Raw genomic sequence first — 111,006 nt, 5'->3', positions numbered from 1 at the left:
ACTTCCAGAAGGACGCCACCAGCGGCTGGGTGGCCATGGTGCAGCACTACTTCGTGAGTGCCTGGGTCATGCCGGACGGTGTCAAGCGCGAGAACTTCGTGCGGAAGCTGGACAACAACCTGTATTCCGTGGGCATGATCGCGCCGCTCCAGCCGGTCGCGCCAGGCGCGTCGCAGGCGGTGCACGCCAAGCTGTTCGCCGGCCCGCAGGAAGAGAAGATGCTCGAGGGCGTGGCGCACGACCTGGACCTGGTCAAGGACTACGGCATCTTCACCATCCTTGCCAAACCCCTGTATTGGCTGCTGGCCAAGCTGCACGGCATCATCGGCAACTGGGGCTGGGCCATCATGGCGCTGGTGCTGATCATCAAGATCGCCTTCTACTGGCTGCAAGCCAAGGGCTACGAGAGCATGGCCAAGATGAAGGCCATCAACCCCAAGGTGATGGCGCTGCGCGAGCGCTACAAGGACAACCCGCAGCAGATGCAGCAGGAGATGATGCGCATCTACAAGGAAGAGAAAGTCAACCCGATGGGCGGCTGCTTCCCGATCATGATCCAGATCCCGGTGTTCATCGCGCTGTACTGGGTGCTGCTGTCTTCGGTCGAGATGCGCGGGGCGCCATGGATCGGCTGGATCCGCGACCTGTCCACGCCCGACCCCTTCTTCATCCTGCCCGTGGTGATGACGCTGACGACGCTGCTGCAGACGGCGCTCAACCCGGCACCGCCAGATCCGATGCAGGCCAAGATGATGTGGTTCATGCCGCTGGCCTTCAGCGTGATGTTCTTCTTCTTCCCGGCCGGCCTGGTGCTGTACTGGATCACCAACAACGTGCTGTCGATCGCCCAGCAGTGGCTGATCAACAAGCGCATGGGTGTGCCGCCGGAATTCAACCTGCCGAAGTTCGGCAAGAGCACCAGCTGATCCACGAGCTGATCCATCAGCTGATCCAACAACTGATCCGAAACAAAGGGCCGCGCAAGCGGCCCTTTGTTTTGGCACGCCCCAAAAATGCAACGGCAGAGTTGGCGACAGGGGTTCCGAGGCCTTGACGCGGCCGCAGCTTTGTTCCACTGTCAGCAGTACGCATTGAACAGGGAGGTCCCATGATCGATGTCGAAAAGACGCCCTATGCAGCCTTGCTGCTGCGCGTGACCTGCGGCGTGCTGTTCGTGCTGCACGGCGCGTACCTCAAGTTCTTCGTCTTCACCATGGCGGGCACGACCAAGTTCTTCGCGTCGCTGGGCCTGCCGGAATGGCTCGCCTGGACCGTCATGCTGTATGAAACGATTGGCGGCATTGCGCTGATCCTGGGCATCTACACGCGCTGGGTGGCGCTGTTTTTCGCCGTACACCTGCTGGTCATCACCTTCTTCGTCCACATCGGCAACGGCTGGGTGTTCTCCAACAAGGGCGGCGGCTACGAATTCCCGCTGTTCTGGGCCATCGTCTGCATCGCGCTGGCGATGATGGGCGGCGGCGCGGCCTCGGCGGTGCGCGCCGAGACCCCCGGGTTCGCCCGCTAACCCCGAAAGCTCCTCCCCCTCCGGGGGGAGGCAGGGAGGGGGGCGCTCCGTCGCGAGCAGGCAGGGGGCGCTCCATCGCGAGCACCCGTTCGCACGCGCTAGCATCCCCCCATGTTCGCCGGCCACAACGACCCCATCGTCGCCATCGCCACCGCACCCGGTCGCGGTGCCGTCGGCATCGTGCGCGTCTCGGCCACAAGCATCGCGCCCGTCATCGAGGCGGTGTGCGGCCGTTCGCTCAAAGCCCGCGAGGCCACCTACCTGCCTTTCCTGGCCGCCGACGGCAGCGCGATCGACCAGGGGCTGGCGATCCACTTTCCGGCGCCCAACTCCTACACCGGCGAGGACGTGCTGGAGCTGCAGGCGCATGGCGGCACGGTGGTGCTGCAGCTGCTGCTGGCGCGCTGCATCGAAGTCGGCGCCGCCATGGGCCTGCGCGTGGCGCAGCCGGGCGAGTTCACCCGGCGCGCCTTCCTCAACGACAAGATCGACCTGGCGCAGGCCGAGGCCATCGCCGACCTGATCGAGGCCAGCACCGAAGCGGCCGCGCGCTCGGCCAGCCGCTCGCTGGCCGGCGAGTTCTCGCGCGAGATCCACGCCCTGCGCGACGCGCTGATCCACCTGCGCATGCTGGTGGAGGCAACGCTGGACTTCCCCGAGGAAGAGATCGACTTCCTGCAGCAGGCCGACGCCGAGGGCCAGCTCACCCGCCTGCGCGAGACGCTGGCCGGCGTGATGCGGCGGGCGCGCCAGGGCGCACTGCTGCGCGAAGGCATCAAAGTGGTGATCGCCGGCCAGCCGAACGCGGGCAAGAGCTCGCTGCTCAACGCCCTGGCCGGCGCCGAGCTGGCCATCGTCACCCCGATCCCGGGCACCACCCGCGACCTGGTGAGCCAGACCATCCAGATCGAGGGCGTGCCGCTGCACGTGATCGACACCGCGGGCCTGCGCGAGAGCGCCGACCATGTGGAGCGCATCGGCATCGAACGGGCCTGGGGCCAGATCGCAAGCGCCGATGCGGTGCTGTTCCTGCACGACCTGACCCGCGCCGACACGCGCGACTACAAGGACGCCGACGCCGCCATCCGCAAGCTGCTGGCCGGCAAGGTGCCGCCGTCGGTGCCGGTGTTCGAGGTGTGGAACAAGGTCGATGCGCTGGGGGGCGAGGCGCACACTGGGCGCGGCGACCATGTGGTCGCCATCTCCGCCAAGACCGGCCAGGGCCTGGATGCCCTGCGGCGCCAGCTGCTCGAGGTGGCCGGCTGGCAGGCCGCGCCCGAGGGCGTGTACATCGCGCGCGAGCGCCATGTGCAGGCGCTGCGCCGGGTCGACGAGCACCTGCGCGAGGCCGCGGCGCGGATGGCGCAGCAGGCGCAGGCGCTGGACCTGCTGGCCGAGGAACTGCGGCTGGCGCAGAACGCGCTCAACGAGATCACCGGCGAGTTCGGCGCCGACGAACTGCTCGGCGTGATCTTCTCGTCCTTCTGCATCGGCAAGTGAACACCCAGTCCGCTGGATCATTGAAATGGCACCCCAGGGACGCGCGAGACGGGATGCGATGCAAGGCGCGAAGCGAAGCGATGCCCGGTGGCATCGCGAGCATTCGCAACACCGCAGCGCGCCCGTGTCGCGTGGACAGCGGGGGGCGATTTCAGTGATTCAGTGGACTAGTGAGTTGCGTGGGGGCCACTAGAATCCGCCCCACCTCACAAAGGCTTCATCCAGCAGCATGACCCCAGCGTTCGGCGCCGCGCGATCCGCGGCAGCTTTCACCCTCTTCGCCCTCGCCTGCACCGCCTTCTCCGCGCCGCTGCCGGCGCGCGACGTGCCCGAGACCCTGCACGGCGTCACGGTGCACGACCCCTATCGCTACCTGGAGAACATCAAGGACCCGCAGGTGCAGGACTGGCTCAAGGCCGAGGGCCTGCGGGCCCGCCAGGCGCTGGACCAGATTCCGGGGCGCGAGGCGATGGAAAAGCGCATCGCCGAACTGTCGGCCGGCAGCGGCGACAGCCTGGGCGAGATCGTGCGCATGCCCGGCGGCAAGACCTTCTACCTGAAGCGCGCGCGCGGCGAGCGGCAGTACAAGCTGGTGCTGCGCGAGGGCGGGCACGAGCGGGTGCTGGTGAATCCGCAGGCCGAGGCCGACCGCACCGGCATCGCCCACGCGATCAACTACTTCGTGCCGTCCTGGGACGGCCGGCACGTGGCCTACGGCCTGTCGGCCGGCGGCTCGGAGGATGCCTCGCTGCACATCATGGAAGTGGCCAGCGGCCGGCGCGTCGGCGATCCGATCCCGCGCGTGCGCGAGCCCAACGTGAGCTGGCTGCCGGACAGCCGCTCGATCACCTACAACCAGCTGCGCGCGCTCGGCCCCGAGGACGCCGACACCGAGACCTACCTCGACTCCAGCGTGATGTGGCTCAAGCTGGGCGAGCCGGCGTCGCAGGCGCGCGCGGTGTTTGGCCCCACGGTCACGAAGCAGCTCGGCCTGGACCGGCTGGACGTCGGCGGCATCGTGTTCGCCCCCGGCAGCCGCTGGATGGTGGCGCGCACCACCGACACCACCCAGCGCGAGAGCTCGCTGTTCATCGCCCGGGTGGAAGAACTCGGGCGGGGCACGCCGGCCTGGAAGCGCATCGCCGCCTTCGACGACAAGATCGTCGAGATCGAGCTGCAGGGCGAGCACCTGTACTACCGCACCCGGCAGGGGGCGCCGCGCTATCGCATCATGAAGCTGGACCTGCGCGCGCCCGAGCTGGCGCGCGCACAGGAACTGGCCGTGCCGCCCGAGGGCGGCGTGATCGAGAGCTTCGCGATGGGCCGTGGCGAAACGCTGATGGCCTCGGTGCGCGATGGCACCGCGATCAAGCTGCGCCTGTACGGCGCCGGCGATCGCCGGGGCCAGGCGGTCAAGCTGCCGTTCGTCGGTGCCGCGCGGCTGCACGACGATCCGGCGCATGCCTACGGCGACTGGCTCTACACGCTGTCGGGCTGGACCCGGCCACCGCAGACCCTGCGCCTGGCCGGCGGCGTGTCCACCGATGCCGGCCTGCGCCCGCCCGCCAAGCTGGCGGCGGGGCCGGCGATCGAGATCGTCGATGTGAAGGTGCCCAGCCACGACGGCGCGCTGGTCCCCATGACCCTGATCTACAAGAAGGGCCTCAAGCGCGATGGCGGCAACCCGACGCTGCTCACCGCCTACGGCTCCTACGGCCTGTCCGAGACGGCCAACTTCAATCCGGCCCGGCTGGCCTGGCTGGAGCGCGGCGGCGTGCTGGCGATCGCCAACGTGCGCGGCAGCGGCGTCTACGGCGAGCCCTGGCGCATGGCCGGCTTCAAGGCCAGCAAGCCCAACACCTGGAAGGACGGCGTCGCCTGCGCCCAGTACCTGATCGCGCAAGGCTACGCCTCGCCCAGGACCCTGGCCGCCATGGGCACCAGCGCGGGCGGCATCTTCGTCGGCCGCTCGGTGACCACGGCGCCGCAACTCTTCGCGGCGGCCATCTTCAATGTCGGCGTGATGGACGCGGTGCGGGCCGAAGACAGCGCCAACGGCATCACCAACATCTCCGAGTTCGGCAGCTATCGCAACCCGCGCGAATTCCCTGCGCTGCTGGAAATGAGCACCTACCACCAGATCCGCGACGGGGTGCCCTACCCGGCGGTGCTGCTGGTTCACGGCATGAACGACCCGCGGGTGGACGTCTGGCACAGCGCCAAGGCGGCGGCGCGCCTGCAGGCTGCCAGCAGCAGCGGCAAGCCGGTCCTGCTGCGCCTGGACGGCCAGGCCGGCCACGGCGTGGGCAGCACCGCCACCCAGCGCAACGCGCTGTGGGCGGACATCTACAGCTTCCTGCTGTGGCAAATGGGGAAGGCGGGCCCCCAGTAGTCGCCCAGGCGACGGAGCAGCTGGTTACAAGTTCGCCAAGGTCGTATCAGGTGTAAAAGCGCGTGAGCTTTATTGCCTCAAGCTCAGCGGGAGCTTATGTTCACCGGGCATGAATGCCCCGCTGCGCAACCCGATCAAGTTTGAAGTCCAGAGCCTGGTGCAGGCCATCACCCACAATCACTCGGGAGACAGCTTTGCACCGACGCTGACGGCCGCCCAGTGGGACATCCTGGGCAGCTACCTGCAACCCTTCGCCTTCAACCGCGGGCAGGTACTGATCGCGCAGAACGGGACGGACCGCACGCTCTACCTGGTGGAGTCGGGCAACCTCAGCGTGCACTACGAAGACAGCAAGGGCCGGGTGCGCATGGCCATGGTCGGCCCCGGCTCGGCCGTGGGCGAAGGCGGCTTCTTCAGCCGCCAGCCGCGCACCGCGACCGTGCAGGCGGCTCTGGCCAGCAAGGTCTGGTGCCTGACCTCCATGCGCTTTACCGAGCTGAGCAACCGCAACCCGCAGATTGCGCTGGAAATCGCCATGGCGCTGGGCGGGCTGGTGGCGCGCCGCCTCGCCAACAAGCCGCGCCGCATCGCGGTGGTCTGAGCACGCCCCTTCGCAAGCCTGAAGCTCGAAAACTTCACGGAAAGCGCCGCAAATCTCGCTCAACCGTGGTCAAAGGACTGCCTTCCTGAGCACTTTTTCTGCTCGGCGGCTACACTGGCTGCGTGGCCACCCCGTGCCGCGCCATCTCGCATTGCCTCGCCTGAAAGCCTGACATGTCCCTGCTCAGCTGGATGTTCCCCGCCAAAAGCCCGGCCAAGCCCGCCGCTGCCCCGGAAAGCTCCGGCATCTCGAACATCGACCCCACCCGCCCGGTGATGCGCGGGCGCGAGCTCCCCGCCAGTAACGCCCAGGCGGCCAACCGCAAGGGCGAGCGCATGGCGCGCCGCGAGCTGCTGTACGGCGTGGTGCGCGAGGCCATGATGCGCGCCGGCGTGCTGTCGGCCAGTTACAAGTTCAAGGTGCTGTCGCTCGACGGCCGCGGGCGCCAGTTCCTGGTGATGATGGACCTGACGCGCGAGAGCGGCATGGAGACCCACCTGTTCGCCGAGACCGAGGCCATGATCGCGCAGGCGGCCAAGGCCCGCCACAACATCCTGGTCACCGCCGTGTACTGGCGCACCAACGAACACGTGGCCGTCGGCGATCCCAAGGCAGCGGTCGAGCCGCAGCCGCCGGTGGTCGAGTCGGCCCCGGCGCCGCTGGAGCCCCAGGCGGTGACGCGCTCCAAGTACGAGCCCATCCGCGAGGACGAGGTCGCCGCCTTCAAGCGCGCCATGGCCACCGGGGTGGCCAATCCCGCCGCAGTCGCCGCGGCGGCGGTCGGCGTGGCGCACGGCGCCGCCGCCGCCGACAAGCAAGGCCCGCACAGCTACACCCTGCTCACGGGCTTCGAGGACACCGAGCTGAGCGAGGCCGACGGCCAGGAGCTGAGCGGCACGCAGTACGGCGCGCTCAGCTAGGCCGTCGCCCTAGGAACCTTTCAGCAGCCGTTCCTCGGCGAAGGCCAGGCGGTCGGGGCGGCCCGACAGCACCAGCGTGTCGCCCTCCTCCAGGCAGGGATTGCCGTCCGGGTCCACCGCCTTGCCGCTGACGCGGCGCAGGCTCACCAGGCGTACGCCCAGGGTGTGCAGCGCCATCTCCGCCACCTGGCGCCCCAGCGAGGCCGCATCCAGCGGCAAGGTGACGGTGGACAGCCGCTCGTGCTCGAAGTCCTCCGAGGTGTCGTCGTCTGCGCCATGGAAATACCCGCGCAGCAGGTTGTAGCGGGCGTCGCGCTGGTCCTGCACGATGCGGATTACGCGCCGCATCGGCACCCCCACCAGCGCCAGCGCATGGCTGGCCAGCATCAGCGAGCCTTCGATGAGCTCGGGCACGACTTCGGTGGCGCCGGCGGCCTGCAGCCGCTCGAGGTCGCGGTCGTCCTGGGTGCGCACGATCACCGGCACCTGCGGCGCGTGGCCGCGCACGTTGGCCAGCACCTTCATCGCGCTGGCAACGTCGATATAGGTCACCACCACCGCGCTGGCGCGCGCCAGGCCCGAGGCCACCAGCGCCTGCAGCCGGGCCGCATCGCCGAACACCACCGAGTCGCCGGCCGCGGCGGCCTGGCGCACCCGGTCCGGATCGAGGTCCAGCGCCATGTAGGGGATGCCCTCGCCCTCCAGCATCCGGGCCAGGTTCTGGCCGCAGCGCCCGTAGCCGCAGATGATCACGTGCTTGTTGGCGTTGATCGACTTGCGCGCGATGGTCGTCATCTGCAGCGACTGCATCATCCAGTCGCTGGACACCAGCTTCATCACGATCCGGTTGGAATACATGATGACGAAGGGCGTGGCCAGCATCGACAGCACCATGCTGGCCAGGATGGGGTTGAGCAGCGAAGCCGGCACCAGGTGGCCCTGTTGCGCCAGGGTCAGCAGCACGAAGCCGAATTCGCCGGCCTGGGCCAGGTACAGGCCGGTGCGCAGCGACACCCCCATGGCCGCGCCCAGTCCGCGCGCCAGCGCCGTGACCAGTGCCAGCTTGAACAAGACCGGCACCGAGGTCATGAGCAGCACCAGGGCCCAGTGCTGGGCCACCAGGCGCAGGTCGAGCATCATGCCGATGGAGATGAAGAACAGGCCCAGCAGCACGTCGTGAAAGGGCCGGATGTCGGTTTCCACCTGGTGTTTGAACTCGGTCTCGGAGATCAGCATGCCCGCGATGAAGGCGCCCAGCGCCAGCGACAGGCCCGCCCATTCGGTCAGCCAGGCCAGGCCCAGCGTGACCAGCAGCAGGTTCATCACGAACAGCTCTTCGCTCTTGCGGCGCGCCACCAGGGTGAGCCACCAGCGCATCAGGCGCTGGCCGCCGGTGAGCAGCAGGGTGATCACGGCCGCGGCCTTGAGCGCCGCGATCCCCAGGGCCATCAGCAGGCGCTCGGGCGGGCTGCCCAGCGCCGGGATCAGCACCAGCAAGGGCACCACCGCCAGGTCCTGCAGCAGCAGCACCCCCATCACCCGCTTACCGTGCTCGGACTCCATCTCCAGCCGGTCAGCCATGAGCTTGACGACGATCGCCGTGCTGCTCATCGCCAGCGCGCCCGACAGCGCCACCGCCGTCGTCCAGGGCATCTTCCACCAGGCTGGCGCCAGCGCGCCCAGCAGCAGCGAGCCGCCGGTGCCGAGCAGGATGGTCAGCACGACCTGGAACAGGCCCAGGCCGAACACATGGGTGCGCATCGCGCGCAGCTTGGGCAGGTTGAATTCCAGCCCGATCACGAACATCAGGAACACCACCCCGAATTCGCCGAGGTGCCGCACCTCTTCGGGCCGGTCGTCGAGGCCGAGCGCGTGCGGGCCGATCATGACCCCCGCCAGCAGGTAGCCGAGGATGGGCGGCAGCTTCAGGGTGCGGAACGCCACCACACCGAGCACCGCGGCTGCCAGGTAGATGAGGGCGATTCCAAGTGGGTTCACCCCTGGGATGCTACCAAGCAGAGGCAGCAAGGCTCTATAGAATCCAACGCCATGACATTGGACCGCGAGCGGGCACTGCGGCTCGCCCAGGAAACCTTCGACATCGAGGCCGCCGCGGTGCAGGGCCTGAAGCAGCGCACCGGCGAGGCCTTCGCCCGGGCGGTCGAGAAGATGCTCGCCGTGCGCGGGCGGGTGGTGGTCATGGGCATCGGCAAGAGCGGCCACATCGCCCGCAAGATCGCCGCCACCCTGGCTTCCACCGGCACCCCGGCGATGTTCGTCCACCCGGCCGAGGCCAGCCACGGCGACCTCGGCATGATCAAGCCGATCGACCTGGTGCTGGCCGTCTCCAACAGCGGCGAGGTCGACGAGGTGACCTCGCTGCTGCCGGTGATCAAGCGGCAGGGTTCGACCCTGATCGCGATGACCGGCAAGCCCGGGTCGACCCTGGCGAGCCATGCCGACATCGTGCTCGACAGCGGCGTCGAGAAGGAGGCCTGCCCGCTGCAGCTGGCGCCCACCGCCAGCACCACGGCCCAGCTCGCGCTCGGCGACGCGCTGGCCGTCGCCCTGCTGGACGCTCGCGGCTTCCGCAGCGAGGACTTCGCCCGCTCGCACCCGGGCGGCTCGCTCGGGCGCAAGCTGCTGACCCACCTGAGCGACGTCATGCGCACCGGCGAGGCGGTGCCGCAGGTGTCGCCCGATACCTCCTTCACCGACCTGATGCGCGAGATGAGCGCCAAGGGCCTGGGCGCGTCGGCGATCGTCGATGCGCAGGGCAAGGTGCTGGGCATCTTCACCGACGGCGACCTGCGCCGCCTGATCGAGAAGGGCGCGGACCTGCGCACCAGCACCGCCGCCGACGTGATGCATACCCAGCCGCGGACCATCCACCCCGACGCGCTGGCAGTCGAGGCCGCCCAGCTGATGGAGCAGCACCGCATCACCAGCGTGCTGGTGGTCGACGGCGACGGCCGCCTGTGCGGCGCAGTCAACAGCAACGACCTGATGCGCGCCAAGGTCATTTGAACGTGACCATGACCGCGCCACTCGTTGTTGCATTCCTAGCCAAGGCGTCCAGCCTTGGCGTCGTCGCGCGCCTGGATTGGCGTGGGTTCTGATCACGTTCGTCGATGACCCCCGCCCTGCAATTCGCGCCCGAACTGCTGCTGGCCGCCCAGGGCGTGCGGCTGGCCTTCTTCGACGTGGACGGCGTGCTCACCGACGGCGGGCTGTACCTGTCGGACCAGGGCGAGCCGCTGAAACGGTTCCACATCCTCGACGGCCTGGGCCTCAAGCTGATCCAGCAGGCCGGCATTACCCCGGTGGTGATCACCGGGCGCGATTCGCCGGCCCTGCGCGCGCGCCTGAAGGCGCTGGGCGTGACGCACGCGCATTTCGGCACCGAGGCCAAGCTGGCGGCCGCCGAGCAGTCGCTGACGCAGCTCGGCCTGGACTGGACGCAGGCCGCGGGCATGGGCGACGACTGGCCCGACCTGCCGGTGCTGCGCCGCTGCGCCTTCGCCTGCGCCCCGGCCAACGCGCATGCCGAGGTCAAGGCCGCCGCGCGCTATGTCACGCAGGCGGGCGGCGGCCACGGCGCGGCGCGCGAGTTCTGCGACTTGCTGCTGGTGGCCGGCGGGCGCTATGCCGCCTTGCTGGAGGCCTACGCGTGAAGCGGATTGCGCGGTGAGCACCGTGGCCGCGGCGGGACGCCCTTCCCCGGGCAAGCTGATTCGTGCCGGCTGGGACCGCATCGCGGTGTACCTGCCGGCGATCCTCATGGGCGCGATCGCACTGGGGAGCTACTGGCTGGTGCGCAACGCCCCGACGCTGGCCGACGTGCCGACCCCGGCGGCGCCCACGCACGAGCCGGACAACTTCATGCGCCGCTTCTCGGTGCGGACCTTCGACATGAACGGCCGCCTGAAAAGCGAGATCCACGGCACCGAAGGCCGGCACTATCCGGACACCGACACGCTGGAGATCGACCAGCCGCGCATCCGCTCGTTCAGCGCGCGCGGCGAGCTCACGGTGGCCAGCGCGCGCCTGGCCATCAGCAACGCCGACGGCTCGGAGGTGCAACTGGTGGGCTCGGCGGTCGTCCGGCGCGAGCCGGGCACCGGCGCCGGCGGCGAGCAGCGCGCCCGCCTGGAGATCCGCGGCGAATTCCTGCATGCCTTCCTCGATGCCGAGAAGGTGAAGTCGAACAAGCCGGTGGAACTGATTCGCGGCGACGACCACTTCACCTCGGACGGCCTGGACTACGACCACACCGACCAGGTGCTGGAGTTGAAGGGGCGGGTCCGCGGCGTCATCACGCCGCGCAACGCCCAGCAGCCCTGAGTCGCCCATGGACAAACTGGTCTTCATCACCGGGGCGTCCAGCGGCATCGGCCAGGCGCTCGCCTGGCGCTACTACCAGGCCGGCTGGCGGCTGGCGCTGGTGGCGCGGCGCACCGGCGAGATCGAGCAGTGGGCGCAGGCCCGGGGACTGGAGGCCGGCCGCTTCGCGGTGTACGGGGCCGATGTCGCGGACCCGCACAGCATCGTCGCCGCCGGCCGCGACTGCATCGCGCGCCAGGGCGTGCCCGATGCGATCATCGCCAATGCCGGTATCAGCATCGGGATGGACACGGCCATCCGCGAGGACCTGGACGTCATGGCCCGCACCTTCGCCATCAACAACACCGGCCTGGCTGCGACCTTCCATCCCTTCATCGCGGCGATGGTGCAGCGCGGCTCGGGCGCGCTGGTGGGCATCGGCAGCGTGGCGGCGATCCGCGGGCTGCCGGGGCACGGCGCGTACTGCGCCAGCAAGGCCGCGGTGGTGAGCTACTGCGAGAGCCTGCGCGGCGAGCTGCGCCCGGCCGGCGTGAAGGTGGTGACGATCAGCCCCGGCTACGTCGACACGCCGCTGACCCGATCGAACCGCTACGCCATGCCCTTCCTGCTGCAGCCGGAGGAATTCGCCGAACGCGCGTTCCAGGCCATCGAGGCGGGCGCGAGCTATCGCGTCATTCCCTGGCAGATGGGCGTGGTCGCCAAGCTGCTGCGCCTGCTGCCCAACGCGGTGTACGACCGCCTGCTGGCCAACCGGCCGCGCAAGCACCGGCAGACGGCGGCTTAGTGTCCTGTCCCACAGGACACTACGCGCAATGAAAAAGGCCCTCGATCCGAGGGCCTTGTCATTCGCGCTAAAGGGCGCAGGGCTTAGTAGCCGCCGCGGTTGCCACCGCCGCCACCGCCGCGCGGGCCGGAGCCATAGGGGCTGCGGAAGCCGCCGTCGCCGCCGCCACGACCGCCGTAGCCGCCGCCACCGCCGCCGCCTTCACGACGGCCACCGCCGCCGCCGTAGCCGCCACCACCACCACCGCCGCCGCCGTAGCCGCCGCCACCACCGCCGCCGCCGTAGCCGCCGCTGCGCGGGCGCGATTCCATCGGGCGCGCTTCATTCACGACGACGCTGCGGCCGCCGAGGGACTGGCCGTTCATGCCGTTGATGGCCGCTTGCGCTTCCGCGTCGCTGCCCATTTCCACAAAGCCGAAACCCTTGGAGCGGCCGGTGTCGCGCTCCATCATCACCTTGGCGCTGGTGACGGAGCCGAACTGGCCGAACGCCTGCTCCAGATCGCTGTCGCGAACGGAGTAAGGCAGGTTGCCGACGTAAAGTTTATTGCCCATCGAGGGACTCCTGAAATGACGATGACTTGAGCGATGGAGTCCCGAAAACGCATTTCACTGGAATCTCGAGCGACGCGAAAACTGACCTATTCACCGCAATCCTTGGTGCCTGCTGCTGGCACGCTTTTCCATTATGAACAGGAATTTGACATCCGTGCACGCGGAAGGGACTGTCGGGTAGCGTCGTAAACCCTTAACCGTGCCTCGCGCACAAGTGAGTTGTGGCTGATTTGCCGCATTTTGCGGATGCACAACAAGCCGGTGCCCGAAAGTGAACGGCTTCCGTGGCCGCTCCGGCGCTCATCCGGGCGCATTTTTTCGGCTTAACTCATCAAGAAAGTCCTACCAATTCGCCTCGCGTTCGGGGGTCGCGCCGATCCGGTGGATGGCCAGGTCCGCGCCCTCGTGCTCCTCCTCGGCCGACAGGCGCAGCCCGCAGGACGCCTTGAGCGCGCCGTAGACGGCGAAGCCGCCGGCCAGCGCCCAGGCCACGCCGATCAGGGTGCCGATCACCTGTGCGCCCAGGCTGACGCCGCCCAGGCCGCCGAGGGCGCGCGCGCCGAAGATGCCGGCGGCGATGCCGCCCCAGGCGCCGCACAGCCCGTGCAGCGGCCACACGCCCAGTACGTCGTCGATCTTCCAGCGGTTCTGCGTCAGGGTGAACATGAAGACGAAGATCGCACCGGCGATCGCGCCCACGGCCAGGGCGCCGACCGGATGCATCAGGTCCGAGCCCGCGCACACCGCCACCAGCCCGGCCAGCGGCCCGTTGTGAACGAAGCCCGGGTCGTTCCTGCCCAGCGCCAGCGCGGCCAGCGTGCCGCCGACCATGGCCATCAGCGAATTGACCGCGACCAGTCCCGAGATCTTGTCGATGGTCTGCGCGCTCATCACGTTGAAGCCGAACCATCCCACGGTGAGGATCCACGCGCCCAGCGCGAGGAACGGGATGTTGGAAGGCGGATGCGCCGAGATGGCGCCGTCCTTGCGATAGCGGTTGCTGCGTGCGCCCAGCAGCAGCACCGCCGGCAGCGCGAGCCAGCCGCCCATCGCATGGACCACCACCGAGCCGGCGAAATCGTGGAACTCGGCCCCGGTCGCGGACTTGAGCCAGGCCTGCACGCCGAAGGCCTGGTTCCAGGCCACGCTTTCGAACAGCGGATAGATCACGCCCACCACGACGGCGGTGGCCACCAGCTGCGGGCCGAAGCGCGCGCGCTCGGCGATGCCGCCGGAGATGATCGCGGGGATGGCCGCGGCGAACGTGAGCAGGAAGAAGAACTTGACCAGGTCGTAGCCGTTGCGCGCGGCAAGCTGTTCGCCGCTGACGAAGAAGCTGGTGCCGTAGGCGATCAGGTAGCCGACCAGGAAGTAGGCCACCGTGGACACCGAGAAGTCCGCCAGGATCTTGACCAGCGCGTTGACCTGGTTCTTCTTGCGCACGGTGCCGAGTTCCAGGAAGGCAAAGCCGGCATGCATCGCCAGCACCATGATGCCGCCCAGGAGAATGAACAGGGCGTCCGATCCCTGCTTTAGTGCTTCCATTCGCCCCTCTTTGGAGATTGACTGTGTTGTCTTGGTGCGTGCGCACCCTTTGCGCCGCACTCGCACCACAACGAAGCAATAACTGCGCCAGAACTGTGCGAGGGCGGAGCGTCGGCTACAATCGAGGCAGTCATTGGGGAGTAGCCTCCCTTCATTCGAGAGGGCTTTCGCGTCAACAGACTTGGGCATCGCTGCCCATGGCGCAGGGGCATCGTCCACACCCGTGGACCCGCTTGGCGAGACCTTTGACTGTGCCGCTTCCGTTTTTGGCCGGGGGAGCGGCGCAGTCAATGCGTACTCGATCGCCGGCCCGGAACCCTCTTTTCCATGGAAGCTTTCCTCGTCTCCACCGGCATCGTCGCCCTGGCCGAAATGGGCGACAAGACGCAGCTGCTGTCGCTGGTGCTGGCCGCCCGGTTCCGCAAGCCCTGGCCGATCGTGCTGGGCATCCTGGCCGCCACCCTGGCCAACCACGCGCTGGCGGGTGCCGCCGGCGCCTGGGTCACCAGCGTGCTCGGGCCGCAGGTGCTGCGCTGGGTGCTGGGCGCTTCCTTCCTCCTGATGGCGGGCTGGATGATGATTCCCGACAAGCTCGACGAGGATGGCGACGCCAAGGCGCCGCGCTTCGGCGTGTTCGGCACCACGCTGCTGGCGTTCTTCCTGGCCGAGATGGGCGACAAGACGCAGATCGCCACGGTGATGCTGGCGGCGCGCTACTCGGTGTGGGCGCCGGTGGTGCTGGGCACCACGCTGGGCATGATGATCGCCAACGTGCCGGTGGTGTGGTTCGGCGAGCGGGTCACGCGGCGCGTGCCGATCCGGCTGGTGCACCTGGTGTCGGCGGTGATCTTCGCCGCGCTCGGGGCCGGTGCGTTCCTGACGGCGTGACGGCGGATTGATATACTGCCGCCCATAGCGCCGATTTGCTTCCGCTTGCGGGCGCTCAACAAGTTCAGCTAAAGACGAAGCCCCGGCAACCCGGCCTCGTGTTTAGCGATGCCGGGTTTTTTGTTTCTTATGCTGATCGCCAAGCCCCAGGCCATGCAGTTCGACGCGCCCTTGCCGCTGCGCTGCGGCGCGTCGATCCGCGGCTATTCGCTGGCCTACGAGACCTACGGCAGCCTCAACGCCGAGCGCAGCAATGCGGTGCTGATCTGCCACGCGCTGAACGCCTCGCACCACGTGGCCGGCGTGTACGAGGACCAGCCCGGCTCCGAAGGCTGGTGGGACACCATGATCGGCCCGGGCAAGCCGGTGGACACCGACCGCTTCTTCGTCATCGGCGTCAACAACCTGGGCTCCTGCTTCGGCTCGACCGGGCCGATGCACCTCAATCCCGACACCGGCAAGGTGTGGGGCGCCGACTTCCCGGTGGTCACGGTGGAAGACTGGGTCGACGCCCAGGCCCGGCTGCTCGACGCCCTGGGCATCCGCCGGCTGGCGGCGGTGATGGGCGGCAGCCTCGGCGGCATGCAGGCGCTGTCCTGGACGCTGCAGCACCCGGAGCGGGTGCGGCACGCGGTGGTGGTGGCCAGCGCCCCCAACCTCACCGCCGAGAACATCGCCTTCAATGAAGTGGCACGCCGGGCGATCGTCACCGACCCCGACTTCCACGGCGGCCACTTCTACGCGCACGGCGTGGTGCCCAAGCGCGGCCTGCGCATCGCCCGCATGATCGGCCATATCACGTACCTCTCGGACGACGTGATGAACGAGAAGTTCGGACGGCAGCTGCGTGATGGGATTGATCTGCGCGCCGCCGCCGGGCCGTCCCAAGGCGGCGCAGCCCCCTCGGGGGGCAGCGACCTACGCACAGCGAGGAGCGTGGGGGCCTACAAATACAGCACCCAGGACATCGAGTTCCAGATCGAGAGCTACCTGCGCTACCAGGGCGACAAGTTCAGCGAGTACTTCGACGCCAACACCTACCTGCTGATCACCCGGGCGCTGGACTACTTCGACCCGGCGCGCGAGCACGACGGCAAGCTGGCCAAGGCGCTGGCGGTGGCGCGCGCCAAGTTCCTGCTGGTGAGCTTCACCACCGACTGGCGCTTCTCCCCGCAGCGCAGCCGCGAGATCGTCAAGGCGCTGCTGGACAACCGGCGCGACGTCAGCTACGCCGAGATCGACGCGCCGCACGGGCACGATGCCTTCCTGCTGGAGGATGCGCGCTACCTAGGGGTGGTGCGCTCGTACTTCGATCGGATCGCGGCCGAGAACGCGGCGCCGCCGGCTGCTGGCGCCCAGTCCGAAGCCGCAACGGCGCCCGCGGCCCCTGTCGTGGAGGCCACATGAGCGATCGAGCGACCATGCTCTCCATCGCCCGCCTGGTGCCCGAAGGCTCGCGCGTGCTGGACCTGGGCTGCGGCGACGGCGCGCTGCTGGACCACCTGCAGCGCGAGCGCGGCTGCTCCGGCTATGGCGTGGAGATCGCCGACGACAACGTGCTGGCCTGCGTCAAGCGCGGGGTCGACGTCATCCAGCTCAACCTCGACGAGGGCCTGTCGATGTTCGACGACAGCTCCTTCGACGTGGTGCTGCAGGTGGACACGCTGCAGCACCTGCGCAACGCCGAGACCATGCTGGTGGAAACCGCCCGCGTGGGGCGCATCGGCATCGTCGCTTTCCCGAACTTCGCCCACTGGCCCAACCGCCTGGCGATCCTGCGCGGCCGCATGCCGGTGACCAAGCGGCTGCCCTACCAGTGGTACGACACGCCGAACATCCGCGTCGGCACCTTCAAGGATTTCGAGGTGCTGGCCACCAAGAACCAGCTGTCGATCCTGGACGCCTTCGGGCTGCAGGAAGGGCGTGAGGTGCGCCGGCTGCCGAACGTGCGCGCCTCGACGGCGGTGTTCAAGTTCGAGCGCGGTTGATCGGCGCGCAGCGCCCCCACCCCTGCCCTCCCCCGAAGGGGGAGGGGGCGATTCCCACCGGAGGAGGGATCCCGCTCCTCCCCCTTCCGGGGGGAGGCTGGGAGGGGGGCGACGTCAGATCATCGAGAGCGGCGTGGGCCCTTGCGGCGCGGGGAAATGCCGTCCCAGTTCCTCCAGCTGCGCCGCCGACAAGGGACGCGCCAGCGCGCCGGCGTTCTCCTCGACGCGCGCGCGGCTGCCGGTCTTGGGAATGGCGATGACGCCGTCTTGCGCCAGCAGCCAGGCCAGCGCCACCTGGGCCGGCGTGCTGCCGTGCCGGCGGGCGAACGCCACCAGCGCGCGATTCTTCAGCAGCCGCCCTTCGTCGAAGGGCGAATAGGCCATGACCGGGAGCCGGCGCTCGCCCAGCCGGGGCCGGAGGTCCCATTCGATGCCGCGTTCGCCCAGGTGGTAGAGCACCTGGTTGGTCTGCGCCGCCGGGCCGCCGGGCGTGCGCCACAGCGCCTGCATGCCCTCGAGGTCGAAGTTGCTGATGCCCCAGTGCCGGATCTTGCCGGCGCCTTGCAGCGCCTCGAAGGCCTGCACGGTCTCGGCCAGCGGCACCGCGCCGGGCCAGTGCAGCAGGTACAGGTCGATCGCCTCCACGCGCAGGCGCCGCAGGCTGGCCTCGCAGGCCCGGCGCATCGCCTGGCGCGAGGCGTGGTGCGGGTAGACCTTGCTGACCAGGAACACCTGGTCGCGCCGGCCGGCGAGGGCCTCGCCCACCAACTGCTCGGAGCGGCCGTCACCGTACATCTCGGCCGTGTCCACCAGCGCCAGGCCCAGGGCTATGCCGTGCTGGAGGGTGGCGATCTCCTCCTGGCGCCGGCTCGGGTCGTCGCCGACGTGCCAGGTGCCCTGGCCCAGGGCGGGCACGCTCTCGCCGCAGGGAAGTGCTATGCGTTTCATGCCTTCAGTATCGGGCGGGAGGCGGCCGGCCGTGAGCCGCCGCGCCAAAAGAAAAAGCCCGCGGCGCCTGCGTGAGCTGCAGGCACCGCGGGCGCGGGTGACGCCGGGGTCAGACCACGCCGACGGCGTGGAAGGTGGCGATCTGGTCCTTCGAATAGCCCAGTTCGCCCAGCACCTCGTCGGTGTGCTCACCGAGCAGCGGCGAGGCGGTGACTTCGGGCTTGAGGTCCGAGAACTTGATCGGGCTGCCGATCGTGTAGTAGCTGCCGCGCGTCTTGTGCGGCACTTCGACGATCGAGCCGCTCTTGCGCAGCGACTCGTCGCGCAGCAGTTCCTTCATGCTGAGCACCGGCGCGCACGGGATGTCGTACTTGCGGAAGATGTCGACCGCCTCGAACTTGGTCTTGTCCTTGATGAAATTCTCGATGGTGGCGAAGATTTCGTCGATGTGCGGCTGGCGGGCGCGCGGCGTGGTGTAGGCCGGGTCGGTCTTCCACTCGGGCTTGCCCAGCGCGTCGCAGATCGGTTCCCAGGCGTGGCCCTGCACCGTGAAGTAGATGTAGGCGTTGGGGTCGGTTTCCCAGCCCTTGCACTTCAGGATCCAGCCCGGCTGGCCGCCGCCGCCGGCGTTGCCGCCGCGCGGCGTCACCTTGTCGGCGAAGGCTTCCATCTCGTGCGGGTACTGCGGGTACTCCTCGAGGTAGCCGATCTTCTCCAGGCGCTGCTGGTCGCGCATCTTCACGCGGCACAGGTTCAGCACGGCGTCCTGCATCGAGACGGCAACCTTCTGGCCCTTGCCGGTCTGGTTGCGGCCGATGATCGCGGTGAGGATGCCGATCGCCAGGTGCATGCCGGTGTTGGTGTCGCCGAGCGCCGCCGCCGAAATGGTCGGCGGGGAGTTCTCGCCCTTCCACCAGCCGGTGGTCGAGGCGGCGCCGCCGGCGCACTGCGCCACGTTTTCGTAGACCTTCAGGTCCTCGTAGTGGTGGCCTTCACTGAAGCCCTTGACCGACGCGTGGATCAGCTTCGGATTGAGCTGCTGGATGCGTTCCCAGGTGAAGCCCATGCGGTCCAGCGCGCCGGGGCCGAAGTTCTCGACCAGCACGTCGAACTCGCTGATCATCTTCTCGAGCACCCGCTTGCCGTCTTGCGTCTTGGTGTCCAGCGTGATCGAGCGCTTGTTGCTGTTGAGCATGGTGAAGTACAGCGCGTCGACGTCGGGGATGTCACGCAGCTGCGAGCGCGTGACGTCGCCCGCGCCGGGGCGCTCCACCTTGATCACGTCGGCGCCGAACCATGCCAGCAGTTGGGTGCAGGCCGGCCCGGCCTGCACGTGGGTGAAGTCGATGATGCGGATGCCCGCCAGTGGTTTGCTCACGGTAAAAATCTCCTTGTTAATGCATCGGCCCTGCAGCGCCGGAAACCCATGGTAGGAACCGGGTTCCCGGATCGCTGTTGACCGCGGTCAATTTCCAAAAAAACTGGGTGGGGCTCAGTCGACCGGCTGTTCCTCGGGGAACGCCGCCTTGCTGCCGCCGCGACGCACCAGGGCGACCAGCTTCGAGATCAGCGGCCAGGCCAGCATCAGCAGGGCCAGCGTGGTGATCGAGCCGACCAGCGGGTTGGCCCACATGATCATCACGTCGCCTTGCGAGACCAGCATCGCCTGCCGGAACGAGTCCTCGGCCTTGTCGCCCAGCACCAGTGCGAGCACCAGCGGCGCCAGCGGGTAGTCCAGCTTCTTGAACACGTAGCCGATCACGCCGAACGCCAGCATCAGCCAGATGTCCAGCATCGCGTTGTGCACCGTGAAGGCGCCGATCGCGCAGATCACGATGATCACCGGCGCGATGATCGAGAACGGGATGCGCAGGATCGAGGCGAACAGCGGCACCGTCGACAGCACCACGAACAGGCCGGCCAGGTTGCCCAGGTACATGCTGGCGATCAGGCCCCAGACGAACTCCTTCTGCTCGACGAACAGCAGCGGTCCGGGCTGCAGGCCCCAGATCAGCAGGCCGCCCAGCAGCACCGCCGCCGTCGGCGAGCCCGGGATGCCCAGCGCCAGCATCGGCAGCAGCGCGCTGGTGCCGGCCGCGTGGGCGGCGGTCTCGGGCGCCACGACGCCCTCGACTTCGCCCTTGCCGAAGTTCGCGCCGTTCTTGGACATCTTCTTGGCCAGCCCGTAGCTCATGAAGGACGCAGGGGTGGCACCGCCGGGGGTGATGCCCATCCACATGCCGACCAGCGAGCTGCGCACCGAGGTCACCCAGTAGCGCGGCAGCTGCTTCCAGGTCTCCCACACCACCTTGGCGTTGATGCGCGCGGACTTGCCCGAGAAGCTCAGGCCTTCTTCCATCGACTGCAGGATTTCGCCGATGCCGAACAGGCCGATCACCGCGATCAGGAAGTCGAAGCCGCGCATCAGGTCAGGGATGCCGAAGGTCAGGCGAAGCTGGCCGGTCACCGTGTCCATGCCCACCGCTGCCAGCGCAAAGCCCAGCGCCATGGACACCAGCACCTTGAACGGCGAGCCCTTGCCCATGCCGACGAAGCTGCAGAAGGTGAGGAGGTACACCGAGAAGAACTCGGGCGCACCGAACTTCAGCGCGAACTTGGCGACCAGCGGCGCGAGGAAGGTGATCATCAGCACCGCGACGAAGGCGCCGATGAAGGAGGAGGTGAAGGCCGCCGTCAGCGCCTCGCCCGCCTTGCCCTTCTGTGCCAGCGGATAGCCGTCGAAAGTGGTGGCCACCGACCAGGGCTCGCCCGGTATGTTGAACAGCACCGAGGTGATGGCGCCGCCGAACAGCGCCCCCCAGTAGATGCAGGAGAGCATCACGATCGCCGAGGTCGGCGACATCGTGAAGGTCAGCGGCAGCAGGATGGCCACGCCGTTGGCGCCGCCCAGGCCGGGCAGCACGCCGATCAGCACGCCGAGGGTGATGCCCACGAACATCAGGCCGATGTTCATGGGCGTCAGCACCACCGCGAATCCCTGGAACAGGGCTGAGAGTTCTTCCATTTTGTTTGACTCCGGAAGGTATGTGCGCGCGGCTTCAGTAGCCGAGGAAGGCCAGCGGGTTCAGCGCGCCCTTGAACAGGGGCACCTTGAACCAGACCTCGAACATCGCGAAGAAGAAGGCGTTGACGATGACGCCCAACAGCACGCTCTTGACGATCGAATACTTGCCGAGCCACACCATGAAGACGGCAATGAAGATCGCCGAGGCGACGTACTGCCCGAGCACCATGATCGCCCCGACGTACACCATGGAGGGCAGCAGCACGGACAGCACGCGTCCCAGCTGCTCCTTGTCGACGAAGCTGCCCTTGTCGGCGTTCTTTGACAGCAGCGCCTGGTACAGGATGCCCAGGCCGCCGATCGTCAGGATGGCGCCGATGTAGAAGGGAAAGTAGCCCGGGCCCGGGCCGTCGGTGGTCCACGACGCGCCGAGCCGACGCGCCTCGAACATGACGACCATGCCCACGATGGTGAGCAGGGCAGCGACGACGGCGTCGACACTCGCATTGGTGGCGAGGGCGGCGCCCTCCTCGCCGTGCGGATCTTCATTAGCCATTTTCAGGTTTGCCTCTGGGTTATTGCTTGGGTGCGATGAAGCCGGCTTCGGTCATCAGCGTGCGGTGCTGGGCCTCGGCGGCGGTGAGCCACTTGCCGAAATCCGCGCCCGACATGGCCGTGGTGTTGAAGGCGCCCTTTTCCATGTATTCCTTCCAGTCGGGCGTCTCGCGCACCTTCTTCATCAGGTCCACGTAGTAGCTCAGCTGGTCGGGCGTCACGCCGGGCGCCATGAAGATGCCGCGCAGCATCACGTAGTCGGTGGACACGCCCGCTTCCTTGCAGGTGGGGATGTCGTTCCAGGACTGGGTGTCGGTGACCTTGGCCTTGTAGGGCATGCGCTCGTCATCGAACACGCACAGCGGCCGCAGCGAACCGGAGCGCCACTGGGCCACGGCCTCGATCGGGTTGTTCACCGTGGAGTTGATGTGGTTGCCCACCAGCTGCACCGCGACTTCGCCGCCGCCCTTGTAGGGCACGTAGATGAACTTGGTGCCGGTGGCCTTCTCGAGGCCGACGGTGATGATCTGGTCTTCCTGCTTGGAACCGGTGCCGCCCATCTTGAACTTGTTCGGGCCGGCGGCCTTGACGGCGGCGACGTACTCGCCCGCGTTCTTGTACGGCGTGCTGGAGTTCACCCACAGCACGAACTGGTCGAGCGCCATCATCGACACCGGCGTCATGTCCTTCCAGCTGAAGGGCACACCGGTGGCCATGGGCGTGGTGAACAGGTTGGACAGCGTGATGACGATCTTGTGCGGGTCGCCCTTGGCGTTCTTGATGTCGAGGAAGCCTTCCGCACCGGCGCCGCCCGACTTGTTGACGACGACCATCGACTCCTTCATCAGCTTGTGCTTGACGATGATCCCCTGGATGAGCCGCGCCATCTGGTCGGCGCCGCCGCCGGTGCCGGCGGGGACGACGAACTCCACGGGCTTGCTCGGTTCCCAGGCCCAGGCGGGCGAGGCGGCTGCCAGGGTGAAGCCGAACGCTGCCATGATTGCGCGCGAGATTTTTGCTGCTTTCATTGCGATGTCTCCTGAAGTGCTCCGATTGAAACGACCACGCGACATGCGGGCATCGTGGAGTGGGCAGATGGTCAAGCCGACGTTTTCAAAACGCCGTTGACCGCAGTCAAGAATTCGAAATCGCGTGCCGGCGCATTTTTTTGGCCGTTGACCGCTGTCAAGAACGTGAATCGCGCAGCGGCCCATGGCCGGGGAGCTGCAATGCAGCAATGAGAAAGGGCGCGGGAGAGTTGCCTCTCCCGCGCCCTTCGCGCGGTGCAGAATGAAAACGCCGTCGCGGTGGACGGCGTTTGGGATCAGCTCAGCCCGACCCTGGCAGCCTGGTGGCGCAGCACGGCCGCGCGCGCAGGCCGCGTCGCTTCGATGCGGCTGGCCTCGACGTGCAGCTTGCGCATGGCCTCGACCTCGGCGACGAGCTTGCCGGGGCGCAGCAGTGCGGCGATCAGGGCCGAAGCTTCCCGCGCCAGCCGGTCGAGCACGCGGCGCGTGCGCGGCGATCGGGCGGCTTCGTACAGGGCATGGAACGTATGCAAGATGACTCCCAGTCAATGGATGAACTGGGAGTCATTTTACTAGGGTAAACCCTTGGCCCTTTGTCGTGGATCAGGCAGCCTTATCCACGACGGTGACCACGGGAGATCACAGCGATTTCGTCGAGAACTTCTGCTGCAACCCGGCGCGGGCGGCATGGGCACGCGCCTTCAGCATCTTCCCGATCGCCACCACGCACACGGCCCCAGCCACCGCGCCGGCATAGTGCAGCCAGCCGTTGGCCGTGGCGTAGTCTTTCAGGATGGCGTCGCTGACGATGGTTTCGCCGCCCACCCAGCCGATCAGGGCGGCACCCAGCACGACGATGACCGGGAAGCGCTCCATCAGCTTGATCATCAGCGTGCTGCCGAAGATCACCAGCGGGATGCTGATCGCCAGGCCGATGATGAGCAGCGTGGTGCTGCCCTGGGCCGCGGCGGCCACCGCGATCACGTTGTCCAGGCTCATCACCAGGTCGGCGATCAGGATGGTGCGCACGGCGGCGCTGAGCGAGCCGTAGCTCTTGGCCTCGCCCTCATCGTCGTCGTCCTCCTCACCCAGCAGTTGCACCCCGATCCACAGCAGCAGCAGGCCGCCGACGATCTGCAGGTAGGGCAGCGCCAGCAGCTGGACCGCCACCACCGTGAGCACGATGCGCATGACCACGGCAGCGCCCGAGCCCCAGAGGACGGCCTGGCGCTGTTGGTGCGGCGGCAGCGAGCGCGCCGCCATGGCGATCACCACGGCGTTGTCGCCCGACAAGATGATGTTGATCCAGATGATCTTGACCAGCCCGATCCAGAAGTCGGGCGTTTGCAGCATTTCCATGAGGTAGTGACTCCAGCTCTGTTATGAATATGGAAAAAGCGCCCAGAACCTTGCGTTCCGGGCGCTTTCCTCTTTTTCTGGTCGCTTGTCCCTGCGCTTGTCGTTCTTGGCTTACTTCTTGGTCGCCGCCTTGGCGGGATTGAGGTTCGTGATGCGTCCGCTTTCGGTGCCGGCGGTCTCGTCGATGACGGCGTTGATGAGGGTCGGGCGGCCACTGGCGATCGCCTCCTCCATCGCGCGGGTGAGCTCCTGCGGCGTGCGGGCGGTGACGCCCTTGCCGCCGAAGGCCTCCATCATCAGGTCGTAGCGCGAGTCCTTGACGAACACGGTGGGCGCCGGGTCGGCGGTGCCGCTGGGGTTCTTGTCGGTGCCCTTGTAGACGCCGTTGTTGTTGAACACGACGATGCAGACCGGCAGGTTGTAGCGGCAGATCGTTTCCACCTCCATGCCGGAGAAGCCGAAGGCGCTGTCGCCTTCGATCGCGATCACCGGCTTGCCCGTCTCGACGGCGGCGGCGACGGCGAAGCCCATGCCGATGCCCATGATGCCCCAGGTGCCGCAGTCCAGGCGTTTGCGCGGCTGGTACATGTCGACGATGCTGCGCGCGAAGTCCAGCGTGTTGGCGCCTTCGTTCACCACCATGGCGTCCGGGTTCTGCTTGACGATCTCGCGGATCGCGCCGAGCGCGCTGTGGAAGTTCATCGGCGACGGGCTCTGCGCCAGCTGCGCGGCCATCTTCGACAGGTTCTTGTCCTTTCGTTCGGCGATCGTGGCCAGCCAGTCGGCCGGCGGCTTGGCCCAGCCCGCGCCGATGCCGGCGACCAGGGCCGACACGCAGGAGCCGATGTCGCCCACCAGCGGTGCGTCGATCGGCACGTTGCTGTCCATCTCGGTGGCCGCGATGTCGATCTGCACGAACTTCTTCGGGCCCTTGTCGGCCCCCCAGGTCTTGCCCTTGCCGTGCGACAGCAGCCAGTTCAGGCGCGCGCCGACCAGCACCACCACGTCGGCCTCCTGCAGCACGTAGGAGCGTGCGGCGGCCGCCGACTGCGGATGGGTGTCGGGCAGCAGGCCCTTGGCCATCGACATCGGCAGGTAGGGAATGCCGGATTTCTCGACGAAGGCGCGGATCTCGGCGTCGGCCTGCGCATAGGCAGCGCCCTTGCCGAGCAGGATCAGCGGGCGCTTGGCGCCCTTGATCACGTCGAGCGCGCGCTTCACGGTGTCGGGCGCGGGCAGCTGGCGCGGCGCGGGGTCGACCACCTTGACCAGCGAGTTCCTGCCGGCCAGCGCTTCCATGGTCTGCGAGAACAGCTTGGCCGGCAGGTCGAGGTAGACGCCGCCCGGGCGGCCGGACACGGCGGCGCGGATCGCCCGTGCGATGCCGATGCCGATGTCGTGCGCGTAGGTGATGCGGAAGGCGGCCTTGCAGAACGGCTTGGCGACGTTGAGCTGGTCCATTTCCTCATAGTCGCCCTGCGCCAGGTCGACGATCTCGCGCTCGCTCGAGCCGCTGATCAGGATCATCGGGAAGCAGTTGACGGTGGCGTTGGCCAGGGCCGTCAGGCCATTGAGGAAGCCGGGCGCCGACACCGTGAGGCAGATGCCGGGCTTTTGCGTCAGGAAGCCGGCCGCGGCCGCGGCGTTGCCCGCGTTCTGTTCGTGGCGGAAGGCGATGACACGCATCCCCTCGGCCTGCGCCATCCGCGTCAGGTCGGTGATCGGGATGCCGGGCAGGCCGTAGATGGTGTCGATGCCATTGAGCTTCAGCGCATCAATGACGAGATGAAAACCGTCCGTGAGTTCGGCCGGTTCGGCGGCAATCTTCTGGAGGGTCGCGGCGGGTGTGTCGAGGACGGAAGACATGGATCTCCTTCTGGGGGATGGGTCTGCTCAGCGTGGGGCGACTATGATTCGGGCCTCGCCCATTCCCCGTTGACCGCGGTCAAGATTCGATAAAAACGGGACTGACATGACGACCCTTGCCCAGCATCCCGAGCGCAACGTGATCCGCCTGCAGTTGAAGCAGAACGAGATCCTGAGAGAGCTCGATGACCAGGACCGCACCGAGCTCGAGAAGCACCTGTCGATCTTCGACGGGCAGAAGGGCGAGTTCCTGCTTTACCAGGGCGTGCACGAGATGGAGCAGTACTTCATCATCGACGGCATCCTCAAGCGCGTGGTCGCCAACCAGGAGGGCAAGGAGATGATCCTGCGCTTCGCCGCCGAACGCGACATGGACACCAGCTACGCGGCATGGCGCCTGGGCACGCCGACGCCCTACGGCATCGTGTGCGTCACCAAGACGCGGGTCGCGCGCATGCCGCTGGCGGAATGGGCCTCGTTCCTCGAGTCGCGGCCGCGCGCGAAAGCCGCCTTCGAGTTCTGCGTGATGGGCGTGATGAGCGAGATCATGGCGCACACCATCACCCTGCACCTGCTGGACTCGCCCGGCCGCGTGCACCGTTTCGTGCGCAAGCACCCGGACCTGGTGGACCGCATCCCGCAGAAGGAGCTGGCCTCCTACCTGAACCTGACGCCCGAGACGCTGAGCCGCCTGCGCCACAAAGGCAAGATCTGATCGGGCGGCCCGTCGGGAGCTTGCGGTTTACCCCTACTCGCTGTATGACTTTCGGCATCATGCGGTTGTGACTGAAGACGGCCTTGCGCAATGACGTTCTTCAGCGCACCGCCGACGGCGGCCTGCCTACAGTTGGTCGCATGAAATGTCCGTTGTCGAGCCACCCCCTTCGCAACACCATCCGCCTGCAACTGCGCAGGCATCCGCTGCTGGCGGGCCTGGATGAGGCCGCCTACGCCGAACTGGCCGCGCTGCTGAGCGTGCAGGAAGGCGCGCGCGGCGAGCGGCTGGTCGAGCAGGGCAGCCAGGACCTGCAGCACTTCTTCATCGTGGAAGGCGTGCTCAAGCGCGTCGTCAATAGCCCCGAGGGGCGCGAGGTGACGCTGCACTTCGCGGGCGAGGGCGAGATGGAGACCTGCTTCGACGCCTGGCGCCGCAACACCGGGGCCGGCTTCGCGATCGTCTGCGCCCGCCGCACGGTGGTGGCCGCGCTGCCGATGGACGCCTGGTACGCCTTCCTGGAGCGCCATCCCGCGCTGCGGCGGCAGTTCCACGAACGGCTGGTGCTGCTCGGCGCGGCGATCGTCGAGCATGCGGTCGGGCTGCTGCTGCTCGACGCGCCCGGCCGCGTGCACCAGTTCTCCGACAAGCATCCCGAGTTGCTGGACCGCCTGCCGCAGAAGGACGTGGCCTCGCACCTCAACCTTTCGGCGGAGACGCTGTGCCGGCTGACGCGCCGGCAGCGCTCGGCGATGGCGGCGTGATGTCGCAGGTCTGTATATTGGCGCCCATGACCGCGGAACGCGCCGCCCCTCCCCACCGCATTCGCCTGCTCGTCGTTGACGACCAGCCGCTGGTGCGGCGCGGGCTCGCGCTGATGCTGTCGATGGAGTCCGACCTGGAGGTCGTGGGCGAGGCCGGCGACGGCATCGAGGCGATCGAACAGGCCAAGCGCCTGCGTCCCGACGTGGTGCTGATGGACCTGCACATGCCGCGCAAGGGCGGCGTGGGCGCCACGCGCGAGATCACCGCGTCGCTGCCGCATACCAACGTCCTGGTGCTCACCACCATGGAGGCCGAGCAGTCGGTGTTCGACGCGGTGCGCGCCGGCGCCATGGCCTACCTGCTCAAGGATGCCACCGAGCAGGAAGTGGTGGACACGGTGCGCGCGGTGCACCGCGGCGAGTCGCGCCTGACGCCGCAGATCGCGCGCAAGGTGCTCGACGAGTTCCGCCGCATCGGCGAGTCCGCGCCGCCGGCCTCGTCCGCCGACGAGCCCGAGGACGACACGGCCGCGCTGACCGACAAGGAAAGCAAGGTGCTGCTGCTCATCGCCGAGGGCAAGAGCAACAAGCAGATCGGCGCCATGCTGTTCCTGGCCGAGGGAACGGTGAAGAACTACGTGAGCCGCATCATGGACAAGCTGCACGCCAGCAGCCGGACCGAGCTCGCCGTGATCGCGCTGCGGCGCCGCCGCCTCGAGTGAGCCTCAGGGCTGTGGCTGCGAATCCAGCAGCTGCAGCCGCTTCGGCCTGAGCACGAACCAGGCGAGCCCGGCCGCCACCAGGTTCATCACGCCGGCCGCCAGGAACACCGCATGCCAGTCGCGCGTCGCCGCGACCACCATGCTCGACAGCGGCACGGCGAGCGAGGCCACCCCCTTGGCGGTGTAGAGCAAGCCCGCATTGGCCGCGGCGTAGCGCGAGCCGAAGGTGTCGGCGCAGGTGGAGGGGAACAGGCTGTAGATCTCGCCCCAGAAGAAGAACAGCGCGGCGGTGAGCAGCACGAAGCCGAGCGGGTGCGGGCCCAGTTCGTACATGGAGAGGATGACCACGGCCTCCAGCAGGAAGGCGATCACCATGGTCTCCTCGCGGCCGATGCGGTCGGAGACCCAGCCGAAGAACAGGCGCGTGATGCCGTTGAGCGCGCGGTCCAGGGCCAGGGCGAAGGTCAGCGCGGGCAGCACGATGCCGGCCAGCTGCACCGGCACATCGTGGATCTTGAAGTCGCGCGCCATGGGCGCGAGCTGCGCGGTGGCGATCAGCCCGCCGGCGGCCACCAGCACGAACACCAGGTACATGACCCAGAACACGGGTTGGCGCAGCGCTTCGGCCGGCGTGTACTCGCGCCGCGACTGCGGCAGCCTGGACGAGGCGGGCCGCCGGATGTCCAGGTGCTTGAGCAGCTTGTTCGGGTCTTCCAGGCCCAGGGCGAGCGCCATCACGATCAGGCCCTGGGCCAGTCCGAAGTACAGGAACGCCGCCTCGTGGCCGCGCGAGGCGATCACCGAGGAAATCGGGATCACGGTGAGCGCCGAGCCCGCCCCGAACGCGGCGACCACCAGGCCGACGGCGAGGCCGCGCCGGTAGGGGAACCACTTCAAGGCACTGCCGACGCAGGTGCCGTACACCGCGCCGGCGCCGACGCCGGTGATCGCCGCCGCCACATAGAGCTGCGGCAGCGAATCGACGAAGGCATTCATCACCCAGCCGATGGCGCACAGCAGGCCCCCGCCCAGCACCACCGGGCGCGGCCCGAAGCGGTCGACCAGGTAGCCCTCGATCGGCACCGACCAGGTCTGCGTCAGGACGAAGATTGCGAAGGCCGTCTGGATCGCCGTGTAGCTCCAGCCGAACTGTTCGGCGAAGGGGTCGACGAACAGCGTCCAGCCGTATTGCAGGTTGGCGATGGTCGCCATGCAGACCATCGCCATGGCGAGCTGGCCCCAGCGGAACAGCGGACCCGGCGGCGCATCGTCCTCCAGGTCGTCCGGCCAGGGCGCGAGCGCGGCAGGGCGCCGGGGCAGCGCGTGAGGGTCGGCGTCGTTCATTGTTTCTCCATCGCATTGGCACGCATTTCGGGCCCGACCCGCAGCCGCAGCTGCACGCTCGCCCCCGCGCCCGGCGCGCTGCGCAGTTCAAGTTCAGCCCCGATCAGCTCCGCCTGCTCGCGGATGCCGACCACGCCGTAGTGCCCGGGGTGCGGCGCGACCGGATCGAAACCGACGCCGTCGTCGACGATGGCCAGCTCGATGGCGTCGTTGCCGGCGTCGATCAGCGCGACGTCGACGTGCGAGGCGTTGGCGTGCTGGCCGATGTTGCGCAGCGCCTCTTCGGCGATGCGGAACATGGTCTCGGCGCGTTCGTCGGCGAAGCTGCCCGCCAGCGGGTCGGCCGCGAAGCGCACGTCCAGCCCGGTGCGCTCGGCGAAGCGGTTCACCGCGCTGGCGAGCGCAGCGCCGAGCCCGAGGTCGCGCACCGCGTTCAGCCGCATGTGGCTCACGGCTTCGCGCGCCTCCTTCAGGCCATGCCGCGCGACCTGCTCGGCGCGTTCGAGTTCGGCGCCCAGGCGGCGCGGGTCGTGCTCGTGCAGCACCCGCAGCGTGCGCACCTCCACCAGCATTTCCATCATCGAATGCGCCAGGGTGTCGTGCATGTCGCGCGCCAGCCGCAGCCGCTCGCGCAGCACGGCGGCGTAGCGGTTGTCGGCCGCCAGCCGCTCGACCTCGCGCGTGCGCGCTTCGACGCGCTGCTCGAGTTCCTGGGTGAGCTGGTCCAGGTCCTGGTGTTCCTGCCGCAGCGCCTGCAGCACCCGGCTGAAGGCGCGGCCCAGCACCGCCACTTCGTCGCGCCCGGTGGGCTCCACGATGCCGTCGGCCTCCTGGCGCGCCACCCGCCGCACCTGCGCCGTCAGGTTCGCCAGCCGGCGCGTCAGGCGTTGCGCGAAAGCCGCGCCGACCAGCGCCGCCGTCATGCTGAGCAGGATGGAGATCGCGGTCAGCTTCTCGTGGAGGCTGACGCCGCCGTGGCCGCGTTCGTCGGAGGGCTGCAAGACGGCCACGTGCAGGCCCAGCGCGGTGAGGCCGGGTGCGGTTTCGTCGGGCGCGGTGACGACGACGGTGCGGCCCGCATCGCCGTCCGGCAGGATCGCGACGCCGGGCAGCACGCCCGGCAGGCGCTTGGCCGGCGCGCCGGCGGGATGCTCGAACACGACGCCATGGCTTTCGTCGAACAGCAGCACCCGCGCCCCCGGGTCGGGCTTGGTCAGCGCGCGCGCGGCGACGGCCAGTGTCTCCAGGCGTTCGCGCGGCGGCAGCGTGGCCGCGGCGCCGGTGCGGTTCGACAGGGCCCGTTCCAGGTCGCCGGCGAACTGCTCCGCGAAGCGCTTCATGTGCGCGTCGCGCTGCGCCAACATGCTGTTCTCGGCGTAGTCGCCGACGGCGACCAACGCCAGCGCGACCGCCAGCGAGAGCGCGACGGCCAGCCAGGCGACGGCGGTGGCGAGACTGCGGCCCGGATCCAGGGCGCGGAAATAGCGGAACATCTGCGCTGCCGATGGTGCCTGTTCCCGGCGCCTTGTCCATCCGGGGATGCGCGGATCAGACGGCCGCGCCCCGCCCTATTCCCCCGCCCTATTCCAGCCGCGCGAGCGCCCGCACCACGTCCGACTGGGTGATGATGCCCACCAGCCGGCGTTCGTGGTCGATCACCGGCACGTGGTGGTGGCCGGTGCCGGCGAACAGCGGCAGCAGCTCACCGATCGGCCGCTCGGCGCTGACCACGCGCACTTGGCGGGTCATGATCTGGCCCACCGTCTCGGGCTTGTCGCTGTGGCTGGTGGGCGTCGGCCGCAGCCAGTCCCGCAGCCTCTGGGCCCAGCCGTGCTGCGCATCGACGCCCGCTTCGCGCATGAAATCGGCGAGCGTCACGATGCCGGCGATGCGGCGCGCCCGGTCGACCACCGGCAGCGACTTGACGCGATGGCGGCGCAGCAGCGCCCAGGCCTCCTGCAGCGGTGTGCCGAAGCTCACGCTCACCGGCTCGGTGGACATCACGTCGACGCAGCGCAGCTGGCCGGCGCGGCGGCGCCAGGCCTGGACCTGGGCCTGCTCCAGCAGCTCGGCCAGTTCCTCGCGGCTGACGTCCAGCACCTGGTTGTAACGGCCCAGCACGGCATCGAGGTCGGCGTCGGTGAACGAGCGCCGGGCGAGCTGCGCGGCCGGCGCCGGCGCCGGTCGCGGGGGATAGAGGCGCCCCGTCGCGCGGTTGTAGGCGATTCCCGCCGCCACCAGCAGCAGCGAGTCGAGCAGCACCGGCAGCGCGAACTCGGGCTGGGCCACGCCGCCGAGCGCGACCAGCAGCGCGCAGGCGCCGCCGGGCGGATGCAGGCAGCGTGCGCTGAACATCACGGCGATCGCCAGCGCGACCGCGACCGCCGCCGTCGCCGGCCCTTCGCCCAGCAACTGCACGCAGGCCATGCCCGCCAGCGCCGACAGCGTGTTGCCGCCGAGCACCGCCCAGGGATGGGCGAAGGGACTCGACGGCGCCCCGAACACCAGCACCGCGCTCGCGCCGATCGGCGCCACCAGCCAGGGCAGGCTGCCGCCGGCAGGCAGCAGCGCATGGGCCAGCAGCCCGGCCGCCAGGATGCCCAGCAGCGCGCCAAGGACAACGCGCAGCCGTTCGCGCCCGTCGACCGCCATCGCGGCCGGCAGCCAGTCGCGCCATCGCGGCGCCGGCGCCGCGGCCGGGCGCGCCGTGTCGGTAGCCGGCGGCGTCTGCATCAGGTCAATTGCCCGCGGTGTTCGAGCAGTGCCTGCAGCACCATGACCTGCAGGCCATCGCCGCCGGTGCGATCGATGTGCTCGAGGATGCCGCGCCGCATGCGCGGCGCCCAGAAGCGGCCGATGTGCGCGGCAAGGTCGTGGCGCGCCTCGTCGGCGTCGGGCACGGCGGCGAAGAAGTCGCCGATGCTGTTGGCCATCCGGATCAGCTGCTGGTCATTCATGGTGGGTGGGTTCCAGAATCAGGCGCTTGGTGCCGCTGTAGGCGCCCGGTCGTTGCCGCGCGAAACCGATGAGGCACAGGCCCTCTCTCTTCTTCCAGGAGCGTTCGAACTGCGGCCGACTATCGGGGGCGCCATCGGCGTGCGCCATTGACCGCAGTCAAGATTCGAAAAAAGCAAATGCCTGCCGAGCAGGCGCCGCATCCTTTTTCCGGACTCTTGACCGCAGTCAACTGCGCGACACGAGCGGGTCCGCGACCATTCGCGCCTCGGTCCCGATGGGCCGGCAGGAGAACCCAATGGCGATGATGAAAGCCGTGATGGCCGCGGTGCTGGTGATGGAGAAGGAAGGCGTGACGCAGGCCTTCGGCGTCCCCGGCGCCGCGATCAATCCGCTGTATTCCGCACTGCGCGAGCGGCAGTCGATCGCGCATGTGCTGGCCCGGCACGTCGAGGGTGCATCGCACATGGCCGAGGGCTACACCCGGGCGCGCGCCGGCAACATCGGCGTGTGCATCGGCACCTCGGGGCCCGCGGGCACCGACATGATCACCGGCCTGTATTCGGCCAGCGCCGACTCGATCCCGATCCTGTGCATCACCGGCCAGGCGCCGCGTGCGCGCCTGTACAAGGAGGACTTCCAGGCGGTGGACATCGAGTCGATCGCCAAGCCCGTGACCAAGTGGGCCGTCACCGTACGCGAGCCGGCGCTGGTGCCGCGCGTGTTCCAGCAGGCCTTCCACTTGATGCGCTCGGGCCGGCCGGGGCCGGTGCTGATCGACCTGCCGTTCGACGTGCAGATGGCCGAGATCGAATTCGACATCGACACCTACGAGCCGCTGCCGGTGTACAAGCCCGCCGCCACGCGGGCCCAGGCCGAGAAGGCGATCGACATGCTGTGCGCGGCGCACAAGCCGCTGATCGTCGCCGGCGGCGGCATCATCAACGCCGATGCGTCGGCGCTGCTGGTGGAACTGGCGGAGACCCTGAACGTGCCGGTGGTGCCCACCTTGATGGGCTGGGGCACCATTCCCGACGACCATCCGCTGATGGCCGGCATGTGCGGCCTGCAGACTTCGCATCGCTACGGCAACGCGACCATGCTGGCCAGCGACTTCGTGCTGGGCATCGGCAACCGCTGGGCCAACCGGCACACCGGCGGCATCGACACCTACACCAAGGGCCGCAAGTTCGTGCACGTGGACATCGAGCCGACCCAGATCGGCCGCGTGTTCAACCCCGACTTCGGCATCGTGTCCGACGCCAAGGCGGCGCTCGAGCTGTTCGTGCAGGTCGCGCGCGAACGCAAGGCCCAGGGGCGCCTGCCCGACTACACCGACTGGGGCCAGCGCTGCCTGGAGCGCAAGCGCCTGATGCACCGGCGCACCAACTACGACACCGTGCCGATCAAGCCGCAGCGCGTGTATCAGGAAATGAACGAGGCCTTCCCGCGCGACACGGTCTACGTGTCCACCATCGGCCTGTCGCAGATCGCCGGCGCCCAGTTCCTGCATGTCTACGGTCCGCGCCAGTGGATCAACTGCGGCCAGGCCGGGCCGCTGGGCTGGACCATCCCGGCGGCGCTCGGCGTCGTCGCCGCCGACCCGATGCGCACGGTGGTCGGCCTGTCGGGCGACTACGACTTCCAGTTCCTGGTCGAGGAGCTCGCCGTCGGCGCGCAGTTCCGGCTGCCCTACGTGCAGGTGCTGGTCAACAACAGCTACCTCGGCCTGATCCGGCAGGCGCAGCGCAACTTCGACATGGACTACTGCGTCCAGCTCGGTTTCGAGAACCAGAACGTCAGCGACCCGGCGCTGCAGAACTACGGCGTCGACCACCTCAAGGTCGTCGAGGGCCTCGGTTGCAAGGGGCTGCGCGTGAGCCACCCTGACGACCTGTACGACTCGCTGCGCAAGGCGCAGGCGCTGGCGCGCGAGCACCGGGTGCCGGTCGTGGTCGAAGTGATGCTGGAGAAGGTGACCAACATCGCGATGGGCACCGAGATCGACAAGATCACCGAATTCGAGGACATCGACTGCCGCCACCCCGAGGGCCTGAAGGGCCTGGAGCTGGCCGGCCTGCTGGACTGATTGACATCCGCCCCCCAGAGGAGAACCCCATGCCGCGCTTTGCCGCCAACCTGACGATGATGTTCAACGAGGTGCCGTTTCTCGACCGCTTCGACGCCGCGGCGCGCGCGGGCTTCGAGGCGGTGGAATTCCTGTTCCCCTACCCCTACCCGGCGCACGAGATCCGCGCCCGGCTGGCGGCCAACGGCCTGCAGCTGGTGCTGCACAACCTGCCGGCGGGCAACTGGGACGCGGGCGAGCGCGGCATCGCCTGCCACCCGGACCGCGTGGTCGAGTTCCATGCCGGGATCGCGCGCGCGATCGACTACGCGCAGGCGCTGGACGTCCGGCAGCTCAATTGCCTGGTCGGCAAGGCGCCCGCGGCAATCGACCGCACCACCGCGCGCCGCACCATGGTGGCCAACCTGCGCTTCGCCGCCGGCGAGCTCAAGCGCGCCGGCCTGAAACTGCTGGTCGAGCCGATCAACACCTACGACATCCCCGGCTTCTTCGTCAGCCGCACCGACGAGGCGCTGCAACTGCTCGACGACGTCGATGCGGACAACGTCTTCCTGCAGTACGACATCTACCACGCGCAGCGCATGGAAGGCGAGCTCGCCGCGACGATCGAGCGGCACCTGCCGCGCATCGCCCACATCCAGCTCGCGGACAACCCCGGCCGCCACGAACCGGGCAGCGGCGAGATCAACTACGACTTCCTGTTCCGCCACATCGACCGGCTGGGCTACGACGGATGGATCGGCTGCGAGTACAAGCCCGCCGCCGGCACCGAAGCGGGCCTGGGCTGGCTCGAAAAGTACATCTCTCAAGAAAGGATCGCGGCATGACCGAACCCCTGAAAGTCGGTTTCATCGGCCTGGGCATCATGGGCACCCCGATGGCGGGCCACCTGCTCGCCGCCGGCCACCAGCTCTTCGTCTACACCCTGGCCAAGATGCCGGCGGCGATCGCCGAGAGCCGCGCCACCCAGTGCACCAGCGCGCGCGGCGTCGCCGAGCGGGCCGACATCATCTTCGTCATGGTGCCCGACACGCCCGACGTGGAGCGGGCGCTGTTCGCCGAGAACGGCGTCGCGGCGGGCCTGTCCAAGGGCAAGGTGGTGGTCGACATGAGCTCGATCTCGCCGATTGCCACCAAGGAGTTCGCCAAGCGGATCGGCGAGCGCGGCTGCGACTACCTGGACGCGCCGGTGTCCGGCGGCGAGGTCGGCGCCAAGAACGCCACGCTGTCCATCATGGTGGGCGGCGAGCCCGCGGTGTTCGAGCGGGTGCGCCCGCTGTTCGAGCTGATGGGCAAGAACATCAACCTGGTCGGCGGCAACGGCGACGGCCAGACCGCCAAGGTCGCCAACCAGATCATCGTCGCGCTGACCATCGAAGCGGTGGGCGAGGCCCTGCTGTTCGCCGCCCGCGCCGGCGCCGATCCGGCCAAGGTGCGCCAGGCGCTGATGGGCGGCTTCGCCTCGTCGAAGATCCTCGAAGTGCACGGCGAGCGCATGGTCAAGCGCACCTTCGACCCGGGCTTTCGCATCGAGTTGCACCAGAAGGACCTGAACCTCGCCCTGTCCAGCGCGCGCGCGCTCGGCCTGTCGCTGCCCAACACGGCGACCGCCCAGGAGCTGTTCAACGCCTGCGTGGCGCACGGCGGCAAGGGCTGGGACCATTCGGCCATGGTGCGCGCGCTGGAGAAGCTGGCGAACTTCGAGATCGGACAAAGCGCCTCGTGAGCCAGGCGCACGGCGCCGCCCCGCAGTCCGAGCTGCTGCGGCGCATGTTCGACGCGGCGATCGCCTCGGCGCAGCCCGAGCTCTGCATCCCGCCGCACCTGCCGGCGCCGCCGCGCGGGCGCCTGGTGGTGATCGGCGCCGGCAAGGCGTCGGCGGCGATGGCGCGCGCCGTCGAGCGACACTGGACGGGGCCGCTGTCCGGCCTGGTCGTGACGCGCTACGGCTACAACGTGCCCTGCGAGCGCATCGAGATCGTGGAGGCCTCGCATCCGGTGCCGGACGCCGCGGGGCTGGCCGCGGCGCAGCGCATGCTCGACCGGGTCCGCGGACTGACGGCCGACGACCTGGTGCTGTGCCTGATCTCCGGCGGCGGCTCGGCGTTGCTGCCGCTGCCGCTGCCGGGCATCACGCTGGAAGACAAGCAGGCGCTCAGCCGCTCGCTGCTGGCCTGCGGCGCCACCATCTCCGAGATCAACTGCGTGCGCCGTCACCTCTCGGCCATCAAGGGCGGCCGGCTGGCGGCGGCCTGCCATCCGGCGCAGGTGCTGACGCTGGCCATCTCGGACGTGCCGGGCGACTGCCCGCACGAGATCGCATCGGGCCCCACGGTGGCGGACCCGAGCCGCTGCGAGGACGCCATTGCCATCGTGCGGCGCTACGGCATCGCGTTGCCGCAGGCGATGCGCGCGGTGCTGGAAGGCGGCCTCGGTGAATCGGTCAAGCCGGACGACCCGCGGCTGGCGCGCGCCGAGTACCGGCTGGTCGCCGCGCCGCAACTGGCGCTGGAGGCGGCCGCCCGGGTCGCGCGCGCCGCCGGCTACGCGGCCCACATCCTCGGCGACGCGATCGAGGGCGAGGCGCGCCATGTGGGCACGGTGCTCGCCGGCATCGCGCGCCAGGCCGCGGAGCGCGCCCAGCCCTTCGCGCCGCCCTGCGTGCTGCTGTCCGGCGGCGAGACCACGGTGACCGTGCGCGGTGCGGGCCGCGGCGGGCGCAACGTGGAATGCCTGCTCGCCATGCTGCTGGCGCTCCAGGGCCACCCGCGCATCCACGCGCTGGCGGGCGATACCGACGGCGTCGACGGCAGCGTGGACGTCGCCGGGGCCTGGATCGGGCCCGGCACGCTGGCGCACGCGGCGGCGCTGGGCCTGAAGGCGCAGGAAGCGCTGGCCGGCAACGACGCCCATGGTTTCTTCGGCGCACTGGGGCTGTCGGTCAGCACCGGGCCGACGCGCACCAACGTCAATGACTTCCGCGCGCTGCTGGTGGACGCGGCCGCTTGAGCGCGGTGAGCGCGCTAGGCGCGCTTGGGCAGCGTGACCACCTGCCCGAAGCCCTCCGGCGCGGCCGCGCCGGCCTCCACCTGCCACGGCACGGCCTGGGCGATCAGCGCGGCGCCTTCGCTCAGCAGGAAAGACCGGAAGGCCTGCGCCACCGGCGGCAGCCGCTTGGTGCGCCGGTGCACCACCCACCAGTGCAGCTGCAGCGGGAAGCCCTGCACGTCGAGCACCTTCAGGGCCCCCGACTGCAGCTCGCGGCTCACGGTATGGGCCGACAGGAAGCTCAGGCCCAGTCCCGCGATCACTGCCTGCTTGATGGTCTCGGTGCTGCGGATCTCCATCGCCACGTTCAGGCCCGACAGGTCGCCGCCGAAGGCTTCACGCATCGAGCGCCAGGTGTCCGAGCCGCGTTCGCGCACCACGAAGGGCTGGCGCATCACTTCGGCCGGCGGGATGCCGCGCCGCTGCACCATCGGGTGCGCCGGCGGGGCGACGACGATATAGGGGTGCGATGCGAACGGCTCGTTCAGCGTGTCCAGGTCGGAGGGCGGGCGCACCATGATCGCCAGGTCGGTGAGGTTCTCGGCGATGTGCGCCAGCAGCTCCTCGCGGTTGTGCACCGTGAAGTTCAGCGTCACGCCGCTGTGGCGGCCGATGAATTCGACCAGCAGGCGCGGAAAGAAGTAGTCGCCGGCGCTGATCACGCCGACGTTGAGGCGCCCGCCGCGCACGCCCCTGAACTGCGCCATCGCGATCTCGGCCTGCTCGAACTGCTGGATGATCGCGCGGCTGATCTGCAGCAGCTCCGCGCCCGCCGCCGTCAGGTAGACCTTCTTGCCGAACTGCTCGAACAGCGCGTTGCCGGCGTGATCCTCCAGCTTGCCGATCTGCGTGGACACCGCGGGCTGCGTCAGGTGCAGCTCCTCGGCGGCGCGCGAGAAGCTCAGGTGCCGGGCCACGGACTCGAACACCTTGAGCTGGCGCAGGGTGGCGTGCTTCACGGCATCACTCGACGGCCTTCACCGCGTCCTCCACCACCTTCTTGGCGTCGCCGAACACCATCATGGTCTTGTCCATGTAGAACAGCTCGTTGTCCAGCCCGGCGTAGCCGGCAGCCATGGAGCGCTTGTTCACGATCACCGTCTTGGCCTTGTAGGCTTCCAGGATCGGCATGCCGTAGATCGGGCTGCCTTTTTGCAGCGCGGCGGGATTCACCACGTCGTTGGCGCCCAGGATCACCGCCACGTCGGCCTGGCCGAACTCGGCGTTGATGTCCTCCATCTCGAACACCTGGTCGTAGGGCACTTCGGCCTCGGCCAGCAGCACGTTCATGTGCCCGGGCATGCGGCCGGCCACCGGATGGATCGCGTACTTCACCGTCACGCCCTTGTGCGTGAGCTTTTCCGCCAGTTCCTTCACCGCGTGCTGGGCGCGCGCCACCGCCAGCCCGTAGCCGGGCACGATCACCACCGTTTCGGCATTGGACAGGATGAAGGCGGCATCGTCGGCGCTGCCGCTGCGCACGTTGCGCTGCACCGCCCCCTGCGTGGCCTGCGCGCCTTCCTGCCCGAAGCCGCCCAGGATCACGTTGAAGAACGAGCGGTTCATCGCCTTGCACATGATGTAGCTCAGGATCGCCCCGGAGCTGCCGACCAGCGAGCCGGCGATGATCAGCATGGCGTTGTTCAGCGAGAAGCCGATGCCCGCCGCGGCCCAGCCCGAGTACGAGTTGAGCATCGAAACCACCACCGGCATGTCGGCGCCGCCGATCGGGATGATGATCAGCACGCCCATCACGAAGGACAGCGCCAGCATCGCGAAGAACGCCGTCCAGTTGCCGGTGACCATGAACGCCAGGCCCAGCCCGAGGGTGAGCAGCCCCAGCGCCAGGTTCAGCAGGTGCTGGCCGGCAAACACCACCGGCGCGCCCTGGAACAGGCGGAACTTGTAGGTGCCCGAGAGCTTGCCGAAGGCGATCACCGATCCGGAGAAGGTGATCGCGCCGATGGCCGCGCCCAGGAACAGCTCGAGCCGGTTGCCCATCGGGATGGGCTCGCCCGCGCGCACGATGCCGAAGGCCTGCGGCTCGGCCACCGCGGCGACGGCGATGAATACCGCGGCCAGGCCGATCATCGAGTGGAAGAAGGCGACCAGCTCGGGCATCTTGGTCATCTCGACGGTCTTGGCGCGCCAGGCGCCGTAGCCGCCGCCGGCCACCAGCCCGAGCAGCACCCAGCCCATGCCGCGGCCGGCATCGCTGGAGATCTCCACGATCAGCGCGGCGGTGGTGAGCGCGGCGATCGCCATGCCCGCCATGCCGAAGATGTTGCCGCGGATCGAGGTCGTGGGGTGCGACAGGCCCTTGAGCGACTGGATGAAGCAGACCGAGGCCGCCAGGTACAGCAGGGTGACGATGTTCATCGACATGGCATCAAGCCTTCTTGTCCTTCTTCCTGAACATCTCGAGCATCCGGCGCGTGACCAGGAAGCCGCCGAAGATGTTCACGGCGGCCAGCGCCACCGCCAGCACGCCCATGGTCTTGCCCAGGTCGGTCACGGTCAGCGCCGCCGCCAGCATGGCGCCCACGATCACGATGGCCGAGATCGCATTGGTCACCGCCATCAGCGGCGTGTGCAGCGCCGGCGTGACAGTCCATACCACGTGGTAGCCGACGTAGATCGCCAGCACGAAGATGATCAGGTTGACGATGGTGGGGCTGACTTCCATCAGGGCCTCCTTACTGCGCCGTTCTGGGTCATCAGGCAGGCGGCGACGATGTCGTCGTTCATGTCGATGTTCAGCTGGCCTTCGCCGGTCACGATCAGTTTCAGGAAGTCCAGCACGTTGCGCGCGTACAGCGCCGAGGCGTCGGCCGCCACCAGCGCCGGCAGGTTGGTCTCGCCCACGATCTGAACGCCGTGCTTGACCACGGTCTTGCCCGCTTCCGTCAGCGGGCAGTTGCCGCCCTGCGCCGCCGCCAGGTCGACGATCACCGCGCCCGGCTTCATGGCCTTGACCATGTCTTCGGTGACCAGCACCGGCGCCGGCCGGCCCGGGATCAGCGCGGTGGTGATCACCACGTCGGCCTGCGCCACGCGCTTGGCCACTTCCGCCTTCTGCCGTTCCAGCCAGCTTTGCGGCATCGGCCGCGCGTAGCCGCCCACGCCTTCGGCCGCGTCCTTCTCTTCCTGGGTCTCGCAGGGCACGTCGATGAACTTCGCGCCCAGCGACTCGACCTGCTCCTTCACCGAGGGCCGCACGTCGGAGGCCTCGATGACGGCGCCCAGCCGCTTGGCGGTGGCGATCGCCTGCAGGCCGGCCACGCCCACGCCCAGGATCACCATGCGGGCGGCCTTGACGGTGCCGGCGGCGGTCATCAGCATCGGGAAGAAGCGCTGGTAGCTGTTGGCCGCGATCATCACCGCCTTGTAGCCGGCGATGTTGGCCTGCGAGGACAGCACGTCCATGCTCTGCGCGCGGGTGGTTCGCGGCGCCGCTTCCAGCGCGAAGCCCGTCACCCCGGCGCCGGCCAGGCGCTGCAGCCCGTCGCCGTCGAAGGGGTTGAGCATGCCGACCAGCGTCGCGCCCGGCCTGAAGCCGGCCAGCTCGTCGGCCTGCGGCGCGCGCACCTTCAGGACCAGTTCGCAAGCGAGCGCGCCGGCCTGGTCGGTGATCTCGACGCCGACGCCGCGATAGGCCTCGTCGGGCGCGCTGGCCACGGCGCCGGCGCCGGACTCCAGCCGCAGCGTGTGGCCCTGGGCTTTCAGCTTCTTCGCGGTTTCGGGGGTGACGGCCACCCGGGTTTCACCGGCCAGCCGCTCGCGGGGAATGCCGATCAGCATGGCGTCAGCCGATGCACGTGCAGCAGGTTGGTGCTGCCCGCGTGGCCGAACGGCAACCCCGCCACCACGGCGATATGGTCGCCCGGCCCGGCGAAGCCCTCGGTCTGCGCGGCCTGGCCGGCGCGCTGCAGCATCTCGCCGACGTGGTGCACGTCGTCGTCGACGCGCACGGCGTGCACGCCCCAGGCCATCGCCAGGCGCCGCGCGGTGTCCAGCGAGGGCGTGAGGCTGAGCAGGGGGACGTCGGGGCGCTCGCGCGCCGCACGCAAGGCGCTGAAGCCGGAGGCGGTGTAGGTGATGGTGGCCGCCGGATGCAGCAGCGCGGCGACTTCCCGCAGCGACGCGCAGACGGCGTCCGCCGTCGTGGCCTGCGCCGGTTGGTGCGCCGCCTCGATGCCGGCGCGGTAGGAGGGGCTGTTCTCGACGCGGTTGATGATGCGGTCCATCATCGCCACCGCCTCGACCGGAAAGCGGCCTGAGGCCGATTCGGCCGACAGCATCACCGCGTCGACGCCTTCGTACACGGCGTTGGCGACGTCGGAAACCTCGGCCCGGGTCGGCGAAGGCGAGCTGATCATCGATTCGAGCATCTGGGTGGCGACGACGACCGGCTTGCCGGTTCGCCGACAGGCCTGCACGATGCGCCGCTGCATCTCCGGCACGTGTTCGGGCGGCAGCTCGACGCCGAGGTCGCCGCGCGCCACCATCAGGCCATCGCACAGGTCGACGATCGCATCCAGCCGCTCCATCGCGGCGGGCTTCTCGATCTTGGCCATGATCCAGGCGCGCTTGCCGATGATGGCGCGCGCCTCCTCGATGTCCTCGGGCCGTTGCACGAAGGACAGCGCCACCCAGTCCACGCCCAGCTCCAGCCCGAAGGCCAGGTCCTCGCGGTCCTTGGGCGTCAGCGGCGACAGCGGCAGCACCACGCTGGGCACGTTCACGCCCTTGCGGTCCGACAGCACGCCGCCGGTGAGCACCCGCGTCTCCGCGAAGTCGGCGCCATGGCGCTCGACGCGCAGGCGCAGCTTGCCGTCGTCGAGCAGCAGCTCGGTGCCCTCGCGCAGGGCCGCGAAGATCTCCGGGTGCGGCAGCGGCGCCCGCGTCGCATCGCCGGGCGTCGGGTCCATGTCGAGCCGGAAGGCAGCGCCGTTTTCCAGCAGCGCCTTGCCGCCGGCGAGCTGGCCCACGCGCAGCTTGGGTCCCTGCAGGTCGAGCAGCACGCCGATCGGGCGGCCGTAGCGCGCCTCAAGCGCACGCACGGCACGCAGGCGCCGCGCGTGGTCCTCGTGCGTGCCGTGGCTGAAGTTGAAGCGGAACACGTCCACCCCGCGCTCGAACAGCGCGCCCAGCGTGGCGTCGTCGGAGCTGGCCGGACCGAGCGTGGCGACGATCTTGGTGTTGCGCGCCCGCCTCATGCAGCCACCGCCTCAAGCTGCTGGTGCGGCTCGCCGCTCAGCCGCACATGGCCGTTTTCCTCGTGCATGGTGCGCGCCAGCAACTTGACCAGCGCATAGACCGTGTCGATGTGCGGGGTGGGTGTTTCGGTCAGGCGCGCCAGCTCGATCACCGAGCCGACCAGGGCGTCGATCTCGGGCTCGCGTCCCGCTTCCACGTCCTGCAGCATCGAGGTCTTGTGCTTGCCGACCTTCTCGGCGCCGGCGATGCGCTTTTCCAGCGGCACGCGGAAGCTGATGCCCAGCTTCTGCGCCACCTCCTGCGCTTCACGCATCATCGCCGCGGCCAGCTCGCGCGAAAGCGGGTACTGGCAGATGTCGACCAGGGTCGAGTGCGACAGGCTGCTGATCGGGTTGAAGGTGGCGTTGCCCCACAGCTTGAGCCAGATCTCGCTGCGGATGTCCTCCAGCACCGGCGCCTTGAAGCCGGCGTTGACGAAGCAGGCGGCGAGCATGTGCACGCGCTCGCTGGAGCTGCCGTCGAGCTCGCCCAGCGGGAAGCGGTCGCCTTCGATGTGGCGGATCACGCCCGGCGCGATCAGCTCCGAGGCGGGGTAGACGACGCAGCCGATCACGCGCTGCGGGTCGATGCTGGCGGCGATGCGGCCCTGCGGGTCCACGCTGCTGACGCCCTGGCCCTCGTGCGGCCCGCCGTGCTTCTGGAAATACCAGTAGGGAATGCCGTTCTGCATCGGCACGATGACCGTGTGCGGCGCGAGCAGGTGCGGCAGCTGGTCGAGCACGCCCTCGACCTGGTGCGCCTTCATCGCGAGGATCACGACGTCCTGCGGCCCGGCCAGCGCGTAGCTGTCGGTGGCGTGGACGTCGCGGGCGGTGTGCTCCCAGCCGTCGGCGGTGACGAGCTTGATGCCGCGCTCGCGGATCGCCTCCAGGTTGCGGCCGCGCACGATGAACGTGACGTCCTCGCCCGCCAGGGCGAGCTTGGCGCCGACCAGGCCACCGATGGCCCCGGCTCCGATGATGGCGATTTTCATGTTGAGTCCTTCAAGTTGGAAAACCGTATCGGTTGGCCAGCCGGCCGATGCCGTCGATCTCCACCTCGACCAGGCTGCCCGGCTTCATCGAGCCGACGCCGACCGACGTGCCGCACAGGATCACGTCGCCAGGCAGCAGGGTCATGTCCAGGGAGATGCGGCTCACGAGCTGGGCCACCGAGAATGTCATGTCGCTGATCGGGTACTGCTGGCGCACCTGGCCGTCCAGCACCGTCTTCACCGTGAGGGTGGACGGATCGAGCCCGGTGGCGACCACCGGGCCGATCGGGCAGAAGCCGTCCAGGCCCTTGGAGCGCGTCCATTGCGCGAACGAGGCGTCGCGGAACAGGATGTCCGCCACCGTCACGTCGTTGGCGCAGGTGTAGCCGAACACGAAGGACAGGGCTTCGCTCTCGGTGGCCGCGCTGCAGCGCTTGCCGATGACGATGCCGAGCTCGCCCTCGAAGGCCACCTTGCCGCCGCCGCGCGGCAGCGGGATCGGCTCGCCGTGGGCGCTCCAGGAATTGGGCGACTTCAGCAGGTACAGCGGCTCCTCCGGGTGCGCCAGGCTCAGCTTGGCGCGCAGCTCGCCGAAGTTGTTCCACAGCGCGATCACCTTGGTCGGCTCGACGGGGGCAAGCAGCTGCACCTGGCTGAGCAGCGCCGTGCGGCCGGTCGGCTCGTTGTGGCCGAACATCTGGCCGCGGTGCTCGACCACGATGTCGTCGTGCAAGGTGCCGAATGAGGCCTCGGCGCCGTCGATCCGGTAGCGGACCCAGCGGGTGTGTTTCATTTGTGGTCTCAATCAAAAGGCAGCCAGGGCAGCTCCACCAGCGAGGCGGTGAGCTCGCCGATGCCTGCGGCATCTCGGCTCATGCGCACGCCGCTGGCGCGCAGCCGCGCCTGCTGCGGGAGGGCCGGATCGGCGGGGTCGATGAAGCCGACGACGGGCTTGTCCATGTGGCGGGCGATCCAGTCCGTGCAGGCGTCTTCCTCGGCGCTGTCGATCGCGCCCAGGAGCACCACGGCGTCGGTTCCCCAGTGATCCTTGAACATCTGGAGCGACCCGAGGTGCGTGCGGCCCGGCGCGGGCAGGCACACGACCTTCGAGGCGCCCAGGCCGAACATCGGCAGCTGGCGTTCGACGTCGCGCGCGAGCGCGGGCTCCCCCGTGACGATGCCGATGCGGCCAGGCTCCATCAGACGCCGACCTCGCAGGCCGTGGCCTGCGCCCAATCGAAACGGCGGTGCGCGCAGGGCTTGTAGCGCAGCACGCGCTCGTGGATCGCCGTGGCCAGGAAGGCGGCGTCGTAGGCCTTAAGCAAGTGCGGCTGCCGCGTCTCGATGTAGTGGCGGATGCGCGCCTGCGGATCGGGGCTGTGGCGCAGCAGCGCGTCGTAGGTCGCGCGGTCCCAGTGCCAGCGCAGGCCGAGTTCGTAGAAGGCTGCGTGGTAGGCGTCGAGCGCGGTTTCGGTGCTGGTCAGGACCGGTGGCAGGTCGTTCATCATCATCGTCTCCTCGAAGGAAGGAATGAAGTGACTGTAGAAATCGGCCACGATAAATAACAGTCAATTGTTTTTATCCAGACCATCAGCGCCACGTGATGCTTCGCTTCAGATCGCGCCTTCGTCGCGCAAGGCCTTCATGTCGCCCGCGGTGTAGCCCAGCTCGAGCAGCACCTCCTCGGTGTGCTCGCCGAGCAGCGGCGCGCGGGTGACTTCGGTCGGGCTGTCGGACAGCTTGATCGGGTTGCCGACGGTCAGGTGCCGCCCGCGCGTCGGATGCTCCACCTCGACCACGGTGCCGCTCTGGCGCAGCCACGGGTCCTCGGCGATCTCCTTCATCGACAGGATCGGCCCGCACGGGATGTCGTACTGGTTCAGGATCTCCATGGCCTCGAACTTGGTCTTGCTCATGGTCCACTGCTCGATGCGCGCGAAGATGGGCTTCAGGTGCAGCAGGCGCGCCTGCGGCGTCGCGTAGGCCTCGTCGGTGATCCACTCTTCCTCGCCGATCACCTTGCACACCGCCGGCCACACGGCCGCCTGCGTGATGAAGTAGATGTAGGCATTGGGATCGGTCTCCCAGCCCTTGCAGCGCAGGATCCAGCCCGGCTGGCCGCCGCCGGAGGCGTTGCCGGCGCGCGGCACGGCGTCGCCGAACTTGCCATCCGGGTACTGCGGGTATTCGTGCAGCGAGTGCGCGCGCTCCAGGCGCTGCTGGTCGCGCAGCTTGACGCGGCACAGGTTCAGCACCGCGTCCTGCATGGGCGCCAGCACCTTCTGGCCGCGGCCGGAGCGCGTGCGGTGATACAGCGCCGTCACGATGCCCAGCGCCAGGTGCAGGCCGGTGCCGCTGTCGCCGATCTGCGCGCCGGACACGACCGGCGGGCCATCGTCGAAACCGGTGGTCGAGGCGGCGCCGCCGGCGCACTGCGCGACGTTCTCGTAGACCTTGCAGTCCTCGTAGCGTCCGGGGCCGAAACCCTTGACCGATCCGACGATCATGCGCGGGTTGAGCTCGTGGATGCGCTCCCACGTCAGTCCCATGCGCTCCATCGCGCCGGGCGCGAAGTTCTCCACCAGCACGTCGCAGTGCTTGATCAGCGACTCCAGCAGCTGCTTGCCCCCGCGCGATTTCGCGTTCAGCGTGACCGAACGCTTGTTGTGGTTCAGCATCGTGAAGTACAGGCTGTCCACGCCGGGAATGTCGCGCAGTTGCCCGCGCGTGGCGTCGCCTTCGCCCGGTCGCTCGACTTTGATCACGTCGGCGCCGAACCACGCCAGCAATTGGGTGCAGGTGGGGCCGGACTGCACGTGCGTGAAGTCCAGGATGCGCACGCCGCTCAAGGCCTTGTCGTCCATCTCTCTATCTCCGAAGTTTCAAATCGTGTTGCGGGCCGGGTAACAGGCGCTAGGCGCGCGCGGCCATTTCCAGTTCGGTCAGGCGCTTGCGCAGCTGCTGGTCCTGCTCGAAGCGCTCGGTCTCGTCGCGGATGACCGCGGCCACGCCGCTGACGCCGCCGTCCTCGCCCTGGAGCAGGGCCACCGTGAAGGCGATCGACAGCCGGCGGCCGTCCTTGTGCAGCGCCGGCACGCGCAGCAGCGAGGTGCCGTAGCGCGTCGTCCCCGTGGCCACCGTCTTGGCATAGCCCTCGTTGTGGCGCGCGCGCTGGCGTTCGGGAATGATCAGGTCCAGCGCCCGGCCCATGGCCTCGTCCTCGGTGAAGCCGAAGATGCGCGTGGCCGCCGGATTCCAGTACGCGATGTTCCCGTCGGTGCCGGCGACGACAACGGCGTCGCCGATGGCCTGGATCAACTCTTCGTGATCGATCGTCATGGTCGCCATTGACTCCTCGTGATGGATGCAGCGCGGCGTGGAGCCCCCTTCGCTTGAGTGCACTGTGCGGGAGGCGGCGACGGCGGGCCGTTGACCGGGGTCAAGATTCAAAAAAAGCTCGCGCGCAACGCGTGTCTGTTTTCAGCTCAACGGGAAAACCCGAGTTCTTGACCGCGGTCAATCAGCGCAAATATTCACAGGCGTAAACCGTGATCGCCGTGCAGGCGTTTCGGCTGCCCGGGCCCAGAAGTTCAGATAACGACGAAGGAGACAACGGTCATGAGGAAGTACAGATTGCTACTGGCCGCCGGTGCGCTCGCATCCTGCTGCCTGGCCGCCTCGGCCCAAACCTGCGAGGGCGGCGTGTATCTCAACCCGCAAGTGATCCGCGGCGAAGGCACGCCGCAGGTCGCCCGGGCGGCGCAGGAACTGTCCGAGTTCATCGGCCGCGGCGGCCTGTCGGCCTCGCCGGTGGTCAACGTCAGCAGCCTCGAGGAGGCCGTGGCGGCCGTCAAGGGGCCCCGGCCGCCCTGCTGGGTCTACGGCAACCCGGTGGTGGGGCTGGCCTCCGGCTACAAGCCGATCGCGGTGAACACCGAAGAGATCAAGGCCGCGATCCTGTTGCTCGGTGACCTCGGCAGCGAGAAGGACCCGAAACCCGTGGAGCTCTCGCAGCTGAAGCCGGATGAACAGGCCCAGGTGCTCGACCGGCTGAGGCAGGCGACCTGCTTCGGCATGCAAAGCGGCGTGACCACGGCGCTGGTGAAGGCCGAGAAGCGCTGCGGCAAGGTGGCCGACGTGCCGCCGAAGATCGGGCTCGGCCAGAGCTACCTGCCGACGAAAGCCGCGTTCGAGTGGCGCCCGGACCGCTGGGTCGGGGTGATCACGCGCGTTCAGGGCGCGCGTTCGGCTTCGATGCACAACCAGATCGGCGCCGATCCGAAGATCCACCACGCGCGCCTGTTCGTCATCCCCACCAAGCAAACCAGCTGGGGCTACGGCATCTATGTGCGGCACGACACCCCGGCCGACGTCGCGGCGCGCACGCTGGCGCTGTTCGACGGCCTCAAGAGCAAGCCGCCGAGCCCCTCGCTCGCGCGCGCGCTCGATGTGGGCGCGAAGTTCGAGTTCGATCCCCTGAAGGGCTCCGAGGTCGACGCGATGCGCGTCGCGCTCGACATGGCGCTTTAGCCACAGATGCCACGGCCGGTCCCGAATGGGACTGGCGCGCGGTCGGCACGCGCCGCTATACTGCCGCTGCTCCGGGGTGCGAGCGGCCCTTCGAAAGAAGGCCGGTATCGCTGAGATGGTGAGTCCAAACCCGTGAACTTGAACCGGTTCGTACCGGCGTAAGAAGAGCTGACAGTGTCCCTGGCCCTCGCGGGCCCCGCGTCCTGCCATCCCTGGAGCAAACGATCACTTGCTCCAAGGATTGGCCCATGAACGCACCCGACAAACTCGTCCAGTTGCTCGCCCTCACGCGCGAGCCCTTCCCCGCCTCGACCAAGGTCCACATGCCCGGGCAGCTGCACCCGGGCGTGCGGGTGCCGATGCGCGAGGTCCAGCTCACCAACGGTGAGGCGGTCACGCTCTACGACACCTCGGGCCCGTACACCGAGCCGGGCGCGCAGATCGACGTGCGGCGCGGGCTGGCGGGCCTGCGCGATGCGTGGATCGCCGCGCGCGGCGACACGGAAAGCTACGAAGGCCGCTTGCGGCAGGCGCTGGACGACGGCACGAAGAACGAGGCGCGCGAGGGCGAGCGCATCGCCGCGCTGCGCGCCCAGGCGGCGGCCCTGCAGCGCACGCCGCGCCGCGCCAGGGCGGGCGCGAACGTCACGCAGATGCACTATGCGCGCAAGGGCATCGTCACGCCGGAGATGGAGTTCGTCGCGTTGCGCGAGAACGGCCGGCGCGAGTGGATGCGCGAATACCTGGCGGATGCGCAGAAGAATGCGCGCCTGGCCGGCAACCCGATGGGTGCGGCGATCCCCGACATCATCACGCCCGAGTTCGTGCGCGACGAGGTGGCGCGCGGCCGAGCGATCATCCCCGCCAACATCAACCATCCCGAGACCGAGCCGATGGCGATCGGGCGCAACTTCCTGGTGAAGATCAACGCCAACATCGGCAACTCCGCCGTGACCTCGTCGATCGAGGAGGAAGTGGAAAAGCTGGTGTGGGCGATCCGCTGGGGCGCCGACACGGTGATGGACCTGTCGACCGGCAGGAACATCCACACCACGCGCGACTGGATCGTCCGCAACTCGCCGGTGCCGATCGGCACCGTGCCGATCTATCAGGCGCTGGAGAAGGTCGGCGGCGTCGCCGAGGACCTGAGCTGGGAGATCTTCCGTGACACGCTGATCGAGCAGGCCGAGCAGGGCGTGGACTACTTCACCATCCACGCCGGCGTGCGGCTGCCCTTCATCCCCCTCACCGCGAAACGCCGCACCGGCATCGTCTCGCGCGGCGGCTCGATCCTCGCGAAGTGGTGCATCTCGCACCACAAGGAGAACTTCCTCTACACCCACTTCGAGGAGATCTGCGAGATCATGAAGGCGTACGACGTCAGCTTCTCGCTCGGCGACGGCCTGCGCCCGGGCTCGGGCGCGGATGCCAACGACGAGGCGCAGTTCGCCGAGCTGCGCACCCTGGGCGAGCTCACGCAGCTCGCCTGGAAGCACGACGTGCAGGTGATGATCGAAGGCCCGGGCCATGTGCCGATGCACATGATCCAGGCCAACATGACCGAGCAGCTGCGCCACTGCGGCGAGGCGCCCTTCTACACCCTGGGTCCGCTGACGGTCGACATCTCGCCCGGCTACGACCACATCGCCTCGGCCATCGGCGCCGCGATGATCGGCTGGTTCGGCACCGCGATGCTGTGCTACGTCACGCCGAAGGAGCACCTCGGCCTGCCCGACCGCAACGACGTCAAGCAGGGGATCATCGCCTACAAGATCGCCGCGCATGCGGCCGACGTCGCCAAGGGCCACCCTGGCGCGCGCGCCTGGGACGAGGCGCTGTCGAAGGCGCGCTTCGAGTTCCGCTGGCAGGACCAGTTCAACCTGTCGCTCGACCCGGAGACGGCGAAGGACTTCCATGACGAGACCCTGCCGGCCGACGGCGCGAAGGTCGCGCACTTCTGCTCGATGTGCGGGCCGAAGTTCTGCTCGATGAAGATCACGCAGGACGTGCGCGAGTTCGCGGCGGCGCAGGAAGGCATGGCGGCCAAGAGCGCGGAATTCAAGGCCGCCGGCGGCGAGATCTACATCCCTGTCCGCCAGGAGTAGCCCCATGAAGATCGGTATCGCAGGGGCAGGCCTGGTGGGCCGGCTGCTCGCCTTCCGGCTGGCGCGCGCCGGCCACGCGGTCGAGGTGTTCGACCCCGCCGCCGACGCGCAGGCGCGCGGCGCCGCCGGCTGGACCGCCGCGGGCATGCTGTGCCCGGTGGCGGAACTGCAATGCGCGGACGAGCACGTGTTCGCGCTCGGGCTGCGCTCGCTGGAGCTGTGGCCCGAGATCGCGGCGCAGCTCGACGTCGATCTCGAAGTGCGGCGCGAGGGCAGCCTGCTGTTCGCCCATCGGGGCGACGAAGGCGCGGCCGCGCGCACCATCGACTTCCTGACGCGCAAGGCGCCGCCGGGCTTCGAGCCGCAGCCGATGACGATGGCCCAGGCGCGCGAGCTGGAGCCGGCGGTGCAGGGCCCGGCGCATGCCTGGCTGCTGCCCGGGGAAGGCAGCCTGCACACGGTGCAGGCGATGCAGGCGCTGGCGGCGGCGGCGACGCGCGCCGGCGCGCGCTGGCACTGGGGCCGCAGCGTCGAGCGGCTGGAGCGCGGCGCACTGTGGAGCCGGGGCGAGCGCCATGCGTTCGACTGGGTGTTCGATGCGCGCGGCGCCGGTGCCCGGCCGGAGCTGCCGGTGCGCGGCGTGCGCGGCGAAGTGTTCACGCTGCACGCGCCCGGGGTGGCGCTGCGCCGTCCGCTGCGCCTGCTGCACCCGCGCCACGCGGTGTACCTGGTGCCGCGCGGCGGTGACCAGGTGGTGGTCGGCGCCAGCTCGATCGAGAGCGAGGACCGCTCGCCGGTGTCGCTGCGCACCACCGTCGAACTGCTGGCCGCGGCGCACAGCCTGGTGCCCGAGCTCGGCGAGGCGCGCATCGTGCTGGCCGACACCAACCTGCGCCCGGCCCTGCCCGACAACCTGCCGCGCGTCGAGGCGCAGCCGGGCATCACGCGCCTCAACGGCCTGTACCGGCACGGCTGGCTGATCGCGCCGGCGATGGTCGAGCAGGCGCTGGAGGCCTTGGCATGATGCAAGTCACCCTGAACGGCGAGGCGCGCGTGCTGCCCGCAGGCGCCACGCTCGCCGACCTGATCGCCGGCCTGGCCCAGCCGCCGCAGTGGCTGGCCACCGCCGTTAACGGCGAATTCGTCCCGCGCGCGTCGCGCGCGCAGCGGCCGCTGCGCGACGGCGACGCCGTCCTCACTTTCCAACCCATCACCGGAGGCTGACCATGGCATTCCAGATCGCCGGGGTCGAGCTCGAGAGCCGCTTCTTCCTCGGCACCGCACGCTACCCTTCGCCCGCCGTGCTGGAGCAGGCGATTGCCGCCTCGGGCGCGCAAGTCGTCACCGTCGGCCTGCGGCGCCAACTGGCCGCTGGCGGCACGCCCAACGACCTCCAGCTGATCCGCGACAGCGGTGTGCACGTCTTGCCCAACACCGCCGGCTGCCACACGGCACGCGAGGCCGTGAACATCGCTCGCATGGCGCGCGAGCTGTACGAGACGAACTGGATCAAGCTCGAGGTGATCGGCGACGAGTACACCCTGCAGCCGGATCCCTTCGAGCTGCTCGCCGCCGCCAAGGAGCTGGTGAAGGACGGCTTCGAGGTCTTTCCCTACTGCACGGACGACCTGGTGGCCTGCCAGCGCCTGCTCGACGCCGGCTGCCGCGTGCTCATGCCCTGGGGCGCGCCGATCGGCTCGGGCCAGGGCCTGCTCAACCCGACGGCGCTGCGCACGCTGCGCGCGCGCCTGCCGGGCGTGCCGCTGGTGGTCGACGCCGGCATCGGCTCGCCCAAGGACGCGGTGCAGGCGATGGAACTCGGCTACGACGCCGTGCTGCTCAACTCGGCGGTGGCGCTGGCCGACGACCCTGTCACGATGGCGCGGGCGTTCCGGCTGGCGATCGAATCGGGCCGCCTGGCCTACGAAGCCGGCGTGATGGCCAAGCAGGAGATGGCGGTGCCGACGACGCCGGTCACGGGCCGGCCGTTCGTTCTATGAGCGCCGCACGGCCGGCGCAGGACACGAAGTGTCAAGCGTGGGGGCACCCATGAGGCCGATCGTCTGGACCGTTTCGGGCAGCGGCGCCGGCCTGCAGGCGGACCGGCGCGCGCTCGAGGCGTTCGGCGCGCACGGCTGCAGCGCCGTCGCGGCGCTGACCGCGCAGAACGCCGTCGGCGTCGAGGCGGTCGAGCCGGTGGCCGCCGCCATGCTCGATGCGCAGCTCGCGGCGCTGGCGCGCGACATGCCGCCGGTGGCCATCAAGACTGGCCTGCTGGGCTCGGTGGCCAACCTCGACGTGGTGGTGCGCTGGATCGACCGGCTGCGCGAGTCGAATCCCGCGCTGGCCGTGGTGGTCGACCCGGTGCTGGACGCCGGCCCGGGCGCGGCCTTCGGCGGCGAGGCCTGGCCGCGCGCCTATTGCGAACGGCTGCTGCCGCGCGCCACGCTGCTCACGCCCGATCGCGCGGCGGCCGCGGCGCTGCTGGGCCTGCCGCCCTTGCGCGGTCGCCACCAGGTCGAGCAAGCCGCGCGCCGCCTGCGTGCGGCGGGCGCGGCGGCCGTCGCGATCGCCGGCGGCGACGCGGCGGAGGGCGTCGCCGCCGACTTCGTCGATGCGCCGTGGGCCGCCGGCTGGCTGCGCCTGCCGCAGGTGCAGGCCATGCCGCGCCCCGAAGCCACGGGCAGCGTCTTCGCCGCGAGCGCGACCGCCGCGCTCGCACTGGGCTTCGTCGAGATCGAAGCCGTGGTGTTCGCCACGATGGCGAACGCGCAGGCCCTGCGCGAGCCGTTCCCGGCCGGCGGCGGCGCGGTGCCGGGGCACCCCGCGCCCGGGTTCGCCCGGCGCATGGCGCACCTGCCCGAGTTCGTCCGCGACCCGCAGCAGGTGCAGCCGGGCTTCGCGCCGCTGCGCAGCGCCGACCTCGGCCTGTACGCGATCGCCGACAGCGCGGACTGGATCGCGCGCGTCACGGCCGCCGGCGTGAAGACCGTGCAGTTGCGCATCAAGGACCGCTCGCATCCGCGCCTGCGCGAGGAGGTGCGGCGCGCCGTCGCGGCCTGCGAGCGCGCCGGCGCGCAGCTGTTCGTCAACGACCACTGGCGGATCGCCCTCGAGGAGGGGGCCTATGGCGTGCACCTCGGCCAGGAGGACCTGGACGAAGCTGACCTCGGCGCCATCGCGCGCGCCGGACTTCGGCTGGGGATCAGCACGCACTCCTGCTGGGAGGTGTGTCGCGCCTGGGCGCTGCGCCCGAGCTACATCGCCTGCGGGCCGGTGCATCCGACGGCGGCCAAGAAAATGCCCTGGATCCCGCAGGGCAATGCCAACCTGGCGTACTGGTGCGGCGTGCTGCCGCTGCCGGTGGTCGCCATCGCCGGCATGGACCCGGCGCGCGCGGCGCAAGCGCGGCAGTGCGGCGCCGCTGGCGTCGCGGTGATCAGCGGCATCACGGCGGCCGCCGATCCCGAGCAGGCCATCAGCGACTACCAGGCTGCGATGCAGGCTGCGCCGCGCGGGGCCGCCGAGACGCCGCCGCTGCCCCGGCCGACGCTGCTGCGGGCACCGGCGCTTCCCGACGGCCGCGCATGAGCTTGCTGCCCAGCGCCGGGGCCGCGCTGCGAGGCGCCCCTGGCCCTGAAGGCCTGGACTAGAATTTGGCGTATCGGGAAAGCAGCCTCCCGGCCCCGCAAGGGATAGACGGTGTCCCGTCCAAGCGCTGGCAACTCGCACATGGAGTTTGACCGTGGACACCGCCCTGCCTTCTTCCATTTCTCCCCAGGACTTCATCGACCGGCTCGGCACGCCCGAGGCCCCGTGGGTGCTCGACGTGCGCCGCGACGAGCGCTTCGCCGAAAGCGACCGCATGGCGCCGCGCGCGCAGCGCTGCGCCCCGCAGGACCTCGCGCGCCTCGCGCGGGAACACGCGGCTCGCGAGGTGGTCGTGTACTGCGTGCACGGGCACGAGGTCGGCCAGGACGCCGCCGCGCAGTTGAATGCCGCCGGCTGGCGCGCGCGCTGGCTCGAAGGCGGCTTCGAAGGCCTGGTTGCCGCCGGCTTGCCGACGCTGCGCAAGCGGCCGGACCTGGGCCTGGCCAGCGGGCAGCCTTCGCGCTGGATCACGCGCGCGCGGCCCAAGATCGACCGCATCGCCTGCCCCTGGCTGATCCGCCGCTTCATTGACCCGCAGGCGCAGTTCTTCTACGTCCCGACCGGGCAGGTGTTCGCTGAAGCGAGGCGCCTGCAGGCCGTCCCTTACGACATCCCGGGCGCACCGATCGAGCACGAGGGCGGGCAGTGCAGCTTCGACACCTTGCTGGCGGCGGTCGACCTGCGCGATGCGGCGCTCGAGGGGCTCGCGCGCATCGTTCGCGGCGCCGACACCGACCGCCCGGAGCTGGCGCCGCCATGCCGCGGCCTGCTCGCCGTGTCGCTCGGCATGTCGGCGCTGCACGCGGATGACCACGCGATGCTGGAAGCGATGCTGCCGGTCTACGATGCGCTCTTGGCCTGGTGCCGCCGCGCGCAGGGCGAGGTCCACAACTGGAATCCACAGTCAATGAAAGCCGCCGCATGAGCCGCACGGCCGCTCCGAAGGCTCATGGCACCGCAGCCCGCAGCCCGCAGGGCGGAGGTTTTTGTATGAACGAAGCGGAGGTGACCTTCGCGCAAGCCTCCCGCTTCTGGCTCAAGCTCGGTTTCATCAGCTTCGGCGGCCCGGCCGGGCAGATCGCGGTGATGCACCGCGAGCTGGTCGAGCGCCGGCGCTGGATCTCCGAGCGGCGCTTCCTGCACGCGCTGAACTACTGCATGCTGCTGCCCGGTCCCGAGGCGCAGCAGCTGGCCACCTACATCGGCTGGCTGCTGCACCGCACCTGGGGCGGCGTGGTGGCGGGCGGCCTGTTCGTGCTGCCCTCGCTGTTCATCCTCATCGGCCTGAGCTGGGTCTACGTGGTGCATGGCCAGGTGCCCTGGGTGGCGGCGCTGTTCTACGGCATCAAGCCGGCGGTGGCGGCCATCGTGCTGCATGCGGTGTGGCGCATCGGCAGCCGCACGCTGCGCAGTCCGCGCCGGGTGCCGTTGTTGTGGGCCATCGCGGTGCTGAGCTTCATCGGCATCGCCTGGCTGGACGTGCCCTTTCCCTGGCTGGTGCTGGCGGCGGCGCTCGCCGGCGCGCTCGGCGGCCGCTACCTGCCGGACCAGTTCCCCGGCGCCGCCGGCCACGGGGGCGATGCCGACCCGCACGGGGCGGAACGCTATGTGATCGACGACGACACCCCGCCGCCGCCGCACGCGCGATTCAGCCGCGCACGGCTGGCCGGGATCGTGGCCGCGGGCGCGTTGCTCTGGCTGCTGCCGATGGTGGCGCTGCTGGCCTGGCATGGCTGGCAGGGCACGCTGGCGCAGATGGCCTGGTTCTTCACCAAGGCCGCGCTGATGACCTTCGGCGGCGCCTACGCGGTGCTGCCCTACGTCTACCAGGGCGCAGTCGAGCATTTCCAGTGGCTCACGCCGGCGCAGATGATCGACGGCCTGGCGCTGGGCGAGACCACGCCGGGGCCCCTGATCATGGTGGTGGCCTTCGTCGGCTTCGTCGGCGGCTGGACACGCCAGGTGCTGGGGCCCGACATGCTTTTCGCCGGCGCGGCGCTGGCGGCCACGGTGGTCACCTGGTTCACCTTCCTGCCCTCCTTCCTGTTCATCCTGGCGGGCGGGCCGCTGGTGGAGGCGACGCACGGCCAGCTGAAATTCACCGCGCCGCTGACCGGCATCACGGCCGCGGTGGTGGGCGTGATCGCGAGCCTGGCGCTGTTCTTCCTGGTCCATATCGCGCGGCCGGCCGGCGCCGCGCAGGTCGACTGGGCGGCGCTGGCGATCGCGGCCGTCGCAGCCACCGCGCTGCTGCGCTTCAAGGTGGGCGTGATCCCGGTCATCGTCAGCTGCGCCCTGGCCGGGCTGGGCTTGCACTGGTTCTGAATCCGGCGGCTCGCCGTATCATGGTCTGCTCACTTCGACAGCCATCGCATGAACATCCTGATCACCGGCGGCAGTGGTTTTCTCGGGGCGCGGCTTGCCGGCGCCTTGCTCGCGAAGGGCAGCCTGGGCCTGGCCGGCGCGGCGCCGCGCGACATCAGCTCGATCACCCTGGCCGACCGGGCGCCCCCGCCCGCCGAGCTGGCCGGCGATGCGCGCGTGCGCTTCGTGGGCGGCGACCTCAACGAGCAGATCGCGGCGGGCCAGTTGCCGGCCGCCGCCACCGATGCCGTGTTCCACCTCGCCGCCGCCGTCAGCGGCGAATGCGAGGCCGACTTCGACCTCGGCATGCGCAGCAATTTCGACGCGACGCACGCGCTGCTGGAAGCCTGCCGCGCGCTCGGCAGCCGGCCCACGGTCGTCTTCGCCAGTTCGCTGGCGGTGTTCGGCAAGCTGCCGGGCCAGCCGATGCCGGCCGTGATCGAGGACTTCACGCTGCCGACCCCGCAAAGCAGCTACGGCACCCAGAAGTACGTGGGCGAGCTGCTGGTGGCGGACATGACGCGCAAGGGCTTCATCCGCGGCCGCAGCGTGCGCCTGATGACCGTCAGCGTGCGCCCCGGACGGCCCAACGGCGCGGCCTCGGGTTTCCTGTCCGGGATGATCCGCGAGCCGCTGGCGGGCCTGCAGGCCGCCTGCCCGGTCGAGCCCGACACGGTGGTGGCCCTGTCCTCGCCGGCGCGCACCATCGAAGGCATCATCCGCGCCGCCGAAGCCACCGACGAGCAATGGGGCCCGCTGACCGGCATGAACCTGCCGGCACTGCGCACCACGGTGGGCGAGATGGCGGCGGCGCTGGAACGCGCGGCCGGTCCGCAGGCGGTGGGACTGCTCGATTGGACGCCCGACCCGGCGATCCGCAAGCTGGTCGACACCTGGCCCGGCAACGTGGCGGCGGCGCGCGCCCAGGCGCTGGGGCTTTCGGCCGACACCGACTTCGATGCGATCGTGCGCGAGTACATCCGCGAGAACCCGCAAGCGGTCAAGCTGCCGGTGAACTAGGGCCTCCCCAAAATGCCGCGTTTCGCCGCCAACCTGTCCATGCTCTATCCCGAGCTGGACTTCCTGGACCGCTTCGAGGCCGCCGCGCGCGACGGCTTTGCCGCCGTGGAGTACCTGTTTCCCTACGCCTACGAGCCGCGCGAGCTGGCGGCGCGGCTGGCGGCCCACGGCCTGCAGCAGGTGCTGTTCAACGCGCCGCCGGGCAACTGGGACGGCGGCGAGAAGGGCCTGGCCTGCCTGCCCGGGCGCGAGCCGGAGTTCCGCGCCGCCATCGGCTCGGCGCTGCGCTACGCGGAGGCGCTCGGCTGTCCGCGCGTGCATGTGATGGCGGGACTGCTGCCGCAGGGCCTGGACCGCGCGGCGGTGCAGCCCACCTATGTGGCGAACCTGCGCTGGGCGGCGGCCGAAGCGGCCCGCCAGAACGTGGCGCTGATGATCGAGCCGATCAACACGCGCGACATCCCGGGCTTCTTCCTGAACCGGCAGGACCAGGCGCACCAGCTGCTGGCGCAGGTCGGCGCGCCCAACGTGAAGGTGCAGATGGACCTCTATCACTGCCAGATCGTCGAAGGCGACGTCGCGATGAAGATCCGCCACTACCTGCCGACCGGCCGCGTGGGGCACCTGCAGATCGCCGGCGTGCCCGAGCGGCACGAGCCCGACATCGGCGAGCTCAATTACGCCTACCTGTTCGGCGTGATCGACGAGGTGTCGGCGCAATGCGGCTGGGACGGCTGGATCGGCTGCGAATACCGGCCTGCGCGCGGCGCGCTGGCCGGCGGCACCAGCGCCGGCCTGGGCTGGCTCAATCGTCCCGCTTGAGGATGGGCGGGTGCCCCTCACGCTCGCCAGCCCGGTCCACAGCGACCTGATCATCAAGAAGAGCCGCTTCATCGGCTGCGTGCAGGCGGTGGAGGGCCGCGCGCAGGCGCAGGCCATCGTCGTCCAGCGGCGCGAGCAGCATCCCGGCGCCGCCCACGTGTGCTGGGCCTTGCTGGCCGGAGGCCAGTCGGCGGCGAATGACGACGGCGAGCCCGGCGGCACCGCCGGGCGGCCGATGCTCGAAGTGCTGCGGCGCCAGGAGCTTGAGGGCGTGCTGGCCACGGTGGTGCGCTACTTCGGCGGCGTCAAGCTGGGCGCGGGGGGACTGGTGCGCGCCTACACCGACGCCGTGGCGCAGGCCTTGCTGCAGGCCGAAAAGATTCCGCTGCGCAAGACCCTGGCGCTGCGCTGCGCGCTGCCCTATGCGCTGGAAGGCGTGGTGCGGCGCGAACTGCAGCAGGCCGGCGCGCAGCTGCGCGAAGTCACGCATGGCGCGCGCGTGGAGATCGCTTTCACCGTCGTCGATGTTGAAGCGCCGGCGCTCGTGGAACGACTCAATGAATCGGGCCAGGGCGCGCTCGCGTGGCTGGACTGAGGCGCGGGTCAGGGAACGAAGACGGCCGCGTCGGTGTAGTCGCCGAGGAACAGCAGGAACACGACCAGCAGCAAGGCGAGCAGGCAACGCAGGAACAGGCTCATCACCGGGGTCATTCGGCGTGCTCCGGCGGCATCACGGTGGAATGGGGCCGACGAGGGGATCAGATCGTCACGATCTTCCGGCCGTCGAGCCATTGCTCGACCGTCGCAGAGGAGTTGCCGACCTGCTCCACCGCCTTGCGCAGCTGCTCTTCGCTGCATTCGAACTGTTTCCGCCACCAGCTCACTTCGCGCGGATCATTCAAGTCGATCAGGCCGCGGTCGGCAGGAATGGTTTCGAAAACGTATGCCATGGCTGTCACTCCCGTTTGTGTTTTGGCAGACGAGAGAATTGGGCGCTTGTTTGCGGCGCAGCACATGACCGCCAGCAGCGAAATAGCCTGTAATCCGCATCCTACCGCCTGCTAGCAAATTGATAGCGCTCATCCCGGCGCGCGGCGCGGGGATCAGCGCAGCAGGCGGATGAGTTCCATGGCGGCGGCGGGGGCGCGCTCCTTGGCGCCGTTGATGAAGAAGGCGAACACTTCGCGCCGTGGTCCCTTGGCAACCCAGGCGCGCGCGCCCTGCGACCACTGGTCCAGCACCGGGGTGGGATAGCCGGTCGGGCACGCCGCCTCGCTGCGCATCAGGCGCAGGTAGGCCAGTTCGCCGTCGGCGTCGGCAATGGCGGGGAACTTTTCCGAATCGGTGTGCACGGTCGCGCAGCCGTAGCGCCGCGCCAGCGCCAGGTACTCTTCCGACGCGAAGCTCTCGTGCCGCACGTCCATCACATGCCGCAGTGGCAAGCCGCCGGCCTCGCGCGGCAGCTGCTTGAGGAACTCTTCCAGGTCGGCCGCGTCGAAGCGGTGGGTCGGCATCAGTTGCCACAGGATCGGCCCGAGCTTGGGGCCGAGCTCGGTGATGCCGCTGCCGACGAAGCGCTGGATCGGCTCGCCGGCGGTGGCCAGCTGCTTGCGCGTGGTGGCGAAGCGGTGGGCCTTGAGGGAGAACACGAAGCCCTCGGGCGTTTCATCCCGCCACTTGGCGAACGTGGACGGCTTCATGGTGCTGTAGTAGGTGCCATTGACCTCGATGGCGGTCAGCTGGCGGCTCGCGTATTCCAGCTCCCTGGCGTGCGCCAATCCCTTCGGATAGAAGTTGTCACGCCAGGGCTCGTAGGTCCAGCCGCCGATGCCCACCCGGATGCGATCGCTGTCCTGCATGGCGGACATATTAGGCGGGCGGCCGCATTCATGCGGGGGCTTTGCAGCACCGTTACGCGGACGAGTGGGGGCGGGCGTACAGTTGCAGGGCTGAAGCATCACCCCTCAACTCCGCCATGAACGCACCCCTGCACCGCGAAATGCCCGCCTCGCTGCTCGACAGCAACGCGGCCCTGGCCCATGCCACCGAGCAATGGGACCGCGACATCCTCCGGCAGCTGACCGACTACATCGCCATTCCGGCGAAGTCGCCGGGCTTCGACAAGGATTGGCTGCAGCACGGTTTCATCGACGCCGTGGTGCGCAACGCCGCCGCCTGGATCGAGGCGCAGAAGGTCGAGGGCCTGCGGCTGGAGGTGGTGCGCCTGCCCGGCCGCACGCCGGTGATCTTTTTCGAGATCGCGGCCACCCGGCCGGACGCGGCGCAGACCGTGCTGATGTACGGGCACCTGGACAAGCAGCCGGAGTTCACCGGCTGGCGCGCCGACCTGGGCCCGTGGACACCCAAGTACGAGGACGGCAAGCTGTATGGCCGCGGCGGCGCCGACGATGGCTACGCGGCGTACGCATCGATCGCGGCGGTGCAGGCGCTGAAGGCGCAGCAGGTGCCGCACCCGCGCATCGTCGGCCTGATCGAGACCTGCGAGGAGTCGGGCTCCTACGACCTGCTGCCCTACGTCGAGGCGCTGCGGCCGCGGCTGGGCGACGTCGGCCTGGTGATCTGCCTCGACTCCGGCGCCGGCAACTACGACCAGCTGTGGTTGACCACCTCGCTGCGCGGCCTGACCGTCGGCACGCTGAAAGTGGAGATCCTCACCGAGGGCGTGCACTCGGGCGACGCCTCGGGCCTGGTGCCTTCGAGTTTCCGCATCATGCGCCAGGTGCTCGACCGCCTGGAGGACAGCGCCACCGGGCGCCTGCTGCCCGCCAGCTTCCACTGCGAAGTGCCGCCCGAGCGCCTGCGCCAGGCGCAGGCCACGGCCGCGATCCTGGGTGAAGAGGTCTACCGGCGCTTCCCCTGGGCCCACCACGACTGCGGCGGCTCCAGCCCCGTGGTCGCGCTGCCGACCACCACCGACCCGGTGGAGGCGCTGATCAAGCGCACCTGGACGCCTGCGCTGTCCGTGACGGGCGCGGAAGGCTTCCCGGCGCTGCAGGATGCCGGCAACGTGCTGCGGCCCTACACCGCCTTCAAGCTGTCGCTGCGGCTGCCGCCCCTGATCGACGCTGCGGCCGCGACGCAGGAGCTCAAGCAGCTGCTGGAAGACAACGCGCCCTACCAGGCCAAGGTGACCTTCGACCCGCGCCCGGCCTCGCCAGGCTGGAACGCGCCGGGCATGGCGCCATGGTTCCAGCAGGCGCTGGATGCCGCCTCGCAGGCGCATTTCGGCGCGCCCTGCGGCTTCATCGGCCAGGGCGGCACCATCCCGCTGATGAACATGCTGAGCGCCGGCTTCCCGGCCGCGCAGATGATGGTGTGCGGGGTGCTCGGGCCGCGCAGCAACGCCCACGGCCCGAACGAGTTCCTGCACGTGCCCTACGCCAAGAAACTCACTGCGGCGGTGGCGCAGGTCATGGCCAGCATGCCGTGAAAAGTGTGAATTGCTGCACAGGAAACCTGGCCAGGCATTCACAAAGCAACTCATCCATAAGCTGAAACGGTTGCGCTCGCCGGGAGGGCGGGCGATCATCGCTGCGCTATGAGCATTGCGCACAGCGAAAGCACGCTCTCGACGTTCACCGCAAGCGATGGCGACAACCTGGCGATGCAGGACTGGCCGGCGCCCGAGGGTCTCGCCGCGCGTGGCACGGTGCTGCTGGTGCATGGGCTGGGCGAGCATGCCGGCCGCTACGAGCACGTCGCGCGGCGCCTCAACAGCTGGGGTTTCGCCGTGCGCGGCTACGACCAGTACGGCCATGGGGAGTCCGGGGGCGAGCGCGGCGCGCTGCCGGACGAGGCCCGGCTGATCGACGACCTGGCCGACGTCATCGAGAGCACCCGCAAGCGCATGGAGCCGCAGCAGCCGCTGATCTTGCTCGGCCACAGCATGGGCGGGCTGGTCGCGGCCTGCCTCGCGGCCATCGGGCAGGTGCGCATCGACGGGCTGGTGCTGTCCTCACCCCTGTTCGACCCCGGCCTGAGCGCGTTCCAGCGGTTCCTGGTCGCGACCTTGCCGCGCGTGGCGCCCACCATGACGGTGTCGAACGGCGTCGATCCCAACTTCATCTCGCGCGACCCGGACGTGGTGGCTGCCTACCGGACCGACGCGCGGGTGCACAACCGGGTCTCGGCCCGGCTGGCGCGCTTCATCGCCGAGGCCGGTCCCATGGTGGTCGAGCACGCGCCCGAATGGACGGTGCCCACGCTGCTGATGTACGCGGGCGGCGACCGCCTGGTCGACCCGGCCGGCAGCGAGGCCTTCGCGCAGGCGGCGCCGCCCCAGGTGGTCAGCACCCACTGCTTCGCCGGCCACTACCACGAGATCTTCAACGAGCCCGACAAGGAGCCGGTGTTCTCGACCCTCAGGCTCTGGCTCGACTCGCACTTCGATAGCTGAGCCACAGCAGGGCCGCCCCGGTGGCCGCCACCGGCACCAGCGAGCCGTAGTTCAGGAGCGTCCAGCCGCGTGTGGTGACCAGCACGCCGGAGGCGAAGGAGCTCAGGGCCAGCGTGGCGAACACGAAGAAGTTCAGGGCGCCCTGCGCGCGGTCCTTTTCCTCCGGGGTGTACGCCGTCAGCGACAGCGTGGTGCTGCCGGTGAACAGGAAGTTCCAGCCCACGCCCAGCATGAACAGCGCCACCGTGAAGTGGTGCAACTCCACCCCCGACAGCGCCACCAGGATGCAGGCGAAGTTGAGCGCCACGCCCACGCCCATCACCGGCAGCGCGCCGAAGCGCTTGATCAGGTGCCCGGTGAAGAAGCCGGGCGCGAACATGCCGATGACATGCCACTGCAGCACCAGCGCCGCATCGCCGAAGGGCAGCGAGCACTGCTGCATGGCGATCGGCGTGGCCGCCATCAGCAGGTTCATCACGCCGAATCCCAGCGCGCCGGCAGCGGCCGACACGATGAAGACCGGCTGCCGCATGATCTCGGCCAGGGGACGACCGGCGGCCGCGCCCTCGGCCGGGCGCGCCGTCGGCGCGAAGTCGATGAAAGCCAGCAGCAGCATGCTCACCAGGGCCACCAGCGCCAGTGCCAGATAGGCGGCGGCAAACGGCGTGGGCAGCAGGTCGCGCGTGCGGCTGGCCAGGGCCGGCCCGATGACCGCGCCCAGCAGGCCGCCGGCCATCACGATCGAGACCGCCCGCTCGCGCATCTCCGGCGGGCACAGCTCGGCGGCGGCGAAGCGGTACAGGCTGGCGTTGGCGTTGTAGTAGCCGGCGACCACGGTGGCCGCGCACAGCAGCCAGAACTGCCGGTTCGCCGCCGCCCAGGCGCACACCAGCGCCGAGGCGAAGGCCACCAGCAGGCCGAACTGGAACGAGCGCTGGCGGCCCCAGCGCGCCTGGGTCCGCGCCACGAAGCCGGTGGACAGCGCGCCGCCCACCACATAGCCCATCACCGGCAGCGTCGCCATCCAGCCCAGCGGCGCCAGCGCCAGACCGACCAGCCCGTTGATCGCGATGAAGATGACGTTGTTGGTCAGGAACAGGCCCTGGCAGATCGCCAGCAGCCCGAGGTTGCGCTTGACGTGACGGGTGTTCATGCGATCAGGGCCAGCGCGGCCAGCAGGGCGAGCGGAGCGGTTTCGGCGCGCAGCACGCGCGGCCCCAGGGTCACGGGAAGAAAGCCCCGTGCGAAGGCGGCCTGCTGCTCTTCGGGCGTGAGGCCGCCTTCCGGACCGGAGAGCGCCAGCACCGGTTCGCCGCCGCCGACATCCGCCAGGGTCCGGGCATCGCTCGCGAGCGACAGGGTCAGGCGCAGCCGGCCGTCGCCGCTGGCCGCCAGCCAGGCCGGGTAGTCCACCAGTTCCCGCACTTCGGGCACGCGGTTGCGTCCGCACTGCTCGCAGGCAGCGACCGCGATCGCCTGCCAGTGCTCGCGCTTCTTGCGGGCGCGCTCGCCGGACAGCCGCAGCACGCTGCGCGAGGTGGCCAGCGGCTGGATCGACGCGGCGCCCAGTTCGGTCGCCTTCTCCACCAGCCAGTCCATGCGCTCGTTGGCCGGGACGCCCACCGCCAGGTGGATCTCCCGGCCGGCCTCGCGCTCCACCGGTTGGTGGTCCTCGACCAGCACCTGCACCTCGGCGCGGCCCATACGCTCGATCCGCGCCTGCCACTCGCCGCCCTCGCCGTTGAACAGCGTGACGGCGTCGCCGGGCTGCAGGCGCAGCACCTGCACGTGGCGGGCGGCGCCGGCCGGCAGCGCCAGCGACTGTCCGGTCACCAGCGGCGCGGGGCAATGGAGGCGGGGCATCGCGGCGACCGGGTCCGGCTACAGCCGCCCGAAGGAATAGGCGGTCTGCGCGTCGGTGCCCTCGACCTGGTCGAGCACGCGCAGCAGCGGCGCGAGCTCGCGGTAGCGGGCGGCGGTCTGGCGGATGTAGCCGATGAAGCGCGGCGTGTCGGCCAGGTACTTGGGCTTGCCGTCGCGCAGCGTCAGGCGCGCGAAGATGCCGGCCACCTTCAGGTGGCGCTGCAGGCCCATCCACTCGACCGCGCGGTAGAACTCGCCGAAGTCGGCATCGACCGGCAGGCCGGCCTTCTGCGCCTTCTGCCAGTAGCGCACGGTGATGTCCAGCACGAACTCCTCGTCCCAGCTGAGGAAGGCGTCGCGCATCAGGCTGGCGATGTCGTAGGTGATGGGCCCGTACACCGCGTCCTGGAAGTCGAGCACGCCCAGCCGCGGCTCGCCGCGTTTCGCTGCCGGGCCGCCCCAAGGCGAAACAGCCCCCTCGGGGGGCAGCGAGGACACGCCAGTGCCGAGCGTGGGGGCCACATCCACTTCGGTGGGGGGCATCATCAGGTTGCGCGGCATGAAGTCGCGGTGCACGTAGACGCTGGGTGACGCGAGGTTGCGCTCGACGATCAGCCGGAACACGGCGTCCAGCGCCTCGCGCAGTTGGCCCTCGACGGCGATGCCGCGGTGGCGCGTCACGTACCAGTCGGGAAACAGCGCCAGCTCGCGCCCCAGCAGCGCCGCGTCGTAGGGCGGCAGCACGCCCGGCCGGGAGGCCAGCTGCCAGGCCAGCAGCTGGTCCAGCGCCTGCAGGTACAGCCCGCGGTTGGCGTCGGCATGGGCCGGGTCGACCGCCTCGATCATGGTGTGCGTGCCGAGGTCGTCCAGCAGCATGAAGCCCTGCGCCTCGTCCCAGGCGAGCACGCGCGGCACATGCAGGCCGGCCTGCGCCATCAGCTGCGCGACCTTCACGAACGGCCGGCAGTCTTCCTTGTCGGGCGGGGCGTCCATGATGATGCGGCTGCCCTGGCGGCCGTCGATGCGCAGGTAGCGGCGGAAGCTCGCGTCGGCCGAGGCGGGCCGCACGCTGGCGGGGATCAGGCCGTGCGCGGGGGCGACGGCGGCAAGCCAGTGGCCGAAGGCAGTCTCGCGGCGGGGGTCATTCCAGCTGACCGGCGCGCCGCCGGCGCCGGCCGGGTTCAAGGATTCGCTCATGGATAATCCATTCTACAAATCGAATGTCCCGCGTTCGCTTCGCTCCCACTCCGCTCGCGCTCGTCGCTTTCGCAATGCTCCACGGCGGTGTGGCGCATGCGCAGGCCGAGCCGCCATTGGTGCTCAAGCCGAGCCCGCAGCTGCGTGAGGACATCCCCGCCACCACGCGCAACCGCCTGCCGACCTTTCTTTCGGGCCGCGAGGTGCACGGCACCCCCGACCTGAACGCGGTGGCCGAGGGCAATGCGCAGCTTCGCCGCGGCGACATGGTCATCATGGCCGACCGGCTCGAGTACTACGCGCCGGACGACCTGGCCAAGGCCCAGGGCAACGTCCACATCAACCGCGCCGGCAACGTCTTCGAGGGCGAGCGCCTGCAGCTGAAGGTGGAGTCCTTCGAAGGCTTCTTCGACGAGACGCGCTACCGCCTGCTGCGCAACGACGCCTATGGCCAGGCCGACCGGGTCGACTTCCTCGACGACAAGCGCAGCATCGTGCGCAACGCCACCTACACCACCTGCCGGCGCAAGCCCGGGCCCAGCTGGATGCCGGACTGGATCCTGCGCGCGGACAGTATCCGCATCGACGAGGAAGACGAAACCGGCCAGGCCGGCGGCGCGGTGCTCAGTTTCATGGGGGTGCCGGTGCTGCCGGTGCCCTCGGTCAGTTTCCCGCTGACGGACAAGCGCAAGTCCGGCCTGCTGCCGCCCACCATCGGCCTGGACAACCTGAGCGGCCTGGAAGTGACCTTGCCGTACTACTGGAACATCGCGCCCAACCGCGACGCCACGATCTACCCGACGCTCATGACCAAGCGCGGCCTGGACCTGGGCGCGGAGTTCCGCTACCTGGAAACCAACTACCAGGGCCGCATCCGGGGCAACTACCTGCCCAATGACCCGCTGCGCGAAGACGACCGCTGGGGCTTCGCGATGCTGCACTCCGGCGCCTTCTCCACCGCCGCCGGCCCGGTCGCGCTCAACCTGAACCTGAACCGGGTGAGCGACGACAACTACTGGAAGGACTTCTCGCGCACCACCGCCTCGCTCACGCAGCGCCTGCTGGCCAACGACGGCGCGCTGTACTGGGGACGCGGCAACTTCACGCTGACCGCGCGCGCGCTCAAGTGGCAGACCCTGCAGGACGTGACCGCCCCCATCGTGCCGCCGTACGACCGCCTGCCGCAGATCGTCGGGCGGCATGTGCGCAACGACCTGCCCGGTGGCTTCGAAAGCTTCCTGGAAGCGGACTACAGCAACTTCCAGTCCGACCCGGTGCTGAACAATCAGCCGAACGGGCAGCGCACCTACGCGCTGGCGCAGATCTCGCGCCCCTGGCAGAAGCCGGGCTGGTTCGTCATCCCCAAGCTGCAACTGCACGCGACCCAGTACCAGTTCGCCGCGCCGCTGTCCACCGGCGCCGAATCGGCCTCGCGGGCGCTGCCCACCTTCAGCCTGGACGGCGGCCTGGTCCTGGAACGCGACGCCACCTACTTCGGGCGCAACTTCCGCCAGACCCTGGAGCCGCGCGCCTTCTACGTGTACACGCCGTTTCGCGACCAGAACTTCCTGCCGAACTACGACTCGGCGCAGAAGGACTTCAACTTCGCGACCATCTACACGGAGAACGAATTCAGCGGCAACGACCGCATCGCCGACAACAACAAGCTCACGCTGGGGGTGAGCACGCGCCTGCTCGATCCCGACAGCGGCGCCGAAGCCGCGCGTTTCGGCGTGGCGCTGCGCTCCCGCTTCGAGGACCAACTGGTGACGCTGCCGGGGGCCGTTCCGGCCAGCGATCGCCTGTCGGACATCCTGTTCGGCGCGTCCGTCAATTGGGTGGCGTCCTGGAGCACTGATGCGATGGTGCAATACGACCCGCAGACTGGCCGCTCGATCCGCTCCACCCTCGGCGGGCGCTACAGCCCGGCCCCGTACCGCGTGCTGAGCGCTGCCTACCGCCTGCAGCGCGCCCAGCCCGCGAGCGAGCAACTCGATCTCGGCTGGCAATGGCCGCTCAACGACCTGTGGCGCCAGCCGGACGACAGGCTGGGGCCCGGCCGGGGCCTGGGTGAGGGCCGCTGGTACAGCGTGGGGCGCCTGAACTGGAGCCTGGCGGACAAGAAGCTGGTCGACACCATCGTCGGCCTGGAGTACGACGCCGGCTGCTGGCTGGGCCGCATCGTGTTCGAGCGCCTGCAAAGCGGCACCTCCACGGCCAACAAGCGGGTCCTGTTCCAGCTCGAGTTCGTCGGCTTCACCCGCATCGGCTCGAACGCCCTGCAGACACTCAGGGAAAATATCCCCCGTTACCAGTTCCTGCGCGAGCAGATCACGCAGCCCAGCCGCTTCAGCAATTACGATTGACCCCGCTATGAACCGACGTGCCTACGCCCTGTGGCTCGCTTGCGCCGCGCAGGCCCTGGCCCTTCACCTTCCCGCCGCCGCGCAGGGCCTGCGCGCCCCGGGGCAGCTGCTGCCACGCGCCGCCGACACCGGTCCGCGGGCGGCCGACTACATCGTGGCGGTGGTCAACTCCGAGCCGATCACCAACAACGAGGTGCGCTCGCGCATGGCCCGCTTCGAGCAGCAGCTCGCGCAGCAGGGCCAGGGCGTGCCGCCGCGCGCCGAGTTCGCGCGCCAAGTGCTGGAGCGCCTGATCAGCGAGAAGGCGCAGCTGCAGCTGGCGCGCGAGAACGGCATCAAGATCGGCGACGCGCAGGTCGACCAGGCCGAGCAGAACGTGGCCCGCAGCAATCAGATGACGGTGGCCGAGTTCCGCAAGCGGCTGGAGGCCGAGGGCATGTCCACCAGCACCTTCCGCGAGGAACTGCGCGAGCAGCTGACCCTGCAGCGCCTGCGCGAACGGGAGTTCGACAACCGCACGCGCGTGAGCGAGCTCGAGATCGACCAGTACCTGCGCGAGCAGGAGCAGGCCTCGGCCGATCCCTCGCGGCAGGAGTTCAACCTTGGGCACATCCTGGTGGTGGTGCCCGAGCGCGCGACCGACGCCCAGGTGGCCGAGGCCCAGGCGCGGGCGCAGCGGCTGCTGCAGCGGGCCCGCGGCGGCGAGGACTTCGCCAAGCTGGCCCAGGAGTTCCCGCAGGGCCGGGAGATCGGCGCCAACGGCCTGCCGGTGGGCGCGCGCTCCCTCGACCGGCTGCCGCCGCTCTTCGTGCAGGCGGTGCAGAACGTGCCCGAGGGCGGCATCAGCGAACTGGTGCGCTCGGGCGCCGGCTTCCATGTGGTCAAGGTCTATGAACGGCGCAAGGGCGGCATGCCGGGCGCCAGCGTCACCCAGAGCCACGCGCGGCACATCCTGCTGCGCCCCGGCCCGCAGCTGAGCGAGAACCAGGCGGTGCAGCGGATCGCCGAATTCAAGCGCCGCATCCAGTCGGGCAACGCCGACTTCGCGCAGGTCGCGCGCGAGTTCTCGCAGGACGCCAGCGCGCGCAACGGCGGCGACCTGGGCTGGGCCAATCCGGGGCTGTACGTGCCCGAGTTCGAGGAGGTGATGAACGCCCTGGCGCCCGGCCAGCTGTCGGATCCGCTGATCTCGCGCTACGGCGTGCACCTGATCCAGTTGCTGGAGCGGCGTCAGGCCACGCTCAGCGCCAAGGAGCAGCGGGAGGTGGCCCGCAGCCTGGTGCGCGAGAAGAAGATCGACGAGGCCTACACGACCTGGGCGCAGGAAGTGCGCGGTCGCGCCTGGGTCGAATACCGCGAGCCCCCGCGCTGAATGTGGCCAGAACCGCGCCACTCGTCGTTGCACTCCTAGCCAAGGCGGCCAGCCTTGGCGTCGTCGCGCCCCTGGATTGGCGCGGTTCTGGCCACATTCCTACGGTTACCCACCTCGCGTGACGTGAAGCACATCCCGCGCAAGCGCTTCGGCCAGCATTTCCTGTCCGACCCGGCCATCATCGACGCCATCGTGCGGGCGATCTCCCCGCAGCCGGGGCAGGCCATGGTGGAGATCGGCCCGGGGCTGGCGGCGCTCACCCAGCCGCTGGTCGAGCGGCTCGGACGCCTGTCGGTCATCGAACTCGACCGCGACCTGGCGGCACGGCTGCGCCGCCATCCGCAGCTGACGGTGATCGAGGCCGACGTGCTGACCGTGGACTTCGCCGCCCTGGCGTCCGGTGCCGGTGCGCTGCGGGTGGTCGGCAACCTGCCCTACAACATCTCCACGCCCATCCTGTTCCACCTGCTGCGTTTCGCCGCCGGGCCGCCCCAAGGCGAAACAGCCCCCTCGGGGGGCAGCGAGGACACGCCAGTGCCGAGCGTGGGAGCGCGGATCGCCGCCGGCATCGCCGACCAGCACTTCATGCTGCAAAAGGAAGTGGTGGACCGCATGGTCGCCGCGCCGGCCACGGCGGACTACGGGCGCCTGTCGGTCATGCTGCAGTGGCGCTACGAGATGGAAGAGGTGCTGTTCGTCCCGCCCACCGCCTTCGATCCGCCGCCCAAGGTGGACAGCGCCGTGGTGCGCATGCTGCCGCGCGCCCGGCCTGCGGCGGTCGATGAGAAGCGGCTGTCCGAACTGGTGCAGGTGGCATTCAGCCAGCGCCGCAAGCTGCTGCGGCACACCCTGGGCAAGTGGCTGGAGGGGCAGGGCTTCGGCGGCGAGTTCGACCTGCAGCGGCGCGCCGAAGAGGTGCCGGTGGACGAGTACCTCGCCCTCGCGGCAGCGACCCGCCCATAAAAAAAAGGCCGGATGGGCATCCGGCCTTCTTTGTGCGCGAAGCGCTGTCGGCGTTCAGGCCGCCGCCAGCCAGTACCCCGCGTTGAACGGGCTGCTCATGCGCAGTGCGAGCGGCGACACGTCCACCAGCTTGTCGGTGGGCATCTTCTCGCCGTTGTCGGTGGTGGTCACCGCCGCCGGGGCTTCGGTGCCTTGGGCCTCATTCGCCCGTTCCGCTTGGCCATTTTGCGCGGAACGGGCTACAGAAAAGAATAGAAGCATCGGAAGGGGACTTTTCGCTCCGCCCAGTAGTCGGCGGTGTCGCGGAAAATGTCCAGCAGCTGCTCGCGCGCTTCCTTGTCGAACTTGGCGTTGGCCGGGATCTGCTCGAGCACCACGATGAAGCCCGGTTGCGGGCCCGATTTATGCACGGGGTCCGTCATGCAGTCGTACAGCGCGTCGAAGTTCTTGCCGAAGTGCGCCGGCAGGATGAACTGCTGGGCCAGCAGGTCCAGCACGTCCTGCTTGCTCTGGGCGGTGGCCAGGTTGGCGTAGAGGAAGTGCTGGCCCATGGAGCGCGCCGCATCCTGCAGATCCTGCACCCGGAACGCGCGGATCGACTGCACGATGTTGGGCCGCACGCCCTTGAGCGCCGACTCGGGGGATTCCGTACGAAGTGGCCTATCCATCTCCGCGTCTCTTTCAGTCAAAAAATCGTCCCGTTTCATTGGAACTTCACTCCACGATCATTCGAAAACTGGCGTAATGGTCAGCGGTGTAATAACAAGCCTGCGGCGTTTTCGCCGGACCTCCACACACGATGCGCCGTGCTCCACGGTCGCGCGACCCCGGCGTCGGCACGGTGTACTCGCGGTAGAACCCGCGCTGGGCGGCCGGAAGCAAACGCTCGCGGTTGCCAAACACCACGCCATCCTTGTCGTAGGGAAACGGTCCACCCTGGAAGATGAGCGCATAGGTCTGGCGGCCTGGTGCCGGCAGTTCAGCCACACGGATGACGGCTGCGCTGCTGGCTTCGGGACGGTCCGACGGCTTCCTGGCTTGCGCCGGGGGCCCACTGATCGCTGCTGCCAGGAAGACGCTAGTTAGCGCAAACTTGACCGCGGCGATGCGCGTCATGACGGATCTTCTTCGAGTACCTAGGGGGAGCGCTTCCCGGGCCATGGAGGCTGCAGACACCTCGGGTAAACCCGGAAACATTTCGGGCGCTAGTGTGACCGATCAGACCCCAAAAGGCAAGCGGCTGCCCAAATTTTGAGCAGCCGCCATGGCCTTTCCGGCCCCGGATCTTGACTTTTAAGTTAGCGCCAGCTACGCGCCGAGCGCTTATCGCGCCGCATTGGCGTCGGCCACCGTGAGGGCGACCATGTTGACAATGCGCCGTACGGTCGCGCTGGCCGTCAGGATGTGGACAGGCTTGCCCGCACCCAGCAGCACCGGGCCGACCGCGATGTTGCCGCCGGCCGCGGTCTTGAGCAGGTTGTAAGAAATATTGGCTGCGTCGATATTGGGCAACACCAGCAGGTTGGCGTCGCCTGACAGCGTGCCGTTGGGCATGATGCGCCGGCGTGCCGCGCTGTCGAGCGCGACATCGCCGTGCATCTCGCCGTCAACATCGAGCCAGGGCGCCTGTTCGCGCAGCAAGCCCAGCGTCTCGCGCATCTTCAGCGCGCTGGGCTGGCCGCTGGAGCCGAAGTTCGAGTGCGACAGCAGCGCCACCTTGGGCTGGATGCCGAAGCGCACCATCTCCTCGGCCGCCAGCAGGGTGATCTCGGCCAGCTGGGCCGCGCTGGGGTCGTAGTTGACGTGCGTGTCCACCAGGAAGACCTGGCGGCCCGGCAGCATCAGCCCGTTCATGCAGGCATAGGTGTTGACGCCCGGGCGGCGGCCGATCACCTGGTCCACGTACGCCAGGTGGATCGGCGTGGTGCCCCAAGTGCCGCAGATCATGCCGTCCACCTGGTCCTTGTACAGCAGCATCGAGCCGATCAGCGTGAGGCGGCGGCGCATCTCGATCTTGGCCATCTGGACCGTGACGCCCTTGCGCTCGGTCATGCGGTGGTAGGTCTGCCAGAAATCGCGGTAGCGGTCGTCGTGCTCGACGTTGACGACGTCGTAGTCGAGCTCTTCCTTCAGCCGCAGCCCGAACTTCTCGATGCGCTGGGCGATCACCGCCGGGCGCCCGATCAGGGTCGGCCGCGCGATGCCCTCGTCCACCACGATCTGGGCGGCGCGCAGAACGCGCTCTTCCTCGCCTTCGCACAGCGCCACGCGCTTCTTCTGGGCCGACTTGGCGGCGGTGAAGATCGGCTTCATCGTGGTGCCGGAGGCATACACGAAGCTCTGCAGCTTGTCGCGGTAGGCGTCCCAGTCGCGGATCGGGCGCAGCGCCACGCCGCTGTCCGCCGCCGCCTTGGCCACCGCCGGCGCGATCTTGATCATCAGGCGCGGGTCGAACGGCTTGGGGATCAGGTACTCGGGGCCGAAGGCCAGCTGCTGGCCGGCGTAGGCCGCGGCCACCACCTCGCTCTGCTCGGCCTGCGCCAGATCGGCGATCGCATGCACGGCGGCGATCTCCATCTCCACGGTGATGGTGGTCGCGCCCGAATCGAGCGCGCCGCGGAAGATGTAGGGGAAGCACAGGACGTTGTTGACCTGGTTCGGGTAGTCGGTGCGGCCGGTGGCCATGATGGCGTCGTCGCGCACCGCCTTCACCTCTTCCGGCGAGATCTCCGGGTTGGGATTGGCCAGCGCCAGGATCAGCGGCCGGGCCGCCATGGTGCGCACCATCTCCGGCTTGAGCACGCCGGCGGCCGACAGCCCCAGGAACACATCGGCGCCCTCGATGATTTCGGCCAGCGTGCGCGCCGAGGTCTTCTGCGCGAACTGGACCTTGTCCTCGTCCATCAGCTCCTTGCGCCCTTCGTACACGACGCCGGCCAGGTCGGTGGCGTAGATGTTTTCGCGCGGCAGGCCGAGCTTGAGCAGCAGGTTCAGGCAGGCCAGCGCCGCGGCGCCGGCGCCGGAGGTCACGAGCTTGACCTTGGCGAGGTCCTTGCCGACGATCTTCAGGCCGTTGATGATGGCCGCGCCCACCACGATGGCGGTGCCGTGCTGGTCGTCATGGAAGACCGGGATCTTCATACGCTCGCGCAGCTTGCGCTCGACGTAGAAGCAGTCGGGCGCCTTGATGTCTTCCAGGTTGATGCCGCCGAAGGTGGGCTCCAGCGCCGCGATGATGTCGACCAGCTTGTCGAGGTCCTGCTTCTCGTTGATCTCGATGTCGAACACGTCGATGCCGGCGAACTTCTTGAAGAGCACGCCCTTGCCCTCCATCACCGGCTTGGCCGCCATCGGCCCGATGTCGCCCAGCCCCAGCACGGCGGTGCCGTTGGTCACCACCCCCACCAGGTTGGCGCGGTTGGTGTAGCGGAAGGCGTTGGCCGAGTCCTTGACGATCTCCTCGCAGGGTGCGGCCACGCCGGGCGAATAGGCCAGCGCGAGGTCGTGCTGGTTGATCAGCTGCTTGGTGGCATGGATCGCCACCTTCCCCGGCGTCGGGAACTCGTGGTACTCCAGCGCGGCTTTCCGCAGTTCGTGGCGTTTTTCGGTCTCGTTGGCCGCTTCGGTCGGGGGCATTGGCTATGTACTCCTTGGGCGCGGGCTGCGGTCAGCTTGGCGCCGCGAGATGGGGCTGGGATTGTAGTCCTCATCACCTACTGCCTTTATCATGTGCCGACCAAGCCGTACCAACCAAGCGAGGAGCGGGCGCAATGGCACTGATGGATTTCATCAAGAAGCAGTTCATTGACATCATCCAGTGGACCGAAGCGGGCGACGGCGTGCTCGCCTGGCGCTTCCCGATGCAGGACATGGAGATCCAGTACGGCGCCTCGCTCACGGTGCGCGAGTCGCAGATGGCCGTGTTCGTGAACGAGGGCAAGGTGGCCGACGTCTTCGGCCCGGGGATGTACAAGCTCACCACGCAGACCATCCCGGTGCTGACCTACCTGCGCAACTGGGACAAGCTGTTCGAGTCGCCGTTCAAGAGTGACGTCTATTTCTTCTCCACCCGCCAGCAAATCGACCAGCGCTGGGGCACGCCGCAGCCGATCACCATCCGCGACAAGGATTTCGGCGCCGTGCGGCTGCGCGCCTTCGGCAACTACAGCTACACCATCGCCGACCCGGCCCAGTTCTACCAGAAGATCTCGGGCACGCGCGAGGCCTACACGGTGGCCGACCTGGACGGGCAGTTGCGCGGCCTGATCCTGCAGCACATCTCGGACGCGATCGCGCAAAGCGGCCTGCCCTTCCTGGACCTGGCGGCCAACCAGATCGAGTTCGCGCGCGCGCTGGCCACCGAACTCGAGCCGGCCTTCGCCGCCATCGGCCTGAAGCTGGAAGGCATGACGGTGCAGAACCTGTCGCTGCCCGAGGAACTGCAGAAGATCCTGGACCAGCGCATCGGCATGGGCATGGTCGGGCAGGACATGAACAAGTTCGTGCAGTACCAGACCGGCCAGGCCATCCCCGAGATGGCCAAGGGCGCGGCGGCCGGCGGCGGCGGCGTGGCCGGCGACGCGATGGGCCTGGGCGCGGGCCTGGCCATGGGCCAGGTGCTGGCGCAGAACCTGCAAAAGGGACTGCAGGGCGGCGCGGTCCCGCCGGACGCCGCGGCGGCCGCCGTCAAGCCTGAGGACGTGATGGCCACGCTCGAGAAACTGGGTGAGCTCAAGGCCAAGGGCATCCTGACGCAGGAAGAGTTCGACGCCAAGAAGACCGAGCTCTTGAAGAAGCTGGTCTGACCCACGCGGCCGTCCCGGGCACGTGCCCGGGTGCCGTGGCAGCGCGAGCCGCCACGGAGGGCGGGCCCAGCCCGCCGCGGCCACGGATGAGCGACCTTCCACTTGGCCAGCGAACCCACCCAACGCAGCTACCGGGCGCCCTGCCCGGGTTGCGGCGCGCCTGTCGAATTCCGCAGCGCCCAGTCGGCGTTCGCCGTCTGCAGTTTCTGTCGCAGCACGGTGGCGCGCAGCGGCGAGGCGCTCTCGCGCATCGGGCGCATGTCCGAGGTGTTCGAGGACTACAGCCCCTTGCAGCTGATGGCCGCGGGCCGGCGCGAGGGCCGCGCCTTCACCCTGGTGGGGCGCCTGCAGTACAAGGGCGAGACCGGCACCTGGACCGAATGGATCGCTCTGTTCGATGACGGCGCCAACGCGGTGCTCGCCGAAGACAACGGCGCCTACGTGTTCTCGCTGCCGTTGGACCCGGGCCGCGAGCTGCCGCCCGCCGAGCACCTGCGGGTGGGCGCCAGCACGCCGATCGCCGGACGCAGCTACGAGGTGGCCTCCAACCTCAGCGTTTCCCTGATCGCCGCCCAGGGCGAACTGCCGAAACTGCCGCCGCTCGGCGCGCCGTTCCGGATGGTCGAGCTGCGCGGCGAGGGCGACGTCGTCAGCATCGACTACGGTGCGCAGCCGCCATCGGTCGCGCGCGGCCGCGCGGTGGCGCTGGACGAGCTGCAGATGACCGGCTTGCGGGACGAGGCCGCCAAGGAAGAGAAAGGCCGCCAGTTCGCCTGCCCGAATTGCGGCGCGCCGGTGGAGCTCACGCTAGCCACCACCAAGTCGGTCACCTGCCGTGCCTGCAACAGCCTGATCGATGTGTCGCAGGGCCTGGGCGGCGCGCTGCGCCACGCGCTGCAGGACGAGCCGGTGCAGCCGCTGATCCCGCTGGGCAGCACCGGCCAGCTGCAGGGCGTGCATTGGCAGGTGGTCGGCTACCAGCACCGTATGGGCCACGAGGCGGGGGACGAGGACGAGTCCTTCGGTTGGGAAGAGTATCTGCTCTACAACCGCAAGCGCGGCTTCAGCTTCCTGGTCGATGCCGAGGACGGCTGGAGCCTGGTCAAGCCGACGACCGGCGCGCCCCGGTACACGGCGGGCAGCAACTCGGTGAGCTACCTGGGCACCAGCTACGAGCTGCAATACAGCTACGAGGCCGAGACCGGCTATGTCGCCGGCGAGTTCTACTGGCCGGTCGAGCGCGGGCAGAAAAGCTTCAACAGCGACTTCGCCAAGGGCGCCAGCCTGCTGTCGATGGAGCGCACGCCGAACGAGGTGACCTGGTCCAGCGGCAGCCGCATCGACAGCGATGCGGTGGCCGCGGCTTTCAAGATCGAGGACAAGAAGGCGCTGCTCAAGCGTGGCGACGCCCGCCCCACGACGGGCAAGGGTGCCGGCGGCGGCATGGGCTGCATGTCCCTCATCCTGCTGCTGATGATCGTGCTGCTGTTGCTGGCGGTGGTCAAGGCCTGCGTCGACGACCGCGACGCAGGCGGGAGCGGCTACACCAGCGGCACCAGCCGCAGCAGCGGCGGCTCCTGGGGCGGTTCCTCGGGCGGCGGCAGTCACAAGTAGGGTCCATTCAGACCCTGACGCAACGATTTTTTGGAGAGAGCAACATGGGCATCGAATGGCTGAAACCGGGCGCGTTCTTCGGCTCCATCCTGTACGCTGTGATCGGCGTGGCCATCTTCTGGCTGAGTTTCGTGATCATCGACAAGGTCACGCCGTACAACCTCTGGGAAGAGATCGTGGAAAAGCAGAACCTGGCCCTGGGCATCGTCATCGGCGCGATGTCGCTGGGCATCTGCATCATCGTCGCCGCTGCCGTTCACGGATAGTGCCGTGAGCGCAGTACCCGAGGCGCGGCCGGCGCGGGCCGCGTCCTCGCCTCGTCCCGTCGAAGTCGCGCTGCTGACCTCGGTGTTCGTCGTCGCCGCCTGCGGGCTGGTGTACGAACTGGCCGCCGGCGCCCTGGCCTCCTATGTGCTCGGTGACTCGGTGACGCAGTTCTCCACCGTGATCGGCACCTACCTGTTCGCCATGGGCGTGGGGTCCTGGCTGTCGCGCTTCTTCGAGCGCCAGCTGCCGGCGCACTTCCTGCGCATCGAATTGCTGGTGGCGCTGGCCGGCGGCTTCCTGCCGGCGCTGCTGTTCATCGCCAATGCCTGGCAGCCGGCGGGCTTCCGGCCGCTGCTCTATGGCCTGGTGCTGGCGGTGGGCGTGCTGGTCGGCGTCGAGATCCCGCTGGTAATGCGCATCCTCAAGCGCAACGTCGCACTGAAGGAGCTGGTGTCGCAGGTCCTGACCTTCGACTACCTGGGCGCGCTGGCGGTATCGATCGCGTTTCCGCTGCTGCTGGTGCCGCAGCTGGGACTGGTGCGCACCGGCCTGCTGTTCGGCCTGATGAACGCCGCCGTCGCGCTGTGGACGCTGTGGCTGTTCCGCCATGAGCTGCGGCGCTTCGCCGCCCATGCCCTCGCCTGCGTGCTGGCGCTGGCCGCGCTGCTGGCCGGCTTCGCCTCGGCGCACCAGATCACCACGCTGGCGGAGGACCGGTTCTACCAGGACCCGGTAGTGTTCGCCGCCAGCTCGCCCTACCAGCGCATCGTCGTCACCCACGGGCGGGCCGGGCACCGCCTGTTCCTCAACGGCAACCTGCAGTTCGCCGAGCGCGACGAATACCGCTACCACGAAGCACTGGTGCATCCGGTGATGAGTGGGCACGGCGCCGCGCGCAGGGTCGCCATCCTCGGCGGCGGCGACGGCATGGCGGTGCGCGAGGTGCTGCGCTATCCGCAGGTCGAAAGCATCACGCTGGTGGAGCTCGACCCGAACATGACGCACCTGTTCGCCACCCACCAGACACTGGCGCGCCTGAACGGTGGCGCGCTGGCCTCGCCCAAGCTGCGCATCGTCAACGCCGACGCCTTCCAGTGGCTGCAGGACGGCAGCGAGATGTTCGACGTGATCATCGTCGACTTCCCGGACCCGACCAATTTCTCCATCGGCAAGCTCTACACCAACTCCTTCTATGCGCTGCTCGACAAGCGCCTGGCGGCCAGCGGCTATGCCGTGATCCAGACCACCTCGCCGCTGGTGGCGCGCCAGAGTTTCTGGACGGTGGCGCAGACGCTGGAGTCGGTGGGCCTGCGCACCGCGCCCTACCACGCGCATGTGCCCAGCTTCGGCGAGTGGGGCTTCGTGATCGCCGGCCGCCGGCCCTGGCGCATGCCGGCGCAGTTGCCGGCGGGCCTGAGGTTCCTGAGCCTGGACGGCCTGCCGCCGCTGTTCGACTTCCCGCGCGACATGGCGCGCGTGCCGGCGCAGGTGAACCGGCTGTCCAACCAGGTGCTGGTCACGACCTACGAGCACGAGTGGGGCAAGGTGCTGCCATGAGCCGCACGGCCGCTCCGAAGGCTCATAGCACCGCAGCCCGCAGGGCGGAGGTTCTCCAATGATGCGCCGCCGCGCGCTGCTGGCCGCCGGCGCCCTGGGGCTGGCCGGCTGCCAGGCCGAGCGCGAGATCGCCGGCGGCTTCAATGGGCCGAGCGCGGAGCGCGGCCACCTGCTGCGCGAAGCCCGCGCCCTCGCTGCGCCGGCCCTCACGCGCCGCTGCGAGGTGCTGGTCGCCGGCGGCGGTATCGCCGGCCTGGCGGCGGCGCGCGCGCTGCGGCAGGCCGGCGTCGAGGACTTCGCCCTGCTCGAACTGGAAGACAGCGCCGGCGGCAACAGCCGTGGCGGCCGCGTCGGCGGGCTGGCCTGCCCGCTGGGCGCGCACTACCTGCCGGTGCCGGGCGACGACGCCCCCGAGGTGCGCGCCTTCCTCGAGGAGATCGGCCTGGCGCAGCGCGTCGCCGGGCGCTGGACCTACGACGAGCGGCACCTGTGCCACAGCCCGCAGGAGCGCCTGTATTTCAACGGCCACTGGCAGGAAGGCCTGCTGCCGCTGCAGGGGGTGGGGGCGGACACGCTGGCGCAATACCGCCGGTTCGCGCAACGGGTCGGCGAGGCACGCGCGCGCGATCGCTTCCTGTTGCCGCTGCGCGGTCCCGTCCCGCCCAGCCACCGCGCGCTCGACGCCCTCAGCTTCGCCGCCTGGCTGGATCGCGCGGGCCTGGGCGATCCGCAACTGCGCTGGTACCTGGACTACTGCTGCCGCGACGACTACGGCGCGGGCAGCGCCACGGTGTCGGCCTGGGCCGGCCTGCACTATTTCGCCAGCCGGCACGGCTTCGCGGCACCCGGCGAAGGGGGCGAGCGCGATGCCGTGCTCACCTGGCCAGAAGGCAACGGCTGGCTGGCGCAGCAGCTGGCGCAAGCGCTGGGCGAACGGCTACAGGCCGGCCGGGTGGTCACCCGCATCGCGCCGCTCAAGCACGGGGTGCAGGTCGATGCCTGGAACGCGGCCACCCGGCAGGTCGAACGCTGGCAGGCCGCCCGCTGCATCGTGGCCCTGCCGCTGCACGTCTCGGCGCGCGTGCTGGACCCGGCGCCCGCGGCACTGTCCGAAGCCGCGCGGCAGCTGCGGCACGCGCCCTGGGTGGTGGTGAACCTCCACATCGACCAGCCCTTGCGCGACCGTCCCGGCGCGCCGCCGTCCTGGGACAACGTGCTGTACGGCGCGCCCGGCCTGGGCTATGTCGACGCGGGCCACCAGGGCCTGGGCGTGACCCCGCGGCCCACGGTGCTCACCTGGTACCGGGCGCTGGGCGACGAGCCGCGCGCGCGGGCGCGCCTGCTCGCGCAGCCCTGGACCGCCTGGCGCGAGGCCGCGCTGGACGAGCTGTCGGCCGCGCATCCCGATCTGCGAGACAGGACCCTGCGGGTCGAGGTGGCGCGCTACGGCCATGCGATGGCGATCCCGGTGCCCGGCACCCGCACCAGCGCGGCGTTGGCTGCGCTCAGGGGCACCCAGGCCGACCCGTGGCGCCGGCTGCAGTTCGCGCACAGCGACCTGTCCGGCTATTCGGTATTCGAGGAAGCGTTCACCCTCGGCCACCACGCGGGCCGGCGCGCCGCACGCTGAGGCTCAGGTCGTCCGGCCGTGCTGCAGGCCGGTGATGCCGCGGCGCCGGCGGCCGATGCGCTCCCAGGCCTTCTCGTGGAAGAAGAAGGCCACCGCCTGCACCGTCGGCTCCACCAGGCTCAGCGTCAGGGCCATCCACAAGTTGCCCGTCACCGCGTAGCCCACCAGGGCCGCCACCGTGATGTGCATCAGGTAGTAGCTCGCGGTCTTCTTCAGGGTCTCGATGTTGGCGCGCGCGAAGTTGGCCATGCCTGGTTCTCCTTCCCGGCGATGGTAGGGAGGCCGGCCGGCGCGCGCCAATTGATCGTGGCTAGAGCGGCGATAGCCCCAGCCCGGCCACGCGGCCTCAGGCCCGCATCAGCGCCTCGATCTCCTCGGCCTTCACCGGCACACCGCGCGTGATCAGCTCGCAGCCGGCATCGGTGACGATGGCGTCGTCCTCGATGCGGATGCCGATGTGGTGGAACTGCTCGGGCACGCCTTCGGCCGGCCGCACATAGATGCCCGGCTCGATGGTCAGCGCCATGCCCGGGCGCAGGATGCGGCTGGGACGGTTCTTGATGATCTCGCCCGACAGCGGGTCCTTGCGCTCACTGACCTGGCCCACCTCGCCCGGCTCCACATAGCTGCCGCAGTCGTGCACGTCCATGCCCAGCCAGTGGCCGGTGCGGTGCATGTAGAACTGGAAGTAGCTGCGCTTCTCGATCACGTCATCGGCGGTGCCGGCGGTGTTGCGATCGAGCAGGCCGACGTCCAGCATGCCCTGCGCCAGCACCTTGACCGTGGCGTCGTGCGGGTCGGTGAACCGCGCCCCCGGCTTGGTGGCGGCCACGGCCGCCTGTTGCGAGGCCAGCACCAGGTCGTACAGGGCGCGCTGCGGGCCGGTGAACTTGCCGTTGGCCGGGAAGGTGCGGGTGATGTCGCTGGCGTAGCCATCGAGCTCGCAGCCGGCGTCGATCAGCACCAGCTCGCCATCGCGCACCGGCGCCGCATCGGCGCGGTAGTGCAGCACGCAGGCGTTGGGGCCGGCAGCGACGATGGAGCCATAGGCCGGGTATTGCGAGCCGCCCAGGCGGAACTCGTGCAGCAGCTCGGCGTCGAGGTGGTATTCGCGCAGGTCGCGGCCCTCGCGCAGCCAGCGCGCCGACATCTTCATCGCGCGCACATGGGCGCCGGCGCTGATCTGCGCGGCGCGTCGCATCACGTCCTGCTCGTGCGCGTCCTTCACCAGGCGCATCTCGTCCAGCACGCCGCACAGGTCGCGCTGCTCTTCGGGGCACAGCGCGCCGTAGCGGACGCGGGCCCGCACCTGGTTCAGCCAGCCGCCCACCCGCGCCTCCAGCCCGGCGTGGATCGCGAAGGGATACCAGACCGAGGCGCGGTTCTCCAGCAGCTTGGGCAGCTGCGCGTCCAGTTCGTTGATCGAGTACGCGGCGTCGACGCCGAGCGCCGCCGGAGCCGCCTCCGGCCCGAGCCGGAAGCCGTCCCAGATCTCGCGCTCCAGGTCCTTGGGCGGGCAGAACAGCGCGGACTTGCCCTCGCCGGTGATCACCAGCCAGCTGTTGGGCTCGGTGAAGCCGGTCAGGTAGTAGAAGTAGCTGTCGTGGCGAAACAGGAAGTCCGAGTCGCGGTTGCGCTGCCGCTCCGGGGCGGTGGGAATCAGGGCGACGGCATCCTTGCCGATCTGGGCGGCCACGCGGGCGCGGCGCTGGGCGTAAAGCGAGGTGGGCACGGTGGTGTTCATCGCGCGATTGTCGGTCTTTATCGGGAGCTGTTCAGGGCGCCCGCGAATGGCCGTGCAGCCGCGCCGGCCGCCAGGGCTTCAACGGGCCCTAGTCCGCGTTCAGCTGCGCCAGCCGCTGCGGCGTGCCGACGTCGACCCAGGCGCCGTGGTACAGCTCGGCGCTCACCGCGCCGCGTGCCATGGCCGCGTGCAGCAGCGGCGCCAGCGGCACCTTCTGTCCCTGCGGGTTGCCGAAGGGAATCTGCGCGAACAGCTCGCGGCGCAGCAGCGCCGCCGTGGAATACGTGTAGCGCAGCGCCGCTTCGCTCAGCGCCAGGCCATCCGGCCCGAGGCCGAAGTCGCCCTTGGCGTTGTGCGGCGGGTTGGGCACCAGGAACAGGTGGGCCAGCTTGCCGCCGGCGCGGAACGCGTCCCAGGCCGTGCGGGTGAACTGGAACCCGGGCATGTACACGTCGCCGGCGACCAGCCAGAAGGCCTCGTCCAGCAGCGGCAGCGCGCGTGCGATGCCGCCGGCCGTCTCCAGCGCGCCGCCGAAGTCGCGGCCTTCGTGCGAGTAGCCGATGCGCACCCCCGCCGCGGTGGCCGCGCCGAGGCGTTCCTCGATCTGTTCGCCCAGCCAGGCCGTGTTGACCACCACCTCGGCGAAGCCGCCGGCCCCGAAGGCGTCCAGGTGGTATTGGATCAGCGGCTGGCCGCGCACTTCGAGCAGGGGCTTGGGGCAGCTGTCGGTCAGCGGCCGCATCCGCTCGCCCCGGCCGGCGGCCAGGATCATCGCCTGCGCCGCGCTCATTCTTCCGCGCCCCGGTCCAGCGAGCGCTGCTCGGTCCACTCCGGCTGGAAGCGGTTGATCAGCGCGAACATCAGGCCGCGGGCCTTGGCCGAGTGGTCGCCGCCGAAGTTGCAGACATACACATCCAGCGTCACGGACCGCTTCTCCGGCCAGGTGTGCAGGCACACGTGCGATTCGGCCAACAGCACCGTGGCGGTCACGCCGCCGGGGCCGTCGGCTGTCGCGGGAAAGGCGTGGAACAGCTGGTTCACCGGCTCCAGTCCCACCGCCTGCACCGCCTGCACGCACCACTGGCCCAGGCGCGCGGCATCGGTCAGCCAGCCGGCGTCGCAGCGGCATTGGTAGAGGTCGGCGGTGAGGTGCAGGCCCTGCATGTCTCCGACTGTAGACGATGGGCATGGAATGGCTGGCGCGGGGCGGCTCAAGCCCACCCGGTAAAATCACGGGTTTCCCCCTAGATCACTCCCCGGAGCAGCCCCCGATGGCCAACGATTCCCTGATGGCGAACGCGATCCGCGCGCTCGCCATGGACGCCGTGCAACATGCGAACTCGGGGCATCCCGGCGCACCCATGGGCATGGCCGACATGGCCGAGGCCTTGTGGAACCGCCACTTCCGGCACAACCCGGCCAACCCGCAATGGGCGGACCGCGACCGCTTCGTGCTGTCCAACGGCCACGCCTCCATGCTGCTGTACGCCTTGCTGCACCTGACCGGCTACAACCTGCCGATCGGCGAGCTGAAGGGCTTCCGCCAGCTGCACAGCAAGACCCCGGGCCACCCCGAGGTGGACATCACGCCCGGCGTGGAAACCACCACCGGCCCACTCGGCCAGGGCATCACCAACGCCGTGGGTATGGCGCTGGCCGAGAAACTGCTGGCCGCGGAATTCAATCGCGACGGCCACACCATCGTTGACCACCACACCTACGTGTTCCTCGGTGACGGCTGCCTGATGGAAGGCATCAGCCACGAGGCCTGCGCGCTGGCCGGCGCCTGGAAGCTGAACAAGTTGATCGCGCTGTACGACGACAACGGCATCTCCATCGACGGCGAGGTCACGCCCTGGTTCATCGACGACACGCCGGCGCGCTTCCGCGCCTACGGCTGGAACGTGATCGGCCCGGTGGACGGGCACGACATCGAGGCGCTGGACCGCGCCATCGCCGACGCCCGCCGCGGCGTCGACAAGCCCACGCTGATCGTGGCCAAGACCCAGATCGGCAAGGGCTCGCCCAACCGCGCCAACACCGCCAAGGCGCACGGCGAGCCGCTGGGCGCGGAGGAGATCGCACTGACCCGCACGGCGATCGGCTGGCAGCACGTGCCCTTCGAGTTGCCGGCCGCGGTGTACGAGGAATGGGACTTCAAGGCTCGGGGCGATGTGCTGGAAGCCGACTGGAACGAGCGCTTCGCCGCCTACAAGGAGGCGCATCCGCAACTGGCCGCCGAATTCACGCGCCGCATGAAGGGCGAGCTGCCGCTCAATTTCGCGCAGGTGGCGGTGGACACCGCGCTGGCCGCGCATGCCAAGGCCGAGACCGTGGCTTCGCGCAAGGCCTCGCAGCTGGCGCTGGAAGCCTTCACCGCCGCGCTGCCCGAAATGCTGGGCGGCTCGGCCGACCTGACCGGCTCCAACCTCACCAACACCAAGAGCACGCCCTCGCTGCGCTTCGACCTGGCGGGCGACGTCAAGCGCACCGAGGATGGCCGCATCGGCCGCCACATCAACTACGGCGTGCGCGAATTCGGCATGGCCGCCATCATGAACGGCGTGGCGCTGCACGGCGGCTACATCCCCTACGGCGGCACCTTCCTGACCTTCAGCGACTACAGCCGCAACGCCATCCGCATGGCGGCGCTGATGAAGCGGCGCGTGATCCACGTGTTCACGCACGACTCCATCGGCCTGGGCGAGGACGGCCCGACGCACCAGTCGATCGAACACGCGGCCAGCCTGCGCCTCATCCCCAACCTCGACGTCTGGCGCCCCTGCGACACGGCCGAGACCTCGGTCGCCTGGACCGTGGCGCTGCAGAACAGGAACCGGCCCACCGCGCTGCTGCTGAGCCGGCAGAACCTGCCCTATGCGCCCAAGGCCGGCCTGGAGGACATCAGCAAGGGCGGCTACGTGCTGGCCGAGGCCGGCGAAGTCGGCGTCGACGGCCAGCCGCAGGCGGTGATCATCGCCACCGGTTCCGAGGTGCAACTGGCGCTCAAGGCGCAGGAGCAGCTCGGCGCGCAGGGCATCGCCGTGCGCGTGGTCTCCATGCCCAGCAGCACCACCTTCGACCGGCAGAGCCTGGCCTACAAGGAAGACGTGCTGCCGCGCGGCATTCCCCGCATCGCCGTCGAGGCCGGGGTCACCGACTACTGGTGGAAGTACGGCTGCGCCGCAGTGGTGGGCATCGACAGCTTCGGCGAGTCGGCACCGGCCAGCGCGCTGTTCAAGCACTTCAGCTTCACGCCCGAGAACGTGGCCGACACCGTGCGGGCCGCGCTGGCACGTTGACCGCGATCAGCTGCTGAGTCGGCGCTTGCGGCAAGATCGCCCTATCGAATTCGCTATTCAACTTCGGAGCATTCCATGACCCTCAAGATCGGCATCAACGGATTCGGACGGATCGGCCGCAATGTGCTGCGCTCGGCCGTGCAGAACTTTCCGGACATCGAGATCGTCGGCATCAACGACCTGCTCGAGCCGAACTACCTGGCCTACATGCTGCAGTACGACAGCGTGCACGGCCGCTTCAAGGGCGAGGTCGCGGTGGACGGCAACACGCTGCTGGTCAACGGCAAGCGCATCCGTCTGACGCAGGAGAAGGACCCGGCCAACCTCAAGTGGAACGAGGTCGGCGCCGAGGTGGTGATCGAGTCCACCGGCCTGTTCCTGGACAAGGCCAGCTGCGAGAAGCACCTGACGGCGGGCGCCAGGAAGGTGATCATGTCGGCGCCGTCCAAGGACGACACGCCCATGTTCGTGTACGGCGTGAACCACGCCACCTACAAGGGCGAGGCCATCATTTCCAACGCCTCGTGCACCACCAACTGCCTGGCGCCGCTGGCCAAGGTACTCAATGACAAGTGGGGCATCAAGCGCGGCCTGATGACCACCGTGCACGCCGCCACCGCCACCCAGAAGACCGTGGACGGCCCCTCGAACAAGGACTGGCGCGGCGGCCGCGGCATCCTGGAGAACATCATCCCGTCCTCCACCGGCGCGGCCAAGGCGGTGGGCGTGGTGATTCCCGAGCTGAACAAGAAGCTGACCGGCATGTCCTTCCGCGTGCCGACCTCCGACGTCTCGGTGGTCGACCTGACGGTGGAGCTGAACAAGGAAGCCAGCTACAAGGAAATCTGCGCCGAGATGAAGGCGCAGTCCGAAGGCGCGCTCAAGGGCATCCTGGGCTACACCGAGGACAAGGTGGTGGCCACCGACTTCCGCGGCGATGCCCGCACCTCGATCTTCGACGCCGAGGCCGGCATCGCGCTGGACGGCACCTTCGTCAAGCTGGTGTCCTGGTACGACAACGAGTGGGGCTACTCCAACAAGTGCCTGGAGATGGCGCGCGTCGTCGCGCCCAAGTAAGGCATGAAAAAAGCCCCGGACCTCGCGGTCCGGGGCGAAAGAACTCCCCCGTTGCAGGGAGTCTGGAGATCAGGGCCTGGGACGCATCATCGCCGCCGGCGGTGACACTTTCGCGAATTCGGCCGGCACCTTGAACAGCTGCCCGTCCGGCTCGCCCCGCGCGACGTTCCTCAGGCGGAAGCTGTCCTCGCCGACCACCGGGTCGAGGTCGCGCGTCTTCAGCGTGATGCCCAGCTCGGGCGAGCTCCACACCTCGTTGACGATCGAGATCGGCTTCTCATTGCCGATCTTTCCCGCTTCGATCGTCCACACCGTGCGCTTGCCGTCCGCGCGCAGGCCTTCGATGGTTTCCCCGGGCAGCAGGGTGGCCGCGCCGGGCCCGCGCGGCCCCGGCAGCCGCGCCTGCAAGGCGATCGGCGGCGGCATCCGGCCCATCAGGGGCGGCGGGCCGGACTCGATGCGCGCGGCATCCGGCGCATCGGCCATCGCCGGCGGCGGCGCTTCGGCGTGGCCCATGCGCAGGCCCTGCCGGACGCGGTCGCGCAAATCATGGCTCCAGCCGACAACCCGGTCCCACATGCGCGGATCGGCATTCGGGCCCATGGCCATGCGCTGCCCATCGAGCCGCACGGCCAGCTTGCGCTCGGCGTCGAGCAGCCAGGCCTCGTGGGCGACCGGATCGCGCAGGTAGACCCTGACCTGCCCGCCGGGGGCCGTGACCTCCTGGCGCGTGCGGCCCTGGCCGTCGCGGCACTGGCGCGAGGCCTGGCGCCGGACGATGCGGTTGCCGTCGGCCAGCAGTTGCACCGTCTCGTGCAAGGCGTCCGCGCAATAGGGCGCGCCCTGCACCACGCGCTCCTGCTCGAGCTGCGCGCCCGCCATGAAAAGCAGGTCGTGGCGCATCGGCCCGCCCAGGATCTGGCCCCGCAGATCGGGGCCCGGGCGCGGCGCCTCGGGCGCGGGTTGGGCGAAGGCGGCGCCGCCGGCACACAGGGCGGCCGCCGCGATGGTGGAGAGGCGTTTCATGTTCTTGTCCTTCATGGGGAATTGACGCGCAGGGCGAGTACTTCGCCCGAGCTGTGCATCAGGAGCTGCGCGGGCACCCGCTCGCCGGCCCGCGACGGGTCATAGGGCAGGCCGAGCGCGGCCAGGCGCGTGTGCGGCATTTCGGTCGTGACAAGCCAGGTGCGGCTGGGTTCGCCTTGCGCCTGCTGCCAGACCTCATCGTCGACGAGCGCGATGAAGCCGGGGTCGCTGGCCGTCCCGGACAGGTTGCCGGGGGCGACGGCATCCACGAGAAGCACCGCGGCCAGCGCGACGCAGGCGGTGCCCAGCCCAGCCCAGCCGAACCAGGACCACCGGTGCGGGCGCTGCGCACGCGGCGCCCAGGGGCCGCGGTCGAGGCGGCGATGGATGGCCGGCAGCAGCGTCGCCGGCGGCATCTGCGCGCGCAGCTCCTGCGAGCCGAGCGCGAAGTGGCGGGTCAGTTCCGGATCGTTCATGACTGCAAGGCGGTTGATGCGGGAGCCAGCGCTGCCGCGAGGCGCTTGCGCGCGCGGTGCAGGCGCGTGCGCAGCGTGTTGATCTCGACGCCGGCGATCTGCGCGGCTTCGGTGTAGGTGCGTTCCTGGAGGTCGACCAGCACCAGCGCTTCGCGAAACACCCAGGGCAGGCGCGCGATCGCCTGCCACAGCGCCTGCGTGTCCTGCGCGCGCGCAAGACCGGCTTCGGGCGAGATCGCCGGGGCCGCGTGGTCGGCGGCGAAGCCGGCGTCGTCCTCCGGCTCGTCCTCGAGCGTGGCGATGCCGGCGGACTCGCGCCAGCGCGCCAGCAGCCGGTAACGCACGATGCCGCACAGGTAGGCGCGCAGCGGCCCTTGCGCACGGTCGTAGGCCCTGGGCTTCTCGGCGAGGTGCACGAAGGCGTCCTGCACCGCGTCGGCCGACCAGGCGGCATTGCCGCACATCGCGATGCCGAACCGGTAGACCTCGGCCGCCTCGGCCCGGTAGATCAGGTCCAGCGCCTGGCGGTCGCCGGCCGCGAGCCGGCCCATGAGGTCCGATTCGTCCGAATGTCGCCGTTGGGGCCAGGGCATGTGAGGGTTCTTGTGTTCGAGCTTCCTGACTCTATTGGCGCCAGGTGTCCAGAAAGTTTCCGGAACGTAGAGCTGCCGTTACGGGCAGCGCCTCTTGCGCCGCCTCGGCAGCGCTGCCAATAATGCTTTTCCATCCATTCCTCGGAGGCACCGATGAAGTCCCGATTTGCGGTCCTTGCCCTTGCGGCCGTCCTGAGCGGCGCCGGGTATGCCCAGACCTTGCGCTGGGCCAGCCAGGGCGACGCGCAGACGATGGATCCGCACTCGCAAAACGAGCTGCTGACCAATTCCATCAACGGCCAGGTGTACGACACGCTGGTGATGCGCGACAAGCAGCTGGGCATCGCGCCGGCGCTGGCAACCGAGTGGACGCAGGTGAGCCCGACCCTGTGGCGCATGAAGCTTCGTCCCAACGTCAAGTTCCATGACGGCACGCCCTTCACGGCGGACGACGTGCTGTTCTCGATCGCCCGCGCCGCGCACACGGCCTCGCCGTTCCGCGCCTACGCCACCGCCCTGGGCACGCCGCGCAAGGTCGACAGCCTGACGGTGGAGTTCACCCTGGCGCAGTTCAACCCGATCTTCCTGCAGCACGCGACCACGATCTACATCATGAGCAAGGCGTGGAGCGAGAAGAACAACGCGGGCGCGCCGCTGGACTTCAAGAACAAGGAAGACAAGTACACCAACCTCAATGCCAACGGCACCGGGCCCTACCTGCTGGTGTCGCGCCAGCCGGACACGCGCACGGTGTTCAAGCGCAACCCGGCGTACTGGGGCCCGATCGAGGGCAACGTGCAGGAGGTGGTCTACACCCCGATCAAGAACGACGCCACCCGCACCGCCGCGCTGATCTCGGGCGAGATCGACTTCGCGCTCGACCCGCCGCCGCAGGACCTGCAGCGCCTGCGCGCAACGCCGGGCCTGAAGGTGATCGACGGCATGGAGAACCGCTCCATCTTCATCGGCATGGACCAATCGCGCGACGAGCTGCTGTACAGCGACGTCAAGGGCAAGAACCCGTTCAAGGACGTGCGGGTGCGCCGCGCGCTCTACCATGCGGTGGACATCGAGACCCTGCGCAAGAGCCTGATGCGCGGCCAGTCGGTCATCACCGGCTCGGTGACGCCCTCGCCGCTGGGCAGCTACAACGACCCGGACATCGAAAAGCGCCTGCCCTTCGACCTCGCCAAGGCCAAGGCGCTGATGGCCGAGGCGGGCTACCCCAACGGCTTCACGGTGCAGCTCGATTGCCCCAACAACCGCTACATCAACGACGAGGCGATCTGCCTGGCGCTGGCCGGCATGTGGTCCAAGATCGGCATCAACGTCAAGGTGCTGGCGCAGCCGCGCGCCAGCTACTTCCCCAAGACCGAGAAGCTGGATGTCTCCATGTACATGCTGGGCTGGGGCGGCGCGATCACCGATGCCGAGACCACGCTCACGCCGGTGCTGCATTCACGCGGCGAAAGCGGCGTCGGCTACTACAACTGGGGCAACTACAAGAATCCCAAGCTCGACCAGCTGATCGAGGCGTCCAGCAAGGAAGCCGATGCGGCCAAGCGCGAGCAGCTGGTGAAGGCCGCGCTGCGTGAGCACAACGAGCAGGTGCACCACATCCCGCTGCACCGGCAGGTGATCCCCTGGGCCGCGCGCAGCGGCGTCAACGTGGTGCACCGCGCCGACAACTGGCTGGAGTGGCGCTGGGTCTCGGTCTCGCCCAAGGGCTGACCTTCGACCGGATTCGTCGCGGCCGCGGGTTGTCGTTGATGTACTGCGCCCTGACGAAACCGGGTGGCACCTTCTCCCACGGGTAGCCGTTGGCGGCCAAGTCGTAGCCGACCCGGAACAGGGCGCGCATGAACTCGGGATCGAATGGCTCCTTGTGCGGGACGTTGAAGCTCGCGGGAACATGCGCGAGATTGAAGTCAATGCCATCGCGCTCCGCGCCCAGATAGATGCGGAACAGATCACCCACGCCTTGCGTCTGGACGAGCGAAGCAATGGCGCGGAACGCGATGGTGAATGTTCTGCGCTCGATCTGTGCCCATTCCGGATCCAGGCGCGCGTTGCGAATGACGTAGAGCGTTCGCTGGCGTGAGGCATTGTGCGCAAGCGACAAGGCCTCGAAATCGAGACCGACGGGGTAGACGAAGACTTGTGCCATCGCACCTCCGTCCACATGCATCTCCTGATACTTCTTGCCACCGGCTTCAACGTCGATCAAGACCGGCGGGAACTGGCCCGGGAGTGCCGCCGAGGCCAGCATCAGTGAAATGAACAGATCCAATGCCGCTGGGTCCTGACTCGCGGCAATGCGCGTCATGTTCCAGACGTAGCGCCGGAGGTTGTCGAGCTCGGTGGTGGCAATCCACAATTCGCGCCCTTTGGCGTACTCCGCTGCAATCGCATCGAGCAATGCCCGGTTCACGTGCTTGCCCAGCAGCTTGCGCAGCGGCCGACTGTCGGCCATGGCATCGCTGGTCAGTCCGGCGATGATGCTGCGTGCCTCGAGAATGTCCTTCGCGGACGTGGTGGTGTAGAACGCTTTCAGTTGCTCGTCATAGGCCGGACCGAGAAATGCGAAAGGGGCAATCAGGGCGCCGGTACTGATGCCGGTCACCAACTTGAACTGCGGCCTGGTGCCCGCAGCCGTCCAACCATTGAGGAGCCCTGCAGCGAATGCTCCCTTGTCGCCGCCGCCCGAGATGGCCAGGAATGCGGCGGGCGGCAAGGGGCCGGTGTGGCCCTGGGACGAGAGGTACGCGCGCTCGCGGATCCAGGAGTGGACCAATTCGTCGGCGAGCACTGCCTCAGCCTCGCTGTTACCGACCTGGAAACGAATCAATCCCGGCGCCCCGGGCAAGCGAACATGAGCCTCATCCTGCAGGTGGGCGGGTACGGCATCGAGCCGGTCCAAGGGCGAGCATGCAGCGAGCCCGCCAAGCGAGAACGCCAGGATCCACCATGCAGCCACGATGCAAGCGCGGCTCCCGAGAAGCGACATCGCTGCCTACCTGCTTTCCGCCAACTGGGTTGGGTCGATGAGGGTGGCGATCATTGTCCGGTAGGTCGACGACCTTGCACAGAGGCGGGACGCCGTATATCCTGCCTCGGGCACACGCATTCCCAAGACGGCCCCTCTCGCGATGCAACAGCTGCAAAGAGCCTTGCTGGTGGCCGTGCTGGTCCTGGCGGCTGCGTTCTTGTCGCACTCCCTGGCCCATGGCGCCACCGCGCGCATTCCCGTGTGGCTGGGCAGTGGCATCACCTTCGGCGCCTTGCTGGTCAGCGTGCGCTGGTCCTGGCCGGCCATCCTTGCCGGGGCCGGTGTCGCGGTGGCGGCGTGGGGCTACATCCGGCACGACTTCGGCCCGGTTCCGGCGCTGGCCTTCGGCGCCATCGAGATCGTCAGCATGGGGCTGGCCGCCTCGATCGCCACGCTGGGCCGCGAGGACCCGCAGTCGCCGGCGGGGGCCGCGCTGCTCGTCACGGGCGCCTTGACCGGCTCGGCTGTGGGCGCGGTGCTGGCGGTTGAATTGTGGCGCTGGCAGCGGCCCGGCTCGGACGTCGCGGCCGAGTGGCTCACCTGGATGCTGTCCGCCGCGGTGGGACTGCTGCTGGTGGCGCCGGTGATCACCGCGTTTCGCGGTTTTGGGGTCAAACGCTCGGGCGGATTGCCGATGGCGCCCTTCCTGGGTGGCCTCGCGGCCTTCGCGGCCTTCACGGTGGTGGCGCTGATGGTGTTTGCCGATCAAAGCGACAGGCGCTTCGGCAGCTTTGCGGCGACCCTCGCCTACCTGCCCATGCCCTTCCTGCTGTTGGCTGCCTTGCTGTGGGGTCCGCGTGGCGGGGCGATTGCCATGCTGCTCGGCTCCTTGCTGCTGATCTGGCGCACCGCCCGGGGCGGCGGTCCCTTTGCCGTCAGTGAAGGCTTCCAGGGCGAAGCGGTGGTCGAGGTGCAGGGTTTCATCGCGATCTGGGCCATCGTCATGCTGCTGACGCGTGCCCTGTCCGAAGGACGGCGCGCGGCGCTGGAGCAGGCGAGCGCCTGGCGCCTGCGCTACGAGCGCACGCTGCAGGCGGTGGGCGTGGCCAGCGTGGAATACGACGCCGTCACCGGCCGCGCGACCTGGGGCAAGGGCGCAGACCAGCTGCTGGGCCCTGCGATCGGCGATGTCAGCAGCGTGAGCCAATGGCACGATCGCATCGATGCCGCCGAGCGTGGCCTGGTCCAGGCGGCCTGGTCTGCGGTCGCGAGCGGCGAGCTGCCCGTGATCGAGCACGACTACGCGGTGCGCCTGGGCGACGGGCGCTCGCTGCGCGTGCGGGAGCGGCTGGCCGGAGTGCACGGCGCCGATGGTGCGGTCGAGCAGGTGGCAGCGCTGCTGCGCCCGGCGCCGCTGGAAATCGCCAATGGATGAGCCCGGCGTCTTCCTCATCCACGGTCTGGGCGGCACGCAGTACGACCTGGGCTCCATGCACAAGCGGCTGAAGAACGCCGGCTTCGTCACACACGCGCTCACCCTGCCCGGCCACGGCACCCGGCCGGAAGACCTGGCCGGCGTGCGCGCCGACGACTGGATCCAGGCCGTGCGGGCGAAGTACCTGGAGGTCCTGGGCCAGCACGAGGTGCTGCACGTCATGGGCATGTGCATGGGCGCCTTGCTCGCGGTGGAGACCGTTAAGCGCGAGCAGCATACCAAGGGCCGGCTGGTGGCGCTGGCCCCGCCGGTTTATATCGACGGCTGGGCCACGCCCTGGTACCGCAGCCTGCGTCCGCTGCTGTATCTGGTGCCGCGCGTCCCCGAGCGCATGAAGGTGGAGGAGGAAGACCCCTACGGCATCAAGAACGAGCAACTGCGCGCGATCGTCAAGGCCAAGTTCCAGCGCGGCGAGAACTTTCACTACGGGTGGGTGCCGCTGGCCTGCATCCGCGAAGTGGATCGCCTGCGCGGCGCCGTCATGCGCGGGCTGGATCGCATCCGCTGCCCGACGCTGGTCGTCCACGCGAGGCAGGACGAGCTGACCAGCCTGCGGTCGGCCCACTTCCTCGTCGAGCACATCGGCGCCGGCAAGCGTGCGGGGCAGGCGCGCATGGTGGTGCTGGAGGACAGCTATCACATGGTGTGCGTGGACAACGACCGGGAGATCGTCGCGAAGAACGTGCTCGAATTCTTCGATGCCAGTCCCGCCCGCTCGCTCGGCATGGCCGCCGACGATCCGCGCATGACCCCGGCGCAGATGCGCGAGCTGCTGGCCGGCGCACAGGACGACCTCGAGCGCGGCGACTTCGCGGCGCTGTACGAACGCGGCATCCCGGACTTCGCCTGGTACCAGCCCGGCGCCAATCGCGCCAGCGGCATCTTCCGCGGACGCCAAGGCCTGGCGAAGCTGCAGGGCTGGGCCGGCGCGGGCGCGGGGTTCACGGCCTTCGGGGCGCCTGTCCTGAACGCGGGGATGGCGGTGGTGCCGGCCACGCTGAGGGCGAATTCACTGGCGTCGCAAGGCGTGCTGGCCTTCACGCTGCGGCAGGGGCGGCTGCTGGACGCACGCTGGTTCCCCGACGAGGTGGCCCTGGAGGACGCCCACTTCGGCGGAAGTCCGCTGCCCGATGGGCCGAGCCCCGCCGAGCATGCGTTCGAGGCGGCCGCGGCGCTGTCCAAGACCTTGCGCCGGGCGCCCGACAACGACACGCTGCTGGCGCTCTATGCGCTGTACAAGCAAGGCAGTGCCGGCGATATCACCGGCGCGCGGCCTGGCGTGATGGACATGGTGGGGCGCGCGAAGTACGACGCCTGGTCCGGCAAGCGCGGCGTGGCGCGCGAGCAGGCGATGGGCGAATACGTCAGCCTGGTGAACCGGCTCAAGGCGGCGGAAGAGCGCGCGGCGTAGGGCGGCGCGGGCAGGCTCGCCCGCGCGTCACGGGAAAGCGGTGAGCTTCACCCGGATGGGCGGCGCTCACCACCCGGGGCGGGTTGCCGCTGCCAGGGCGAGGACTTCAGGGCCTCAGCCGGCCGGGTCTTCCACCTCGCCGCCCGGATGCCGGGCGAAGCGGCGCGGCTCACCGCCATGCACCGGCGCGCTGTCGGCCCAGGGCCAGCCGCCGAACTGGGTGCGACGGTAGTCCTGCATCGCCTGCATGATCTCGGCCTGCGTGTTCATCACGAACGGCCCGTACTGCGCCACCGGCTCGCCGATCGGGCGGCCCTGCAGCAGCAGGAACTCCACCTCGGTGTCGCCCGCCACCAGCTCGACCGGCACCCCGGCTTGCAGCGCGATGGCGGACGGCGCCTTGACCACCTCGCCGGCGATGCGTGCTTCGGCGCCCTTGAACAGATAGAGCGTGCGCCGCGTGCCTTCGCCGCCCCTGGCGGCAGGCAGCGTCCAGCGCGCGCCGGGCTGCATGCGGATGGTCCAGATGGCGACGTCGGCTTCGGCCTGCGCCGCCCAGGAGTCGGGCGGCGGCGGCAGCGGCGTGTCCGCGCCTTCGAGCGGCCCGGCAACCGTGGACACCACCGTCTCGCGGCCCTGCTCGTCCTTCACCGCCAGGCGCGGAATCCGGTCCGACCAGAACATGGTGAAGTGCGCCGGCACCATCTTGTTCTTGGCCGGCAGGTTCAGCCAGATCTGGAACAGCTCCAGCGGGTTCGCCTCGCTCTCGCGCAGCAGCGGGAACATCTCCGAATGCACGATGCCGCTGCCGGCCGTCACCCACTGCGCGTCGCCTTCGCCGAAGCGAGCGGTGGCGCCCAGCGAGTCGGAGTGGTCGATCAGGCCGCGGCGCACCACCGTCACCGTCTCGAAGCCGCGGTGCGGATGCGCCGGAAAGCCCGGCACGGTCTCGCCGTGGTACATGCTCCAGCCGTCCTTGCGGCTGAAGTCCTGGCCGATGTCGCGCCCGGCCAGCGACACCTTGGGGCCGAACGCGCCGTTGCCCTGCGGGTAGGCATCGTCGTGGTAAGCGCAGAACAGGAACGGGTCGACGGTCGCCCAGGGAAAACCGAGCGGCTGGATCTGGAGGATGGGGTGCGTGCTCATGAGACCTTAGCTGGGGACGCTGGCCGGAATCTAAAGCTCATGCACACGAGCCGGGTCAGTGCTGGTGTCCGTGCTCGCCGTGCACATGGCGGTGGGCGATCTCCTCGGCGGTGGCCCGGCGCACGCCGGCCACCTTCAGCGAGAAGCGCAACTCCCGGCCCGCCAGCGGATGGTTGCCGTCGAGCAGGACCTGGTCGCCCTTGATCTTCATGACGTGGAACACATGCGGCCGCCCGTCGTCGGTGTGGCCCTCGAGCTGGCCGCCGACCTTGACGCCGGGCGGGAACTCCTTCTTGCTGATGGTGCGCTTGAGCGACTCGTCGCGCTGGCCGAACGCGTCCTCGGGCTTGAGCTGCAGCGTCACCTCGTGGCCCGCCTCCTTGCCCTCGAGCGCGGCCTCGATCTTGGGCAAGGTGTTCTCATAGCCGCCGTGCAGGTACACCATGGGCGTGCGGCTTTCCTCGATCAGCTTGCCGCTGGCCTCGGCGACCTTGTAGCGCAGCGTGACCACCGTGTCTTTTTCGATCTTCATGCGCCCGGATTCTGCCCGACGGAAGCGCGTACAGTTCGGGGCTCGCGCGAGAGCAGATTCCCGAATGTCCGATACCCCGACCACCGCATCCCCGGAAGCACAAGCCGACGCACCGGCCCAGCAGGCCCAGCAGGCCCAGCAGCCGCCCAAGGCGCAGAAGGCGCGCGTCGACGTGCGCCCGGTGCTCGAGCGCCTGTTCCAGCTGCATCCCAAGCTCTTCGGCGCGCGTTTCCTGCCCCTCAAGCTCGGCGTGTTCGAGGACCTGATGGCGCGTCACCCCGAGGGCTTCCGCAAGGAAGAACTCAAGGCGGCGCTGGGCGCGCACGCGCGTTCCACCAGGTACCTGGAAGCGGTGGCTTCGGGCGCCAAGCGCCACGACCTGGACGGCAACCCGGTCGGCGAGGTGGCGCCGGAACACGTGCACCACGCGATCATGGAGGTGTTCCGGCGGCGCCAGGCGCGCTCGCCCGATGCCCGCTCATGGCTGCAGGTGCGGCTGGTGCGGGCGATCGAGGCCTCGGGGCTGTCGCGCGAGGCCTACCTGGAGCTGGTGCGGGCGAGCGACGAAACCGCGCTCGAAGCGCTGAACGAAGCGTTCGCCGAGATCGGCAGCCGGGTCGCCAGGCGCGAGGCGCTGCGGCGCGCCTACGCCGCCAGCGGCCAGAGCGTCGAGGCCTTTGCCGAGATGTACGGGATGAAGCCGGGCGAGGTGCGCAAGCTGCTGGCCTGAGGGCCGGCGTCAGGCCTCTTCGCGGATCTTGTACTGCGAGGTGAGCTGCGCCTGCACGGTGGGCGGCACCGGCTCGTAGTGGCTGAACGCCAGCGTGTAGCGGCCCTGGCCGCCGGTCAGCGCGTTCAGGCGCGACTGGTAGCTGGACAGCTCGGACAGCGGTGCCAGCGCCAGCACCGCCAGGCCGCCGGCGGAATTGGCGGTGCCGCTCACCTGGCCGCGGCGCGAGGCGAGGTCGCCGGTGATGTCGCCGATGTTGGCTTCTGGCGCGGCGATCTCGACGTTGACGATGGGCTCCAGCACGCTGGGCCGGGCCGCCTGCACGGCGGCCTGCACCGCCTTGCGGCCGGCCGTGATGAAGGCGATCTCCTTGCTGTCCACGCTGTGGTGCTTGCCGTCGTACACCGTCACCCGCAAGTCGACCACCGGATAGCCGGCGATCACGCCGGCTTCCAGCGCCTGACGCACGCCTTTCTCGACCGCCGGCATGAAGTTGTACGGAATGGCGCCGCCCTTGACCTGGTCGACGAACTCGAAGCCGGCGCCGCGCGCCAGCGGCTCCACCCGCAGGAACACCTCGCCGAACTGCCCGGCGCCGCCGGTCTGCTTCTTGTGGCGGTGGTGGCCCTCGGCCGGCGCGGTGATGGTTTCGCGGTAGGCGATGCGCGGCGGCCGGGTGTTGACCTCGCAGTGGTGGATGTCGGTCAGGCGCTCCAGCAGCGTGCGCAGGTGCAGCTCGCCCAGGCCATAGACCACGCTCTCATTGGTGGCGGCCACGTGCTCCAGCCGCAGGCAGGGGTCTTCGCTCACCAGCTTCTGCAGGATGTCGTGCAGGCGCTGCTCGTCGCCGCGCCGCTTGGGCTCGATCGCCAGCCCGTGCACCGGCACCGGGAAGTCCAGCGGCTTCAGGTGGATGCGCTCATCCTCGGTGGCGTCATGCAGCACCGCGTCGAAGTGCAGTTCCTCGACCTTGGCCAGGGCGCAGATGTCGCCGGGCACCGCGCGCTGGATTTCCTGGAATTCCTTGCCCTGCAGCGCGAACAGGTGCCCGACCTTGAAAGGGCGGCGCGCGTCGCCCACGTAAAGCTGGCTGTCGCGGGTGACCGTGCCCTGGTGCACCCGCAACACACCCATCTTGCCCACATAAGGGTCCTGCGCGATCTTGAACACATGGGCCAGCACATGGCGGGCGGGATCGACCTGCGCCTGCATGGGCTTGGCATCCGGCCCGTCGCCGTTGAGGAACTGCGGCGGGTTGCTCTCGGTCGGGTCCGGCAGCAGCTTGGCGATCACGTCCAGCAGCTCCGGCACGCCGGCGCCGGTGCGCGCCGACACGAAGCAGATCGGCACCAGGTGGCCCTCGCGCAGCGCCTGCTCCAGCGGCGCGTGCAGCTCGGAGGGGTCGACGTCGCCGTCGCTCAAGTAGCGCTCGACGAAAGCGGAATCGACTTCCACCACCTGTTCGACCAGCGCCCGGTGCGCCTGGGCCACCGAGGAGAAGTCGGTGGCCGGACTGCTGTCGCCGCCGCGGTCGTAGAAGCAATCGACGACGCGCGCGCCGCGCTCGGCCGGCAGGTTCACCGGCAGGCACTCGCGGCCGAAGGCCGCCTGGATCTCCCCCACCAGCGCCTCCAGGTTCACGCCCTGGGCGTCGATCTTGTTGACGATGATGATGCGGTCACGCTCGCGGTCGGCGGCCCACTGCATCATGCGCACCGCCATCGGTTCGACGCCGGTGGTGGCGCCGATCACGACGGCGGCGGTCTCCACCGCTTCCAGCGCGGGCAGCGACTGCCCCAGGAAATCGCTGGCGCCGGGCGTGTCGATGAGATGGGCCTGGATGCCGTTGTGGCGCAGGCGCAGCACCGAGGCGGCGAGCGAGCGCTGCGCCTTCTTCTCCAGAGGGTCGTAGTCGCTGACGGCGGTGCCGCGTTCCACGCTGCCGGGGGCGCCGATGGCGCCCGATTTCCACAGCAGTGCTTCCACCAGGGTCGTCTTGCCCGACGTTGCCGGCCCGACCAGTGCGAGGGTTCGAAGCGCGGCAATGTCCGCGGATGTCGGCATGAGAGCCTCCTTGGCAAAAGCGACCGGGGGCTTCCATGTTAAGCCCGCACGGCTTCGCCCGGGAGTCCGGGCGCGTCCCCTGCCGACTCATCAATCGGACTGGTCCGAGTGACGGATGGGCTGTTGTCCTACGCTGTCGCCCCGGCCCGGCGCTATGCTGAGTTGATGACACCTGAAAAGGAACGCCGGCCGGCCCGCGACGAATTCGAGGTCGCCTACTACACCAAGGAGTTAGGCCGGCCCTTGCAGCGCAAGATGCTGCAGCAGCGGCTGAAGGACCTGTCCGGCGGATCGGCCGGCGTCGCTGCCGCCCACCATGGCGACCAGCCCGCGGCGCCGGACGCCGCGCCGCCGCTGCGGGCCGATCGCGCCGGCTGAGCTAGGGCCTGTTAACAGGCCCTAACTGCCGGGCTCAGCGTGCCGGCGGCCAGCGGTCGTGCAGCCGCACCGCAACCGCCTCGCCCCAAAGATCGATGTGCGCCTCGCTGCCTTCGTGCCGCACCTGGGCCGCCGCGCCGCGCACATAGCCCAGCGCCACGCAGCATCCCGCCAGCGGGCTGTAGCCGGCCGATGAAATCTCGCCGGCCGGCTCGCCGCCCAGCAGGATGGTTTCACCGCCCCAGGCATAGGCCGGCGGCGCCAGCAGCAGCGTCACCAGCTTCTTGCGCAGCGGCTGCCCCTGCGCCCGGCGCAGCGCCGGCTGGCCGATAAAGGGCGTGGCCTTGTCCGGCCGGACGCTGAAGTGCAGCCCCGCTTCCCACGGCGTTTCGTCCGGTCCCAGTTCGGCGCCCCAGGCGCGGCGGCCCTGCTCGATGCGCAGCGCGTCCAGCGCGTAGTAGCCGGCGTCGCGCAGTCCCAGTTCCGCGCCGGCGTCGGCGAGCGCGAGGTACACATGGCGCGCCATCTCGATCGGCACGTACAGCTCATAGCCCGGCCCGCCGACGTAGCTCATGCGGGCGGCGCGCACCCGGGCGAAGCCGACATCGATCTCGCGGGTCCAGGAGAACTTCAGCGCTTCGGGCGAAAGGTCGTCGGGGCTCACGCGCGGCAGCAAGTCGCGCACCTTCGGCCCCATCACCGACAGCACGGCGTACATCGCCGAAACGTCGGTGAGGACCGCGTGCTGGCCGGGCGCGATGTGGCGGCCGATCCAGTCGGCGTCGCGCGTGGCCTGGGCCGAACCGGTGACGATCAGGAAGCGATCGGCCGCCTGGCGCATGACGGTGAGGTCGCTCTCGATGCCGCCGCGCTCGTTGAGCATGGGCGTGTAGACCATCTTGCCCACCGGCACGTCCATCTCGTTGGCGCACAGGCGCTCCAGCAGCGCCAGCGCATCGCTGCCTTGCAGCAGCAGCTTGGCGAACGAGGTCTGGTCGTAGATCGCCACCGCGTCGCGCGTCGCCTTCTGTTCCTCGAGCATCCAGGGCAGCCAGCCGGGCGTGCCCAAGGTGTGCGGCGGGCGTCCGTGAAATTGCGCCTCCCCCCGGGACGTTGGGAGGGGGGTGTTTGATTCGCTCGATGCGCCGTCGCGCCCCCACTCCAGCCCTCCCCCGGAGGGGGAGGGAGCAAGGGGCGGCCGGAAGTAGTTCACCCGCTCCCAGCCGTTCTTGCTGCCGAACTCGGCGCCCTTGGCGGCCAGGATGTCGTACAGCGGCGAGGTGCGCAGCGGCCGCGCCGATTCCAGTTCCTGCCGCGGCCAGCGCATCGCGTAGTGCAGGCCCAGGGTCTCGCCGGTGCGCTGTGCCAGCGCGCGGCGGTTGCCGGTGAAGGGCGCGAAGCGGCGGATGTCCACTTCCCAAACGTCCTGGCCCGGCTCGCCGGCAAGGATCCATTCGGCCATCAGCCGGCCGGCGCCGCCGCTGTTGGCGATGCCGGCCGAATTGAAGCCGGCGCAGACGAAGTAGTTGCGCAGCTCCGGCGCCTCGCCCAGGATGAAGTTGCCGTCCGGCGTGAAGCTCTCCGGGCCGTTCAGCAGCAGCTTGACCTCGGCGCTGGCCAGGCAGGGCGTGCGGTGCAGCGCGTTCGTCATCAGGGGCTCGAACTGGTCCCAGTCCTCGTCCAGCAGCTGGAACTGGAAGTCGCGCGGGATCGGGTCGACCTTCCAGGGCTTGGCCTGCGGCTCGAAACCGCCCATCAGCAGGCCGCCCACTTCCTCCTTGTAGTAGATGAAGCCGTCGGGGTCGCGCATCACCGGCAGCATGGGGTGCACGCCCTCGATGCGGCCGGTGACGATGTAGAAGTGCTCGGCCGAAAAGAGCGGCACGTTCACGCCCGCCAGCGCGCCGAACTGGCGCGCCCACTGGCCGGCGCAGTTGACCAGCACTTCGCAGCGGACTTCGCCCTCGCTCGTGCGCACCCCGGCCACGCGCCCGTGCTCGGTGATCACGCCGGTGACCTCGACGCCTTCGGCGATCTTCACGCCGCGCAGCCGCGCGCCCTTGGCCAGCGACATGCACAGGTCGGCCGGATTGGCCTTGCCGTCGCCCGGCAGCCACAGGGCGCCCTGCAGGTCGTCGGTGCGCATCACCGGCACCTTCTCGCCGGCCTCGCGCGGCGAAATCTCGTGGCACTCGACGCCGAAGCTGCGCGCCAGCGCGAGCTGCTTCTTGAACACCTGCATGCGATCGGGCGTGCGCGCGACGTTGACGCTGCCGCAGCGCTTCCAGCCGGTGGCCAGGCCCGTTTCCGCTTCCAGCGTGGCGTACAGCTCGATGCCGTACTTGCTCAGCTGGGTCATGGCGCGGTTCGGCCGCATCTGGCCCACCAGCCCGGCGGCATGCCAGGTGGTCCCGCTGGTCAGCTTGCCCTGCTCCAGCAGCAGGACGTCGGTGCGACCCAGCTTCGCGAGGTGGTAGGCGACCGAGCAGCCGGCGATGCCGCCGCCGACGATCACGATCTGGGCTTGCGACGGCAGGTTCATGAGAGATGGGTCCCTAGCCGAGACGCAGCGCCATCACGCCGCCGACGATGGCGGCGGTGCCGACGGCGCGCCGCAGGCTGAAGGCTTCCTTGAGGAACCAGGTGCCGAGCAGCGCGGCGAACAGCACCGAGGTCTCGCGCAGGGCGGCGACGGTGGCCACCGGCGCGCGCGTCATCGCCCACAGCGCGATGCCATAGGAGCCGAGCGAGGCACTGGCGGCCACCAAGGCCACCGGCCAGCGCCGCTGCACATAGGGCCAGGCGGTGGCGCCGCCGCGGCGCGCCAGCACCATCAGCGCGAACGGCCAGCCGTCCAGCACGAACAGCGCCACCACGTACTGCAGCGGATTGCCGCTGGCGCGCGCCCCCAGTGCGTCCACCACGGTGTACAGGGCGATCACCACCGCGTTCGCCAGTGCGAAGCCGACCGCGCGCGGCGAATCCAGGGCATGGCGCGACAGGCCCAGCGCCAGCACGCCGCAACTGACCCCCAGCACCCCGGCCCAGGCCAGCGGCGACAGCGTCTCGCCCACCGTCATTGACGCCGACAAAGCCACCAGCAGCGGCGCGGTGCCGCGCATCAGCGGATAGGTGAGCCCGAGCTCGCCGTGCTTGTAGGCGCCGGTGAGGGCGATGTAGTAGCCGATGTGGATCACCACCGAGGCCAGGATGTAGGGCCAGGAGGCGGCAGCCGGCCAGCCGAGCAGCAGCGCCAGGGGCAGCGCCACCAGCGAGCCGACCAGGTGGATGGTGGCGGTGTCCAGCGCCTTGTCGTGACTGGACTTGACCAGCGCGTTCCAGCTCGCGTGCAGCAGGGCGCCGAACAGCACTGCCGCGGCGACCGGCCAGGTGAGCGTCATGCCGCCACGGCCAGCACGCAGCGCCCGGCGCGCTCGAGGAAATGCGGCAGCGGCGGTGTCGGCAGGCCCGGGGTCTTGGCCAGGTCGTCCCACTCGCGCAGCCGCACCGCCTGCGCCGCGCCCTCGCGCCGGATGAAGGCCTTGGCCTGGTCCTCGCTGAAGATGCCGCCCTGGAGCGCGAGCGAGCGTTTGGAATCCTGGGACAGCGCCGCGAAGTACGCCGGGCGCACCGCGCACAGGTAGCGCTTGGCCTCCACGTGCAGCCGGATCGGGTCCAGCACGCCGGCACCGAAGCCGCCGCGCAGAAAGGGCAGCGCGCGGAACTGGTGCAGGTCGTCCACGCCCTGCAGCGTGGGCGTCGCGCCCAGGTCGTGCAGCAGGTGGCCCAGGTCGTGCAGCAAGGCCGCGGTCACCAGTTCGTCGTCCGCCCCTTCCTGCTCGGCCAGCGCCGCGCACTGCAAGGCGTGTTCCAGCTGCGTCACCGGCTCGCCGCTGTATTGCTCCGCGCCGCGGGCGGCAAACAGCTGTTCGATGTCGGCCAGGCTCAGTGCCATGGCAGCGAGTAGGTCTTGAGGTTGGTGAAGCTCTTCATCGCCTCCTGCACGCCTTCCTTGTAGCCCAGGCCGGAGTCCTTGATGCCTCCGAAGGGCGTGAGCTCCAGCCGGTAGCCGGGCACCTCGCGCACGTTCACCGTGCCCACCTGCAGCTCGTCGACGAAGCGGGTGATGTAGTCGAGGCGGTTGGTGCACACCGAGCTCGACAGGCCGTAGGCGGTGCCGTTCGACAGCGCGATCGCTTCGTCGATATGGCGGAAGGTGAGGATGGGCGACACCGGGCCGAAGGTCTCTTCGCGCACCACGGTCATCTCGGGCCGCACGCGGTCGAGCACGGTGGGCGCGAACAGCGCGCCTTCGCGCCGCTGGCCGGCCAGCAGGCGCGCGCCCTGGGCCAGCGCCTCCTCGACGCGCGCCTCGAACAGCCGGGCGGCCGCCTCGTCGATCACCGTGCCCATGTCCATGCCCGGGTCGCCGGGGTCGCCGTGCTTCCAGGCCTGGGTCTTGGCCACGACGCGCTCGGTGAACTCCGCCGCCACCGACTCGTGCACCAGCATGCGCTTGATCGCGGTGCAGCGCTGGCCCGAGTTCTTGTACGAGCCCTGCACCGCCAGCGTGGAGGCTTCCTCGAGGTCGGCGTCCTCCATCACGATGAGGGGATCGTTGCCCCCGAGCTCGAGCACGATGCGCCGGTAGCCGGCGCGCGCGGCGATGTGCTTGCCGATCGCCACGCCGCCGGTGAAGGTCACCAGGTCGGCCGCTTCGTTGGTGATCAGCTCGTCGGCGATCTCGCGCGGATCGCCGGTGACGATGGACAGCATCGCCGGGGGCAGCCCGGCCTCGTACAGGATGTCGGCGAACAGGATCGCCGAGAACGGCACCTTCTCCGAGGGCTTGAGCACCATCCGGTTGTTGGTGGCCACGCTGGGCACCACCTTGTGCGCGACCTGGTTCATCGGGTGGTTGAAGGGCGTGATCGCGCTGATCGCGCCCAGCAGCGGCGCGCGCTGCGTGTACACGCGCCGCTTCTTGCCCTGCGGCGTCAGGTCGCAGCTGAAAATCTGCCCGTCGTCGCGCAGCACCTCGGTGGCGCCGAACAGCAGCACGTCGGCCACCCGGCCGGTTTCGTACATCGAGTCCTTCACGCACAGCCCGGACTCGGCGGTGATCAGCGCGGAAATCTCGCTGGCGCGCTCGCGCACGATTGCCGCCGCCTGGTTCAGGATGGCGGCGCGCTCGAAGCGCGTCAGCCGCGCCTTGAAAGCGGCTGCGGCGGCGAACGCCTCGCGCACCTCACCGACGCTTGCCTTGGGCACGCTGCCGAGCCGCTCACCGGTGTACGGGTTGGATACCCCGATCACGCTCTCGCGGCCCGCGCCCACGCGCCGGCCGGCGATGCGCATGGCATCGAGCTGGTGCTCGTGAATGAATTCGGCGGCGGGGCTGGACCTATTGCGCATGGTTCAGCGCCAGCTCGAAGGCGTCGAAGTTGCGCAGCCGCCGGCTGGAGTCGAAGCCGCGCAGCTTGCGGTTGAGGATCAGGGGCACGCGCTGCTCGCTGATGCCGCCGTGCGAGCGCAGCGGCGCGTCCAGCCCCGACAGGTCGTGCCGGCTGGCGCTGCTGCCGATCACGGTGGAGCGCTCGGAGACGCAGACGATGTCGCCGATGCGGTCGGCCGGGAGTTCGAAGCGCTGCGCCGCCGCGGCGCGCTCCAGCACCAGCTCCATGCCGCGCAGGCGCTGCAGGGCCGGCATGACCTGGCTGGGCGCGACGCCTTCGGGCAGGTACACCGTGGCGAAGGAGCCGAGCGCGCCGTGGTGCACCACGTAGGGGTCGGTGATGGGCAGGATCACGCGCGCCTGGCCCGCGCCCAGTTCGCGGTCGAACCAGTCCTGCAGGTAGATCACGTCGGGCGCGCCGTCCAGGCCCACCTTGGCATTCATGCCGTGGTCGGCGGTGAGCGCGATCAGGCAGCCGGCCGCGTCCAGCTGCCCCAGGTAGCCGTCCATCATGGCGTAGAAGGCGTTGGCCTGCGGCGTGCCCGGCGCGTGCTTGTGCTGCACGTAGTCGGTGGTCGACAGGTACATCACGTCGGGCCGATGCTTCGCCATCAGCTGCACGCCGGCGGCGAACACGAACTCCGACAGCTCGGCGCTGTAGACATCCGGCACCGGGCGGCCCACCAGCCCGAGCACATCGGTGATGCCGTTCTCTTCCTGGGTGACCTGGTTGGCCTTTTCCGAGGAGAAGCAGATGCCCCCGCGCACGCCATGGCCCAGCAGCCGGCGCAGCTTGTCCTTGGCCGTCACCACGGCCACGCGCCGACCGGCCTCGGACAGGGCGGCCAGCACGCTGGGCGCGCGCAGCCATTTCGGGTCGTTCATCATGACCTCTTCGCCGCTGGCCATGTCGAACAGGTAATTGCCGCAGATGCCGTGCACGCTGGGCGGCGCGCCGGTCACGATGGAAAGGTTGTTCGGGTTGGTGAAGCTGGGCACCACGCAATCGGCCACCAGGCCGGTGCCCTCGGCCAGCGTTCGCTTCAGCCAGGGTGCCTGGCCGGCGGCCACGACCTGCGCGATGTAGTCGGGCTCGCAGCCGTCCACGCAGACCACCACGGTGGGTTGCAACGGCAGTTGATAGTCGCGCTTATTGACGTGCAGCACGGGGAACCTTCCGGGCGTTGGCGGCCTGCGCCCGCTCGCGGCGCCGCAGGTCGTTCTCGATCGTGCGCTGCTTGCTTTCCATCACATGCTCGAACAGGGCCTTGCCGGCCGCCTCCGGGTCACCCGAGGCGATCGCCTTGATGATCTGGCGGTGCTCGCCGGCGGAGATCGGCAGCAGCCAGCCGTCGGCCAGGTTCAGGCGCCGGAACAGCGACAGCTCCTTGATCAGCTTGCGATAGATCGCGGTCAGCTTGCCGTTGCCGGCCATCTCGACCAGGCGGTCGTGGAACTTGAGGTTCAGCAGGTGGTACTGGTAGGCGTCCTGCGCCTTCACCGCCTTTTCCATCGCGTCCACCAGGCCCTTGAGCTCCTTGAGCTGGGCCGGCGTGATGCTGGCGGCGAGCCGGCGCCCCACCAGTTCGTCCATGGCGGCGCGCAGGTCGAAGATCTCCACCGCCTCGTCGATCGGGATGTCGCGCACGAACACCCCGCGGTTCTTCTCGGTGCGCACCAGGCCGGCTTCGTCCAGCATGCGGAAGGCTTCGCGCACGGGGCCGCGCGACACGCCCATCTTCTGCGCCAGGGTGGCTTCGATCAGCTTGCTGCCGGGCGCGTATTCGCCCTGCAGGATGGCGCGCTCGATCTCCTGCTGCACCACGCTCGTGAGCGAACTGCTCTGAAGCAGTGCGATCGTGGGATGCGCGACGGCATTCATGCCCTGATTAAAGCAGCATCGCGGGGATTGTCAACAATCTGCAAAAAACAATTGACAGCATATCCAGCGCGACGTTAAATCAACCGCGAGGTGCCCATGGTCGGGGAGGAGTGACAGCGTTGTCGTCACAGGGTCACCGGCGGTCCGCAAGCGTTCTTCACTGTTTGTAGGAGTCCCACTCATGCGTTCGTCCCTCGCCCTGAAAACCACCCTCGTGCTCGGCCTGGCGGCCTTCGCGGCCGCCGCCTTCGCGCAGAAGACCCAACTGCTGGTCTACACCGCGCTGGAGACCGACCAGCTCAAGGCCTACCAGGAAGGCTTCAACAAGCTCCATCCGGAGATCGAGTTGAAGTGGGTGCGCGATTCCACCGGCGTGATCACCGCCAAGCTGCTGGCCGAAAAGGCCAACCCGCAGGCGGACGTGGTGATGGGTGTGGCGGCCACCAGCCTGGCGCTGATGGACAAGAACGGCATGCTCGAGCCCTACGCGCCGCTGAACCTGGACGCGATCATGAGCCAGTACCGCGACAAGAAGAAGCCGCCGGCCTGGTGGGGCATGGACGTGTGGGGCGCCACGGTGTGCTTCAACACCGTCGAAGCGCAGAAGCGCAACCTGCCCAAGCCGGAGACCTGGAAAGACCTGGCCAAGCCGGTCTACAAGGGCCAGATCGTGATGCCCAACCCGGCCTCCAGCGGCACCGGCTACTTCGACGTGACGGCCTGGCTCTCGCTGTTCGGCGACGACGGCGGCAAGGGCGGCGGCTGGAAGTACATGGACGCATTGCACGAGAACATCGCGCAGTACACCCATTCCGGCTCCAAGCCCTGCAACATGGCGGCCTCCGGCGAGTACGTGATGGGCATCTCCTTCGAGTACCGCGCCAACAGCAACAAGGCCAAGGGCGCGCCGATCGACCTGGTGTTCCCCAAGGAAGGCCTGGGCTGGGACCTGGAGGCCTTCGCCATCCACAAGGGCACCAAGAAGCTCGAGGCCGCCAAGAAGCTGGCCGACTGGGCGTCGAGCAAGGACGCCATGCTGCTGTACGGCAAGAACTTCGCCATCACCGCGCAGCCGGGCGTGGCGGCGCCGCTGCCCAACGTGCCCAAGGACTATGAAGCGCGCCTGGTGAAGATGGACTTCGGCTGGGCCGCCGAGAACCGCGAGCGCATCCTGGCCGAGTGGACCAAGCGCTACGACAGCAAGAGCGAAAAGCGCAGCCCCTGATCGCATGACGCAGGAAGCCGCCGCTCAATCATCAGCGAACGGCGCAGCGGCGCCGCATGTCATCGAGCTGCGCCGGATCCACAAGGAGTTCGGCGCATTCACTGCGCTGCAAGCCATTGACCTGGGCATCCGCCAGGGCGAGTTCGTCTGCTTCTTGGGGCCCTCGGGCTGCGGCAAGACCACGCTGCTGCGCATCATCGCCGGGCTGGAGGTGCAGACCTCCGGCGAGGTCTGGCAGAACGGCCGCGATATCTCGCGCCTGCCGCCGGCGCAGCGCGACTACGGCATCGTGTTCCAGAGCTATGCGCTGTTTCCGAACCTGACGGTGGCCGACAACGTGGCCTACGGGCTGGTGAATCGCCGGGTGCCGCGCACGCAGATCGAGGCGCGCGTGGCCGAGCTGCTCAAGCTGGTCGGGCTGCCCGGCAGCCAGAAGAAGTACCCGGGCCAGCTCTCGGGCGGCCAGCAGCAGCGCATCGCCCTGGCCCGGGCCCTGGCCACCTCGCCCGGGCTGCTGCTGCTGGACGAGCCGCTGTCGGCGCTCGATGCGCTGGAGCGCGTGCGGCTGCGCCAGGAGATCCGCGCGCTGCAGCAGAAGGTGGGCGTCACCACCATCATGGTCACCCACGACCAGGAAGAGGCGCTGTCGGTGGCCGACCGCATCGTGGTCATGAACCAGGGCGCGATCGAGCAGGCCGGCACGCCGCTGGATATCTACCGCGAGCCGGCCTCGCCCTTCGTCGCCGATTTCGTCGGCAAGGTCAACGTGCTGCCGGCGCGCATCGCCGGCGGCGAGCTGCGCGTCGGCGCGCTGCACCTGCCCTGCGAAGGCGAGGACCGCGAGGCGCGCGTGTACCTGCGGCCGGAAGACGTGCTGGCGCGGCCCATCGCCGAGGGCGATGCCCATGTGTTCGACGCCGAAATCGAGAAGATCGAGTTCCTCGGTTCGTACTGCCATGTGAAGGTGGCCTCGCCGGCGCTCGACCAGCACCGGCTGACGGTCTACCTGTCGCTCAACTACCTGTCGGAGCGGTCGCTGTCGGTCGGCTCACCGCTCAAGCTCAAGCTCTTGCCCGAGCGCATCAAGGTGTTCTGATGTCCGCGGTGCTGCCATCGTCCGGCGAAGCCGCGGGCACGGTCCGGCAATCGGCGCACTGGACCGACCGCCTCGCGCAGGCCGCGCTGCTGCTGGTGGCGCTGGCGCTGGTCGCCTTCCTCGCCCTGCCGCTGCTGACCATCCTGCTGCACGCGGTGCAGGGCAAGGCCGGCGAGTTCGTCGCCCTGGACAACTTCATCGCCTATGCCCACAGCCCGGCGCTGCTCACCAGCCTGTGGAACAGCGTGTGGGTGTCGACGCTGGTGACCCTGATCACCGTGCCGCTGGCCTTCGGCTTCGCTTACGCGCTGGCACGCTCGTGCATGCCGCTCAAGCCGCTGTTTCGCGGCATCACGCTGATTCCCTTGCTGGCACCCTCGCTGCTGTCGGCGATCTCGCTGATCTACTGGTTCGGCAACCAGGGCGTGCTGCGCGACTGGATGAAGGGCCTGGGCATCGCCGAGATCTACGGCGCGCCGGGCATCGTGCTGGCCGAGTGCTTCGCGGTCTTCCCGCATGCGCTCATGATCCTGGTGACGGCGCTGTCGCTGGCCGACGCGCGCCTGTACGAGGCGGCCGACGCCATGGGCACCAGTGCGGCGCGCAAGTTCCTCACCATCACGCTGCCGGGCGCCAAGTACGGCCTGATCTCGGCGGCGCTGGTCACCTTCACGCTGGTGATCACCGACTTCGGCATCCCCAAGGTGATCGGCGGCAGCTTCAACGTGCTGGCCACCGACGTGTTCAAGCTGGTGATCGGCCAGCAGGACTTTTCCAAGGGCGCGGTGGTGGCGATCCTGCTGCTGGCGCCGGCCGTGATCACCTTCGCGGTGGACCACTACGTGAGCCGGCGCCAGACCGCGATGCTGACCGCCCGCGCGGTGCCCTACCGGCCCAAGCGCGCGCCCCGGTACGACGCCGCCATGACGCTGTACTGCTGCGTCATTGCCTTCCTGGTGCTGGCCATGCTCGGGATGGCGGTGTTCGCCTCCTTCGCCAGCTTCTGGCCCTACAAGCTCACGCCCAGCCTGCGGCACTACATGCTGGGACTGGTCGACGCCGAAGTGGGCGAAGCCTTCGTCAACAGCCTGAAGATGGCGGCGGGCACCGCGGTGTTCGGCACCGCGCTGGTGTTCTGCGCCGCCTACCTGCTGGAAAAGACCAAGGGCATGGACGGCCTGCGCGCCATCGTGCGGCTGCTGGCGATGCTGCCGATGGCGGTGCCGGGCCTGGTGCTGGGCCTGGGCTACATCTTCTTCTTCAACCAGCCGGGCAATCCGCTGAATCCGCTTTATCACACGCTGACGCTGCTGACCCTGTGCACCGTCGTCCACTTCTACACCACCGGCCACCTGACGGCGGTCACCGCGCTGAAGTCGCTGGACAGCGAATTCGAGGCCGTCAGCGCCTCGCTCAAGGTGCCCTTCTTCAAGACCTTCTGGCGCGTGACCTTGCCGATCTGCACGCCGGCGCTGGTGGACATCGCCCGCTACTTCTTCATCAACGCCATGACCACCATTTCGGCCGTGGTGTTCCTCTATTCGCCGGAAACGAAGGTCGCCTCGATCGCCATCCTCAACCTCGACGAGGCCGGCGAGATCGGCGCCGCCGCCGCGATGGCGGTGCTGATCGCCGCCGCCTCGGCGACCGCCACCCTGCTGTTCATGTCCCTGGCCTGGTGGATCGACCGCCGCACCCAGGCCTGGCGCGGCACCGAAAGATAGGACACCCATGGACCGAGACAAGATCCTGCTGACCCCCGGACCGCTGACCACCACGCTGCGCACCAAGCTGGCGATGCTGCGCGACTGGGGCTCCTGGGACAGCGACTTCAACGAGGTGACGGCGCGCGTGCGCCGCAGCCTGCTGAAGATCATCCACGCCGAGGACACGCACGTGGTGGTGCCGCTGCAGGGCAGCGGCACCTTCAGCGTGGAGGCCGCGGTGGCGACCCTGGTGCCGCGCGACGGCCATGTGCTGGTGCTGGACAACGGCGCCTACTGCAAGCGCGCGGCGCGCCTCACCACGCTGATGGGCCGGCGCTGCACGATCGTGTCTTTCGACGAGGCCGAGCAGGTGTCGGCGCAGGTGCTGGACGACCAGCTCGCGGCCGATGCCTCCATCACG

At 69.3% G+C, this 111,006-nt stretch carries 104 protein-coding genes and 2 riboswitches (2 of these 106 running past the window's edge); of the genes, 52 read left to right on the top strand and 52 right to left on the bottom strand.

Going from position 1 to position 111,006, the window contains the following annotated elements; translation table 11 throughout:
* From yidC to UC35_RS10405, 6 genes are all read left to right on the top strand, one after another.
* Window positions 1-926, top strand: the 3' portion of a protein-coding gene (gene yidC / locus UC35_RS10430) for a membrane protein insertase YidC (RefSeq protein WP_061498985.1). It extends 772 nt beyond the left edge of the window; the window shows 926 of its 1,698 coding nt (coding positions 773-1,698); its start codon lies beyond the left edge, outside the window; it ends in the stop codon at window positions 924-926.
* 182 nt (window positions 927-1,108) lie between these two features.
* Entirely contained in the window at window positions 1,109-1,528 is a 420-nt protein-coding gene (locus UC35_RS10425; RefSeq protein WP_061498982.1) for a DoxX family protein, read from the top strand.
* A gap of 111 nt (window positions 1,529-1,639) precedes the next feature.
* A complete protein-coding gene (mnmE, locus tag UC35_RS10420) occupies window positions 1,640-3,028 on the top strand; it encodes a tRNA uridine-5-carboxymethylaminomethyl(34) synthesis GTPase MnmE (protein ID WP_061498979.1) in 1,389 nt (462 codons plus the stop codon).
* 229 nt (window positions 3,029-3,257) lie between these two features.
* Window positions 3,258-5,420, top strand: a complete 2,163-nt coding sequence (locus UC35_RS10415; RefSeq protein ID WP_061498977.1) for a prolyl oligopeptidase family serine peptidase — start codon at window positions 3,258-3,260, stop codon at window positions 5,418-5,420.
* A gap of 109 nt (window positions 5,421-5,529) precedes the next feature.
* Window positions 5,530-6,021 (top strand): Crp/Fnr family transcriptional regulator, encoded by a 492-nt coding sequence (locus UC35_RS10410; protein ID WP_061498972.1) that lies wholly within the window; start codon window positions 5,530-5,532, stop codon window positions 6,019-6,021.
* A 173-nt stretch (window positions 6,022-6,194) separates the two neighbouring features.
* Window positions 6,195-6,941, top strand: coding sequence for a hypothetical protein (locus UC35_RS10405; protein ID WP_061498969.1), 747 nt, complete (start codon window positions 6,195-6,197; stop codon window positions 6,939-6,941).
* A 9-nt stretch (window positions 6,942-6,950) separates the two neighbouring features.
* Here the strand turns inward: UC35_RS10405 and UC35_RS10400 are convergent, their stop codons facing one another.
* Window positions 6,951-8,939, bottom strand: a complete 1,989-nt coding sequence (locus UC35_RS10400; protein ID WP_061498968.1) for a monovalent cation:proton antiporter family protein — start codon at window positions 8,937-8,939, stop codon at window positions 6,951-6,953.
* 51 nt (window positions 8,940-8,990) lie between these two features.
* Between UC35_RS10400 and UC35_RS10395 the strand changes: the two genes are divergently transcribed.
* The 4 genes from UC35_RS10395 to UC35_RS10380 all read left to right on the top strand — a co-directional run bounded on the left by UC35_RS10395 (window position 8,991) and on the right by UC35_RS10380 (window position 12,069).
* The gene (locus tag UC35_RS10395) at window positions 8,991-9,968 is read left to right on the top strand and encodes a KpsF/GutQ family sugar-phosphate isomerase (protein WP_061498965.1); all 978 of its coding nucleotides are present in this window, start codon (window positions 8,991-8,993) and stop codon (window positions 9,966-9,968) included.
* Window positions 9,969-10,072: 104 nt separating this feature from the next.
* Window positions 10,073-10,615 (top strand): KdsC family phosphatase, encoded by a 543-nt coding sequence (locus UC35_RS10390; protein WP_061498961.1) that lies wholly within the window; start codon window positions 10,073-10,075, stop codon window positions 10,613-10,615.
* Between the two features lie 13 nt (window positions 10,616-10,628).
* Window positions 10,629-11,285, top strand: coding sequence for an LPS export ABC transporter periplasmic protein LptC (gene lptC / locus UC35_RS10385; RefSeq protein ID WP_227820522.1), 657 nt, complete (start codon window positions 10,629-10,631; stop codon window positions 11,283-11,285).
* 7 nt (window positions 11,286-11,292) lie between these two features.
* Window positions 11,293-12,069 (top strand): SDR family oxidoreductase, encoded by a 777-nt coding sequence (locus UC35_RS10380; RefSeq protein WP_061498956.1) that lies wholly within the window; start codon window positions 11,293-11,295, stop codon window positions 12,067-12,069.
* Between the two features lie 83 nt (window positions 12,070-12,152).
* On the opposite strand, the gene UC35_RS10375 is transcribed toward UC35_RS10380, so the two are convergent.
* Window positions 12,153-12,623 carry an RNA recognition motif domain-containing protein gene (locus UC35_RS10375; protein ID WP_061498953.1) on the bottom strand — a complete coding sequence of 157 codons (471 nt, stop codon included), beginning with the start codon at window positions 12,621-12,623 and terminating at the stop codon, window positions 12,153-12,155.
* Window positions 12,624-12,965: 342 nt separating this feature from the next.
* Window positions 12,966-14,168, bottom strand: a complete 1,203-nt coding sequence (locus UC35_RS10370) for an ammonium transporter (RefSeq protein ID WP_061498949.1) — start codon at window positions 14,166-14,168, stop codon at window positions 12,966-12,968.
* A gap of 118 nt (window positions 14,169-14,286) precedes the next feature.
* A riboswitch (yybP-ykoY riboswitch) is annotated at window positions 14,287-14,456 on the top strand.
* Between the two features lie 39 nt (window positions 14,457-14,495).
* Here UC35_RS10370 and UC35_RS10365 point away from each other — a divergent pair.
* From UC35_RS10365 to metW, 3 genes are all read left to right on the top strand, one after another.
* Window positions 14,496-15,056 (top strand): TMEM165/GDT1 family protein, encoded by a 561-nt coding sequence (locus UC35_RS10365; protein ID WP_061498946.1) that lies wholly within the window; start codon window positions 14,496-14,498, stop codon window positions 15,054-15,056.
* A 129-nt stretch (window positions 15,057-15,185) separates the two neighbouring features.
* Window positions 15,186-16,463 carry a homoserine O-acetyltransferase MetX gene (gene metX / locus UC35_RS10360; RefSeq protein WP_082793011.1) on the top strand — a complete coding sequence of 426 codons (1,278 nt, stop codon included), beginning with the start codon at window positions 15,186-15,188 and terminating at the stop codon, window positions 16,461-16,463.
* Complete coding sequence (gene metW, locus UC35_RS10355) at window positions 16,460-17,044, top strand: methionine biosynthesis protein MetW (RefSeq protein WP_061498943.1); 585 nt, start codon at window positions 16,460-16,462, stop codon at window positions 17,042-17,044. Before metX ends, metW begins: the two co-directional genes overlap by 4 nt.
* Before the next feature lie 114 nt (window positions 17,045-17,158).
* Here the strand turns inward: metW and UC35_RS10350 are convergent, their stop codons facing one another.
* The 8 genes from UC35_RS10350 to oxc form a co-directional block, all read right to left on the bottom strand.
* Window positions 17,159-17,992 carry an aldo/keto reductase gene (locus UC35_RS10350; protein WP_061498941.1) on the bottom strand — a complete coding sequence of 278 codons (834 nt, stop codon included), beginning with the start codon at window positions 17,990-17,992 and terminating at the stop codon, window positions 17,159-17,161.
* A 109-nt stretch (window positions 17,993-18,101) separates the two neighbouring features.
* Window positions 18,102-19,370: a formyl-CoA transferase gene (gene frc, locus UC35_RS10345; RefSeq protein ID WP_061498938.1), complete on the bottom strand. Its 1,269-nt coding sequence runs from the start codon at window positions 19,368-19,370 to the stop codon at window positions 18,102-18,104.
* 114 nt (window positions 19,371-19,484) lie between these two features.
* The gene (locus UC35_RS10340; protein ID WP_061498935.1) at window positions 19,485-21,017 is read right to left on the bottom strand and encodes a tripartite tricarboxylate transporter permease; all 1,533 of its coding nucleotides are present in this window, start codon (window positions 21,015-21,017) and stop codon (window positions 19,485-19,487) included.
* 34 nt (window positions 21,018-21,051) lie between these two features.
* Window positions 21,052-21,573: a tripartite tricarboxylate transporter TctB family protein gene (locus UC35_RS10335; protein WP_061498932.1), complete on the bottom strand. Its 522-nt coding sequence runs from the start codon at window positions 21,571-21,573 to the stop codon at window positions 21,052-21,054.
* A 19-nt stretch (window positions 21,574-21,592) separates the two neighbouring features.
* On the bottom strand, window positions 21,593-22,600 hold the full coding sequence (locus tag UC35_RS10330) for a Bug family tripartite tricarboxylate transporter substrate binding protein (protein ID WP_061498929.1): 1,008 nt from the start codon (window positions 22,598-22,600) through the stop codon (window positions 21,593-21,595).
* Between the two features lie 296 nt (window positions 22,601-22,896).
* Window positions 22,897-23,133, bottom strand: a complete 237-nt coding sequence (locus UC35_RS10325; RefSeq protein ID WP_061498927.1) for a hypothetical protein — start codon at window positions 23,131-23,133, stop codon at window positions 22,897-22,899.
* A gap of 106 nt (window positions 23,134-23,239) precedes the next feature.
* Complete coding sequence (locus UC35_RS10320) at window positions 23,240-23,959, bottom strand: TerC family protein (RefSeq protein ID WP_061498924.1); 720 nt, start codon at window positions 23,957-23,959, stop codon at window positions 23,240-23,242.
* Between the two features lie 111 nt (window positions 23,960-24,070).
* Window positions 24,071-25,825, bottom strand: coding sequence for an oxalyl-CoA decarboxylase (oxc, locus tag UC35_RS10315; protein ID WP_061498921.1), 1,755 nt, complete (start codon window positions 25,823-25,825; stop codon window positions 24,071-24,073).
* A 106-nt stretch (window positions 25,826-25,931) separates the two neighbouring features.
* Between oxc and UC35_RS10310 the strand changes: the two genes are divergently transcribed.
* The 3 genes from UC35_RS10310 to UC35_RS10300 all read left to right on the top strand — a co-directional run bounded on the left by UC35_RS10310 (window position 25,932) and on the right by UC35_RS10300 (window position 28,026).
* A complete protein-coding gene (locus UC35_RS10310) occupies window positions 25,932-26,540 on the top strand; it encodes a Crp/Fnr family transcriptional regulator (RefSeq protein WP_061498919.1) in 609 nt (202 codons plus the stop codon).
* A 140-nt stretch (window positions 26,541-26,680) separates the two neighbouring features.
* Window positions 26,681-27,304: a Crp/Fnr family transcriptional regulator gene (locus UC35_RS10305; RefSeq protein WP_082793006.1), complete on the top strand. Its 624-nt coding sequence runs from the start codon at window positions 26,681-26,683 to the stop codon at window positions 27,302-27,304.
* Window positions 27,305-27,330: 26 nt separating this feature from the next.
* Window positions 27,331-28,026 (top strand): response regulator, encoded by a 696-nt coding sequence (locus UC35_RS10300; RefSeq protein WP_145979395.1) that lies wholly within the window; start codon window positions 27,331-27,333, stop codon window positions 28,024-28,026.
* A gap of 3 nt (window positions 28,027-28,029) precedes the next feature.
* On the opposite strand, the gene oxlT is transcribed toward UC35_RS10300, so the two are convergent.
* From oxlT to UC35_RS23905, 5 genes are all read right to left on the bottom strand, one after another.
* Window positions 28,030-29,253: an oxalate/formate MFS antiporter gene (oxlT, locus tag UC35_RS10295; protein WP_061503782.1), complete on the bottom strand. Its 1,224-nt coding sequence runs from the start codon at window positions 29,251-29,253 to the stop codon at window positions 28,030-28,032.
* Between the two features lie 113 nt (window positions 29,254-29,366).
* Complete coding sequence (locus UC35_RS10290) at window positions 29,367-30,863, bottom strand: histidine kinase (RefSeq protein WP_061498914.1); 1,497 nt, start codon at window positions 30,861-30,863, stop codon at window positions 29,367-29,369.
* A gap of 88 nt (window positions 30,864-30,951) precedes the next feature.
* Entirely contained in the window at window positions 30,952-32,103 is a 1,152-nt protein-coding gene (locus tag UC35_RS10285) for an HPP family protein (protein ID WP_061498910.1), read from the bottom strand.
* Window positions 32,103-32,327 carry a formate dehydrogenase subunit delta gene (locus tag UC35_RS10280; protein ID WP_061498908.1) on the bottom strand — a complete coding sequence of 75 codons (225 nt, stop codon included), beginning with the start codon at window positions 32,325-32,327 and terminating at the stop codon, window positions 32,103-32,105. The genes UC35_RS10285 and UC35_RS10280 overlap by 1 nt, the downstream gene beginning before the upstream one ends.
* The gene (locus UC35_RS23905) at window positions 32,320-32,475 is read right to left on the bottom strand and encodes a hypothetical protein (RefSeq protein ID WP_158513882.1); all 156 of its coding nucleotides are present in this window, start codon (window positions 32,473-32,475) and stop codon (window positions 32,320-32,322) included. Before UC35_RS23905 ends, UC35_RS10280 begins: the two co-directional genes overlap by 8 nt.
* A gap of 148 nt (window positions 32,476-32,623) precedes the next feature.
* Here UC35_RS23905 and gcl point away from each other — a divergent pair, with 148 nt between their 5' ends.
* The 4 genes from gcl to UC35_RS10260 are packed head-to-tail and all read left to right on the top strand — an operon-like array spanning window position 32,624 to window position 37,423.
* Window positions 32,624-34,414, top strand: coding sequence for a glyoxylate carboligase (gene gcl, locus UC35_RS10275; protein ID WP_061503781.1), 1,791 nt, complete (start codon window positions 32,624-32,626; stop codon window positions 34,412-34,414).
* Window positions 34,415-34,443: 29 nt separating this feature from the next.
* Complete coding sequence (hyi, locus tag UC35_RS10270) at window positions 34,444-35,241, top strand: hydroxypyruvate isomerase (RefSeq protein ID WP_061498905.1); 798 nt, start codon at window positions 34,444-34,446, stop codon at window positions 35,239-35,241.
* Window positions 35,238-36,140: a 2-hydroxy-3-oxopropionate reductase gene (gene glxR / locus UC35_RS10265; protein ID WP_061498902.1), complete on the top strand. Its 903-nt coding sequence runs from the start codon at window positions 35,238-35,240 to the stop codon at window positions 36,138-36,140. The genes hyi and glxR overlap by 4 nt, the downstream gene beginning before the upstream one ends.
* 44 nt (window positions 36,141-36,184) lie before the next feature.
* Window positions 36,185-37,423, top strand: a complete 1,239-nt coding sequence (locus UC35_RS10260; RefSeq protein WP_061503780.1) for a glycerate kinase — start codon at window positions 36,185-36,187, stop codon at window positions 37,421-37,423.
* Between the two features lie 14 nt (window positions 37,424-37,437).
* On the opposite strand, the gene UC35_RS10255 is transcribed toward UC35_RS10260, so the two are convergent.
* The 11 genes from UC35_RS10255 to UC35_RS10205 are packed head-to-tail and all read right to left on the bottom strand — an operon-like array spanning window position 37,438 to window position 47,054.
* Window positions 37,438-38,421: a LysR family transcriptional regulator gene (locus UC35_RS10255; protein WP_061498899.1), complete on the bottom strand. Its 984-nt coding sequence runs from the start codon at window positions 38,419-38,421 to the stop codon at window positions 37,438-37,440.
* A gap of 4 nt (window positions 38,422-38,425) precedes the next feature.
* Window positions 38,426-39,847, bottom strand: a complete 1,422-nt coding sequence (locus tag UC35_RS10250; protein ID WP_061498896.1) for an NAD(P)(+) transhydrogenase (Re/Si-specific) subunit beta — start codon at window positions 39,845-39,847, stop codon at window positions 38,426-38,428.
* Window positions 39,848-39,851: 4 nt separating this feature from the next.
* Window positions 39,852-40,151: an NAD(P) transhydrogenase subunit alpha gene (locus UC35_RS10245; protein ID WP_145979610.1), complete on the bottom strand. Its 300-nt coding sequence runs from the start codon at window positions 40,149-40,151 to the stop codon at window positions 39,852-39,854.
* Entirely contained in the window at window positions 40,148-41,263 is a 1,116-nt protein-coding gene (locus UC35_RS10240) for a Re/Si-specific NAD(P)(+) transhydrogenase subunit alpha (RefSeq protein ID WP_061498890.1), read from the bottom strand. Before UC35_RS10240 ends, UC35_RS10245 begins: the two co-directional genes overlap by 4 nt.
* Entirely contained in the window at window positions 41,257-42,681 is a 1,425-nt protein-coding gene (gene pyk / locus UC35_RS10235; RefSeq protein WP_061498887.1) for a pyruvate kinase, read from the bottom strand. The genes UC35_RS10240 and pyk overlap by 7 nt, the downstream gene beginning before the upstream one ends.
* Window positions 42,678-43,715 (bottom strand): 2-dehydropantoate 2-reductase, encoded by a 1,038-nt coding sequence (locus UC35_RS10230; protein WP_061498884.1) that lies wholly within the window; start codon window positions 43,713-43,715, stop codon window positions 42,678-42,680. The genes pyk and UC35_RS10230 overlap by 4 nt, the downstream gene beginning before the upstream one ends.
* 10 nt (window positions 43,716-43,725) lie before the next feature.
* Window positions 43,726-44,508: a fumarylacetoacetate hydrolase family protein gene (locus UC35_RS10225; RefSeq protein ID WP_061498881.1), complete on the bottom strand. Its 783-nt coding sequence runs from the start codon at window positions 44,506-44,508 to the stop codon at window positions 43,726-43,728.
* 8 nt (window positions 44,509-44,516) lie between these two features.
* Window positions 44,517-44,915 (bottom strand): hypothetical protein, encoded by a 399-nt coding sequence (locus UC35_RS10220; RefSeq protein ID WP_061498878.1) that lies wholly within the window; start codon window positions 44,913-44,915, stop codon window positions 44,517-44,519.
* Window positions 44,915-45,271, bottom strand: coding sequence for a hypothetical protein (locus UC35_RS10215; RefSeq protein ID WP_227820521.1), 357 nt, complete (start codon window positions 45,269-45,271; stop codon window positions 44,915-44,917). The genes UC35_RS10220 and UC35_RS10215 overlap by 1 nt, the downstream gene beginning before the upstream one ends.
* A 57-nt stretch (window positions 45,272-45,328) precedes the next feature.
* Window positions 45,329-46,579 carry a formyl-CoA transferase gene (gene frc, locus UC35_RS10210; protein ID WP_061498875.1) on the bottom strand — a complete coding sequence of 417 codons (1,251 nt, stop codon included), beginning with the start codon at window positions 46,577-46,579 and terminating at the stop codon, window positions 45,329-45,331.
* Window positions 46,580-46,628: 49 nt separating this feature from the next.
* Complete coding sequence (locus UC35_RS10205) at window positions 46,629-47,054, bottom strand: PAS domain-containing protein (protein ID WP_415752696.1); 426 nt, start codon at window positions 47,052-47,054, stop codon at window positions 46,629-46,631.
* 279 nt (window positions 47,055-47,333) lie between these two features.
* On the opposite strand from UC35_RS10205, the gene UC35_RS10200 reads away from it, so the two are divergent.
* The 11 genes from UC35_RS10200 to UC35_RS10150 all read left to right on the top strand — a co-directional run bounded on the left by UC35_RS10200 (window position 47,334) and on the right by UC35_RS10150 (window position 58,802).
* A complete protein-coding gene (locus tag UC35_RS10200) occupies window positions 47,334-48,245 on the top strand; it encodes a hypothetical protein (protein WP_061498870.1) in 912 nt (303 codons plus the stop codon).
* A gap of 62 nt (window positions 48,246-48,307) precedes the next feature.
* A riboswitch (TPP riboswitch) is annotated at window positions 48,308-48,427 on the top strand.
* Window positions 48,428-48,493: 66 nt separating this feature from the next.
* A complete protein-coding gene (thiC, locus tag UC35_RS10195; protein ID WP_061498868.1) occupies window positions 48,494-50,350 on the top strand; it encodes a phosphomethylpyrimidine synthase ThiC in 1,857 nt (618 codons plus the stop codon).
* 4 nt (window positions 50,351-50,354) lie between these two features.
* Window positions 50,355-51,374: a glycine oxidase ThiO gene (gene thiO / locus UC35_RS10190; protein WP_061498865.1), complete on the top strand. Its 1,020-nt coding sequence runs from the start codon at window positions 50,355-50,357 to the stop codon at window positions 51,372-51,374.
* A complete protein-coding gene (gene thiS, locus UC35_RS10185) occupies window positions 51,371-51,574 on the top strand; it encodes a sulfur carrier protein ThiS (RefSeq protein ID WP_082793000.1) in 204 nt (67 codons plus the stop codon). The genes thiO and thiS overlap by 4 nt, the downstream gene beginning before the upstream one ends.
* Before the next feature lie 2 nt (window positions 51,575-51,576).
* Window positions 51,577-52,350 carry a thiazole synthase gene (locus tag UC35_RS10180; protein ID WP_061498862.1) on the top strand — a complete coding sequence of 258 codons (774 nt, stop codon included), beginning with the start codon at window positions 51,577-51,579 and terminating at the stop codon, window positions 52,348-52,350.
* A 49-nt stretch (window positions 52,351-52,399) separates the two neighbouring features.
* Window positions 52,400-53,941, top strand: a complete 1,542-nt coding sequence (locus UC35_RS10175) for a thiamine phosphate synthase (RefSeq protein WP_061498859.1) — start codon at window positions 52,400-52,402, stop codon at window positions 53,939-53,941.
* A gap of 154 nt (window positions 53,942-54,095) precedes the next feature.
* On the top strand, window positions 54,096-54,926 hold the full coding sequence (locus UC35_RS10170) for a chromate resistance protein ChrB domain-containing protein (RefSeq protein ID WP_061503777.1): 831 nt from the start codon (window positions 54,096-54,098) through the stop codon (window positions 54,924-54,926).
* A gap of 65 nt (window positions 54,927-54,991) precedes the next feature.
* Window positions 54,992-56,326, top strand: coding sequence for a chromate efflux transporter (chrA, locus tag UC35_RS10165; RefSeq protein WP_061498855.1), 1,335 nt, complete (start codon window positions 54,992-54,994; stop codon window positions 56,324-56,326).
* A 48-nt stretch (window positions 56,327-56,374) separates the two neighbouring features.
* A complete protein-coding gene (denD, locus tag UC35_RS10160) occupies window positions 56,375-57,385 on the top strand; it encodes a D-erythronate dehydrogenase (protein WP_061498852.1) in 1,011 nt (336 codons plus the stop codon).
* A 12-nt stretch (window positions 57,386-57,397) separates the two neighbouring features.
* Window positions 57,398-58,207, top strand: a complete 810-nt coding sequence (gene otnI / locus UC35_RS10155) for a 2-oxo-tetronate isomerase (RefSeq protein ID WP_061498850.1) — start codon at window positions 57,398-57,400, stop codon at window positions 58,205-58,207.
* Window positions 58,208-58,217: 10 nt separating this feature from the next.
* On the top strand, window positions 58,218-58,802 hold the full coding sequence (locus UC35_RS10150) for an IMPACT family protein (protein ID WP_061498847.1): 585 nt from the start codon (window positions 58,218-58,220) through the stop codon (window positions 58,800-58,802).
* Between the two features lie 163 nt (window positions 58,803-58,965).
* On the opposite strand, the gene UC35_RS10145 is transcribed toward UC35_RS10150, so the two are convergent.
* Window positions 58,966-59,157, bottom strand: coding sequence for a DUF3606 domain-containing protein (locus UC35_RS10145; RefSeq protein ID WP_145979394.1), 192 nt, complete (start codon window positions 59,155-59,157; stop codon window positions 58,966-58,968).
* A gap of 153 nt (window positions 59,158-59,310) precedes the next feature.
* Window positions 59,311-60,066 carry a DUF72 domain-containing protein gene (locus UC35_RS10140; RefSeq protein ID WP_227820520.1) on the bottom strand — a complete coding sequence of 252 codons (756 nt, stop codon included), beginning with the start codon at window positions 60,064-60,066 and terminating at the stop codon, window positions 59,311-59,313.
* Between the two features lie 116 nt (window positions 60,067-60,182).
* Here UC35_RS10140 and UC35_RS10135 point away from each other — a divergent pair, with 116 nt between their 5' ends.
* Both UC35_RS10135 and UC35_RS10130 read left to right on the top strand, forming a co-directional pair.
* Window positions 60,183-61,658, top strand: a complete 1,476-nt coding sequence (locus tag UC35_RS10135) for a M20 family metallopeptidase (protein WP_061498839.1) — start codon at window positions 60,183-60,185, stop codon at window positions 61,656-61,658.
* 108 nt (window positions 61,659-61,766) lie between these two features.
* Window positions 61,767-62,624, top strand: coding sequence for an alpha/beta hydrolase (locus tag UC35_RS10130; RefSeq protein WP_061498837.1), 858 nt, complete (start codon window positions 61,767-61,769; stop codon window positions 62,622-62,624).
* Here the strand turns inward: UC35_RS10130 and UC35_RS10125 are convergent.
* From UC35_RS10125 to UC35_RS10115, 3 genes are read right to left on the bottom strand one after another with little or no spacing between them, the layout of a single operon-like run.
* Window positions 62,590-63,777, bottom strand: coding sequence for an MFS transporter (locus tag UC35_RS10125; protein WP_061498834.1), 1,188 nt, complete (start codon window positions 63,775-63,777; stop codon window positions 62,590-62,592). The two genes, UC35_RS10130 and UC35_RS10125, sit on opposite strands and share 35 nt — an antisense overlap.
* Window positions 63,774-64,487 (bottom strand): 16S rRNA (uracil(1498)-N(3))-methyltransferase, encoded by a 714-nt coding sequence (locus tag UC35_RS10120; protein ID WP_061498831.1) that lies wholly within the window; start codon window positions 64,485-64,487, stop codon window positions 63,774-63,776. Before UC35_RS10120 ends, UC35_RS10125 begins: the two co-directional genes overlap by 4 nt.
* Window positions 64,488-64,505: 18 nt before the next feature.
* Complete coding sequence (locus tag UC35_RS10115; protein WP_061498829.1) at window positions 64,506-65,684, bottom strand: aminoglycoside phosphotransferase family protein; 1,179 nt, start codon at window positions 65,682-65,684, stop codon at window positions 64,506-64,508.
* Window positions 65,685-65,758: 74 nt separating this feature from the next.
* Here UC35_RS10115 and UC35_RS10110 point away from each other — a divergent pair, with 74 nt between their 5' ends.
* The 3 genes from UC35_RS10110 to UC35_RS10100 all read left to right on the top strand — a co-directional run bounded on the left by UC35_RS10110 (window position 65,759) and on the right by UC35_RS10100 (window position 70,385).
* A complete protein-coding gene (locus UC35_RS10110; RefSeq protein WP_227820519.1) occupies window positions 65,759-68,050 on the top strand; it encodes an LPS-assembly protein LptD in 2,292 nt (763 codons plus the stop codon).
* 7 nt (window positions 68,051-68,057) lie between these two features.
* On the top strand, window positions 68,058-69,422 hold the full coding sequence (locus UC35_RS10105; RefSeq protein WP_061498823.1) for a peptidylprolyl isomerase: 1,365 nt from the start codon (window positions 68,058-68,060) through the stop codon (window positions 69,420-69,422).
* A gap of 123 nt (window positions 69,423-69,545) precedes the next feature.
* On the top strand, window positions 69,546-70,385 hold the full coding sequence (locus UC35_RS10100; protein WP_061498820.1) for a ribosomal RNA small subunit methyltransferase A: 840 nt from the start codon (window positions 69,546-69,548) through the stop codon (window positions 70,383-70,385).
* 239 nt (window positions 70,386-70,624) lie between these two features.
* On the opposite strand, the gene UC35_RS10095 is transcribed toward UC35_RS10100, so the two are convergent.
* The 3 genes from UC35_RS10095 to UC35_RS10085 form a co-directional block, all read right to left on the bottom strand.
* The gene (locus UC35_RS10095) at window positions 70,625-71,053 is read right to left on the bottom strand and encodes a barstar family protein (protein WP_061498814.1); all 429 of its coding nucleotides are present in this window, start codon (window positions 71,051-71,053) and stop codon (window positions 70,625-70,627) included.
* Between the two features lie 46 nt (window positions 71,054-71,099).
* Complete coding sequence (locus tag UC35_RS10090) at window positions 71,100-71,501, bottom strand: ribonuclease domain-containing protein (RefSeq protein ID WP_061498812.1); 402 nt, start codon at window positions 71,499-71,501, stop codon at window positions 71,100-71,102.
* A gap of 207 nt (window positions 71,502-71,708) precedes the next feature.
* On the bottom strand, window positions 71,709-74,021 hold the full coding sequence (locus UC35_RS10085) for an NADP-dependent malic enzyme (protein WP_061498808.1): 2,313 nt from the start codon (window positions 74,019-74,021) through the stop codon (window positions 71,709-71,711).
* 134 nt (window positions 74,022-74,155) lie between these two features.
* Between UC35_RS10085 and UC35_RS10080 the strand changes: the two genes are divergently transcribed.
* The 5 genes from UC35_RS10080 (at window position 74,156) to UC35_RS10060 (ending at window position 80,258) form a co-directional block, all read left to right on the top strand.
* Window positions 74,156-75,190, top strand: a complete 1,035-nt coding sequence (locus UC35_RS10080) for an SPFH domain-containing protein (protein WP_061498805.1) — start codon at window positions 74,156-74,158, stop codon at window positions 75,188-75,190.
* 102 nt (window positions 75,191-75,292) lie between these two features.
* Window positions 75,293-76,804: a DUF4178 domain-containing protein gene (locus UC35_RS10075; RefSeq protein WP_061498802.1), complete on the top strand. Its 1,512-nt coding sequence runs from the start codon at window positions 75,293-75,295 to the stop codon at window positions 76,802-76,804.
* A 44-nt stretch (window positions 76,805-76,848) separates the two neighbouring features.
* Window positions 76,849-77,070, top strand: coding sequence for a DUF350 domain-containing protein (locus UC35_RS10070; protein WP_061498798.1), 222 nt, complete (start codon window positions 76,849-76,851; stop codon window positions 77,068-77,070).
* Window positions 77,071-77,074: 4 nt separating this feature from the next.
* Window positions 77,075-78,628, top strand: a complete 1,554-nt coding sequence (locus UC35_RS10065) for a polyamine aminopropyltransferase (protein WP_061498795.1) — start codon at window positions 77,075-77,077, stop codon at window positions 78,626-78,628.
* 61 nt (window positions 78,629-78,689) lie between these two features.
* Window positions 78,690-80,258 (top strand): FAD-dependent oxidoreductase, encoded by a 1,569-nt coding sequence (locus tag UC35_RS10060; protein WP_061503776.1) that lies wholly within the window; start codon window positions 78,690-78,692, stop codon window positions 80,256-80,258.
* 3 nt (window positions 80,259-80,261) lie between these two features.
* Here the strand turns inward: UC35_RS10060 and UC35_RS10055 are convergent, their stop codons facing one another.
* The 4 genes from UC35_RS10055 to UC35_RS10040 all read right to left on the bottom strand — a co-directional run bounded on the left by UC35_RS10055 (window position 80,262) and on the right by UC35_RS10040 (window position 83,166).
* Window positions 80,262-80,507, bottom strand: a complete 246-nt coding sequence (locus tag UC35_RS10055) for a DUF2061 domain-containing protein (protein WP_061498792.1) — start codon at window positions 80,505-80,507, stop codon at window positions 80,262-80,264.
* Between the two features lie 97 nt (window positions 80,508-80,604).
* Complete coding sequence (locus UC35_RS10050; RefSeq protein WP_061498789.1) at window positions 80,605-82,002, bottom strand: aminopeptidase P N-terminal domain-containing protein; 1,398 nt, start codon at window positions 82,000-82,002, stop codon at window positions 80,605-80,607.
* Window positions 82,003-82,090: 88 nt separating this feature from the next.
* Window positions 82,091-82,792, bottom strand: coding sequence for an N-acetylmuramate alpha-1-phosphate uridylyltransferase MurU (gene murU, locus UC35_RS10045; protein WP_227820518.1), 702 nt, complete (start codon window positions 82,790-82,792; stop codon window positions 82,091-82,093).
* The gene (locus UC35_RS10040; RefSeq protein WP_061498786.1) at window positions 82,789-83,166 is read right to left on the bottom strand and encodes an S-adenosylmethionine decarboxylase family protein; all 378 of its coding nucleotides are present in this window, start codon (window positions 83,164-83,166) and stop codon (window positions 82,789-82,791) included. The genes murU and UC35_RS10040 overlap by 4 nt, the downstream gene beginning before the upstream one ends.
* Window positions 83,167-83,273: 107 nt before the next feature.
* On the opposite strand from UC35_RS10040, the gene tkt reads away from it, so the two are divergent.
* Both tkt and gap read left to right on the top strand, forming a co-directional pair.
* Window positions 83,274-85,304, top strand: coding sequence for a transketolase (gene tkt, locus UC35_RS10035; RefSeq protein ID WP_061498784.1), 2,031 nt, complete (start codon window positions 83,274-83,276; stop codon window positions 85,302-85,304).
* A 75-nt stretch (window positions 85,305-85,379) separates the two neighbouring features.
* Window positions 85,380-86,381 (top strand): type I glyceraldehyde-3-phosphate dehydrogenase, encoded by a 1,002-nt coding sequence (gene gap, locus UC35_RS10030; RefSeq protein ID WP_061498781.1) that lies wholly within the window; start codon window positions 85,380-85,382, stop codon window positions 86,379-86,381.
* 69 nt (window positions 86,382-86,450) lie between these two features.
* Here the strand turns inward: gap and UC35_RS10025 are convergent, their stop codons facing one another.
* The 3 genes from UC35_RS10025 to UC35_RS10015 are packed head-to-tail and all read right to left on the bottom strand — an operon-like array spanning window position 86,451 to window position 88,476.
* A complete protein-coding gene (locus UC35_RS10025; protein WP_145979393.1) occupies window positions 86,451-87,407 on the bottom strand; it encodes a hypothetical protein in 957 nt (318 codons plus the stop codon).
* An 11-nt stretch (window positions 87,408-87,418) separates the two neighbouring features.
* Complete coding sequence (locus UC35_RS10020; protein WP_061498775.1) at window positions 87,419-87,883, bottom strand: hypothetical protein; 465 nt, start codon at window positions 87,881-87,883, stop codon at window positions 87,419-87,421.
* Window positions 87,880-88,476 (bottom strand): RNA polymerase sigma factor, encoded by a 597-nt coding sequence (locus tag UC35_RS10015; protein ID WP_082792996.1) that lies wholly within the window; start codon window positions 88,474-88,476, stop codon window positions 87,880-87,882. Before UC35_RS10015 ends, UC35_RS10020 begins: the two co-directional genes overlap by 4 nt.
* A gap of 153 nt (window positions 88,477-88,629) precedes the next feature.
* On the opposite strand from UC35_RS10015, the gene UC35_RS10010 reads away from it, so the two are divergent.
* A complete protein-coding gene (locus UC35_RS10010; protein WP_061498769.1) occupies window positions 88,630-90,207 on the top strand; it encodes an ABC transporter substrate-binding protein in 1,578 nt (525 codons plus the stop codon).
* Here the strand turns inward: UC35_RS10010 and UC35_RS10005 are convergent.
* A complete protein-coding gene (locus tag UC35_RS10005; RefSeq protein ID WP_227820517.1) occupies window positions 90,140-91,453 on the bottom strand; it encodes a patatin-like phospholipase family protein in 1,314 nt (437 codons plus the stop codon). The genes UC35_RS10010 and UC35_RS10005 overlap by 68 nt on opposite strands.
* A 172-nt stretch (window positions 91,454-91,625) precedes the next feature.
* Here UC35_RS10005 and UC35_RS10000 point away from each other — a divergent pair, with 172 nt between their 5' ends.
* Together UC35_RS10000 and UC35_RS09995 are read left to right on the top strand one after the other, a co-directional pair.
* A complete protein-coding gene (locus tag UC35_RS10000) occupies window positions 91,626-92,900 on the top strand; it encodes an MASE1 domain-containing protein (protein WP_061498766.1) in 1,275 nt (424 codons plus the stop codon).
* Window positions 92,893-94,371, top strand: a complete 1,479-nt coding sequence (locus UC35_RS09995) for an acyl-CoA-binding protein (RefSeq protein ID WP_061498764.1) — start codon at window positions 92,893-92,895, stop codon at window positions 94,369-94,371. Before UC35_RS10000 ends, UC35_RS09995 begins: the two co-directional genes overlap by 8 nt.
* 114 nt (window positions 94,372-94,485) lie before the next feature.
* On the opposite strand, the gene UC35_RS09990 is transcribed toward UC35_RS09995, so the two are convergent.
* Window positions 94,486-95,517: a pirin family protein gene (locus UC35_RS09990; RefSeq protein ID WP_061498761.1), complete on the bottom strand. Its 1,032-nt coding sequence runs from the start codon at window positions 95,515-95,517 to the stop codon at window positions 94,486-94,488.
* Window positions 95,518-95,572: 55 nt separating this feature from the next.
* Window positions 95,573-96,049 (bottom strand): FKBP-type peptidyl-prolyl cis-trans isomerase, encoded by a 477-nt coding sequence (locus UC35_RS09985; RefSeq protein WP_061498758.1) that lies wholly within the window; start codon window positions 96,047-96,049, stop codon window positions 95,573-95,575.
* Between the two features lie 64 nt (window positions 96,050-96,113).
* On the opposite strand from UC35_RS09985, the gene UC35_RS09980 reads away from it, so the two are divergent.
* Window positions 96,114-96,779 (top strand): ProQ/FinO family protein, encoded by a 666-nt coding sequence (locus UC35_RS09980; protein ID WP_061498756.1) that lies wholly within the window; start codon window positions 96,114-96,116, stop codon window positions 96,777-96,779.
* Window positions 96,780-96,788: 9 nt separating this feature from the next.
* Here UC35_RS09980 and fusA read toward each other — a convergent pair whose 3' ends face one another.
* Entirely contained in the window at window positions 96,789-98,843 is a 2,055-nt protein-coding gene (gene fusA, locus UC35_RS09975) for an elongation factor G (protein WP_061498753.1), read from the bottom strand.
* Between the two features lie 165 nt (window positions 98,844-99,008).
* Between fusA and UC35_RS09970 the strand changes: the two genes are divergently transcribed.
* Window positions 99,009-99,221 carry a hypothetical protein gene (locus tag UC35_RS09970; protein ID WP_061498749.1) on the top strand — a complete coding sequence of 71 codons (213 nt, stop codon included), beginning with the start codon at window positions 99,009-99,011 and terminating at the stop codon, window positions 99,219-99,221.
* A 34-nt stretch (window positions 99,222-99,255) separates the two neighbouring features.
* On the opposite strand, the gene UC35_RS09965 is transcribed toward UC35_RS09970, so the two are convergent.
* Genes UC35_RS09965 through UC35_RS09940 form a run of 6 tightly spaced genes read right to left on the bottom strand, consistent with a single transcriptional unit; the run spans window position 99,256 to window position 106,558 of the window.
* Window positions 99,256-101,763, bottom strand: a complete 2,508-nt coding sequence (locus UC35_RS09965; RefSeq protein ID WP_061498746.1) for a GcvT family protein — start codon at window positions 101,761-101,763, stop codon at window positions 99,256-99,258.
* Between the two features lie 13 nt (window positions 101,764-101,776).
* Window positions 101,777-102,622: an EamA family transporter gene (locus UC35_RS09960; RefSeq protein WP_061498743.1), complete on the bottom strand. Its 846-nt coding sequence runs from the start codon at window positions 102,620-102,622 to the stop codon at window positions 101,777-101,779.
* Entirely contained in the window at window positions 102,619-103,176 is a 558-nt protein-coding gene (locus tag UC35_RS09955; RefSeq protein ID WP_061498740.1) for a phosphonate degradation HD-domain oxygenase, read from the bottom strand. The genes UC35_RS09960 and UC35_RS09955 overlap by 4 nt, the downstream gene beginning before the upstream one ends.
* On the bottom strand, window positions 103,167-104,636 hold the full coding sequence (gene phnY, locus UC35_RS09950) for a phosphonoacetaldehyde dehydrogenase (protein WP_061498736.1): 1,470 nt from the start codon (window positions 104,634-104,636) through the stop codon (window positions 103,167-103,169). Before phnY ends, UC35_RS09955 begins: the two co-directional genes overlap by 10 nt.
* Window positions 104,626-105,843, bottom strand: coding sequence for a phosphonoacetate hydrolase (gene phnA, locus UC35_RS09945; protein ID WP_061498733.1), 1,218 nt, complete (start codon window positions 105,841-105,843; stop codon window positions 104,626-104,628). The genes phnY and phnA overlap by 11 nt, the downstream gene beginning before the upstream one ends.
* The gene (locus UC35_RS09940; RefSeq protein ID WP_082792993.1) at window positions 105,827-106,558 is read right to left on the bottom strand and encodes a phosphonate utilization associated transcriptional regulator; all 732 of its coding nucleotides are present in this window, start codon (window positions 106,556-106,558) and stop codon (window positions 105,827-105,829) included. The genes phnA and UC35_RS09940 overlap by 17 nt, the downstream gene beginning before the upstream one ends.
* A gap of 181 nt (window positions 106,559-106,739) precedes the next feature.
* On the opposite strand from UC35_RS09940, the gene UC35_RS09935 reads away from it, so the two are divergent.
* The 4 genes in view from UC35_RS09935 to UC35_RS09920 are tightly spaced (at most 7 nt apart) and all read left to right on the top strand, a layout consistent with a single transcriptional unit that may run on beyond the window.
* Entirely contained in the window at window positions 106,740-107,783 is a 1,044-nt protein-coding gene (locus tag UC35_RS09935) for a putative 2-aminoethylphosphonate ABC transporter substrate-binding protein (protein ID WP_061498731.1), read from the top strand.
* Between the two features lie 4 nt (window positions 107,784-107,787).
* Window positions 107,788-108,879, top strand: a complete 1,092-nt coding sequence (locus UC35_RS09930; RefSeq protein ID WP_061498727.1) for a putative 2-aminoethylphosphonate ABC transporter ATP-binding protein — start codon at window positions 107,788-107,790, stop codon at window positions 108,877-108,879.
* Complete coding sequence (locus UC35_RS09925; RefSeq protein ID WP_061498725.1) at window positions 108,879-110,603, top strand: putative 2-aminoethylphosphonate ABC transporter permease subunit; 1,725 nt, start codon at window positions 108,879-108,881, stop codon at window positions 110,601-110,603. Before UC35_RS09930 ends, UC35_RS09925 begins: the two co-directional genes overlap by 1 nt.
* Window positions 110,604-110,610: 7 nt before the next feature.
* Window positions 110,611-111,006 carry the beginning of a 2-aminoethylphosphonate--pyruvate transaminase gene (locus UC35_RS09920; RefSeq protein ID WP_061498722.1) on the top strand. It continues 729 nt past the right edge of the window, so 396 of the gene's 1,125 nt are visible here — the first part of the coding sequence; its start codon is at window positions 110,611-110,613; its stop codon lies off the right edge, out of view.

The organism is Ramlibacter tataouinensis (assembly GCF_001580455.1).
Classification (GTDB): Bacteria; Pseudomonadota; Gammaproteobacteria; order Burkholderiales; family Burkholderiaceae_C; genus Ramlibacter; species Ramlibacter tataouinensis_B.
The sequence above is the reverse complement of the archived record's forward strand: the minus strand, read 5'-3'. Positions and strand labels throughout refer to the sequence as shown.

What these genes read in the sequence shown, in the direction of transcription:
- UC35_RS10425 (WP_061498982.1), top strand. Translation starts at nt 1,109, where the DNA reads ATGATCGATGTCGAAAAGACGCCCTATGCAGCCTTGCTGCTGCGCGTG.
- mnmE (WP_061498979.1), top strand. Translation starts at nt 1,640, where the DNA reads ATGTTCGCCGGCCACAACGACCCCATCGTCGCCATCGCCACCGCACCC.
- UC35_RS10415 (WP_061498977.1), top strand. Translation starts at nt 3,258, where the DNA reads ATGACCCCAGCGTTCGGCGCCGCGCGATCCGCGGCAGCTTTCACCCTC.
- UC35_RS10410 (WP_061498972.1), top strand. Translation starts at nt 5,530, where the DNA reads ATGAATGCCCCGCTGCGCAACCCGATCAAGTTTGAAGTCCAGAGCCTG.
- UC35_RS10405 (WP_061498969.1), top strand. Translation starts at nt 6,195, where the DNA reads ATGTCCCTGCTCAGCTGGATGTTCCCCGCCAAAAGCCCGGCCAAGCCC.
- UC35_RS10395 (WP_061498965.1), top strand. Translation starts at nt 8,991, where the DNA reads ATGACATTGGACCGCGAGCGGGCACTGCGGCTCGCCCAGGAAACCTTC.
- UC35_RS10390 (WP_061498961.1), top strand. Translation starts at nt 10,073, where the DNA reads ATGACCCCCGCCCTGCAATTCGCGCCCGAACTGCTGCTGGCCGCCCAG.
- UC35_RS10380 (WP_061498956.1), top strand. Translation starts at nt 11,293, where the DNA reads ATGGACAAACTGGTCTTCATCACCGGGGCGTCCAGCGGCATCGGCCAG.
- UC35_RS10375 (WP_061498953.1), bottom strand. Translation starts at nt 12,623, where the DNA reads ATGGGCAATAAACTTTACGTCGGCAACCTGCCTTACTCCGTTCGCGAC.
- UC35_RS10370 (WP_061498949.1), bottom strand. Translation starts at nt 14,168, where the DNA reads ATGGAAGCACTAAAGCAGGGATCGGACGCCCTGTTCATTCTCCTGGGC.
- UC35_RS10365 (WP_061498946.1), top strand. Translation starts at nt 14,496, where the DNA reads ATGGAAGCTTTCCTCGTCTCCACCGGCATCGTCGCCCTGGCCGAAATG.
- metX (WP_082793011.1), top strand. Translation starts at nt 15,186, where the DNA reads ATGCTGATCGCCAAGCCCCAGGCCATGCAGTTCGACGCGCCCTTGCCG.
- metW (WP_061498943.1), top strand. Translation starts at nt 16,460, where the DNA reads ATGAGCGATCGAGCGACCATGCTCTCCATCGCCCGCCTGGTGCCCGAA.
- UC35_RS10350 (WP_061498941.1), bottom strand. Translation starts at nt 17,992, where the DNA reads ATGAAACGCATAGCACTTCCCTGCGGCGAGAGCGTGCCCGCCCTGGGC.
- UC35_RS10340 (WP_061498935.1), bottom strand. Translation starts at nt 21,017, where the DNA reads ATGGAAGAACTCTCAGCCCTGTTCCAGGGATTCGCGGTGGTGCTGACG.
- UC35_RS10335 (WP_061498932.1), bottom strand. Translation starts at nt 21,573, where the DNA reads ATGGCTAATGAAGATCCGCACGGCGAGGAGGGCGCCGCCCTCGCCACC.
- UC35_RS10330 (WP_061498929.1), bottom strand. Translation starts at nt 22,600, where the DNA reads ATGAAAGCAGCAAAAATCTCGCGCGCAATCATGGCAGCGTTCGGCTTC.
- UC35_RS10320 (WP_061498924.1), bottom strand. Translation starts at nt 23,959, where the DNA reads ATGGAAATGCTGCAAACGCCCGACTTCTGGATCGGGCTGGTCAAGATC.
- oxc (WP_061498921.1), bottom strand. Translation starts at nt 25,825, where the DNA reads ATGTCTTCCGTCCTCGACACACCCGCCGCGACCCTCCAGAAGATTGCC.
- UC35_RS10310 (WP_061498919.1), top strand. Translation starts at nt 25,932, where the DNA reads ATGACGACCCTTGCCCAGCATCCCGAGCGCAACGTGATCCGCCTGCAG.
- UC35_RS10305 (WP_082793006.1), top strand. Translation starts at nt 26,681, where the DNA reads ATGAAATGTCCGTTGTCGAGCCACCCCCTTCGCAACACCATCCGCCTG.
- UC35_RS10300 (WP_145979395.1), top strand. Translation starts at nt 27,331, where the DNA reads ATGACCGCGGAACGCGCCGCCCCTCCCCACCGCATTCGCCTGCTCGTC.
- oxlT (WP_061503782.1), bottom strand. Translation starts at nt 29,253, where the DNA reads ATGGCGATGGTCTGCATGGCGACCATCGCCAACCTGCAATACGGCTGG.
- UC35_RS10290 (WP_061498914.1), bottom strand. Translation starts at nt 30,863, where the DNA reads ATGTTCCGCTATTTCCGCGCCCTGGATCCGGGCCGCAGTCTCGCCACC.
- UC35_RS10285 (WP_061498910.1), bottom strand. Translation starts at nt 32,103, where the DNA reads ATGCAGACGCCGCCGGCTACCGACACGGCGCGCCCGGCCGCGGCGCCG.
- UC35_RS10280 (WP_061498908.1), bottom strand. Translation starts at nt 32,327, where the DNA reads ATGAATGACCAGCAGCTGATCCGGATGGCCAACAGCATCGGCGACTTC.
- UC35_RS23905 (WP_158513882.1), bottom strand. Translation starts at nt 32,475, where the DNA reads ATGGCGCACGCCGATGGCGCCCCCGATAGTCGGCCGCAGTTCGAACGC.
- gcl (WP_061503781.1), top strand. Translation starts at nt 32,624, where the DNA reads ATGGCGATGATGAAAGCCGTGATGGCCGCGGTGCTGGTGATGGAGAAG.
- hyi (WP_061498905.1), top strand. Translation starts at nt 34,444, where the DNA reads ATGCCGCGCTTTGCCGCCAACCTGACGATGATGTTCAACGAGGTGCCG.
- glxR (WP_061498902.1), top strand. Translation starts at nt 35,238, where the DNA reads ATGACCGAACCCCTGAAAGTCGGTTTCATCGGCCTGGGCATCATGGGC.
- UC35_RS10260 (WP_061503780.1), top strand. Translation starts at nt 36,185, where the DNA reads ATGTTCGACGCGGCGATCGCCTCGGCGCAGCCCGAGCTCTGCATCCCG.
- UC35_RS10250 (WP_061498896.1), bottom strand. Translation starts at nt 39,847, where the DNA reads ATGTCGATGAACATCGTCACCCTGCTGTACCTGGCGGCCTCGGTCTGC.
- UC35_RS10240 (WP_061498890.1), bottom strand. Translation starts at nt 41,263, where the DNA reads ATGCTGATCGGCATTCCCCGCGAGCGGCTGGCCGGTGAAACCCGGGTG.
- pyk (WP_061498887.1), bottom strand. Translation starts at nt 42,681, where the DNA reads ATGAGGCGGGCGCGCAACACCAAGATCGTCGCCACGCTCGGTCCGGCC.
- UC35_RS10230 (WP_061498884.1), bottom strand. Translation starts at nt 43,715, where the DNA reads ATGAAAATCGCCATCATCGGAGCCGGGGCCATCGGTGGCCTGGTCGGC.
- UC35_RS10225 (WP_061498881.1), bottom strand. Translation starts at nt 44,508, where the DNA reads ATGAAACACACCCGCTGGGTCCGCTACCGGATCGACGGCGCCGAGGCC.
- UC35_RS10220 (WP_061498878.1), bottom strand. Translation starts at nt 44,915, where the DNA reads ATGGAGCCTGGCCGCATCGGCATCGTCACGGGGGAGCCCGCGCTCGCG.
- frc (WP_061498875.1), bottom strand. Translation starts at nt 46,579, where the DNA reads ATGGACGACAAGGCCTTGAGCGGCGTGCGCATCCTGGACTTCACGCAC.
- UC35_RS10205 (WP_415752696.1), bottom strand. Translation starts at nt 47,054, where the DNA reads ATGACGATCGATCACGAAGAGTTGATCCAGGCCATCGGCGACGCCGTT.
- UC35_RS10200 (WP_061498870.1), top strand. Translation starts at nt 47,334, where the DNA reads ATGAGGAAGTACAGATTGCTACTGGCCGCCGGTGCGCTCGCATCCTGC.
- thiC (WP_061498868.1), top strand. Translation starts at nt 48,494, where the DNA reads ATGAACGCACCCGACAAACTCGTCCAGTTGCTCGCCCTCACGCGCGAG.
- thiO (WP_061498865.1), top strand. Translation starts at nt 50,355, where the DNA reads ATGAAGATCGGTATCGCAGGGGCAGGCCTGGTGGGCCGGCTGCTCGCC.
- thiS (WP_082793000.1), top strand. Translation starts at nt 51,371, where the DNA reads ATGATGCAAGTCACCCTGAACGGCGAGGCGCGCGTGCTGCCCGCAGGC.
- UC35_RS10180 (WP_061498862.1), top strand. Translation starts at nt 51,577, where the DNA reads ATGGCATTCCAGATCGCCGGGGTCGAGCTCGAGAGCCGCTTCTTCCTC.
- UC35_RS10175 (WP_061498859.1), top strand. Translation starts at nt 52,400, where the DNA reads ATGAGGCCGATCGTCTGGACCGTTTCGGGCAGCGGCGCCGGCCTGCAG.
- chrA (WP_061498855.1), top strand. Translation starts at nt 54,992, where the DNA reads ATGAACGAAGCGGAGGTGACCTTCGCGCAAGCCTCCCGCTTCTGGCTC.
- denD (WP_061498852.1), top strand. Translation starts at nt 56,375, where the DNA reads ATGAACATCCTGATCACCGGCGGCAGTGGTTTTCTCGGGGCGCGGCTT.
- otnI (WP_061498850.1), top strand. Translation starts at nt 57,398, where the DNA reads ATGCCGCGTTTCGCCGCCAACCTGTCCATGCTCTATCCCGAGCTGGAC.
- UC35_RS10145 (WP_145979394.1), bottom strand. Translation starts at nt 59,157, where the DNA reads ATGGCATACGTTTTCGAAACCATTCCTGCCGACCGCGGCCTGATCGAC.
- UC35_RS10140 (WP_227820520.1), bottom strand. Translation starts at nt 60,066, where the DNA reads ATGCAGGACAGCGATCGCATCCGGGTGGGCATCGGCGGCTGGACCTAC.
- UC35_RS10135 (WP_061498839.1), top strand. Translation starts at nt 60,183, where the DNA reads ATGAACGCACCCCTGCACCGCGAAATGCCCGCCTCGCTGCTCGACAGC.
- UC35_RS10130 (WP_061498837.1), top strand. Translation starts at nt 61,767, where the DNA reads ATGAGCATTGCGCACAGCGAAAGCACGCTCTCGACGTTCACCGCAAGC.
- UC35_RS10125 (WP_061498834.1), bottom strand. Translation starts at nt 63,777, where the DNA reads ATGAACACCCGTCACGTCAAGCGCAACCTCGGGCTGCTGGCGATCTGC.
- UC35_RS10120 (WP_061498831.1), bottom strand. Translation starts at nt 64,487, where the DNA reads ATGCCCCGCCTCCATTGCCCCGCGCCGCTGGTGACCGGACAGTCGCTG.
- UC35_RS10115 (WP_061498829.1), bottom strand. Translation starts at nt 65,684, where the DNA reads ATGAGCGAATCCTTGAACCCGGCCGGCGCCGGCGGCGCGCCGGTCAGC.
- UC35_RS10110 (WP_227820519.1), top strand. Translation starts at nt 65,759, where the DNA reads ATGCTCCACGGCGGTGTGGCGCATGCGCAGGCCGAGCCGCCATTGGTG.
- UC35_RS10105 (WP_061498823.1), top strand. Translation starts at nt 68,058, where the DNA reads ATGAACCGACGTGCCTACGCCCTGTGGCTCGCTTGCGCCGCGCAGGCC.
- UC35_RS10095 (WP_061498814.1), bottom strand. Translation starts at nt 71,053, where the DNA reads ATGGATAGGCCACTTCGTACGGAATCCCCCGAGTCGGCGCTCAAGGGC.
- UC35_RS10090 (WP_061498812.1), bottom strand. Translation starts at nt 71,501, where the DNA reads ATGACGCGCATCGCCGCGGTCAAGTTTGCGCTAACTAGCGTCTTCCTG.
- UC35_RS10085 (WP_061498808.1), bottom strand. Translation starts at nt 74,021, where the DNA reads ATGCCCCCGACCGAAGCGGCCAACGAGACCGAAAAACGCCACGAACTG.
- UC35_RS10080 (WP_061498805.1), top strand. Translation starts at nt 74,156, where the DNA reads ATGGCACTGATGGATTTCATCAAGAAGCAGTTCATTGACATCATCCAG.
- UC35_RS10070 (WP_061498798.1), top strand. Translation starts at nt 76,849, where the DNA reads ATGGGCATCGAATGGCTGAAACCGGGCGCGTTCTTCGGCTCCATCCTG.
- UC35_RS10060 (WP_061503776.1), top strand. Translation starts at nt 78,690, where the DNA reads ATGCGCCGCCGCGCGCTGCTGGCCGCCGGCGCCCTGGGGCTGGCCGGC.
- UC35_RS10055 (WP_061498792.1), bottom strand. Translation starts at nt 80,507, where the DNA reads ATGGCCAACTTCGCGCGCGCCAACATCGAGACCCTGAAGAAGACCGCG.
- UC35_RS10050 (WP_061498789.1), bottom strand. Translation starts at nt 82,002, where the DNA reads ATGAACACCACCGTGCCCACCTCGCTTTACGCCCAGCGCCGCGCCCGC.
- murU (WP_227820518.1), bottom strand. Translation starts at nt 82,792, where the DNA reads ATGAGCGCGGCGCAGGCGATGATCCTGGCCGCCGGCCGGGGCGAGCGG.
- UC35_RS10040 (WP_061498786.1), bottom strand. Translation starts at nt 83,166, where the DNA reads ATGCAGGGCCTGCACCTCACCGCCGACCTCTACCAATGCCGCTGCGAC.
- tkt (WP_061498784.1), top strand. Translation starts at nt 83,274, where the DNA reads ATGGCCAACGATTCCCTGATGGCGAACGCGATCCGCGCGCTCGCCATG.
- gap (WP_061498781.1), top strand. Translation starts at nt 85,380, where the DNA reads ATGACCCTCAAGATCGGCATCAACGGATTCGGACGGATCGGCCGCAAT.
- UC35_RS10025 (WP_145979393.1), bottom strand. Translation starts at nt 87,407, where the DNA reads ATGAAACGCCTCTCCACCATCGCGGCGGCCGCCCTGTGTGCCGGCGGC.
- UC35_RS10020 (WP_061498775.1), bottom strand. Translation starts at nt 87,883, where the DNA reads ATGAACGATCCGGAACTGACCCGCCACTTCGCGCTCGGCTCGCAGGAG.
- UC35_RS10015 (WP_082792996.1), bottom strand. Translation starts at nt 88,476, where the DNA reads ATGCCCTGGCCCCAACGGCGACATTCGGACGAATCGGACCTCATGGGC.
- UC35_RS10010 (WP_061498769.1), top strand. Translation starts at nt 88,630, where the DNA reads ATGAAGTCCCGATTTGCGGTCCTTGCCCTTGCGGCCGTCCTGAGCGGC.
- UC35_RS10000 (WP_061498766.1), top strand. Translation starts at nt 91,626, where the DNA reads ATGCAACAGCTGCAAAGAGCCTTGCTGGTGGCCGTGCTGGTCCTGGCG.
- UC35_RS09995 (WP_061498764.1), top strand. Translation starts at nt 92,893, where the DNA reads ATGGATGAGCCCGGCGTCTTCCTCATCCACGGTCTGGGCGGCACGCAG.
- UC35_RS09990 (WP_061498761.1), bottom strand. Translation starts at nt 95,517, where the DNA reads ATGAGCACGCACCCCATCCTCCAGATCCAGCCGCTCGGTTTTCCCTGG.
- UC35_RS09985 (WP_061498758.1), bottom strand. Translation starts at nt 96,049, where the DNA reads ATGAAGATCGAAAAAGACACGGTGGTCACGCTGCGCTACAAGGTCGCC.
- UC35_RS09980 (WP_061498756.1), top strand. Translation starts at nt 96,114, where the DNA reads ATGTCCGATACCCCGACCACCGCATCCCCGGAAGCACAAGCCGACGCA.
- fusA (WP_061498753.1), bottom strand. Translation starts at nt 98,843, where the DNA reads ATGCCGACATCCGCGGACATTGCCGCGCTTCGAACCCTCGCACTGGTC.
- UC35_RS09970 (WP_061498749.1), top strand. Translation starts at nt 99,009, where the DNA reads ATGACACCTGAAAAGGAACGCCGGCCGGCCCGCGACGAATTCGAGGTC.
- UC35_RS09965 (WP_061498746.1), bottom strand. Translation starts at nt 101,763, where the DNA reads ATGAACCTGCCGTCGCAAGCCCAGATCGTGATCGTCGGCGGCGGCATC.
- UC35_RS09960 (WP_061498743.1), bottom strand. Translation starts at nt 102,622, where the DNA reads ATGACGCTCACCTGGCCGGTCGCCGCGGCAGTGCTGTTCGGCGCCCTG.
- UC35_RS09955 (WP_061498740.1), bottom strand. Translation starts at nt 103,176, where the DNA reads ATGGCACTGAGCCTGGCCGACATCGAACAGCTGTTTGCCGCCCGCGGC.
- phnY (WP_061498736.1), bottom strand. Translation starts at nt 104,636, where the DNA reads ATGCGCAATAGGTCCAGCCCCGCCGCCGAATTCATTCACGAGCACCAG.
- UC35_RS09940 (WP_082792993.1), bottom strand. Translation starts at nt 106,558, where the DNA reads ATGAATGCCGTCGCGCATCCCACGATCGCACTGCTTCAGAGCAGTTCG.
- UC35_RS09935 (WP_061498731.1), top strand. Translation starts at nt 106,740, where the DNA reads ATGCGTTCGTCCCTCGCCCTGAAAACCACCCTCGTGCTCGGCCTGGCG.
- UC35_RS09930 (WP_061498727.1), top strand. Translation starts at nt 107,788, where the DNA reads ATGACGCAGGAAGCCGCCGCTCAATCATCAGCGAACGGCGCAGCGGCG.
- UC35_RS09925 (WP_061498725.1), top strand. Translation starts at nt 108,879, where the DNA reads ATGTCCGCGGTGCTGCCATCGTCCGGCGAAGCCGCGGGCACGGTCCGG.